Annotated in this window: 67 protein-coding genes and 1 pseudogene; 45 read left to right on the top strand and 23 right to left on the bottom strand. The window is 72.8% G+C overall.

Annotated features, from left to right (window positions below):
- The first annotated feature begins 135 nt into the window (after positions 1-135).
- From rimO to ACFWVC_RS22600, 6 genes are all read left to right on the top strand, one after another.
- Positions 136-1,626 (top strand): 30S ribosomal protein S12 methylthiotransferase RimO, encoded by a 1,491-nt coding sequence (rimO, locus tag ACFWVC_RS22625; RefSeq protein ID WP_384288797.1) that lies wholly within the window; start codon positions 136-138, stop codon positions 1,624-1,626.
- Entirely contained in the window at positions 1,623-2,384 is a 762-nt protein-coding gene (pgsA, locus tag ACFWVC_RS22620) for a CDP-diacylglycerol--glycerol-3-phosphate 3-phosphatidyltransferase (protein ID WP_384288792.1), read from the top strand. Before rimO ends, pgsA begins: the two co-directional genes overlap by 4 nt.
- The gene (locus ACFWVC_RS22615) at positions 2,381-2,923 is read left to right on the top strand and encodes a CinA family protein (RefSeq protein ID WP_384288786.1); all 543 of its coding nucleotides are present in this window, start codon (positions 2,381-2,383) and stop codon (positions 2,921-2,923) included. Before pgsA ends, ACFWVC_RS22615 begins: the two co-directional genes overlap by 4 nt.
- Positions 2,924-3,017: 94 nt before the next feature.
- Complete coding sequence (locus ACFWVC_RS22610; RefSeq protein ID WP_319659226.1) at positions 3,018-3,404, top strand: helix-turn-helix transcriptional regulator; 387 nt, start codon at positions 3,018-3,020, stop codon at positions 3,402-3,404.
- Positions 3,405-3,631: 227 nt separating this feature from the next.
- The gene (locus ACFWVC_RS22605; RefSeq protein ID WP_384288780.1) at positions 3,632-4,108 is read left to right on the top strand and encodes a Dps family protein; all 477 of its coding nucleotides are present in this window, start codon (positions 3,632-3,634) and stop codon (positions 4,106-4,108) included.
- A 242-nt stretch (positions 4,109-4,350) separates the two neighbouring features.
- The gene (locus ACFWVC_RS22600) at positions 4,351-4,707 is read left to right on the top strand and encodes a hypothetical protein (RefSeq protein ID WP_384288777.1); all 357 of its coding nucleotides are present in this window, start codon (positions 4,351-4,353) and stop codon (positions 4,705-4,707) included.
- A gap of 130 nt (positions 4,708-4,837) precedes the next feature.
- On the opposite strand, the gene ACFWVC_RS22595 is transcribed toward ACFWVC_RS22600, so the two are convergent.
- Complete coding sequence (locus ACFWVC_RS22595) at positions 4,838-5,665, bottom strand: DNA-formamidopyrimidine glycosylase family protein (RefSeq protein WP_384288772.1); 828 nt, start codon at positions 5,663-5,665, stop codon at positions 4,838-4,840.
- Positions 5,666-5,677: 12 nt separating this feature from the next.
- Entirely contained in the window at positions 5,678-10,342 is a 4,665-nt protein-coding gene (locus ACFWVC_RS22590; protein ID WP_384288767.1) for an ATP-dependent helicase, read from the bottom strand.
- Between the two features lie 203 nt (positions 10,343-10,545).
- On the opposite strand from ACFWVC_RS22590, the gene ACFWVC_RS22585 reads away from it, so the two are divergent.
- Genes ACFWVC_RS22585 through ACFWVC_RS22570 form a run of 4 tightly spaced genes read left to right on the top strand, consistent with a single transcriptional unit; the run spans position 10,546 to position 13,753 of the window.
- Positions 10,546-11,394: a helix-turn-helix domain-containing protein gene (locus ACFWVC_RS22585; protein WP_384288763.1), complete on the top strand. Its 849-nt coding sequence runs from the start codon at positions 10,546-10,548 to the stop codon at positions 11,392-11,394.
- Between the two features lie 10 nt (positions 11,395-11,404).
- A complete protein-coding gene (locus tag ACFWVC_RS22580; RefSeq protein WP_384288759.1) occupies positions 11,405-12,190 on the top strand; it encodes an AzlC family ABC transporter permease in 786 nt (261 codons plus the stop codon).
- Positions 12,187-12,495, top strand: coding sequence for an AzlD domain-containing protein (locus ACFWVC_RS22575; RefSeq protein WP_384288754.1), 309 nt, complete (start codon positions 12,187-12,189; stop codon positions 12,493-12,495). The genes ACFWVC_RS22580 and ACFWVC_RS22575 overlap by 4 nt, the downstream gene beginning before the upstream one ends.
- A 49-nt stretch (positions 12,496-12,544) precedes the next feature.
- Positions 12,545-13,753 carry a PucR family transcriptional regulator gene (locus ACFWVC_RS22570; protein ID WP_384288752.1) on the top strand — a complete coding sequence of 403 codons (1,209 nt, stop codon included), beginning with the start codon at positions 12,545-12,547 and terminating at the stop codon, positions 13,751-13,753.
- Between the two features lie 16 nt (positions 13,754-13,769).
- On the opposite strand, the gene ACFWVC_RS22565 is transcribed toward ACFWVC_RS22570, so the two are convergent.
- Positions 13,770-14,678 carry a hypothetical protein gene (locus tag ACFWVC_RS22565; protein WP_384288751.1) on the bottom strand — a complete coding sequence of 303 codons (909 nt, stop codon included), beginning with the start codon at positions 14,676-14,678 and terminating at the stop codon, positions 13,770-13,772.
- A gap of 168 nt (positions 14,679-14,846) precedes the next feature.
- On the opposite strand from ACFWVC_RS22565, the gene ACFWVC_RS22560 reads away from it, so the two are divergent.
- From ACFWVC_RS22560 to ACFWVC_RS22540, 5 genes are all read left to right on the top strand, one after another.
- Positions 14,847-15,980, top strand: coding sequence for a hypothetical protein (locus ACFWVC_RS22560; RefSeq protein WP_384288749.1), 1,134 nt, complete (start codon positions 14,847-14,849; stop codon positions 15,978-15,980).
- Between the two features lie 80 nt (positions 15,981-16,060).
- Entirely contained in the window at positions 16,061-18,481 is a 2,421-nt protein-coding gene (locus ACFWVC_RS22555) for a SpoIIE family protein phosphatase (protein ID WP_384288747.1), read from the top strand.
- 107 nt (positions 18,482-18,588) lie between these two features.
- Complete coding sequence (locus ACFWVC_RS22550) at positions 18,589-18,981, top strand: hypothetical protein (protein ID WP_384288745.1); 393 nt, start codon at positions 18,589-18,591, stop codon at positions 18,979-18,981.
- A 110-nt stretch (positions 18,982-19,091) separates the two neighbouring features.
- Positions 19,092-20,564: a SulP family inorganic anion transporter gene (locus ACFWVC_RS22545; RefSeq protein ID WP_384288743.1), complete on the top strand. Its 1,473-nt coding sequence runs from the start codon at positions 19,092-19,094 to the stop codon at positions 20,562-20,564.
- 154 nt (positions 20,565-20,718) lie between these two features.
- Complete coding sequence (locus tag ACFWVC_RS22540) at positions 20,719-21,639, top strand: polyphosphate kinase 2 family protein (protein ID WP_384288741.1); 921 nt, start codon at positions 20,719-20,721, stop codon at positions 21,637-21,639.
- 22 nt (positions 21,640-21,661) lie between these two features.
- Here ACFWVC_RS22540 and ACFWVC_RS22535 read toward each other — a convergent pair whose 3' ends face one another.
- The 3 genes from ACFWVC_RS22535 to ACFWVC_RS22525 form a co-directional block, all read right to left on the bottom strand.
- Entirely contained in the window at positions 21,662-23,566 is a 1,905-nt protein-coding gene (locus ACFWVC_RS22535) for a Na+/H+ antiporter NhaA (RefSeq protein ID WP_384288739.1), read from the bottom strand.
- Between the two features lie 92 nt (positions 23,567-23,658).
- Positions 23,659-24,942 carry a PP2C family protein-serine/threonine phosphatase gene (locus ACFWVC_RS22530; protein WP_384288736.1) on the bottom strand — a complete coding sequence of 428 codons (1,284 nt, stop codon included), beginning with the start codon at positions 24,940-24,942 and terminating at the stop codon, positions 23,659-23,661.
- 146 nt (positions 24,943-25,088) lie between these two features.
- Positions 25,089-25,730: a DUF1707 domain-containing protein gene (locus tag ACFWVC_RS22525; protein WP_384288733.1), complete on the bottom strand. Its 642-nt coding sequence runs from the start codon at positions 25,728-25,730 to the stop codon at positions 25,089-25,091.
- On the opposite strand from ACFWVC_RS22525, the gene ACFWVC_RS22520 reads away from it, so the two are divergent.
- Positions 25,729-25,896 (top strand): hypothetical protein, encoded by a 168-nt coding sequence (locus ACFWVC_RS22520; RefSeq protein ID WP_384288731.1) that lies wholly within the window; start codon positions 25,729-25,731, stop codon positions 25,894-25,896. The two genes, ACFWVC_RS22525 and ACFWVC_RS22520, sit on opposite strands and share 2 nt — an antisense overlap.
- Positions 25,897-26,053: 157 nt before the next feature.
- Here the strand turns inward: ACFWVC_RS22520 and trxA are convergent, their stop codons facing one another.
- Genes trxA through dnaK form a run of 6 tightly spaced genes read right to left on the bottom strand, consistent with a single transcriptional unit; the run spans position 26,054 to position 33,058 of the window.
- Positions 26,054-26,524, bottom strand: coding sequence for a thioredoxin (gene trxA / locus ACFWVC_RS22515; RefSeq protein WP_384288729.1), 471 nt, complete (start codon positions 26,522-26,524; stop codon positions 26,054-26,056).
- 20 nt (positions 26,525-26,544) lie between these two features.
- A complete protein-coding gene (clpB, locus tag ACFWVC_RS22510) occupies positions 26,545-29,193 on the bottom strand; it encodes an ATP-dependent chaperone ClpB (RefSeq protein ID WP_384288727.1) in 2,649 nt (882 codons plus the stop codon).
- Positions 29,184-29,597, bottom strand: coding sequence for a chaperone modulator CbpM (locus tag ACFWVC_RS22505; protein ID WP_384288725.1), 414 nt, complete (start codon positions 29,595-29,597; stop codon positions 29,184-29,186). Before ACFWVC_RS22505 ends, clpB begins: the two co-directional genes overlap by 10 nt.
- Positions 29,594-30,565 carry a DnaJ C-terminal domain-containing protein gene (locus ACFWVC_RS22500; RefSeq protein WP_384288722.1) on the bottom strand — a complete coding sequence of 324 codons (972 nt, stop codon included), beginning with the start codon at positions 30,563-30,565 and terminating at the stop codon, positions 29,594-29,596. Before ACFWVC_RS22500 ends, ACFWVC_RS22505 begins: the two co-directional genes overlap by 4 nt.
- Positions 30,566-30,571: 6 nt before the next feature.
- Positions 30,572-31,138 carry a nucleotide exchange factor GrpE gene (locus ACFWVC_RS22495; RefSeq protein WP_384288720.1) on the bottom strand — a complete coding sequence of 189 codons (567 nt, stop codon included), beginning with the start codon at positions 31,136-31,138 and terminating at the stop codon, positions 30,572-30,574.
- Positions 31,139-31,147: 9 nt separating this feature from the next.
- A complete protein-coding gene (dnaK, locus tag ACFWVC_RS22490) occupies positions 31,148-33,058 on the bottom strand; it encodes a molecular chaperone DnaK (protein ID WP_384288715.1) in 1,911 nt (636 codons plus the stop codon).
- 343 nt (positions 33,059-33,401) lie between these two features.
- On the opposite strand from dnaK, the gene ACFWVC_RS22485 reads away from it, so the two are divergent.
- The 7 genes and pseudogenes from ACFWVC_RS22485 to rny all read left to right on the top strand — a co-directional run bounded on the left by ACFWVC_RS22485 (position 33,402) and on the right by rny (position 40,891).
- Positions 33,402-35,123 carry a PucR family transcriptional regulator gene (locus ACFWVC_RS22485; RefSeq protein ID WP_384288712.1) on the top strand — a complete coding sequence of 574 codons (1,722 nt, stop codon included), beginning with the start codon at positions 33,402-33,404 and terminating at the stop codon, positions 35,121-35,123.
- 13 nt (positions 35,124-35,136) lie between these two features.
- Positions 35,137-35,841 (top strand): MEDS domain-containing protein, encoded by a 705-nt coding sequence (locus ACFWVC_RS22480; RefSeq protein ID WP_384288708.1) that lies wholly within the window; start codon positions 35,137-35,139, stop codon positions 35,839-35,841.
- A gap of 39 nt (positions 35,842-35,880) precedes the next feature.
- Complete coding sequence (locus ACFWVC_RS22475) at positions 35,881-36,075, top strand: DUF3046 domain-containing protein (protein ID WP_384288704.1); 195 nt, start codon at positions 35,881-35,883, stop codon at positions 36,073-36,075.
- Between the two features lie 21 nt (positions 36,076-36,096).
- Positions 36,097-37,407: an AI-2E family transporter gene (locus ACFWVC_RS22470; protein ID WP_384288702.1), complete on the top strand. Its 1,311-nt coding sequence runs from the start codon at positions 36,097-36,099 to the stop codon at positions 37,405-37,407.
- A 170-nt stretch (positions 37,408-37,577) separates the two neighbouring features.
- Positions 37,578-38,735, top strand: a complete 1,158-nt coding sequence (gene recA, locus ACFWVC_RS22465; RefSeq protein ID WP_384288698.1) for a recombinase RecA — start codon at positions 37,578-37,580, stop codon at positions 38,733-38,735.
- Positions 38,681-39,304, top strand: a pseudogene (recX, locus tag ACFWVC_RS22460) (recombination regulator RecX); the annotation flags it as partial. The gene recA and the pseudogene recX, both read left to right, overlap by 55 nt.
- A 93-nt stretch (positions 39,305-39,397) precedes the next feature.
- Entirely contained in the window at positions 39,398-40,891 is a 1,494-nt protein-coding gene (gene rny / locus ACFWVC_RS22455) for a ribonuclease Y (protein ID WP_384288696.1), read from the top strand.
- 14 nt (positions 40,892-40,905) lie between these two features.
- Here rny and ACFWVC_RS22450 read toward each other — a convergent pair whose 3' ends face one another.
- The 5 genes from ACFWVC_RS22450 to ACFWVC_RS22430 form a co-directional block, all read right to left on the bottom strand.
- Positions 40,906-42,561: an FAD-dependent monooxygenase gene (locus ACFWVC_RS22450; protein ID WP_384288693.1), complete on the bottom strand. Its 1,656-nt coding sequence runs from the start codon at positions 42,559-42,561 to the stop codon at positions 40,906-40,908.
- 105 nt (positions 42,562-42,666) lie between these two features.
- Entirely contained in the window at positions 42,667-43,515 is an 849-nt protein-coding gene (locus tag ACFWVC_RS22445; RefSeq protein WP_384288689.1) for an amino acid ABC transporter permease, read from the bottom strand.
- Positions 43,512-44,159 (bottom strand): amino acid ABC transporter permease, encoded by a 648-nt coding sequence (locus ACFWVC_RS22440; protein WP_384288687.1) that lies wholly within the window; start codon positions 44,157-44,159, stop codon positions 43,512-43,514. Before ACFWVC_RS22440 ends, ACFWVC_RS22445 begins: the two co-directional genes overlap by 4 nt.
- Before the next feature lie 153 nt (positions 44,160-44,312).
- Positions 44,313-45,230 (bottom strand): glutamate ABC transporter substrate-binding protein, encoded by a 918-nt coding sequence (locus tag ACFWVC_RS22435; RefSeq protein WP_384288685.1) that lies wholly within the window; start codon positions 45,228-45,230, stop codon positions 44,313-44,315.
- Between the two features lie 26 nt (positions 45,231-45,256).
- Entirely contained in the window at positions 45,257-46,033 is a 777-nt protein-coding gene (locus tag ACFWVC_RS22430; protein WP_384288682.1) for an amino acid ABC transporter ATP-binding protein, read from the bottom strand.
- Positions 46,034-46,335: 302 nt separating this feature from the next.
- On the opposite strand from ACFWVC_RS22430, the gene ACFWVC_RS22425 reads away from it, so the two are divergent.
- The gene (locus tag ACFWVC_RS22425) at positions 46,336-47,043 is read left to right on the top strand and encodes a response regulator transcription factor (protein WP_384288679.1); all 708 of its coding nucleotides are present in this window, start codon (positions 46,336-46,338) and stop codon (positions 47,041-47,043) included.
- Between the two features lie 11 nt (positions 47,044-47,054).
- Positions 47,055-48,443: a sensor histidine kinase gene (locus ACFWVC_RS22420; protein WP_384288675.1), complete on the top strand. Its 1,389-nt coding sequence runs from the start codon at positions 47,055-47,057 to the stop codon at positions 48,441-48,443.
- Here ACFWVC_RS22420 and ACFWVC_RS22415 read toward each other — a convergent pair.
- On the bottom strand, positions 48,418-49,185 hold the full coding sequence (locus ACFWVC_RS22415) for a GntR family transcriptional regulator (protein ID WP_384288671.1): 768 nt from the start codon (positions 49,183-49,185) through the stop codon (positions 48,418-48,420). The two genes, ACFWVC_RS22420 and ACFWVC_RS22415, sit on opposite strands and share 26 nt — an antisense overlap.
- Positions 49,186-49,454: 269 nt before the next feature.
- Between ACFWVC_RS22415 and ACFWVC_RS22410 the strand changes: the two genes are divergently transcribed.
- From ACFWVC_RS22410 to ACFWVC_RS22390, 5 genes are read left to right on the top strand one after another with little or no spacing between them, the layout of a single operon-like run.
- A complete protein-coding gene (locus ACFWVC_RS22410) occupies positions 49,455-50,606 on the top strand; it encodes an ABC transporter substrate-binding protein (protein ID WP_384288667.1) in 1,152 nt (383 codons plus the stop codon).
- An 8-nt stretch (positions 50,607-50,614) separates the two neighbouring features.
- Entirely contained in the window at positions 50,615-51,508 is an 894-nt protein-coding gene (locus ACFWVC_RS22405; RefSeq protein ID WP_384288661.1) for an ABC transporter permease, read from the top strand.
- Positions 51,496-52,332 (top strand): ABC transporter permease, encoded by an 837-nt coding sequence (locus tag ACFWVC_RS22400; protein WP_384288658.1) that lies wholly within the window; start codon positions 51,496-51,498, stop codon positions 52,330-52,332. The genes ACFWVC_RS22405 and ACFWVC_RS22400 overlap by 13 nt, the downstream gene beginning before the upstream one ends.
- A gap of 8 nt (positions 52,333-52,340) precedes the next feature.
- The gene (locus tag ACFWVC_RS22395; RefSeq protein ID WP_384288654.1) at positions 52,341-53,444 is read left to right on the top strand and encodes an ABC transporter ATP-binding protein; all 1,104 of its coding nucleotides are present in this window, start codon (positions 52,341-52,343) and stop codon (positions 53,442-53,444) included.
- Between the two features lie 48 nt (positions 53,445-53,492).
- The gene (locus ACFWVC_RS22390) at positions 53,493-55,274 is read left to right on the top strand and encodes an HAD-IA family hydrolase (protein WP_384288652.1); all 1,782 of its coding nucleotides are present in this window, start codon (positions 53,493-53,495) and stop codon (positions 55,272-55,274) included.
- A 31-nt stretch (positions 55,275-55,305) separates the two neighbouring features.
- Here ACFWVC_RS22390 and ACFWVC_RS22385 read toward each other — a convergent pair whose 3' ends face one another.
- A complete protein-coding gene (locus ACFWVC_RS22385; protein ID WP_384288649.1) occupies positions 55,306-57,144 on the bottom strand; it encodes a bifunctional serine/threonine-protein kinase/glutamate ABC transporter substrate-binding protein in 1,839 nt (612 codons plus the stop codon).
- A gap of 116 nt (positions 57,145-57,260) precedes the next feature.
- Positions 57,261-58,244, bottom strand: a complete 984-nt coding sequence (locus ACFWVC_RS22380; RefSeq protein ID WP_384288647.1) for a TAXI family TRAP transporter solute-binding subunit — start codon at positions 58,242-58,244, stop codon at positions 57,261-57,263.
- Between the two features lie 150 nt (positions 58,245-58,394).
- On the opposite strand from ACFWVC_RS22380, the gene miaB reads away from it, so the two are divergent.
- From miaB to ACFWVC_RS22365, 3 genes are read left to right on the top strand one after another with little or no spacing between them, the layout of a single operon-like run.
- The gene (miaB, locus tag ACFWVC_RS22375; protein ID WP_384288806.1) at positions 58,395-59,882 is read left to right on the top strand and encodes a tRNA (N6-isopentenyl adenosine(37)-C2)-methylthiotransferase MiaB; all 1,488 of its coding nucleotides are present in this window, start codon (positions 58,395-58,397) and stop codon (positions 59,880-59,882) included.
- Between the two features lie 22 nt (positions 59,883-59,904).
- Entirely contained in the window at positions 59,905-60,228 is a 324-nt protein-coding gene (locus ACFWVC_RS22370; protein ID WP_384288645.1) for a hypothetical protein, read from the top strand.
- 25 nt (positions 60,229-60,253) lie between these two features.
- Positions 60,254-60,958, top strand: a complete 705-nt coding sequence (locus ACFWVC_RS22365) for a class III extradiol dioxygenase subunit B-like domain-containing protein (RefSeq protein ID WP_384288643.1) — start codon at positions 60,254-60,256, stop codon at positions 60,956-60,958.
- Between the two features lie 51 nt (positions 60,959-61,009).
- Here the strand turns inward: ACFWVC_RS22365 and ACFWVC_RS22360 are convergent, their stop codons facing one another.
- Positions 61,010-61,216, bottom strand: coding sequence for an antitoxin (locus tag ACFWVC_RS22360; RefSeq protein WP_384288640.1), 207 nt, complete (start codon positions 61,214-61,216; stop codon positions 61,010-61,012).
- Positions 61,217-61,331: 115 nt separating this feature from the next.
- On the opposite strand from ACFWVC_RS22360, the gene miaA reads away from it, so the two are divergent.
- The 6 genes from miaA to hflX all read left to right on the top strand — a co-directional run bounded on the left by miaA (position 61,332) and on the right by hflX (position 69,349).
- On the top strand, positions 61,332-62,282 hold the full coding sequence (gene miaA / locus ACFWVC_RS22355) for a tRNA (adenosine(37)-N6)-dimethylallyltransferase MiaA (RefSeq protein ID WP_384288637.1): 951 nt from the start codon (positions 61,332-61,334) through the stop codon (positions 62,280-62,282).
- Positions 62,283-62,379: 97 nt separating this feature from the next.
- Positions 62,380-62,847 carry a hypothetical protein gene (locus ACFWVC_RS22350; RefSeq protein ID WP_384288635.1) on the top strand — a complete coding sequence of 156 codons (468 nt, stop codon included), beginning with the start codon at positions 62,380-62,382 and terminating at the stop codon, positions 62,845-62,847.
- A gap of 16 nt (positions 62,848-62,863) precedes the next feature.
- On the top strand, positions 62,864-63,742 hold the full coding sequence (dapF, locus tag ACFWVC_RS22345; protein ID WP_384288632.1) for a diaminopimelate epimerase: 879 nt from the start codon (positions 62,864-62,866) through the stop codon (positions 63,740-63,742).
- 153 nt (positions 63,743-63,895) lie between these two features.
- Positions 63,896-66,037: a RelA/SpoT family protein gene (locus tag ACFWVC_RS22340; RefSeq protein WP_384288630.1), complete on the top strand. Its 2,142-nt coding sequence runs from the start codon at positions 63,896-63,898 to the stop codon at positions 66,035-66,037.
- Between the two features lie 71 nt (positions 66,038-66,108).
- Positions 66,109-67,698, top strand: coding sequence for a M1 family metallopeptidase (locus tag ACFWVC_RS22335; RefSeq protein WP_384288627.1), 1,590 nt, complete (start codon positions 66,109-66,111; stop codon positions 67,696-67,698).
- Positions 67,699-67,843: 145 nt separating this feature from the next.
- Positions 67,844-69,349, top strand: a complete 1,506-nt coding sequence (gene hflX, locus ACFWVC_RS22330) for a GTPase HflX (protein ID WP_384288625.1) — start codon at positions 67,844-67,846, stop codon at positions 69,347-69,349.
- Between the two features lie 77 nt (positions 69,350-69,426).
- Here the strand turns inward: hflX and ACFWVC_RS22325 are convergent, their stop codons facing one another.
- A complete protein-coding gene (locus ACFWVC_RS22325) occupies positions 69,427-70,614 on the bottom strand; it encodes a trypsin-like serine peptidase (protein WP_384288623.1) in 1,188 nt (395 codons plus the stop codon).
- A gap of 224 nt (positions 70,615-70,838) precedes the next feature.
- Here ACFWVC_RS22325 and ACFWVC_RS22320 point away from each other — a divergent pair, with 224 nt between their 5' ends.
- The 4 genes from ACFWVC_RS22320 (at position 70,839) to ACFWVC_RS22305 (ending at position 76,967) form a co-directional block, all read left to right on the top strand.
- Complete coding sequence (locus tag ACFWVC_RS22320) at positions 70,839-72,224, top strand: diaminobutyrate--2-oxoglutarate transaminase family protein (protein WP_384288800.1); 1,386 nt, start codon at positions 70,839-70,841, stop codon at positions 72,222-72,224.
- Positions 72,225-72,288: 64 nt separating this feature from the next.
- Complete coding sequence (locus ACFWVC_RS22315) at positions 72,289-74,070, top strand: IucA/IucC family protein (RefSeq protein WP_384288621.1); 1,782 nt, start codon at positions 72,289-72,291, stop codon at positions 74,068-74,070.
- A gap of 37 nt (positions 74,071-74,107) precedes the next feature.
- Positions 74,108-74,884, top strand: coding sequence for a GNAT family N-acetyltransferase (locus ACFWVC_RS22310; RefSeq protein WP_384288618.1), 777 nt, complete (start codon positions 74,108-74,110; stop codon positions 74,882-74,884).
- An 82-nt stretch (positions 74,885-74,966) separates the two neighbouring features.
- Complete coding sequence (locus ACFWVC_RS22305; protein ID WP_384288616.1) at positions 74,967-76,967, top strand: ATP-dependent DNA helicase; 2,001 nt, start codon at positions 74,967-74,969, stop codon at positions 76,965-76,967.
- An 81-nt stretch (positions 76,968-77,048) separates the two neighbouring features.
- Here the strand turns inward: ACFWVC_RS22305 and lexA are convergent, their stop codons facing one another.
- Complete coding sequence (gene lexA, locus ACFWVC_RS22300) at positions 77,049-77,819, bottom strand: transcriptional repressor LexA (RefSeq protein ID WP_319659169.1); 771 nt, start codon at positions 77,817-77,819, stop codon at positions 77,049-77,051.
- Between the two features lie 615 nt (positions 77,820-78,434).
- Here lexA and nrdR point away from each other — a divergent pair.
- Complete coding sequence (gene nrdR, locus ACFWVC_RS22295) at positions 78,435-78,947, top strand: transcriptional regulator NrdR (RefSeq protein WP_384288613.1); 513 nt, start codon at positions 78,435-78,437, stop codon at positions 78,945-78,947.
- A 127-nt stretch (positions 78,948-79,074) separates the two neighbouring features.
- Positions 79,075-82,008, top strand: coding sequence for a vitamin B12-dependent ribonucleotide reductase (locus ACFWVC_RS22290; RefSeq protein ID WP_384288611.1), 2,934 nt, complete (start codon positions 79,075-79,077; stop codon positions 82,006-82,008).
- Positions 82,009-82,111 lie beyond the last annotated feature (103 nt).

Here is an 82,111-nt window from a genome sequence, read left to right as displayed (position 1 = left end):
GGCCCCCCGTACGCGGGGGCCCCCCCCCCACCCCGGGCGCCCCACCACACGCGGGCCCCGGCCCCGGGCACCCTCCCCCCGGCGCGGGCGCCGCAGCGCGTCAGAGCCCCGTCAGGGACAAAGTAGGCTGAGCCTATGTCCGAACCCCGTACCGTCGCCCTTGTCACGCTCGGCTGCGCCCGCAACGAGGTGGATTCCGAGGAACTCGCGGGCCGGCTGGCGGCGGACGGCTGGCAGCTCGTCGAGGACGCCGCCGAAGCCGATGTCGCCGTCGTGAACACCTGCGGCTTCGTCGAGGCCGCCAAGAAGGACTCCGTCGACGCCCTGCTGGAGGCGAACGACCTCAAGGCCCACGGCCGCACGCAGGCCGTGGTCGCGGTCGGCTGCATGGCCGAGCGGTACGGCAAGGAACTCGCCGACGCGCTGCCCGAAGCCGACGGCGTGCTCGGCTTCGACGACTACACCAACATTTCCGACCGCCTGCAGACGATCCTCTCCGGCGGCGTGCACGCCTCGCACACCCCCCGGGACCGGCGCAAGCTGCTCCCGATCAGCCCGGCCGACCGGCAGTCGGTCACCACCGTCGCGCTGCCCGGGCACTCCCAGGCCGCCGAGGACGCCGAGGCCGCCGCCTCCGCCCCCGCTGACCTCCCCGACGGCCTGGCGCCCGCCTCCGGGCCGCGCGCCCCGCTGCGCCGCCGTCTGGACACCAGCCCGGTCGCCTCGGTCAAGCTGGCCTCCGGCTGCGACCGCCGCTGCTCGTTCTGCGCGATCCCCTCCTTCCGGGGCTCCTTCGTCTCGCGCCGCCCCTCGGACGTGCTGGGCGAGACACGCTGGCTGGCCGGGCAGGGCGTCAAGGAGATCATGTTGGTCAGCGAGAACAACACCTCCTACGGCAAGGACCTCGGCGACATCCGGCTGCTGGAGACGCTGCTGCCGGAGCTCGCGGACGTCGAGGGCATCGAGCGGGTCCGGGTCAGCTACCTGCAGCCCGCCGAGATGCGGCCCGGCCTGATCGACGTGCTGACCTCCACGCCCAAGGTGGCGCCCTACTTCGACCTGTCCTTCCAGCACTCGGCGCCCAAGGTGCTGCGGGCCATGCGCCGCTTCGGCGACACCGACCGCTTCCTGGAACTGCTGGACACCATCCGCTCCAAGGCGCCCGAGGCCGGTGTCCGCTCGAACTTCATCGTCGGCTTCCCCGGCGAGACCGAGGCGGACCTGGAGGAGCTGGAACGCTTCCTGAACGGCGCGCGGCTCGACGCCATCGGGGTGTTCGGCTACTCCGACGAGGACGGGACCGAGGCGGCCGGCTACGAGGGCAAGCTGCCCGAGGACGTCGTCGCGGAGCGGCTGGCGCGGGTCTCGCGGCTCGCCGAGGAGCTGACCGCCCAGCGCGCCGAGGAGCGCCTGGGCTCGACCGTGGAGGTGCTGGTCGAGTCCGTCGACGAGGAGGACGGTGCCGTGGGCCGCGGTGCGCACCAGGCGCCCGAGACCGACGGCCAGATCATCCTCACCTCGTCGGAGGGCCTGGTGCCCGGTACCTTCGTCACGGCGAAGGTGGTGGACACCGAGGGCGTCGACCTGGTCGCCGAGCCACTGGGCACGGAGGAGGCGGACAGATGACCGGAGTACCGGCGTCCGCCGCCGGAAACCATCGTCCCGCGGCCCCCGCTCCGGCGCCCGCGGCGGCCGTCGTGGCCAAGCCCAGCGTGTGGAACATCGCCAACGTCCTGACGATGGTGCGGCTGGTGCTGGTGCCCGGCTTCGTCGTGCTGCTCCTGCACGGGGACGGTCACGACCCGGCCTGGCGCTCCTTCGCGTGGGCGGCGTTCGCCGTCGCGATGATCACCGACCTCTTCGACGGGGAGCTGGCCCGCCGCTACGGCCTGGTCACCGACTTCGGCAAGATCGCCGATCCGATCGCCGACAAGGCGATCATGGGGGCCGCGCTGGTCGGCCTGTCGGCGCTGGGGGACCTGCCGTGGTGGGTCACCGTGGTGATCCTCTTCCGTGAGCTCGGCATCACGCTCATGCGCTTCTGGGTCATCCGCTGGGGTGTCATCCCGGCCAGCCGCGGAGGCAAACTCAAGACGCTCACGCAGGGCGTCGCCGTCGGCATGTACATCCTGGTGCTGACCGGCCCGCTGGCGACGATGCGTGCGGTGCTCATGGGCGCCGCGGTGTTCCTCACCGTCGTCACCGGCGTCGACTACGTGCGGCAGGCCGTGGTGATGCGCCGGGCCGGGCTGGCGGCGCGGCGGGCGGCGATCGCCCGGGCGGCCGTGGCGGCGGCGGTCACGGCCGAATCAGTCGAGCCGGTTGAATCGGTCGAGCCCGCTGAGCGGGCCGAGGCGGCCGGGGAGCCGGGGCAGGACGCGTGAACGTCGCCGCCGAGGTCCTGGAGCTGCTGGTGCGCCGCTCCGCGACCCTGGCGGTCGCCGAATCGCTCACCGGGGGGCTGGTCGCGGCCGAGCTGACCTCGGTGCCGGGCGCCTCCCGTAGCTTCCGTGGCTCGGTCACCGCGTACGCCACGGAGCTCAAGAGGGACGTGCTGGGCGTGGACGGGGCGCTCCTGGCCGAACGCGGCGCGGTCGACGCGGGGGTCGCCCGAGGCATGGCGGAGGGCGTGCGGCGCGTGCTGCGCGCCGACTGGGGGGTGGCGACCACCGGGGTCGCCGGCCCCGATCCGCAGGACGGGAAGCCGGTCGGCACGGTGTACGTGGCGGTCGCCGGCCCCGGCCGGACGATCAGCGAGAAACTGCAGCTGAACGGCGACCGCACCGCCATCCGTATCTCCGCTGTGGACGCCGTACTCACCTTGTTGCACCAGAGTCTGGTGACGGGCGGGGGAACACCTGACGAATCCGCGGCGGCCACGGGTAGGGAAGAGAGTGGGGGGAAGGGATGTTTGCAGCCCTGAGTGAACACGTCATCGCTCCCCGCACGGCCGACGCCGGAGGCGGTACGGTGGGGCAAGAAGGTTGCGAATTCGCGGTCCGAGGAGGGAGCCACCGATGATTCTGCTCCGTCGCCTGCTCGGTGACGTGCTGCGTCGGCAGCGCCAGCGCCAGGGCCGCACCCTGCGTGAGGTCTCCTCATCCGCCCGGGTCTCCCTGGGCTACCTGTCGGAGGTCGAAAGAGGGCAGAAGGAGGCTTCCTCCGAACTGCTCTCCGCGATCTGCGACGCCTTGGACGTCCCGATGTCCGAGGTGATGCGGGAGGTCAGCGACGATTTGGCGCTTGCCGAGCTCTCCGAGTCGGCTGCTGTCGGATCGGCAGCCGCGCCTATGCGGCCGCTGCTGGGCGCGGTTCCGTCCGTACCGTCCGGTCGTCCGGACGAGCGGGTCACCATCAAGGCGCCGAAGGCGCCCACCGAGGCCGTGGACGTCGTCGCGGCCTGAGGAGCGACACAAGCAGTTCCGGGACGAGGCCCCGGCCGGTGGATCACCGGCCGGGGCCTCGCTCTTGTGTCCGCTCGCAGGACGGACTGCCTTTCGCCTCGCGGGCGTTGCCGTCCGTCCTCGAGACCGCGCACGGGGTGCGTGTGCCCGCGCGGGCCGGGGAAGGCGTACGGAGGTCGCCGCCGAGGCGATCTTCTGTGTCCGACCCGACCGACCTTGGAGGACGCATGACGAGCGTCGTTGTGAAGAGCACCCTGTCCGAGGAAGCCCGCACGACCGTGGGCGAAGCACTGCAGCACACCGTGGCGGATCTGATCGACCTGTCGCTGGTGGCCAAGCAGGTGCACTGGAACGTCTACGGCCCCCGGTTCCGCTCGGTCCACCTCCAGCTCGACGACGTGGTGACCACCGCCCGGACCTACGCGGACACCGTGGCGGAGAGGTCCGCCGCGATCGGCGTGCCGCCGGACGGGCGGGCCGGAACCGTGGCCAGGAGCAGCCTCGTCGACGAAGTGCATGACGGCTGGATTCAGGACGCCAAGGTCGTGGACGTCATGATCGCCGCCTTGGAGGCGGTGATCCGGCGGGTCCGGGACGGCATCGAGTCGACCGGGAAGGCCGACCCCGTCAGCCAGGACATCCTGATCGGCCTGGCCGCCGAGCTGGAGAAGCACCACTGGATGTTCCAGGCCGAGAACGCCTGACGCTCGCGGTCGGTGACGGTCCGCCCGCGGTCGCCCGCGGTTGCCCAGGGTTGACCTGAGCCCCCGGATCATTGCAGGCAGTAGCCGTTTGTGTACGCCAGTGGAGTGAACGTCGTGCGGGCTGGGACGGCAGAGGTCTAGGGATCTTGACGGACGGGGATCGCACTTCTGTACGGGGAAAGCCCGGGACTTCGTCCCCGGGTGATTCCCGCCGCAACCTCGGGGCTCCGAAGGAGGCGGCCATGTGCGTCACTCGGCTGTTTCAGGAGCTGTGGGCCCGGCGGCCCGTCCGCTGGGTCATCACTTTCGTCGCGGGCGCCTTGTGGTGGTGGGCCATGGTCCGGCTCACCGTCCAGCCCGCCAAGGCAGGTCCCCTCGAAGGTCTCGTCGCAGCCGGCGGCTGGGGCCTGAGCATCATCCCGATGCATTCGGCCAGGTGGTCACGGGGACCAGACGGTGCGGTGGTGCCCGTCCGTGAGGACGGCGCCTCCATGAGCAGATGGCCATGGGGGCGGGTGCCGGGTCCGCGCAGCCGCTCCCTGCCAGGGCATGACGACTCCGCCGTCGCGCGGGAGAAGCTGGCCCGTCATGACGGCTGAGGCATCACGCAGGCCGAGGAGCCGGCACAAACCGGGGAGAGCATGAAAGTGCCCCACGTTCCCCGGGCCCCCGCGGCCGCCCGGGGCACGTGGGGCACGGCGGCACACGAGGGCCATACCTGACGCTACGTCAATGGGTGCGGGAACCTGAACGGGACACCGTCTGCGGTGCCGGGCCGCGCTGGCAGCGTGGGCACCAGTAGGTCACCCGCGCCTGGCCCGGCGGGCCTTGATCGGCGACGCGGATGGTGGTGCCGCAGCGCAGGCAGGGCTGATGGGCCCGGCCGTAGACCCAGTGGGTGCGGCCGCGGCGGGTGTCCCCGGTGGTGATGTGGCCGTGCCGGGTCTTGTTGGCCTCCAGCAGCCGCTGCGCCAGGTCGACGACCCGCTCGGGCGCCGGGACTTCGGCGACCGGGGTCCACGGTGTGACGCCCCGCAGGAAGCACAACTCGCATTTGTAGACATTGCCGATGCCCGCCAGATTGCGCTGGTCCAGCAGTGCCTCGCCCACAGGGCGACCCGGGTTCGCCGTCAGCCGGTACGTGGCCTCGACGGGATCCCAGTCCGGGCCGAGCAGATCGGGGCCGAGATGGCCGACCGCCTTCTCCTCCTCGGCGGTCCGCAGCAACTCCAGTACCGGCAACCGGTAGCCCACGGCCACCTGTTCGGCGTTGGCCAGCACGGCCCGGATCTGGTGGTCAGGGCCGCCCCGCCAGCGCTCGCCCGGCCCGTAGACCTGCCAGGAGCCGTCCATGCGCAGGTGTGAATGGAGGGTCAGGCCGCCCTCGACCCGGGCGAGCAGATGCTTGCCGCGCGGGACCACCTCCTCGATCCGCCGGCCGGCCAGATCGGCGGTCGCCAGGCGCGGCACCCTCAAGTCGCTGCGGAGCAGCACCCGTCCGGCCAGTGCGGCGTGCAGGCGGTGTGCGGCGAACCAGATCGTGTCTCCCTCGGGCACGGCTCGTCCCCCTCAGGCCCGCAGCCGCAGGCCGCGGGGCGTGGCGTGGAAACCCGCCGCCTCCAAGGCGCTGCCGAGCGTGGAGGTGAGGGCCGGCTCGCCATTGGTGCGTTCCACGGTCAGCCGGCCCAGCGCCCCGTCCCGTACCGCCAGTGCCAGGGCGTCGGCGGCGGCCCTGAGGCGTTCCTCGTCCTCGGCCCAGGCCAGCAGGGTCTTCCCGCCGCGCTCCACGTAGAGCGCGAGTTCGCCGTCGACCAGGACGACGAGTGCGCCCGCCTTCCGGCCCGGACGGTGGGTCACCCCGGCGGGCTGCTCGGGCCACGGCAGGGCGGCGCCGTAGGCGTTGGCGGGGTCGGCGGCGGCGAGGACCACCGTGCGGGCCTTCTCGTGGCGGCCCTCCTCGCGGTCGCGGGCGTTGCTGATGGCGCGCAGCCGGTCCACGGCGCCGTCCATGGCGAACTGGGCCGCGCCCAGGCCCTCCACGACGTAACCGCGGCGGGCCTGACCGGTCTCCTCGAAGGCCGCCAGCACCCGGTAGGCGGCCGAGAAGCCGCCCTCGACGCCCTCGGCGGCCACCGCGCCGCGGGTGACGACGCCGTGCCGGTCCAGCAGGGTGTGGGTGAGGGCGTGCGCGCGGTGCGTGGGGTCGGTCTCCAGGGCCGGTACGAGGGACCAGCGGCCGGCCGTGGTCGGCGGTCCGCCGCGGGACGCCGTGGCGCGTGGCACGCCGCCCGTGCGCCCGGTGAGACCCCCGTAACGGCCACGGGGGACCGCGCGGGGTGCCCGGTGGGCGGTCGAACCCGCGGTGCGGCCCGAACCGAGCAGGGCGCGCATCGGCGCGAGGGTGTCGTTGGTGAGCCGGCCCGACCAGGCCAGCTCCCAGACCACCTCGGCCAGTTCGGGGTCGCCCGGCTCGTGTCCGGCAGCCCGCACCTGTTCGGCGATCTGCCGGAAGAACAGGCCGTAGCCGGCCGACAGCGCCCCCAGGACGGCGTGGTGGAGCGGGGAGAGCTCCAGGGGCTGCGGCTCGGGCAGCAACAGGGGCGCGGTCTCCGCGAGATACAGCGACACCCAGCCGTCCTTGCCCGGCAGGGCGCCGGCCCCCGACCACACCACCTCGCCGGCCGAGGTCAGCTCGTCCAGCATCGCCGGGGTGTAGCCGGTGACACGGGCGGGCAGCACCAGCTTCTCCAGTGCCGACGCGGGCACGGCCGCGCCCTGGAGCTGCTCCACCGCCCGGACCAGCCCGTCCGGGCCGCGCAGGCCGTGGGTGCCCACGTGCTGCCACTGCGGCAGGAAGGACGCCAGAGTGGCCGGCGGGACCGGCTCCAGTTCGTGGCGCAGCGCGGCCAGGGACCGGCGGCGCAGCCGGCGCAGCACCCCCGCGTCGCACCATTCGTGCCCTGCGCCCCCGGGGCGGAACTCGCCCTGGACGACGCGCCCTGCCGCGGCGAGGCGGTGCAGGGTGCCGTCCGCGACGGCCGTTCCCAGACCGAAGCGGTGCGCCGCCTCCGCGGAGGTGAAGGGGCCGTGGGTACGGGCGTAGCGGGCCAGCAGATCCGCCAGCGGGTCCTTGACAGGCTCGGTGAAGGCCTCCGGCACCCCCACCGGGAGCGCGGTGCCCAGCGCGTCCCTCAGGCGCCCGGCGTCCTCCACGGCCGCCCAGCGGTCCGCGCCCGCGACGCGCACGCGGATCGCGCGCCGGGCCGTCTCCAGACCGCCCGCCCAGCCCGGGTCGGCGCCCCGGGCCGCCAGTTCCGCGTCGTCGAGCGGCCCGAGCACGCGCAGGAGGTCGGCGACGCCCTCGGCGTCCTTGATCCGGCGCTCCTCGGTCAGCCACTGCAACTCCTGCTCCAGCTCCGCCATCACGTCGGCGTCGAGCAGTTCGCGCAGCTCTGCCTGGCCCAGCAGTTCCGCCAGCAGGTGGGAGTCCAGGGACAGCGCCGCGGCGCGCCGCTCGGCGAGCGGGGAGTCGCCCTCGTACAGGAACTGCGCGACGTAGCCGAAGAGCAGCGACTTGGCGAAGGGCGACGGCTCCGGGGTGGTGACCTCGACCAGCCTGACCTTGCGCGATTCGATGTCGCCCATCAGCTCGACCAGGCCGGGGACGTCGAAGACGTCCTGCAGGCACTCGCGGACCGCCTCCAGGACGATCGGGAACGAGCCGAACTCCGAGGCGACCTGGAGCAGTTGCGCGGCACGCTGCCGCTGCTGCCACAAGGGGGTGCGCTTGCCCGGGTCGCGGCGCGGGAGGAGCAGGGCACGGGCGGCGCACTCGCGGAAGCGGGAGGCGAACAGCGCGGAACCGCCCACCTGGTCGGTGACGAGCTGCTCGACCTCGCCCTTGTCGAACGCCACGTCGGCGGCGCCCACCGGGGACTGCTCGGTGTCGAACTCGGCACCCTGGCGGGCCGGGTCCACGTCCAGCAGGTCGAGGCCCATCAGGTCCGCGTCGGGCAGGCGCAGCACGATGCCGTCGTCCGCGTGCATCACCTGCGCGTCGAAGCCGTACCGCTCTCCCAGGCGGGCGCCCAGGGCCAGCGCCCACGGTGCGTGCACCTGTGCGCCGAACGGCGAGTGGATCACCACGCGCCAGTCGCCGAGCTCGTCGCGGAAGCGCTCGACCACGATCGTGCGGTCGTCCGGCACATGGCCGCAGGCGCGACGCTGCTCGTCCAGGTAGGCCAGCACGTTGTCGACGGCCCACGGGTCCAGGCCGGCGGCGGACAGCCGCTCGCGCCCCTTGGCGGGGTCGAGCCGGCCGACCTCGCGCAGGAACGCGCCCACCGCCCGGCCCAGCTCCAGCGGGCGGCCGAGCTGGTCGCCCTTCCAGAACGGCAGCCGCCCGGGCACGCCGGGCGCGGGGGAGACCAGTACCCGGTCACGGGTGATGTCCTCGATCCGCCAGGAGGTCGTGCCCAGCGTGAAGACGTCCCCCACCCGGGACTCGTAGACCATCTCCTCGTCGAGTTCGCCGACCCGGCCGCCGCCCTTCTTCGGGTCGGCGCCCGCGAGGAACACCCCGAACAGGCCGCGGTCCGGGATCGTGCCGCCCGAGGTCACCGCCAGCCGCTGCGCACCGGGGCGGCCGGTCACGGTGTTCGCCACCCGGTCCCACACCAGGCGCGGCCGCAACTCGGCGAAGGCGTCCGAGGGGTAGCGGCCGGCCAGCATGTCCAGCACGGCGGTGTACGCCGAGTGCGGCAGCGCGGCGAAGGGCGCGGCCCGGCGTACCACCGCCAGCAGTTCGTCCACGTCCCATGTGTCCAGCGCGGTCATCGCGACCAACTGCTGCGCCAGGACGTCCAGGGGATTGGCCGGGATGCGCAGCGCCTCGATCGCGCCCTCCCGCATGCGCTCGGTGACGACGGCCGACTGCACCAGGTCACCGCGGTACTTGGGGAAGACCACGCCCGTGGAGACCGCGCCCACCTGGTGCCCGGCGCGGCCGACGCGCTGCAGCCCGGAAGCCACCGAGGGCGGCGACTCCACCTGGACGACCAGGTCGACCGCGCCCATGTCGATGCCCAGTTCCAGGCTGGACGTCGCCACGACGGCAGGGAGCCGGCCCGCCTTGAGGTCCTCCTCGACCAGGGCGCGCTGCTCCTTGGAGACCGAGCCGTGGTGTGCCCGCGCCAGCACCGGTGGCGCCCCGTGCGCGGCGCCGGACTGCGCCATGATCTCCGCCGGTGGCGCGCCCTCGGGCAGCGGCTCGCCCGTGGCGCGCTCGTACGCGATCTCGTTGAGGCGGTTGCACAGACGCTCCGCCAGCCGCCGGGAGTTGGCGAAGACGATGGTGGAGCGGTGGCTCTGCACCAGGTCGGCGATCCGCTCCTCCACATGCGGCCAGATCGACGGGCGCGGGTCGTCGGTCTCCGAGGCGGGGGAGCCGCCCAGCTCACCGAGGTCCTCGACAGGGACGACCACGGACAGGTCGAACTGCTTCTGGGAGGGCGGCTGCACGACCGTCACCTTGCGCTGCGGCGACAGGAAGCGCGCCACCTCGTCCACCGGGCGCACGGTCGCGGACAGCCCGATGCGGCGCGCGGGGCGCTCCAGCAGCTCGTCCAGCCGCTCCAGGGACAGCGCCAGATGCGCGCCGCGCTTCGTGCCCGCCACGGCGTGCACCTCGTCGAGGATCACCGTCTCCACGCCGCGCAGCGCGTCCCGCGTCGAGGAGGTCACCATCAGGAACAGCGATTCGGGCGTCGTGATCAGGATGTCCGGCGGCCGCGTGGCCAGCGCCCGCCGCTCGGCGGCCGGGGTGTCGCCGGAACGGATGCCGACCCGCACCTCGGGCTCCGGCAGGCCCAGGCGCACCGCCTCGTGCCGCAGGCCGGTCAGCGGGCTGCGCAGATTTCGCTCGACGTCGACGGCGAGGGCCTTCAGCGGCGAGACGTACAGCACGCGGCAACGGCGCCTGGGGTCCGCGGGCGGCGGTGTCGACGCCAGCCCGTCGAGCGCGGCCAGGAACGCCGCGAGGGTCTTCCCGGAGCCCGTCGGGGCCACCACGAGGACGTCGGAGCCCCCGGCGATCGCCCGCCAGGCCCCCGCCTGCGCGGCTGTGGGCGCGTGGAAGGCTCCCGTGAACCACGCCCGCGTGGCCGGTGAGAATCCGTCGAGCGCCCCGGCCGTGTCCGCCTCCTCCGGTGCGCCCCCGCTGTTCCGTCGCGACATGCCTTCCATCCTGCCTCGCACCACTGACAACGCGCCTTCGTCCGCCCGAACCCGGTCCCTGCCGGCAGGCCTCGTGTGCTCCGCGTCCGTGAATGATGTGACGCACGTGGCTGTGGTGACGGGCCGCGGTCCGGGTGCGGGGTGCGACGCCCGCCGGGGGCGACGGCCGTCACGCCGGGGTCCGGACGGCGCAGAATGGGGGCATGGCAGGGGAGGAGCGGGCGCGGCACTGGCGGCATCCGGGCTTGCCGGACGTCGATCTGCTGCGGGCGCGGTACGTCCGCAAGACGTTCGTGCGGCACACGCACGAGTCGTTCGTGATCGCGGGCATCACCGGGGGCGTCGAGGCCTTCCAGCACAACGGCACGGTCGAGCGGGCCGGGCCCGGGGCGCTGGCGCTGGTCAATCCGGGCGTGGTGCACACGGGCTACGCCGGCGTGCCGGAGGGATGGGCGTACAGCGTGATCTATCCCGGGGCGGACGTGGTGGCCGCCGTGGCCGCCGAGACGACGGCGATCCGCGGTACGGCCCGCTTCGCGACGGCGGTGGCCGACGACCCGCGGGCGGTGCGCCTGGTCACGGGGGTGCTACGGGCGGCCGACGCGCACAACGCCCTCGCCGCCGACACCATGATGCGGCTGGTGATCGCGCGCCTGCTGCGGGACCACGGCGGCACGATGGCGGCGCGGGCGCCGCTGACGGCCGGGGCGCGCAATGCCCAGCGTGCCCGGGAGCTGCTGGAGGCGCGGCTGGCGGATCCGCCGCCACTGGCGGAGCTCGCGACGGTCCTCGAGACGAGCCCCTTCTCTCTGCTGCGCGCCTTCCGCGAGTTGTACGGGATGCCGCCGCACGCCTGGCTGACCGACGCGCGGGTGCGCCGGGCACGCCGTCTCCTGGACGCCGGGTCGGCGCCGGCGGAGGCGGCCGTGGCCGTCGGCTTCACCGACCAGCCGCACCTGAACCGGCACTTCACGCGCATCGTCGGTGTACCGCCCGGCGCCTACCGGCGGGAGCGCAATAACGTACAAGACGGCTCCCAGGGTGCCGCCTAACGTCGGACGGGTGACCGCAGCACCCATGGACGCCGAGAACACCGCGAACGCACAGCTACAGCTCCCAGAGACCGCAGAGTCCACAGCGAGCACCGAAGAGGCCGCTGAGCGAGCGCCCTCCGGGCGGCCGCGTTCGGCGGTGGTCCGCGACGCCCTGGGAGTGGGCGTCGCGGTCGGGCTGTCCGGCTTCGCCTTCGGCGTGACCTCGGCCGGAGCCGGGCTGAGCCTGGCGCAGACGTGCGCGCTCAGCCTGATGGTCTTCACCGGCGCGTCGCAGTTCGCGCTCGTCGGCGCCCTGGGCGCCGGAAGCGGTGCCTACGCGGCCGCGGCGGGGGCGTTCTTCCTCGGCATACGCAACGCCTTCTACGGGCTGCGCCTGTCCGGACTGCTCGGGCTCCCGCGCGCACTGCGCCCCTTCGCGGCGCAGTGGGTGATCGACGAGACCTCGGCCGTGGCGCTCGCCCAGCCCGACCGGGCGAGTGCCCGACTCGGGTTCACCGTCACCGGCGCCACCTTGTACGTGCTGTGGAACCTGACGACCCTCGGGGGCGCCCTGGGCGCCGCCGCGCTCGGCGACCCGGCCGACTGGGGCCTGGACGCGGCCGGTCCCGCGGTCTTCCTGGCGCTGCTCGCGCCCATGCTGCGAGGCCGTCGGGAGCGGGCCACGGCGGCCGTCGCCGTTCTCCTGGCCCTGGTCTGCCTGCCGTTGCTGCCGGCCGGGGTGCCGGTCCTGGCCGCGGCGCTTGCCGCGCCCCTCGTCCTGGCCGCCACCCGCCGCAAGGAGAAAGACCGTTGAGCACCTGGATCGCCATCGCCGGTACCGCCTTCGGCTGTTACGCGGTGAAGCTGCTCGGCCTGTCCGTCCCGGCCGGCTACCTGGAACGCCCCTTGGTGCGGCGCCTCGCCGCTCTGCTGCCCATCGCGCTGCTGGCGGCGCTCACGGCGCTGCAGACCTTCGGCGAGGGCCGCGCCCTGGTGCTGGACGCGCGCGGTGCCGGACTGGCCGCGGCGGCACTGGCGTTGCTGTTCCGCGCCCCCTTCCTCGTGGTCGTGGCGGTGGCGGTCGTGGTGACGGGATCGCTGCGGGCGGTCACGGGGTGACCGGTTAATGTGACCCGTCACAACCGTTGCGGAAGTGGGGGTGGGGACGATGGCGGCCGACGCCCTGCCGGTCCTCTCCGACGCGGCCCGTGCTCTCGCCGCGCGCTGCGAGTCGAAGGCGGGCGAGCTCGGCCGCCGGATCACCGACGCCGCCCTGAGCGGGCCTCCCGCGTCCGCGGACCTCACCCCGGAGGCGAAGGACCCCCGCATCGAGGCGGCCGCGCGGCACGGGCTGCGCTGGCTGATCCGGCGCGCCGTACGGGGTGACCGCGGCGACACGCGCCTTCTGCGGGAACGCGCCGCCCAGCACGCGGACGACGGGCTGCCGTTGCACCTCCTGCTCCGCGGCCAGTTGCACGGCACCCACGCGCTGTGGCGGTCACTGCGCGCCGCCGCTCGCCCCGGCGAGGAGGACGCGCTGATCGAACTGGCGGGCTTCCTCCTCGCCGCCCAGGAGTATCTGGTGGGGGCGGTGTCCGAGACGTACGTCGACGAACGGGCCGCCCTGGCGGCCGAGGAGCGCGAAAGGGACCGCTCCTTGGTGCGGGCGCTGCTCGACGGCTCGCTTCCCGCCGACCGCTTCCCGGCGGCCCGGCTCGGCCTGGCGGACGGCGCCCTGGTGCTGGCGTTGCGGCTGCCGCCCGGCGACGGCCCGGTGCGCGCCCCCCTGGCGGTGCGGCGGGAGCTGCGCCGCGTGCAGGCCGCGCTCGACCGCACGTACGGGACGGACGTGCCCGCCGTCCTGGACACCGGCGGCGGTCACGCGGTCGTCCCCGGCCACGCCGTGCCGCACGGCACCGACGACGACCTGCTGGCGCGGCTGAGGCACGCCTGCTCCCCGGAGATACGGGTGGCCGCGGTGCCCGCCGCGGATCCGGGCGGGATCGCCGGAGCGGCCCGCACGGCCTCGGAGATCCTGCGGGTGGCCCGGGCCGGCGGACTCGCGCCGGGACTGCACCGGCTCGACGACGTGCTCCTCGAGTACCACCTGGCGCACCGCGACGGCAGCGGCGAGCGGATCGCCGCGCTGCTCGACCCGATCACCGGGCGCCCCGACCTGGTGGAGACCCTGCGCACGTACCTCGGCAGCCGGCAGGAGCGCCGGAGCACCGCCCGGCAGCTCGGCCTGCACCCGAACACCGTCGACAACCGGCTGGCCCGCATCACCGAACTCACGGGCCTCGATCTCGCCACCCCCCACGGCACCGCCCTGGCGCTGGCCGCGCTCCTGCTGCGCGACGCCGCGGCGGCGGGCTGAGCGGACCGAGGCCGCCTCAGCCGTCGAGGGACCGGCCGTACGCCCGCAGCGTCCGCAACGCGTCGACGGTGACGACCGGCCGCCACTCCAGCGCCGTCCCCGGCGCCCACTCCTGCCACCGGATCGGCCAGCCGCCGTCCTCCCGCTGCTCCGCCGCGAGGAAGTCCAGCGCCGCGTCCGTCTCGGCGTCGGAGAACCACTGGCGGGCGAGGGAGTCCGGGCCGGTGGCGTAGTCGTACGCGAAGTGGTGCTCGCCGGGCGCGTAGCCGGACGGGACGGGCTCGTCCCCCGAGCGCCGCGGGTCGAGGACGACGAGGCGCTGCTCACGCACCAGGCGTCCCAGCCGCGAGGCCGCCTCCCGGGCCCGCATCCGGTCCGGCGCGTTGTCCAGGAACGCCAGGGCCGCCACGACCTCGTACGGATGGGTCTTGTCCAGCGCGTCGATCGCCTCCCAGCAGAAGTCCGTCGCCCGGAAGAGCCAGGCGTGCCACACCCCGTTGCGGTGCAGCGTCCCGACCACCGGCGCGGTCGCCAGCAGATCGCCCGGCGGGTCGTCCACCGTGGGCAGCCAGGGGGCGGCCGGGTAGCCGCGCAGCGAAGGGTGCACGGCCGGCAGCGCGCCCTCCGGGGTGGAGACGGCGGTCAGGTAGCGGCAGATCCGCTCGGCGCGCTGGCTGCCGCACCTGCCGATCTCGTCGAGCACGCGCAGGGCGCGGGCGACGTGCAGCGGCTGGCTCACCGGGCCGCGCAGGTCGGGCTCCAGCGCGTGGCCGAATCCCTCGTCGTCGTTGCGGTACGCGGTCAGCGCGGACTCCACCGCGTCCGCCGGCCCGTTCCTGAAGTGGTACGCGAACCTGCGCTGGTCGAGCACGCGTGCGGTCAGCCACACGAAGTACTCGGCGCGCTCTAGCGGGGTTGCTGGCATGTGCGCACAGTAGGCCTCCGTGCGCTCTCTGCATACGGCTGCGCCCTTGGAGCACCCTGCCGTGCGACCATGCGCCCCCCGTCGCGGGACACCAGGTGCCGGAGGTTGACGTTCCGTACGAACCGCGTGGTTAATGTGCCCCGGAAACGGCGGAGAGGGGGAGGCCCGATGGTGGATCCACTGCTGTGGCGCGCGGGTTCGGGGGATCTGGCGGCCTGGCTCGGGGGCGTGCAACGGCTGCTCCTGGGCGAGGCGGTGGCCGGTTACACCGTGAGGAGCGGGCCGGTCTTCCCCGACTACGGGGCCGTGATCCACGAGGCCGCGGACGTCGACGGCCTGGCGCCCTTCCTCGCCGGGCGGGGAGTGGACGCCCTGCGGGCCACCACCCGCCGTGGGGCGCGGCAGGACGAGCCGGTGGTGGAGTACCTGGTCGAGGGCCGCGCGGGCGCCGACGCACTACGGGTGACGCCCTCCGGCGAACGCGCCGGAAGCGTACGCCTCAGTGCGCCGGTGGCCTCCCCGGCGGCCCTCGACGACTGGCTGCACGGGCTGTCCCCGCTGCTCCCCGTCCCCGTTCCGCGCCGGGCATGGCCGGGCACGCCCCTCGCGGAACCGCTGGCCGTCACCCTCCACCACCGCGCCGGCACGGTCCTCGTCGCCCTGGAGAGCCTCGACGCCGAACCCGCGCCGGGCAGTGTCCGTCCGCCCGGCGACCGGCTGCTGGTCACCTCCCGTCCGCAGGCCCTCGCCGAGGACACCGCCCTGCTCGCCCGCCCCGCCGCCCTGGAGCGCAGGCCGGTCGCGACCGCCGGCGACCTCGCGGGGTGGCTCGCCGGGCTGGACGACGCGGCGCCGGGCCTCACCGGCCGGGCGGCGCGCGCCGTGCTGCCTGCGGCCGGCATCCGGGCCCAGGTGTGGCGGATCGAGCACGGCGCACCACTGCTCATGATCGGCCGCGCCGGCGGCCCCGAGGTCCTGGCCGGCGGACCGTTGGACACGCTCCACGCCTGGACCCGTCCCCTGCTCTCCCCGGCCGTCCACGGGCGCGCGGGCGCCCCGACGCGGCGCCGCCTCGCCGGGTGGCTGCGCGCCGTCGAGGACGCCGTCTTCGGCGGGCCCGCCGCCTGGAGCGTCGGCGACGCCCCCGCTCCCGTCGGCGCGGGCGACCTCGCCGCGCTGCTCTCCCGGGCCGCCGACCCGCGCGCCCCCGGCGTCGACCGGCTCGAGCCCGGCAGGGTCACGCTCAGGGGTGCCGTCACCGCCTCCGGGCCCGTCGGCGTCACCGGCCGGCCCGCCTCCTGAGCCCCTTCGCCGACCGGGTGGCGATGCGCGCGGCGGCACCCGGGGGTTTGAATGGGAGGGAAGTCCAGGAAAGCGGGCGCATGGGCACGCACCACACCGACCTCCGCAATCTCGAGCCGCCGCACCACAGCGGCGCCGTGCTCGTGGTCGACGGGCACGGCCGCGTCGTCATGTGCAGCGAGGCGGTACGCGAACTCATAGGCCTGCCACCCGAAGCCCTGTGCGGCCGTCAGGTCGCCGATCTGCTCGCCGACTCCGCCCAGTGGCCCCTGGCGGGGTCGCACGCCGATCTGGGACTGCGCCACCAGGACGGCACGACGGTCATGGTGTGCATGGAGTCGCGACGCATGCTGGCACCCGGCGGCGAAGGACTCCTCTTGAACATCACGCCCCTGCCCCTCGCCCTCCGCCGCCAGGAGGACGAGGCACTGGTCAGGGCGCTCTTCCGGCAGCAGCAGGTGGGGCTGGCCATCCACGGCATGGATCTGACGACGACCCGCCTCAATCTCGCCCCGCACCCCCTGGGCCATGTGCCCGTGGAGGGCGACGAGGCGGCGGCGTTCAGCCGCGGCGTCGAGGAGGAACTGATCCCCGCGGACGCCGAGGCGGTGCGCCGGCAGCTGCAGCGGGTGGCGGAGACCGGGGAGCCGATGGTCGACTGGGTGCACAGCGCCCGGCTGCGGAGCGCGCCCGGGCGGGAGCGCGCGCAGTCGTTCTCCGCCTTCCGGCTGCACACGGCCATGGGCCGCCCCATCGGCGTCGCGGTCGTCTTCACCGACGTCACACAGGAGCACGCGGCGCGGGAGCGCATGTCGCTGCTGCAGGCCGCCGCCGAACACATCGGCCGCAGCCTGGCCGTCTCCACCGTCGCCAGGGAGCTGGCGGACGTCCTGGTGTCGAGGGGGTTCGCCGGCTTGGCGGCCGTGGACCTCACACAGGGTGTCCTGATCGGCCAGGAGCCCGGCGAGGCAGGGCCTGGAGCGGGCTTCCAGCGGGTCGCGGTCGCATCCGCCGACGGGCGCTGGCCGCCCGACATCCACCCGCTCGGTGCCACGTTCGACGTGCCCTCCCTGGCGGAGGAGCACGTCCGCCTGGGCACGGCCGGACTCCAGCCGGAACTGGCCCGGTGGCGGGCCGGCCCGGTCCTCGCCTCCGAAGAGGCCCAGGTGCTGCTGCCGGAGGCCGCCGAATCCTTCCTCATAGTGCCGCTGAGCGCTCGCGGACTGGTGCTGGGCACCTTGATGCTCTGGCGCACCGGCGCGGTCGCCCCCTTCGGTCACGACGACGCCGCCCTCGCACAGGAGATCGCCTCGCGGGCCGCCCTCGGCCTGGACAACGCCCGCCGCTACACCCGTGAGCACCGCACCGTCGAGGCACTGCAACGCAGCCTGCTGCCGCCGGCCGTCACCGAGACCCGCGCGGCGCGGACCGCCGGCAGCTATGTCCCGGCCGGCAGCACCGAAGGGGTCGGCGGTGCCTGGTTCGACGTCATACCGCTGTCCTCCTCGCGGCTGGCGTTCGTCATCGGCGACGTGACCGGCCACGGCCTCAACGCGGCGGCCACCATGGGGCGGCTCCGCACCGCCGTGCAGACGCTGGGGGACCTCGACCTGCCGCCCGGCGAGCTTCTCGCCCACCTGGACGACCTGGTGGTGCGGCTCGGCGACGTGGAGCCGCCGCCCGAGGACGGACCCGGGGACGCCCCGCCCTCGGCTACCGGGGCGACGTGCCTGTACTGCGTGTACGACCCCGTGGCGGGCCGCTGCGAGATGGCCAGCGCCGGGCACCCGCCGCCGGTCTTCGCCGCCCCCGGAGCCCCCGCCGAGGTCGTCGGCGTCAAACCCGGGCCGCCGCTCGGCGTGGACAGCCTGCCTTTCGAGCCGGTGGGCTTCGAGATCCCGCCGGACAGCATGCTCGCCTTCTACAACCTGCCGCTGCTGTCGCAGCCGGACGGAACCCCGGCGGAGCGCCTGGCCCGCGTGCGCACGGTGCTCGCCGCCGACGCGGCGCAGACCACCACGCCCACGCGCACCGGCCGCGCGCTCCTGGACGACCTGCTGCCCGGGCCGCCCGACGACGACGTGACCCTGCTCGTCGCCCGCATGCGACCGCTGCCCCCCGGCGCCGTGGCCACCTGGCGGTTCCCCGCCGATCCCGCGGTGGTCGCCGAGGCCCGCACGGCGGTGGAGGCTCAGCTGGAGCGCTGGAACCTGACGCACCTGGCGTTCCCCACGGAGCTGATCACCAGCGAACTCGTCACCAACGCCATCCGCTACGGCAGCGCCCCCGTGGGGCTGCGCCTGATCCGCGACGAGAACCTGGTCTGCGAGGTGTCCGACGCCAGCCAGACCCAGCCGCGGCTGCGCCGGGCGCGTCTGTCCGACGAGGGAGGGCGCGGCCTGTTCCTGATCGCGCAGCTCTCCAGCCGCTGGGGGAGCCGCTACACGGACACCGGCAAGACGATCTGGGCGGAACAGCCCCTGGGGGACGCCGCGCGGTGACCGCGCCGTTCACCATTGCGGGTGAAACGCGCGGACGCACGCCCCGGGCGCCCCCGGTTTCACGGGGCCGGGGGGTTCCCTCGTAGGAGCAACACGAGGGGGTCTGCATGCGGCCTGTCGCCGGCGCCCGCCGCCCGACGCGGCGCGGCATGTGGTGTGCGGCGGTCCTGGTGGCCCTCCTCGCGCTCCTGCACGCGGCCTTCACACCCGCGGGCGCCCACGCGTCCTCCCCGGGGCCCGGCCGGTGCGCCGTGCCCGCGTGCGCTCCCCTCCAGCCACTGGCCGTCCCGGCCGACGGCGGGCACCACGGGGGTGGCCCCGACTCCTGCCGCGTCGCCGCCCCGCACTCCCGCCACGGGCACGCCGTGCGCGACCTCGCGACGGCCGTGACACACGACGACGGCCCTCCGGCCGCCGTGCCCGAAGGCGGCGTCCATGCCGCCGCTGCCGCAGATCAACCGCCGAACGCTCCTTCGCCGCAGCCCGTTCCGCGCTGCTGACAGGGCCGGGGCCCCTCGCCCCCGCCAGGGGACGCGTCCCGTCCCCGGTGTCCGCCCGGCCCTCGCGGCCCGGTGCTCCCTGTCCACGTTCCGCAACGAAGGTGCACGCCATGCCTCCTGCCGTCCTGTCCGTCACCCGCGCCCTGCGCACCGATCTCACCGCCTCGCTCGTCGTCTTCCTCGTCGCCCTGCCGCTGTGCGTGGGCGTCGCCGTGGCCTCCGGCGTCCCCGCCGAACTGGGTCTGGTCACCGGCATCGTCGGCGGCCTGGTGACCGGCCTGCTGCCGGGCAGCAGCCTCCAGGTCAGCGGACCGGCCGCGGGCCTCACCGTGCTCGTGTACGAGGCCGTGCGGGAGCACGGCGTGGCCGCGCTCGGCGTCATCGTCCTCGCCACCGGCGTGCTGCAACTCGTCCTGGGCGCGGCGGGCCTGGGCCGGTGGTTCCGGGCGATCTCGGTGTCGGTGGTCGAGGGCATGCTCGGCGGCATCGGCCTGGTCATCATCCTCGGGCAGCTGTACGCCATGGCCGACCACGAGGCCCCCGCCTCCGGCACCGGCAAGGTCACCGGTCTGCCCGGCCTGGTCGCCCACGTGGCGACCGAACCTAGGGCCCTGTCGGCCCTGGCCGTGGGGGCGGGGACGATCGCGGTCATCGTGCTGTGGCAGCGGCTGCCGGCCAGGGCCCGGCTGGTGCCGGGGGCGCTCGTGGCGGTGGCCGGCGCCACGGCGGCCGCGGCGCTGCTGCACCTGCCGCTGAAGACCGTTCAGGTCCGGGGACTGGCGGACGCGCTGCGGCTGCCCGGCGCGGATGCCCTCGGCGGGCTCGCCTCGCTCGAAGTGCTCGGCACCGTCGTGGCGTTCACCCTCATCGCCTCCGCGGAGAGCCTGTTCAGCGCGGCGGCGGTGGACCGTCTGCACGACGGGCCGCGCACCCGCTACAACAAGGAACTCGTGGCCCAGGGCGCGGGCAACACCGTGTGCGGGCTGCTGGGGGCGCTCCCGCTGACGGCCGTCATCGTGCGCAGCTCGGCCAATGTGCACGCCGGGGCCCGGACGAAGGCCTCCCGCGTCCTGCACGGAGTGTGGCTGCTGCTGTTCGCCGCACTGCTCCCGGCCGTCCTCGGGTACATCCCGCTCGCGGCGCTGGCCGGTGTCCTGGTGCACGCGGGCGTCAAACTGCTGCCCCTCGCCCAGCTGCGGGCCCTGTGGCCCGCGCACCGGGGCGAGGCCGTCGTACTGGCGGTGACCGTCACGGCCATCGTGACGGTGAACATGTTCGAGGGCGTGATCATCGGGCTGGGGCTCGCGATCGCCAAGACGGCCTGGGAGATCTCGCACGTGCACGTGGCCGTCACCGACCGCGGCCAGGGCGCCATCACCGTGCGGCTCAGCGGGAACGCCACCTTCCTGCGCCTGCCGAAGATGCTCGACGTCCTGGAGGCCTTGCCGGCGCACCGGCCCGTCGAGCTGGACCTGACGGGACTGCGCCACCGGGACCACGCCAGCAGCGTCGCCCTGCGCTCCTGGGCGGAGACCCGTACCGCCCCCGGGACGGCCGCCGTACGGCCGGCACCCGCCATCTGACCGGTGCCCCGCGGGTCAGGCGAACGGCCGTGGTGCGGTTGACGCGGCAGACGCGGCGGCGGAGCGTTGCGGTACTCCCGCGACGCCCGCCGCGACCCGTGGGAAGCGGGCGGACAGGGAGCGCAAGGGGAGCAGGAAGGAAAGGGTGGCCGCGATGGCCGACACAAGTGCCCGGCGCATTGCGGAGTTCATCGAGCCGCTGCGTGTGAAGCCGGGGTCGAAGGTGGACCTCGCCGAGGACTTCGACCCGCGCTACAAGGCCCACCTGACCAAGCCGGAGGGCGTGGAACTGCTGAAGGCGGGCGTGGCACTGCTCGCCGAGTACCAGGCGCGGCTCGCCGCCCAGGACACCTACGGCGTGCTGCTGTGCCTCCAGGCGCTGGACGCCGGGGGCAAGGACGGGACGATCCGCCACGTCATGAGCGGTGTCAATCCGCAGGGGGTGAAGGTCAGCAGCTTCAAGGTGCCCTCCGCCGAGGAGCTGGACCACGACTACCTGTGGCGCTACGCCCGCAGGCTGCCGGCCCGCGGGGACATCGCGATCTTCAACCGCTCGCACTACGAGGAGGTCCTCGTCGTACGGGTGCACCCGGAGGTCCTCGACCGCCAGCGGCTGCCGGGCGCCCCGCACGGCAAGGCGCTGTGGAAGCGCCGCTACCGGGAGATCAACGACTGGGAGCGCTATCTCACCGACAACGGCTTCAAGGTGGTCAAGGTCTTCCTGAACCTCTCCAAGGAGGAGCAGCGCGCCCGCTTCCTCAAGCGCATCGACCTGCCGGAGAAGAACTGGAAGTTCTCCGCGGCCGACGTCAGGGAGCGGCGCCACTGGGACGAGTACCAGGAGGCGTTCTCCGAGATGCTGTCGGCCACCAGCACCACCTGGGCGCCCTGGTACGTCGTGCCGGCGGACCGGAAGTGGTTCGCGCGTATCTGCGCGGCGGCCGTGCTCGCGCACACGCTGATCGAGATCGACCCCCATTACCCGACGGTCGGCGCCGAGGTCCGCGAGGAACTCCTCGCCGCCAGGCGGGAACTGGAGGCGGAGGGCCCCGAGGGCACCCCGGCCGGACGGTAGGCGGCGGGCCTCGGGGGCGGCCTCAGTAGTGCCGGAGTGTCTTGGCGCGCTCCAGGGCGGTGCGAACCGCGGCCGACAGCGTCTCGATGTCGTACGCGCCGTAGTGGCGGCGGCCGTTGATGAAGAACGTGGGCGTCCCCGAGACATTGCTGAGGTCGGCGGACTCGGCGTCCTCCGCGACCCGCACCGCGACGGGGCGGGCGTCCAGGTCGCGGCGGAAGCGCTCCATGTCGAGTTCGATCGCGGTGGCGAGCCGGACGAGGCCCTGGCCGTCCAGCGACTGGGGGTGGGCGAAGATCTGGTCGTGCATCTCCCAGAAGCGCTCCTGGACCGCGGCGGCCTCCGTGGCGCGGGCCGCCAGCACCGCGTTCGGGTGCACATCGGAGAGCGGCAGATGCCGCCAGACGTACCGGACGTCGCCGAAGTCCGCGAGGAGGTCGCGGATGACCGGCTCCGCCTCCCCGCAGTAGGGGCATTCAAAGTCGCCGTACTCGACGACGGTCACCATGGCGTCGTGGGGACCGCGGATGTGGTCCCGTCCGGGGTCCACGGGCTCGGCCAGGTCCTCCAGCTGCTGCGCCTTTCCGAGCAGCGCCCGGCGCCGCCGGGCCCGGGGCAGCCGGGACAGTACGAGCGTGACGAGCCAGGTCAGGACGAAGGCGAGGAGCACGGCGCAAAGGATGCCGATCTTGGCCTCGGCGAGTTGCCGCCCTTCGAAGGCCCGGTTGGCGATGAGCAGCGCGATCGTGAAGCCGATGCCGGAGATGGTCCCGCCGACCGCCACCGCGCCCCAGCCGACCGGCGGGCGCAGGCGCCCCCGGCTCAGCCACGTCGTCAGCGCGGAGCCGCCCACCATGCCGAGCGGTTTGCCGATCACATAGGCGGCGATGATGCCCAGGGTGATGGCCGAGGTGAAGGCGGCTGACAACTGGGAGGCGTTCACGGTGATGCCCGCGTTGGCCAGGGCGAAGACCGGGACGATCACATAGCTGGTCCAGGGGTGGAACAACTGCTGCAAGCGTGCGTTCAGCGACACCGACATCGCCAGGCCGCGGCGCGCCGAACGTTCCAGGCCCGGCGTCGGCTGCTCCCGGAACCGCAGGTAGAGCAGGCTGGCCCGGCGCAGGTCCGCTCCGCGTGCCGGGTGGTCGCAGGCCATGAGGCCCAGCGCCAGGCCCGTCACGACCGGGTCCACGCCCGACGCCAGCATGGCGAACCAGACGGCGAGACCGGTCAGCGCGTACGCGGCGCCGCGCCACTCGCCGCAGACCCGCACCACGGAGTTGGCGATCCAGGTGCCCACGGCGAACAGGGCGATCGCGGCGAACAGCGCCGGCCAGGAGACGCCGCTGGTGTAGGCGATCGCGATGACGGCGAGCGCGACGAAGTCGTCGACCACGGAGGTCGTCAGCACGAAGGCCCGCGTCGCGGCCGGCAGCCGCCGTCCCACCAGGGCGTACATCCCCAGGGCGAACGCGGTGTCCGTGGAGATCACCGTGCCCCAGCCGCGCGCGCCGTGGGTGTCGTGCGTGAAGGCGAGGTAGACGGCGAGCGGCACCAGCATCCCGGCCAGTCCCGCTGCCGTCGGCAGCGTGATCCGCATGCGCTCGCGGAACTCGCCGAGGTCGAACTCGCGCCGGGTCTCCAGGCCCACGATGAAGAAGAACAGCGTCATCAGGCCGCTGTTGACCCACTCGCGCAGGTCCAGGGACACCGCGTGGGACCCCAGGGCCAGCGACAGGTGGGTGTGCCAGAACGACGTGTAGCTCCCCGGCGCCGCGTTCGCCCAGAGCAGGGCGAGGATCGTGGCGGCGAGCAGATAGGCCGCGCTCGCCGTCTCGGTCCGCAGGAACCGCAGCAGCGGCGCGGACGTGCCCGGGCTGCGGGGTGTCTGCCCCGATGCCCGCAGGGACGAGAAGGCACTCACGCGGTCATCCTGGCACGTGCCGCGGGCGGCGGCCTGTCCTTCCGGCCAGGACGGACCGGGCCGGACCGGGCCGGGCCGGACCCGCCACTTGATCAGCCCGGTCCTGTTCCCCGCCGGGGAACCGCCCGGGCGTCGGGACCGCTGAAGGACGTGCGGCCTCCGGCCAGGGCCTCGGCGGCCGGGGCGGCGCCGGGGGCGGGCAGGTCGTCGCCGTACTGGACGGCGATCAGCGCGATGTCGTCGTCCAGCTCCATGGTGCCGCCGCCCCCGACATGGCGGGAGAGGCCGTCCAGTACGTGCCGCAGCAGGTCCTCCGGCTGGGAGCCCGGCCAGGCGGCGACGCGTGCCCCGAGGTCGTAGAACCGGCCGTCGGAGTCGCGGGCCTCGATCGCGCCGTCGGTGTAGAGCAGGAGAGTCGCCCGGCGGGAGAAGGAGAACGTGTCCACCTCGTAGTCGTCGGAGCTGAGGCTGTTGAGGCCGAGCGGCGGAGACGGCACCGCGGGTGCCAGCAGCAGGGTGTCCGTCCCGTGGGCCAGGTAGGGCGGTGGATGGCCGCAGTTGACCACCCGGACCATGTCACCCTCGTCCGGCACCTCCAGGAGCAGGGCCGTGATGAAACGCTCCACGGCGTCGGCGTCCGACAGGCCCGCCTCCTCGAAGTGGCTGCGCACGCTGAACTCCAGCTCGGCCATCAGCTCCGTCAACGATCGCGTCCTGCGGGCGCCGGCGCGGAACGCCCCCAGCAGCGCCTCCGCGTCCTCGATCGCCGGCAGGCCCTTGCCCCTGACGTCGCCTATGAGGATGCGGACCCCGGCCGCGCTCTTGGCCACCGCATAGAGGTCGCCGCCGATCTGCGCGTGCGGATGAGAGGCGTGATACGTGGCCCGGATGCGCAGCTGTCCGATGTGCGGGGGCAGTGGCCGCAGCAGCACCCGCTGGATGGTGTCGGAGACGATCCGCACCTCGGTCAGCTCTCGCACGCTGCGGTCGCGGATGCTCCGCGAGGCGATGACGAACGCGGAGATGAGGGTGATCTCGGCCAGATGCACGGCGGGGATGGAGGTGTTCAGCAGTCCGTCGTGGGCGTCCAGCGCGAACGCGGCGACGCACGACAGCCCGGCGATCACCGTGGTCAGCCGCGGCCCCGCCAGCGCGGCCGTCGTCGCCGGGACGACCGCCATCAGCGAGGCGAGATGCTGCGTGGTGGGCACGACCAATCCGGCGATGACGATGCCTGCGATCATCACCAGCGCGAGCACGAGCGGCCCGGGGCCCTGCGTCACCAGCATCCGCCAGGTGGTCGCGCTCCGCGTGCCCGGTGAGGCGGTCCCCTGCGGCGGGTGCCACCGGATACGGCGCCAGAAGCTGCTCCTCATTGCGGTCCCATGGCGTCAGAGGACCCGGAGCCCCGCTTCTCGCGCCGGCGGCCGTGCGCCGGCGGTTGGCTGTCCCATATGTCGAATGTACGCCCGACCGCTCCCTGGCCGCGGAAAAGATCATGGTCCGGCCGTGGAGCCGCCGTCTACCGGCCGCGGCCCAGCATCCTGCGGAGCCTGCCCGGACGGCGCGGGGGGCGCGGCGGGACGATCACCACGCTGCCGCCGACGATGCGCCCGGTGACGACGATCCGGTGCACGACCGGGGCGTCCGGTTCCTGGTCTGCCGCGCGGCGGCGCGCCACGGAGCCGCCGCGGATCTCGACCCCGGCGGCGTCCACGTAGTGGCCCGCCGGGACGATCAGCCGCAGATTGCCGCCGCGCAGGGTCACGTGGACCTCGGTGACCGGTTCGGTGACGGTGGCGGAGGTGAAGTCGAGGACCACACTGCCGCCGCGCACCTCCGCCTCCAGCCTCTTCGGCACCAGCCAGGTCCCCTCGCAGCGGAGGTTCCCGCCCACCCGCTTGGTCCGCACGACGTCCTTCGGCCGGGGCGGCTGCGGCGGCTGCCGCACCAGCGCCTGGCCGGGGAGGTCGGCCACCAGTGGGGCGAGGTCGGCATAGGTGCGGGCCGCGTAGCAGGCCTCCAGCCGCTCCTCCAGCTCCTCCAGGCTCAGCCGGCCGTCCCCGGCGGCGATCCGCAAGATGTCGGATATCCGGTCGCGGTCCTCGTGCGAGGCCCGCTGCTCCAAGGGGCTCTTGGGTTCCCACGGGGTCGGATGGCTCATGACCGGCACCTTATGGCAGGACGCCCGGGAGGCGTGTGCGGGCCCGTCACCGTGGGCCGGAGGCCGAGCGCCGGACGTCGTGCCCATCGGCGCCGCGCGCGACGCCTGCGGCGAGCGGTGGCGGGAGGGTCACCGCCAGGACACCGACCGGCCCGGCACCGGCTGACCTTCCTCCCGTCCCGACGAGCGGACGAGGTTGCCCTCCTGCGCGCGGGTGGCCGGGGCGTCCATCAGACCGTGCGCCCGGCCGCGCGCACCCCGACCGCCCGGCACGGGCCCGGTTGCCTCACCATGACAGTGCCCCTTCCGCCGGCCGGGCGGCGTCAGCCGCGGTCCGCGATGCTCTCCTCCACCCACCGGCGCAGTTCGTGGTCGGGCGCCGCGCCCGCCCGCCGGGCGATCTCCCCGCCCTGGCCGAGCAGGACCAGCGTCGGCACCGCCATGACCTGGAAGCGCTGCGCGATCGCCGGCGCGCGGTCGACGTCGACCTTGACGAGCTTGATCCGCCCGGCGAGCTGCCGGGCGACCCGCTCCAGCGCGGGGCTCACCATGCGGCAAGGACCGCACCAGGTGGCCCACAGGTCCACCAGCACGACCGGGCCGGTCCTCGCGGAATTCCCAGTGGTCCCGGCGATCTCGGCGAAGTCGTCGTCGCCCGCGTCGACGATCCACGGCAGCGCGGCGCCGCAACTGCCGCAGCGGGGACGCCCCTGCGCCGCCGCCGGCACGCGGTTCGTGCGCCCGCACGTGCCACAGGCGACCGTGGTGCTCCGGTTCGCGGACGTCACGGACATCGTCGCTCACCGCCTCCCGCTCACGAGGCCAGCCGGTCATGGGCGGTCACCTGCGGCCGGTCGCCGTAGGTCACCACCAGCTCGCCGTCGCGGGCGTCCACCCCGATCGTCGCGCCGTCCTGCACGTCGCCGCGGATCAGGGCCCGGCCCACCAGCGTCTCCACCTCGTGCGAGATGTACCGGCGCAGCGGCCGGGCGCCGTAGACGGGGTCGAAGCCCTGCTCGGCGATCAGCTCGCGGGCGGCGTCGCTGAGTTCGACGGTGATCTGCCGCTCCGCCAGCCGGCGGCGCAGGTCGTCGATCTGCAGCTCGACGATGCGCTCGATCTGCTTCAGGCCGAGCGGCTTGAACAGCACGATGTCGTCGACGCGGTTGAGGAACTCGGGCCGGAAGTGGCTCTGCAGCTCGCCCATCACCAGTGCCCGGGCATCGGGCTTGACCTCGCCGTCGGCCGTGACGCCGTCGAGCAGGTGGGCCGAGCCGATGTTGGAGGTCATGATGACGATGGTGTTGCGGAAGTCGACGGTGCGGCCCTGCGCGTCGGTGATCCGGCCGTCGTCGAGCACCTGGAGCAGGGTGTTGAACACGTCGGGGTGGGCCTTCTCGATCTCGTCGAAGAGGACCACGGAGTACGGCTTGCGGCGCACGGCCTCGGTGAGCTGGCCGCCCTCCTCGTAGCCGACGTATCCCGGAGGGGCGCCCACCAGCCTGCTGACGGTGTGCCGTTCCTGGTACTCGCTCATGTCGAGCCGGACGATGTTCTCCTCGGTGTCGAAGAGCGTCGCGGCCAGCGCCTTGGCGAGCTCGGTCTTCCCGACGCCGGTCGGGCCGAGGAAGATGAACGAGCCGATGGGCCGCCGCGGGTCCCGGATGCCCGAACGGGCCCGGATGATGGCGTCGGTGACCAGCCCGACGGCCTCGTCCTGCCCGATCACGCGCTCCGTGAGGATCTCGTCCAGGCGCAGCAGCTTCTCCCGCTCGCCCTCCTGCAGCCGGGCCACCGGGATGCCGGTCCAGGCCGCGACGATCTCGGCGATCTCGTCCTCGGTGACGACCTCGCGCAGCAGCCGGTTCCCGCCCTGCTTGGCGGTGAGCGCCTCCTCCTCGGCGGCCAGCCGCCGTTCGAGATCGGTGAGTGTGCCGTAGCGCAGTTCCGCGGCGCGGTTGAGGTCGTAGGCGCGTTCGGCCTCCTCGGCATCCTGCCGGACCTGCTCCAGCTCCTGGCGCAGTTGCTGCACCCGCCGGATGGCCTGGCGCTCGGCCTCCCACTGGGCCTGCATCGCGTCCGCCTCGGCGCGCAGGTCGGACAGTTCGCGGCGCAGCTCCTCCAGGCGCTTGGCGCTGGCCGGGTCGGTCTCCTTGCCGAGCGCCGCGTCCTCGATCTCCAGGCGGGTCACCCGGCGCGTGATCCCGTCCAGTTCGGCCGGCATGGAGTCGATCTCGGTCCGCAGCCGGGCGCACGCCTCGTCCACCAGGTCGATGGCCTTGTCCGGCAGGAAGCGGTCGGAGATGTAGCGGTGGCTCAGCGTCGCCGCCGCGACCAGCGCGGTGTCCTGGATCTTCACACCGTGGAAGACCTCCAGGCGCTCGCGCAGCCCGCGCAGGATGGACACGGTGTCCTCCACGCTCGGCTCGTCCACGACCACCTGCTGGAAGCGGCGTTCCAGGGCGGCGTCGGACTCGACGTACTTGCGGTACTCCTCCAGCGTGGTGGCGCCGATCATGTGCAGTTCGCCGCGCGCCAGCATCGGCTTGAGCATGCTCCCGGCGTCCATGGCCCCCTCGGATCCGCCGCCCGCGCCGACCACCGTGTGCAGTTCGTCGACGAAGAGCAGGATGCGGCCCTCGCCGCCCTTGACCTCGCTCAGCACGGCCTGCAGCCGCTCCTCGAACTCGCCGCGGTACTTGGCGCCCGCCACCAGCAGGCTCATGTCGAGGGAGAAGATCGTCTTGTCGCGCAGGCCGTCGGGGACGTCGCCGCGGACGATCCGCTGTGCCAGCCCCTCCACGATCGCGGTCTTGCCGACGCCCGGGTCACCGATCAGCACGGGGTTGTTCTTCGTCTTGCGGCTGAGGATCTGGATGACCCTGCGGATCTCCGCGTCCCTGCCGATGACGGGGTCCATCCTGCCGCCGCGGGCCTCGGCGACCAGGTCGCGGCCGTACTTCTCCAGGGCCTCGTAGGAGGCCTCGGGGGTGGCAGAGGTGACCCGCTGGTTGCCGCGGATCCGGGTCAGCGCGGTCAGGAACCCGTCCTTGGTGACGCCGTGCTCCTTGAGCAGCCGTCCCGAGGCGGTGCGGGAGCCCTCGTCGGCCAGCGCCAGCACCAGGTGCTCCACGGACACGTACTCGTCCTTGAGCCGCTTGGCCTCCTGCTCGGCGGTGTCGAGCAGCCGGGCCAGCCGCTGGGTGATGTACACCTGGCCCGGAGTGGCGCCCGGACCGGTCGCTTTGGGGCGGCGTGCCAGTTCCTCCGACAGCTCCTTGCGCAACGCCCCGACCTGCGCACCGGTCTGCTCGAACAGCCGGGGCACGAGCCCTTCCGGCTGGTCGAGGAGGGCGAGCAGCAGGTGCTCGCCGTCGGCCTCGGTCTGGTGCAGCCGGCCGGCGATCGTCTGCGCCTCCTGAAGCGCCTCCTGGGACTTCTGGGTGAGCCGGTTCATATCCACGATTCATCACTCCTGGAGCCGGCGTTCGCCCTCCTCAGGGCGGCCTCGAGTTCGGCGATCCGGTCGAGCAGGTCGAGCACGACGCCCAACGAGGCGTAGTTGAGGGGCAGTCCGGCCCGCAGCCGCTGGACGCGGGCCAGCTTCGCCGGGACGGACGGCGCGAACCACAGCCGTCCGTCGGCGTCCCGGTCCGCGTCGACCAGGCCGAGGGCGACGAACCTGCGCACAAGGTCGGGGTGAAGGCCCGACCGCCGTGCGACGAGCTCCAGGTCGAGCCGGCGGACCGGCACCATGGCCGTTCCGCGCACGACGACGTTCAGGCCCGGCCGTTGCGCGGGGGCGGCCGCCCGGACGCCCGGGGCCGGCTGCCGGATGGCGGCTCGGGGCCGCGGATCGCTGGTCATCCTTGCTTCCTCGGGTCGAAGGACGAGACGTCGGCCAGTTCCTCGTAGAGCGCCCGCTCCCGGTCACCGGCAGCGGGCGGCACCATGACCCGGACCTCCGCGTACAGGTCGCCTGCGGCGCCGCGCGGGTTGGGCATGCCCTCGCCGCGCAGACGGAGCCTGCGGCCGCTCGACGAGCCGCCCGGGACGGTCACCTTGGCGGTGCCCCCGGGCGTGGGGACCGGCACCGTGGCGCCGAGCGCCGCCTCCCAGGGCGTCACCGGCAGCACGACGTGGATGTCCCGGCCCTCCAGGCGGAACCGCGGATCGGGCGTGATCCGCACCCGCAGGTACAGATCGCCCGGCGGTGCGTCGCCGCTGCCGCGACCGCCCTGGCCGGCCAGCCGGATGCGCTGGCCGTCGGTCACGCCGCGGGGGATCGCGACGTCGTACGTCCGCTGCCCGGACGGCCCGCCGAGGGTGATGCCGCGCTTCCCGCCGTGGTACGCGTCCTCCACGCCGAGCCGGATCTCGGCCTCCTGGTCGGCGCCGGGTACCGGTCCCCGGGTGGCGCCGCGGCCGAACATGCCGCCGAACAGGTCCTCGAAGTCGACCCCCTCGAACCCTTCGCCGGCGTCCGAGACGAAGCGGACCCGGCCGCTGTCCCCGCCTGCTGCGCCGCCGGGCCAGCCGGACCGGCCACCGCCGCCGCGGGCCCGCGCCTCGGCCCCGACGCCCGCGCCCACGCGTTCGTCGTAGTCCTCGGGGATACGGCGGAAGTCCTCGCCGAAGCGGTCGTAGCGCCGCCGCGTGGCGGGGTCGGACAGCACGCCGTACGCCTCGTTGAGCTCCTTGAAGCGCTCCTCCGCCCCCGGGTCCTTGTTGATGTCGGGGTGGAACTTGCGGGCCTGGGAGCGGAACGCCTGCTGGATCTCCTCGGGGAGCGCGTCACGCGCCACCCCGAGCACCTGGTAGTAGTCCCGTGCCATCGGACGTCACTCCTGACGCCTGGCGACCACGACGGATGCCGGGCGCAACTGCGACCCGTCCTCGCCGTAGCCGGGACGCACCACCTGGACCACGGAGTTCGGCTCCGCCTCCGGGTCGTCGACCACCCCGACGACCTCGTGGCGGGCCGGGTCGAAGGGGACCCCGGTCTCCTCGTGGCGGGAGTACCCGAGACCGCGCAGCACCTCCACGGCCTGGTCGCGCACCGCCTTGACGCCATCCAGCACGGCGGAGGCGTCCTCCGACCTGGCGTGGACGAGGGCCAGTTCGAGGTTGTCGAGCACGGGCAGCCAGGCGGCCGCGGTCCGGGTGCGTTCGGTGAGCCGTTCGCGCTCCAGCTCCCTGGCATGGCGCTTGCGGACGTTGTCCAGGTCGGCGAGGGCGCGGCGCCAGCGGTCCTGCAACTCCTCCAGCGCGGCGGCGTGTTCGTCCGGCCCGGGGGCGGCCCCGGCGGCGGCCGCCCCCGTCACCTCCTGCGGGGCCTGTCCGGGGACCTCGGCCGGGACGTCGGCCGGTTCGGGCCGGGGCGTCGTCGGTTCCTGTTCTGTGGACATCAGCGCACATCAGCCCTTGTCGAACTCGGCGTCGATCACGTCGTCGTCGGACCCCGCGCCGCCGACGTGGCTCTCCTGGCCCGCCCCGGCCCCGGCGGCCGGCTCCTGGGCCCCCGGTCCCGCGGTCGGCCGGGCCGCGGCCAGCGAGGCGTGGATCTGCTGGAGATCCGAGGTCAGCGACCGGACGCGGTCCGGCGCCGCCCCCTGCTTGACGGCCTCCCTGGCGTCGGCCACGAGCATCTCCGCCCGCGCCTTCTCGTGCGCCGGTGCGGCCTCGCCCAGTTCGTCGAGCCGGCGCTCCACCTGGTAGGCGACCGCGTCCAGCTCGTTGCGGGCGTCCACGCCCTCGCGCAGCGCCTTGTCCTCGCCGCGGTGCTGCTCGGCCTCCCGGACCATCCGCTCGATCTCGCCCTGTTCGAGATTGGATCCCTCGCTGATGGTGATGCCCTGCTCGGCGCCGGTGTCCTTGTCGCGGGCGGTGACGTTCAGGATGCCGTTCGCGTCGACGTCGAAGGTGACCTCGACCTGCGGCTCCCCGCGCGGTGCCGGGCGGATGTCGCTGAGCTGGAAGCGGCCGAGCACGCGGTTGTCCGCCGCGGACTCGCGCTCGCCCTGCAGCACCACCACGTCCACGGCGGGCTGGCTGTCCTCCGCGGTCGAGAACGTCTCGGCACGGCGCACCGGGACCGTGGTGTTCCGGTCGATGATCTTGGTCATCACGCCGCCGCGGGTCTCCACACCGAGCGACAGCGGAGTCACGTCCAGCAGCAGGACGTCCTTGACCTCGCCCTTGAGCACGCCGGCCTGGATCGCGGCACCCAGGGCCACGACCTCGTCCGGGTTGACGCTCATGTTCGGTTCCTTGCCGCCGGTCAGCCGGCGGACCAGCTGCTGGACGGCGGGGATGCGCGTGGAGCCGCCGACGAGGATGACCTCGTCGATGTCGTTCTCGCCGATCTTGGCATCGGACATCGCCTGCTTGACCGGCCCCATGGTGCGTTCGACCAGGTCCGCGGTGATCTGCTCGAAGGTGGAGCGCATGACCGTCTCGGTCAGGTGCTTCGGGCCGGACGCGTCGGCGGTGATGAACGGCAGGCTCACCTGCGTCTGCGTCACCGAGCTCAGCTCCGTCTTGGCCTTCTCGGCCGCCTCGAAGAGGCGCTGCAGCGCCTGCGGGTCCTTGCGCAGGTCGATGCCGTTCTCCTTCTGGAACCTGTCCGCGAGGTAGTCCACCAGGCGGCGGTCGAAGTCGTCGCCGCCCAGATGGCTGTCGCCGGCGGTGGACCGCACCTCGACCACGCCGTCCCCGACGTCGAGCAGGCTCACGTCGAAGGTGCCGCCGCCCAGGTCGAAGACGAGCACCGTCTCGTGCTCCTTCTTGTCCAGGCCGTAGGCCAGCGCCGCCGCGGTCGGCTCGTTGATGATGCGCAGGACCTCCAGGCCGGCGATGCGGCCGGCGTCCTTGGTGGCCGTGCGCTGGGCGTCGTTGAAGTAGGCGGGCACCGTGATGACCGCCTCCGTCACGCGCTCTCCCAGCTGCTTCCCCGCGTCGTCGGCGAGCTTGCGCAGCACCAGGGCGCTGATCTCCTCCGGCGCGTAGAGCTTGTCGCGGATCTTGAAGCGCGCGTTGCCGTGCTCATCGGGCACGACATCGAAGCCGACGGCCTTGGCCTCCTCCGGGATCTCGTCGTAACGGCGGCCGATGAAGCGCTTGGCCGAGTAGATGGTGCCCTTCGGGTTGAGGATCGCCTGCCGCCGGGCGAGCTGGCCGACCAGGCGCTCGCCGGTGTCGGTGAACGCGACCACGGACGGGGTCGTGCGGTTGCCCTCGGAGTTGGGGATCACCGTCGCCTCCCCGCCCTCCCAGGCGGCGATCACCGAGTTGGTGGTCCCGAGGTCGATCCCGACTGCCTTGGCCATGAGGTGCTCCCTAACGTCGAGGGCTTCCCGCCCGCCCGCCCGCGCGGTGCGCTGCGGGCCGGCCGGCACCGGGGGCCGGCGGCCGCCCTGCAGGAGACCTGTGGGCACAAGACGGCATCCTCGACGGCCCCCGGTGCCGGCATCGGCTCCAGCGTCCCGGCCGGAACCGGTCGGCGGCCTGCGCCTGCGAGGACCAAATCCGTGCTGCTTCTCGCCCTGGCAGCACATTGTGTCGATTAGGTACAAAATCATGCAAACCATGCATGACTCGGCCAAGAGTGGTGATGGGAGGTGCAGGAGTGATTCGTCGAAGAGGAGTTCGTCGAAGAGGAGCCGGCTCACCATGAGCGCTTCCATGACCGGGGCCGACCGGGTCCGCATGGTCCGCACCAGGAACTGGGACCAGGAACACCTGGCGAATCTCTACAGCCTTTTCGTGCTCTCGATGATCATGAATGACGGCCGGGACGAGGCCGACATCATGCGGCTGGCCCTGACGTCCGTCGCGGCGCTCGGCCCCTGCCGGGCCGAGGCAGGCCACCTCACCGCCGACGGCTTCGCCGCCGGTGTCCCCGGCGCCGGCCGGCGTTCCGTCCCGGGGCTCGGCGACCGCCTGCGGCAACTGGGCGGCAGGGAAGGCTCCGTCCATGTGCGCGGGCGCGCATGGGGCTGGGCGTTCACCCTGCACAGCCGGGGCGGCGGTATCGGGCACCTGGTGGTCAGCGCGCCCACGACGCCCACCGACGACGAGCGCTTCCTGATCCATGTGCTCGCCCAGCAGACTTCGGCCGCCTTGGCGAACGCCGCGGCCCGGCGCCGTGAACGCGAGCACGCCGAGGAGCTGCGGCGGCTCAACGCGGAACGGGAGAGCGTGAACGCGCGGCTCGCCGCGTCCGTCGCCGAACTCACCTATCAGCGGACCGTCCACGAGGTGCTGAGCCAGGCGACGGCGAGCGGCAGCGGTGCGGCCGGCATCGCCGCCGCCGTCCACCGGCTCACCGGCTGCCCCGTGGCCATCGAGGACCGCTTCGGCAACCTGCGGGTCTGGGCCGGCCCCGGCCGCCCCGACCCGTACCCCAAGCCCGACGCCACCCGGCGCGAGCAGCTCCTGCAGGAGGCCGCCCGCCGGCTCCGCCCGCTGCGCGTCGGCGACCGCCTCATCGCCGTGGTGCAGCACCGCGGCGAGGTCCTGGGGGCCATGGCCCTCGTCGCCGCGGCGGACCGCCGGGACGAGCAGGACGAGTTCACCCTCGACCACGCGTGCACCGCGCTCTCGCTGGAACTCGCCCACCTGCACAGCCTCGCCGAGGTGGAACTGCGGCTGCGGCGCGAGCTCGTGGACGACCTGATCGCGGGCACGGACGACGAGAGCGCGTACGCCCGCGCCGCCGCGATCGGGCACGACCTGCACGGCCCCCACTACCCGGCCGTCGTCCAGTGGGAGGGCCGGGCGGCCGACGACGCGTTCGTCCAGGCGGTCGGCCGCGCCGCCGCGGGGCTGCGGCTGCGGTGCCTGCCGGCGAGGTGTTCGGGCATGGCAGTGCTCGTCTTCCAGGGGCGGCCCCCCGCGGACGCGCTCTACCGGGCGATCTGCCGTGAACTGGGCGTCTCCAGGGGTGCGATCGGCGTGGGAGGCCGCTGCGACGCCCCGCGCGACCTCCCGCGCTCGTTCCAGCAGGCGCTCAGGGCCCTGGAGGTCCGCTGCCGCTCCCAGTCCCCGAACGGTGCCACGACCTTCGACGACCTGGGCTTCTACCGCATCCTCGGAACGGGGGAGGGCGACTACCAGGAGGTCGGACACTTCGTCCGGGAATGGCTCGGCCCGCTCCTGGACTACGACGCCGCGCACCACTGCGATCTGGCCCGCACCCTTGCGCAGTACTTCGAGTGCGGGGGCAACTACGACGGGACGGCCGCCGCCCTGGGCATCCACCGCAGCACGCTGCGCTACCGGCTGCAGCGCATCCGCGACGTCGGCGGGCACGACCTCTCGGATGTGGACAGCCGGCTCAACCTGCACGTCGCGACGCGGGTGTGGAGGGTGCTGGACGGCGGCGGTCCGTGACGAGGAGCACTCCATGGAGCAGCACGTCGCCGAGACCGCCCTCGTGACCGCCGCCACCGTGGGGGGCGTGCCCCTGCGCCGGGGCGACCACGTCTGCGCGTTCTACCGGGGACGCGCGGAACGCGACCGCCTTGTCACCTCCTTCCTCGCGGACGGCCTTCGCGAGGAACACGTCTGCATACTGCTGGCCGCGCCGGACGAGGGCCGGTCGTGCCGTGAGGCCCTGGCCGCCGAGGTGCCGTCCCTCGGCCGGAGCGCCGACCGTCTCGTGATCAAGGACCCGCGGGACATCTGCCTGCGGAACGGGGCCTTCGACGGGGACGCCATGCCAGCGTCCTTGTGCGGCCGGTCCGCCGAGCTCTTCGACGGCGACGGTCACAGAGACGGCGGCGGCGATGGGGATGGGTACGGGGACCGCCGCCCCGGACTGCTGCGGATCGCCGCGGACATGAGCTGGGCGTATCCCTTGGTGCGGCCGGGCTTCGTACGGGAGCTGGTCCGGTACGAGATGCGCGCCACCTCCTGGCTGAGGGCCCGTCCGCAGGTCGGCGTCTGCATGTACGACCTCGAACTCTTCGGCGGGGACCTGGTCATCCCCATGGTCAAGGCGCACCCCAGGGTGTGGCTCGGCGGCATGGTCGTGGAGAACCCCTACTACCTCGGCCAAGGCCGCGATCCGGGTCCCGGTGCCGGTCCGGCGAGGGCAGTGGTGAACTGACGGCCGCGGTCCGTCAGTGGGACACGGGATACTGGCGGCATGAAGCTGACGGTGTTCTGGGAGCGGATGCACGCGCACTTCGGCGATACGTACGCCGACTCGTTCGCGCGCGACCATGTCATGTCCGAGCTGGGCGGCCGGACCGTGTACCAGGCGCTGGAGGCGGGCTGGGCGGCGAAGGACGTCTGGCGCGCGGTGTGCGTCGCCATGGACGTACCGGCCTCGCGGCGCTGACCACTGCGCGAGACTGTGCCCGTGGCAGGAAGCGACGAACCGATGCACCCCAGTCCCCCCGGATCCGCCGGCCCCAACGACCCCACCGGCCTCGTCGGGCCGCCCAGGGACCCGGGGGAGGCCGCCGGGGAAGCGGCGGGGGCACCGAGGATGCCCGGGTGGCTGCCGCGGGCCATGGTGCTGGCGGTGGCGCTGCTCGCCGCCCTTCAACTGGCCGACTGGGCCTTCCACCAGGTCGTCGGTCTGCTGGTGAACATCCTGCTGGCCTTCTTCGCCGCCCTGGCGATCGAGCCGGCGGTGGACTGGATGGCCGCGCGCGGCATGCGCCGGGGGCTGGCGACCGGGCTGGTCTTCCTGGCGGTCCTGGCCGCGGGCGGTGTCTTCGTGGTGCTGCTGGGCTCACTGCTGGTGGACCAGATCACCTCGATCGGCAGGAATCTGCCGGATTACGTCGACGACGTGGTGCTGTGGGTCAACCACACCTTCGGCACCGACCTGTCCGTCGGCAAGCTGCAGCAGAACGTCCTGCACTCCGACTGGCTGCGCAATTACGTGCAGAAGCAGGCGGGCAACGTCTGGGGGCTGTCGGCGACCGTCCTGGGCGGGGTCTTCCAGGTGCTGACGATCACCTTGTTCACCTTCTACTTCGCCGCCGACGGCCCCCGGATGCGGCGGGCGGTGTGCTCGGTGCTGCCGCCGGCCCGGCAGGCGGAGGTGCTGCGCGCCTGGGAGATAGCCGTCGCCAAGACGGGCGGCTACCTCTACTCGCGGGCGCTGATGGCGCTGATCTCAGCGGTCGCCCACTATGTGCTCTTCCAGATCCTCGGCATTCCGTACGCCCCGGCGCTGGCGGTGTGGGTCGGCGTGGTCTCGCAGTTCGTGCCGACGGTCGGCACCTACCTGGCCGGGGCGCTCCCGATGCTCATCGCGTTCACGCAGGACCCGTGGGACGCGGTGTGGGTGCTCGGGTTCGTCGTGGTCTACCAGCAGTTCGAGAACTATCTGCTGCAGCCGCGGATCACCGCGCGCACCGTCGACATCCACCCGGCCGTGGCCTTCGGCTCGGTCATCGTGGGCACCGCGCTGCTCGGCGCGGTGGGGGCGCTGGTGGCGATCCCGGCGACGGCGACCCTGCAGGGCTTCCTCGGGGCGTACGTGAGACGGTACGCGGTGACCGACCCGCGGGCCCACGAGCCGCAGCAGCGGACGATCTGGTGGCCGCGGATGCCGTGGGGGCGGACGGGCAGTTCCGACGGGCCCGGTGAGTCCGGCGGGTCCGGCGGATCCGGCGGCGAGGGGGGCGACCGGGACGGTGGCGGCGGGGGCGCCTGAGCCGTGCGTGTCGCTTGACACGCAAATCGAACATCCATTCTCATGAGAGTGGCGGGCCGATTTCCACGGAGTTATCCACAGGCCCGAGGCGACGCCGGGACGCATTGTCAGTGGCAGGCAGTAGCGTCTTGGACGTGAAGCGAACGACTCAGACACCCAGGGTGGAACCCATGGCAGGAACCGATCGCGAGAAGGCGCTCGACGCCGCGCTCGCACAGATTGAACGGCAGTTCGGCAAGGGTGCCGTCATGCGCCTCGGCGACCGGCCGAACGAGCCCATCGAGGTCATCCCGACGGGATCCACCGCCCTGGACGTCGCGCTCGGCGTCGGCGGCCTGCCGCGCGGCCGCGTGGTGGAGGTCTACGGCCCGGAGTCCTCCGGCAAGACGACCCTGACGCTGCACGCGGTGGCCAACGCCCAGCGGGCCGGCGGCAAGGTCGCCTTCGTGGACGCCGAGCACGCCCTCGACCCCGACTACGCCGGGCGCCTCGGCGTGGACGTGGACTCGCTGCTGCTCTCCCAGCCGGACAACGGCGAGCAGGCCCTCGAGATCACCGACATGCTGATCCGCTCCGGCGCGCTGGACCTCATCGTGATCGACTCCGTGGCGGCCCTCGTGCCGCGGGCCGAGATCGAGGGCGAGATGGGTGACTCGCACGTGGGTCTCCAGGCCCGTCTGATGAGCCAGGCGCTGCGCAAGATCACCGGTGCGCTCCACCAGTCCAAGACCACCGCGATCTTCATCAACCAGCTCCGCGAGAAGGTCGGCGTCATGTTCGGCTCGCCGGAGACCACCACCGGTGGCCGCGCGCTGAAGTTCTACGCCTCCGTGCGACTGGACATCCGCCGCATCGAGACCCTGAAGGACGGCACCGACGCGGTCGGCAACCGCACCCGGGTCAAGGTCGTGAAGAACAAGGTCGCGCCGCCCTTCAAGCAGGCCGAGTTCGACATCCTCTACGGCCAGGGCATCAGCCGTGAGGGCGGCCTGATCGACATGGGCGTGGACCACGGCTTCATCCGCAAGTCCGGTGCCTGGTACACCTACGAGGGCGACCAGCTCGGCCAGGGCAAGGAGAACGCGCGTAACTTCCTGCGCGACAACCCCGACCTCGCCGACGAGATCGAGAGGAAGATCAAGGAGAAGCTCGGCATCGGCGTCCGGCCCGCGGCTCCGGGAGAGCAGCCCGGCGCCGACGCCGCCGGTCCCGCCGCGGTGGCCGAGGGTGACGCTCCCGCTCCGGCAGCCGCGGCTGCTGCGACGGCGGCCCCGGCGGCCAAGACCGCCAAGGCGACCAAGGCCACGGCGGCGGCAGTCAAGGTCTGACGGTGGCATCCGGGCACAAGGATCGTGGCGGCTCTTTCTCGTCGAGGGCCGAGCAAGAGCCGCCACTTGACCCCGTGGAGCAGGCGCGGGCGCTCTGCCTGCGCCTGCTCACGGGGACCCCGCGCACCCGCAAGCAACTCGCGGACGCCATGCGCCGCCGGGACATCCCGGAGGAGGCGGCGGAAGAGGTACTGGAGCGGTTCGAGGACGTGGGGCTCATCGACGACCAGGCCTTCGCCGACGCATGGGTGGAGTCCCGGCACCGCGGCCGGGGTCTTGGGCGGCGCGCCCTCGCCCAGGAGCTGCGCACCCGGGGTGTGGACGCGGAGGCGATCGGCCAGGCCGTCGGGCAGCTCGACGCCGAGCAGGAGGAGTCCACGGCCCGCGCCCTCGTCGACCGCAAGTTGCGGGCCACCCGCGGTCTGGACCGGGAGAAGCGCATCCGCCGGCTCGCCGGCATGCTCGCCCGCAAGGGATACGCGGAGGGACTCGCCCTGAGGGTGGTGCGCCGCGCTCTGGAGGAGGAGGGTGACGACCCGGAGGCGCTGGAGTACTACCTGCCGGACTGAACCATCGTTGAGGTTCCTTGACCGTGCCTCTGAGCCGACTTAGCCTCACAACGGGTGAGGGATCGTGGCCTCGCAGACACGGGAGTTGGTGCCATGGGCATCGCGCTGGGGACCGGATCCGTACTCACTGTCGTGGCTGCCTCCGTCACGGTCGTCGTCGTGGCCGCCCTCACCGCGTTCGCGCTGCTCTTGCGGCTGCGTGCGGAGCGCGAACGGCTCCGCACGGCCGCCGAGCGCGAGGCCCGGGAGATCCGGGCCACCGCCAAGGAGGAAGTCCGGGAGATCCGGGCCGACTTGGAGCGTCGCGAGCAGCGGCTCATCGACCGTGAGACCCGCATCGACGCCGAGTCGGAGCAATTGCACCGGCGCCGCCGTGAGTTGGCCGACGAACGCGACGAGCTCGACCGCCGCCGCGCCGAGGTGAACCGGCTGGAGGACGAGCGGCGCGCCATCCTGGAGCGGGTCGCCGTCTACACCGCGGCCGAGGCCCGCGGCGATCTGGTCCGCTCCGTCGAGCAGCAGGCCAAGCGCGAAGCCGCCCTGATCGTGCGGGACATCGAGCGCGCCGCCCGCGACCGCGGGGAGGAGCGGGCCCGGCGCATCGTGGCCGCCGCGATCCAGCGCGTGGCGACCGAGCAGACCGCCGAGTCCGTGGTCTCCGTACTGCAACTGCCCGGGGACGACATGAAGGGCCGCATCATCGGCCGCGAGGGGCGCAACATCCGTGCCTTCGAGGCCATCACCGGCGTCAATCTGATCATCGACGACACCCCCGAGGCGGTGCTGCTCTCCTGCTTCGACCCGGTGCGCCGGGAGGTCGCCCGCCTCTCGCTGGACGCACTGGTCATCGACGGCCGGATCCACCCGCACCGCATCGAGGAGGTCTACGAGCGCAAGGTCGCCGAGGTCGAGCAGTCGTGCGTCCGGCACGGAGAGGACGCGCTGACCGAGGTCGGCATCACCGACATGCACCCGGAACTGGTCACCCTGCTCGGCCGCCTGCGCTACCGCACCTCGTACGGGCAGAACGTGCTCGGCCACCTCCTGGAGTCCGCGCACATCGCCGGCATGATGGCCGCCGAACTCGGCGTCGAGCCCGCCCCGGTCAAGCGCGGTTCCCTGCTGCACGACATCGGCAAGGCCCTCACGCACGAGGTTGAGGGCAGCCACGCCCTGATCGGCGCGGACCTCGCCCGTCGGCACGGCGAGTCCGAGGACGTCGTCCACGCCATCGAGGCCCACCACAACGAGGTCGACCCCCGCACCGTCGAAGCCGTTCTCACCCAGGCCGCCGACGCCATCTCCGGTGGCCGCCCCGGCGCCCGCCGCGAATCCCTGGAGAGCTACGTCCGCCGCCTCAAGCGCCTGGAACAGATCGCCGCCGCCCATCCGGGCGTCGTCAAGGTCTTCGCCATGCAGGCCGGCCGCGAGGTCCGGGTGATGGTGCGCCCCGATGACGTCGACGACATCCAGGCCCAGGTCATCGCCCGCGACGTCGCCAAGCAGGTCGAGGAGGAACTCACCTACCCCGGCCAGATCCGCATCACCGTCGTCCGTGAGTCCCGCGCCACCGAGTTCGCCCGCTGACCGCTGGGCGCGGCTCAGTGCGGGACGGGGTCCTCGACCGGGGCCGGGGGGCCGCCGCGGGCGAGGTCGGCGTAGGCGTAGAGCTCGGTCGGACGGCAGCCGGTCATCACGGCGACGAGGTGGCCGTCGGGGCGGATCAGCAGCACGCTGTGTGCCGTGGAGCCCGGATAGGCGTCCGTGACGAGGAGTTCGGCGCGCTGGGGGAGGGCGGAGACCGCCTTGGCGAGCCGTGGCATCAGGCCCGCGGTGAGCCAGTGCCGGCTCTCCCACACACCGGTGCCGGGGGCGACGAGGACGACCAGCAGATCCCGCCCCAGGTGCTCGTACAGATGCCCCTGGGAGCCGTCGAGGGCCGTGACGGGGACGTCGGTCACGGCGCCGCCCGGCGGCGTGGCGCAGGCGGCGATCAGCGGGGACGGCGCGTCTGCGGGGCCGCCCGCGGAGGGCGGGGCGGAGCCGCGCGGCGCCGGCAGGGCGAGCGGCGACCGGGCGTAGACCGGCGAGGCCCCCAGGGGACCGCGTCCGATGTGGCTGTCGGTGAGGAGTTCGGCGTACCGCCGGGCGGAGCCGGACAGCACCGAGCGCCGGACGGTGTGCCAGACGCCGTTGGCCCGCAGCAGCGGCAGCACCTGGTCGGTGGCGCGCAGCCGGGCGCCGACCGCGCCGCGCCGCTCGGCCTGGTAGCTGTCGAGCAGGGTGTCGGAGGCCCCGTGGTGCCAGGCCAGCGACAGTTTCCAGCCGAGATTGTCCGCGTCCCGCAGGCCCTCCTCGACGCTCTGCGCGCCGAGCGCGCCCGTCAGGTGGGCCGCGTCGCCCGCGAGGAAGACCCGTCCCGCGCGCCAGCGCCGGGCGAGCCGCTGGTGCACCGGGTACTCGGCGGAGCCCAGCAGTTCGTACGGCGGCACGCTTCCGCACCAGGCCATCAGGGTGCCGCGGACGCGGGAGATCAGTTCGTCGGAGGTGAGGTCCGCGCCGCGTGCCGGCAGCAGCCAGTCCAGCCGCCACACGTCGTCCGGCAGCGGACGCGCGGTCACCTCCGGCCCGGCGCCCGGGCCCGGGGGTTCGCGGTGCAGCAGGGCCACGCCCTCGTCGGGGAGCACGACCTTGAGCGCGGCGACCGCGTGCCGGTCGACGGCCGTGCGGCCGGGGAAGCGCACCCCCAGCAGCTTGCGCACCGTGGAGCGCGGCCCGTCGCAGCCGATCAGGTAACTGCCGCGCCACCACGTACCGTTGGCGCCCCGGGTGCGCACGCTCACCCCGGCGTCGTCCTGTTCCACGGCGTCCACGTGTGCGCCGGGCACGAGCCGGGCCAGGGCCTGGGCGCCGATCGCGGCGCGCAGCCCGTGCTCCAGCCGTTCCTGGGTGATGTGCAGGGGCGACGGGCCCTGACCGCTGTGCCCCTCGGTGCCGAACTCGACGCGGACGGTCTCCTGGCGTCGCCGCAGCGTCCGCCAGGCCGTCCACGGCGCGCCGTCCTGGTACAGACGGGTGTGGCCGAGCCGGGCGACCAGGGCGGCGGTCTCCGGTGTCAGGACGGCGGTGCGCTCCGGGGAGGGGGAGGGCGCGTGGTCGTACTCGTCGAGGATGATGCTCGGCACGCCGTGCCGCGCCAGGGAGAGAGCGAGGGCGAGTCCGGTCGGACCCGCCCCCGCGATGATCACCGGGTCCACGGTGCGGTCCCGGGAAGATGTGCAGTCACATTGCGTATGCAACCCACTGCGCGTGCGTGCGTCAAGTGACGACACCTGGCCGAGGGGGGTGCGCCTGGCGCACCGTCACTCCGCCGCGGCCTCCACGGCCTTGATGTCACCGGCCTTGGGCGGCGCGCCCTTGCGGCTGCGGCGGCCCCGCCGTTCGATCCAGTTGGCGAGCGCGCTGAGGGCCAGGCACATCGCGATGTAGATCGGCCCGATCACGATGATCATCGGGATGAAGGGGAAGCCGGCGCTGTTCTTGGCGATGAGGTTGCCGGTGTAGAGCAGTTCCTCGTAGGTGATGATGTAGCCGAGTGAGGTGTCCTTGAGTGTGACCACCACCTGGCTGATGATCGAGGGCAGCATCGCCCGCACCGCTTGCGGGATCAGTACGGAGATCATGACCTGCGTCTTGCGCAGGCCGATGGCGTACGCCGCCTCGCGCTGCCCCTTGGGCACGGCGTTGATGCCGGCCCGGAAGATCTCGGCCTGCACGGAGCCGTTGTAGAGGGTCAGGCCGATCACCAGGGCCCACAGCGGGGCGGAGGTGAAGACGCCCACGTACAGCGCGAAGATCATGATGAGCAGCGGCATCGCGCGGAAGAACTCCACGATGACGGTGGCCACCCAGCGCACCGGCGCGTGGTCGGAGAGCCGGCCGGTGGCCAGCAGCGCGCCCAGCAGCAGGGAGAGGACCACGGCCAGCGCGAAGGCCTTCAGCGTGGCGAGCAGGCCGTCGACGATCCGCTGCTGGATGTCCGCGTACTGGAACGGCTCCCACAGGTACGCGGCGAACTGCCCGGAGTCGTCGAGCCGCCGGTAGACGAACCACAGCAGGGCGAGGATCGCCAGCGCGGCGACCGCGCCGATGACCCGGTTGCGCATCCTGGCCCGCGGGCCGGGGGCGTCGAAGAGGACGTTCGCGCTCATCGGGCCACCGCCAGCCGGGTCTCGAGCAGCCGGAAGACGGCGCTGATGAAGAGGGTGATGATCAGATACGCGACCGCCACCCAGATGAAGATGACGAAGATGTTGTAGCCCTTCTCACCGAGCGTCTTCTGGACGCTGAACAGCTCGAAGACGCTGAAGCCGCCGGCGATCGCGGAGTTCTTGGCCAGCGCGATCAGCAGGCTGCCGATGGGCGCCACCACGGTGCGGGTGGCCTGCGGCAGGATGATCAGGCGCAGGGTCTGGCCGAAGGTCATCCCGAGGCTGCGGGCCGCCTCGGCCTGGCCCAGCGGCACCGTGTTCATGCCCGAGCGCACCGCCTCGCAGATGAAGGCCGAGGTGTAGCAGCTCAGGGCGAGCACGGCGAGCTGGAAGAAGCTCCAGGTGTTCAGCCCCAGCCGGGGCAGCACCAGTGCCGCGACGAAGAAGAGCAGGGTCAGCGGGGTGTTCCGCAGCAGCGTGACCCACACCGTGCCGAACCAGCGCAGCGGCGGTACGGGGGACACCCGGAACGCGGCCATGATCACCCCGAGCACCAGGGCGATCGCCCCGCTGAGCGCGGTCAGCTCGACCGTGCCGAGGAACCCCTCGCGGAAGAGCGCGAAGTTGTCCAGCAGTACGTTCATCGATTCTCCGAAACCGATTCTCCGAAAGGGGTGCGCCGGCGGCCGCACCGGGCCGCCGGCGCATCACTTTCGGGCTGTGCCGGGGAGGGGGGACCCGGGACGGCCCGCGTCGGGACCCGGGACGGACCCGGGTCCCCTGCGGCGTGCGGGAGGTCAGGACTGGAGCTGCGGGATCTCGGCGCTCACGCCGGACTTGCCGAGCGTGGCGTCGTAGGCCTTCTTCCAGTCGCCGTTGTCCTCGTGGTTCTTCAGGGCCTCGGTGACCGCCTTCTGCAGGGCGCTGTCGTCCTTGAGCAGGCCGACGCCGTAGGGCTCCTCGGAGAACGGCTTGCCGATGACCTCCAGGTTGGCCGGGTCCTGCGCGGCGTAGCCCTTGAGGATGGCGTCGTCGGTGGTGACCGCGTCGACCTGGCCGGAGGCGAGGTTCTGCACGCACAGCGAGTAGGAGTCGTACTCGACGGTCTTGGCGCCGTAGCCGCCGTCCTTGATGCGCTGGATGGAGGTGGAGCCGGTGGCCGAGCAGACCTTCTTGCCCTTGAGGTCGTCGGTGCTCTTGATGCCGCCGCCCTTCTTGACCAGGAGGTCCTGGCCCGCGACGAAGTACGGGCCGGCGAAGGAGACCTGCTTCTTGCGCTCGTCGTTGATCGTGTAGGTGCCGACGTAGTAGTCGACCTGGCCGCCGGAGAGGGCGGTCTCGCGGTTGGCCGACTGGATCGTCTTGAACTCGATCTTGCTCTCGTCGAAGCCGAGGTCGGCGGCGATCATCTTGGCGATCTCGATGTCGAAGCCGGAGTACTTCTTGCTGCCCGGGTCCTGGTAACCCAGGTTCGGCTGGTCGGCCTTGACGCCGATGACGAGTTTGCCGTTCTTCTTGATCCGGTCCCAGGTCTTGGACCCGGCCAGGTCCACGCCGGTCTTGACGGTGTACGAGGGGAGTTCGGCGGCGGCGGAGCTGCTGGAGCCGGCCGTGGGAGCGCTGGAGGAGGGCGAGCCCTCCTTGCCGCACGCGGTGGCGGTCGCGGTCAGCGCCAGGACGGCGAGTCCGGCGGCGGCGGTGGTACGGAACCTCATCGTCATCATCCTTAGGTCGGCAAACCTCAGTGGTGGAGGATCTTCGAAAGGAAGTCCTTGGCCCGGTCGCTCCGGGGATTGCTGAAGAACTGGTCCGGCGTCGCCTGTTCGACGATCCGGCCGTCGGCCATGAAGACCACCCGGTTGGCGGCAGAGCGCGCGAAGCCCATCTCGTGGGTGACGACGACCATCGTCATGCCGTCGCGGGCGAGCTGCTGCATGACCTCCAGCACCTCGTTGATCATCTCCGGGTCCAGCGCCGAGGTCGGCTCGTCGAAGAGCATCACCTTCGGCTCCATCGCCAGCGCGCGGGCGATGGCGACGCGCTGCTGCTGCCCGCCGGAGAGCTGGGCCGGGTACTTGTCCGCCTGGTTGCCCACGCCCACCCGGTCCAGCAGGGTGCGGGCACGTTCCGTGGCGGCCTTCTTGTCGGCCTTGCGGACCTTGATCTGCCCGAGGGTCACGTTCTCGAGCACGGTCTTGTGCGCGAAGAGGTTGAAGGACTGGAACACCATGCCGACGTCGGCGCGCAGCCGGGCCAGCTCCTTGCCCTCGGCGGGCAGCGGCCTGCCGTCGATCGTGATGCGGCCGGTGTCGATGGTCTCCAGCCGGTTCACCGCGCGGCACAGGGTCGACTTGCCCGACCCGGACGGGCCGATGACGACCACGACCTCACCGCGGCCGATGGTCAGGTTGATGTCCTGGAGCACGTGCAGAGCGCCGAAGTGCTTGTTCACGCCCTCCAGCACGACCAGGGCGTCGGCCGTGGCCGTGACGTCCTCGGTCACCGGAACCTCCGTCATCGGCGTGTGCTCCATCCTCGTCGTTTGACTCATCGGTTGACCAGACCTTGAAGATCGACCCTATTGACATCGAGGGAACCGAGTCACCCGATCTGAGGGGAACTTGAGCATCACGATCCGGTCACCGACGGACACAATTCCTGCACTCTGGGTGAGCGCGCCGGCCGGTGGAGCGTACCGGCTCCGTAACAGTCGGGCGCCCGCGCCCGGAGCCGCTTGACGCGCGCATCGCCGATCCGCGTGGATGCGGGGGTGGGTCATCATTTCCGGAACGTGAAGGACAGGCGGCGGGAGGTGAACGGATGAGGCTGCTGCTCGTGGAGGACGACCACCGGGTCGCCGCCGCGCTGGCCGCCGTGCTGGGCAAGCACGGGCTGCAGGTCACCCACGCCCGCAGCGGCGAGGAGGCGCTGCACGCCCTCCTGCCGGACCACGGTCCGGCCTATGACGTGGTGCTGCTCGACCTCGGCCTGCCCGACCAGGACGGCTTCGAGGTGTGCAGCAGGATCCGGCTGCGCACCGCCATACCCGTGATCATGGTGACGGCGCGCGCCGACGTGCGCTCCCGCATCCACGGCCTCAACCTCGGCGCCGACGACTACGTGGTGAAGCCGTACGACACCGGAGAGTTGCTCGCCCGTATCCACGCCGTCTGCCGCCGCAAGGCGCAGGACGGGCCCGGCGCCGAGGGCGAGGAGACCGCCTCCGACGGCGGCCTGATCCGGCTCGGGCCGGTCTGCCTGGAGCCGGCCACCCGCAAGGTGACCGTCGGCGAGGAGCCGGTGGCGCTCACCCGCAAGGAGTTCGACCTGCTGGCGCTGCTCGCGCAGCGCCCCGGCGTGGTGTTCCGCCGCGAGCAGATCATCAGTGAGGTGTGGCGGACGAGCTGGGAGGGAACGGGGCGCACTCTTGAGGTGCACGTGGCGTCGCTGCGGTCCAAGCTGCGCCTGCCGTCCCTGATCGAGACCGTGCGCGGGGTCGGCTACCGGCTCGTCGTGCCGTCCTCCTAGGGACGCGCGCGGTGCGCACCCGGCTGCTCCCCCTGCTCATCGTCCTCATGGCCGGTGTGCTGCTGGCGCTCGGCTTCCCACTGGCCGCCAGCCTGGCCGCCGCCCAGCAGCAGCGCGTCGTCGTCGACCGGATCGACGACACCGCGCGTTTCGCCGCGCTCGCCCAGTACGTCAACACCGACACCGGCGGCGAACGGGAGGGCACCCTCAAGGCCGACCTGCTGCAGTACCAGCAGGTGTACGGCATCCGGGCCGGCGTCTTCGGCCGCGACGGGCGGCCGATCGCCTCCGCGCCGACCGGCTGGCTGCTGGCGCAGGGCGGTGAGGCCAGGACCGCGTACCGCGAGGCGCTGGCCGGGCGCCGCAGTCATGACCCCCGGCAGGTCTGGCCCTGGCAGCACCGCCGGCTGTCGGTCGCCTCCCCGGTCGTCCGGGACGGCGACGTCGTCGCGGTCGTGCTGACCGACTCGCCGACCGGCGCGATGCGCTCCCGCATCCTGCGCGGCTGGCTGCTGCTGGCCGCCGGCGAACTCGCCGCCATGGCGGTCGCCGTGATGGCGGCCTTCCGGCTCACCGGCTGGGTGCTGCGGCCGGTCCGGGTGCTCGACCGGGTCACCCACGACATCGCCACCGGGCGGATGAAGTCCCGTGTCGCGGCCGCCGGAGGGCCGCCCGAACTGCGGCGGCTGGCGCGCTCCTTCAACGAGATGGCCGACAACGTCGAGGAGGTGCTCGACCAGCAGCGGGCCTTCGTCGCCGACGCCTCGCACCAGTTGCGCAACCCGCTGTCGGCGTTGCTGCTGCGCATCGAGCTGCTCGGGCTGGAACTCCCGGAGGGCCACGAGGAGATCGCCTCGGTCCGGGAGGAGGGCAAGCGCCTCGCCTCCGTCCTGGACGACCTGCTGGGCCTGGCCACCGCCGAGCACGCCGCCGCCGACCTCGCCCTCGCCGACATCGCCGCCCTCACCGCCGAACGCGTCGAGGCCTGGCGGCCCGTCGCCGACCGCGAGGGGGTGGAACTGTCCTACGACGGTGTCGCGGCGGCCACCGGGTGGGCGGACCGGCTCGCGCTGTCCAGCGCGCTGGACGCCGTCATCGACAACGCCCTGAAATTCACCCCACGTGGTGAACGGGTGCGTGTCGGCACCGCCGTGGCGACCCGCCCCGGCCGGGTCGAGGTCACCGTGGCGGACGGCGGCCCGGGCCTGAACGGGGACGAACTCGCCCGCATCGGCGACCGGTTCTGGCGCAGCCCGCGGCACCAGAACGTCGACGGCTCGGGGCTCGGCCTGTCCATCGCGCGGGTCCTGCTGACCCAGGGCGGCGGCGCCATCGCCTACGCCCCGAACGAGCCGCACGGGCTGCGCGTGACGGTCACGGTGCCGCGTACGGCTCCTTGAGGCCCGGACCGGCCTGGCGGGCCAGCGGATTGGACCCTATGGAGTTGTGGATGCTGAAGTTGACGGCGTCCGAGCGGTAGCGGTCGTCGGACCACTCGACCGGGCGGCCCTTCTGTGTCGTCGTCACCCGCCGCACCCGCAGCAGCGGGCTGCCGCGCCGCACGCCGAGCAGTTCCGCGTCCCTGGTGCCGGCCGCGACGGCGTCTATCAGGTGCTCGCCGTAGGCGAAGACCAGCCCGGTGTCGTCGTACAGCCGCTGGGTCACCGACTCGCAGTCCGGCTCTATGCGCAGCACCGCCGGGGCGATCCAGTCCGCGTACACCGTGCGCTCGACCAGCACGCGCTCGCCGTCCAGGCCGCGCACGCGCAGCACGTACAGCACGTCGGTGCCCGCGCGCAGGTGCAGGCGCGTGGCGTCCTCCACGCCGGCCGGCCGGGTCTCGGAGGAGACCACCTTGCCGGAGGCCGCGCGGCCCATGGCGCGGGCCCACTGGGCGAAGCTGCGCAGTTCCGCGAAGCTCTGGCTGCGCCGGCTGGCCAGGACGACCCGGCGGGCGCCCTGCCGGGAGCCGATCAGGCCCTCGGTGGTGAGCGCCGCGATCGCCTGCCGCACCGTGCCGCGGGAGACGCCGTAGCGGGCGGCCAGTTCGGTCTCCGGGGGCAGCAGGGCGCCGACCGTGTACTGCTCGTCGTCGATGGCCCGCCGCAACTCCTCGGCGATCTCCTCGTGCCGCGCCGTCACCGCGTCCCCTTCCGTTCATTCGCCGTCTGCGCACAACAGGGGTCAGCGTAGACGAGCCGGACGGCGTCCGTCCGCAGGGGCATCGGTCAACTTGCTGACGACGCAGATCCGTTGCCATCAGCGGCGTACTGTCCTTCGGCAGCTGTCCGGGGTTCTCGTTGTGTTAACGGAAAGGACATGGTTGCCGGGCCTACTGGGGTCCACTTGTTCAAACAAGTGATGCCGGTCCTCGTTGCCCAGGACCCGACACCCCTACCCAGGAGACATCCGTGCCCGCGTCCCTCCCGAAGGCGGCTGCCGTCGCCGCCGGTCTTGCTCTGACCGCGCTGGCCCTCAGCGCCTGTGGCTCCGCCCCCTCCACCCAGACCTCCGCCGACGGCAAGAGCGCCGCCACCGCGACCTCCGCCGAGGAGTTCGGCGGCATGGACGCCCTCGTGGCCGCCGCCAAGAAGGAGGGCACCCTCAACGCGATCGCCCTGCCCCGCGACTGGGCCAACTACGGCGAGCTGATCGACGGCTTCACCAAGAAGTACGGGATCAAGATCAACGACGAGACCCCGGACGCCGCCAGCCAGGACGAGATCAACGCCGTCACCTCCCGCAAGGGCCAGGACCGCGCCCCCGACGTCCTGGACCTCGGCAGCTCCTTCGCGCTCAGCGGTGCCCAGCAGGGCCTGTTCGCCTCCTACAAGGTCGCCTCCTTCGACGACATCCCGGCGGCCCAGAAGGACGCACAGGCCCGCTGGTACAACGACTACGGCGGCTACGTCTCCATCGGCTGCGACGCCAAGGCGGTCAAGCACTGCCCGACGACCTTCGCCGACCTGCTGAAGCCGGAGTACAAGAGCCAGGTCGCCATGAACGGCAACCCGACCAAGTCCGGCTCCGCCTTCGGCGGCGTGTACGCGGCGGCCCTGGCCAACGGCGGCTCCTTCGACGACATCCAGGCCGGCCTGGACTTCTTCGCCAAGCTGAAGAAGAACGGCAACTACACGCCCGTCGAGTCCACCCCGGCCACCGTCGAGAAGGGCGAGACGCCCATCTCCATCGACTGGGACTACCTGAACGCCGGCTACGCCAAGGAGTTCGCCAGCAAGGGCCTGGACTGGAAGGTCGTCATCCCCGAGGACGGCAAGTACGCCCAGTTCTACTCCCAGGCGATCAACAAGGACGCCCCGCACCCCGCGGCCGCGCGCCTGTGGCAGGAGTACCTCTACAGCGCCGAGGGCCAGAACCTGTGGCTGAAGGGCTTCGCCCGCCCCGTCCTGATGCCCGCCATGGAGTCCGCCGGCACCCTCGACAAGGCCGCCGCCGCCGCCCTCCCCGAGGTCAGCGGTACCCCGTCCTTCCCGACCGAGGACCAGCAGGCCAAGGCCAAGGACGTCCTCGCCCAGGGCTGGGCCAAGGCCGTCACCGGATGACCGACCTCATGACCGCCACCGTTGCGCCCGTCGCCGACGCCGGGGAGAAGTCCCCGGCGCGGCGGCGCCCCGCCGGCTGGCTCGCGGTGGCCCCGCTGCTCGTCTTCGTGGCGATCAGTTTCGGGGCCCCCGCCCTGGCCATGCTGAACGGCGCCTTCACCGTCAAGGACCCCGCCACCGGGACCTCCTCGTACACCACGGCCAATCTGACCGACTCCCTCCAGGGCGCCTATCTGACCGCCCTGTGGGGCAGCGTCAAGCTGTCGGCGCTCTCCGCGGCGATCGGCACCCTGTGCGGGCTGCTGCTCGCGCAGGCCGTGGTCACCTCGCGCTTCCGCGCGCTGCGCGAGGCCGTTCTGACCGCCTCCGGCGTGCTCGCCAACTTCGGCGGCGTGCCGCTCGCCTTCGCCTTCGTCGCCACCCTCGGAAACTCCGGCATCCTCACGCGGCGCCTCGGCCTCGCCGACAAGGGCTGGAACCTCTACAGCTTCTGGGGCCTGGTGATCGTCTATCTGTACTTCCTCATCCCGCTGATGGTCCTCACCGTCACCCCCGCGCTGGACGGGCTGCGGGTGCAGTGGCGCGAGGCCGCCCAGAACAACGGCGCCACCGGCGTCCAGTACTGGCGGCACGTCGCGCTGCCCGTGCTGGCCCCCTCGCTGCTCGGCGGCTTCGTGCTGCTCTTCGGCAGCGCTTTCGCCGCGTACGCCACCGCCGCCGCCATGGTCGGCAGTTCGGTGCCTCTGGTCCCCCTCCAGATCGCCGACGCCATCTCCGGCAATGTGCTGGTCGGCCAGGAGAACGTCGGCCTGGCCCTCAGTCTCGACATGGTCGTCGTCGCCGGCCTGGTCATGGCGATCTACCTGCCCCTGCAACGACGGAGCGCGCGATGGCTCGTGTGACCACCGCACGGCTGCGGCCCTGGCGGGGCGTCGTCCTCGCCTTCGCCGCCATCTACTTCCTGGTGCCGCTGGCCGCCTCGGCGATCTTCACCGTCGACGTCCCCGGCCAGGGCTTCACCCTCGACGCCTACGGGCAGATCTTCGCGGCCGAGGGCTTCACCACCAGCCTGCTGCTCTCCCTGGAGCTGGCAGCGGCCACCGTCCTCGTCGTGCTGCTGCTCATGGTCCCCGCCATGGTGGCGCTGCGGCTGTCGGCGCCCCGGCTGCGCCCCCTGGTCGAGGTGGTCTGCTCGCTGCCGCTGGTCGTGCCGCCGATCGCCCTGGTGGCCGGTGTCCGCACCGTGCTGGGCTGGGGCCCGGAGTACCTGTCCAGCACGCCCCTGTTCCAGACGTTCGTGGCCGTGCAGAACCCGGACTTCCCCGTGGTGCTGGTCCTCACGGACGTGGTGATGGCGCTGCCGTTCGTCTACCGGGCGCTCGACGCGGGCCTGCGGGCCATCGACGTGCGCACCCTGGTGGAGGCCGCCCGATCCTGCGGGGCGAGTTACCCGCGCGCCCTGATCAGCACGGTGCTCCCGAACCTGCGCGGGGCACTGCTGAACGCCTCGTTCCTCACCCTCGCCCTCGTGCTCGGCGAGTTCACCGTCGCCTCGCTGCTCGGCTTCCAGCCCTTCGCCGTGTGGATCGTCACCGCAAGCGGTTCGCAGGCCCAGTTGTCCGTCGCCGTCTCGGTGCTCAGCCTGCTCGTCACCTGGGCGCTGCTGCTGGCACTGACCGCGTTCAGCGGACGCCGTTCCTCGACACGCACCGCCTCCCAGGAGTGACCGACACCATGACCGACACCGTCCCCGCCCCGCCCACCGACGCCGTGCCGCGCACCGCGGGCGGCGCCACCGTCGAGTTCCGGGCGCTGCGCCGGTCCTTCGGCACCACCACCGCCCTGGACGGGCTGGACCTGACCGTGCGGCCCGGCGAACTGCTCGCGCTGCTGGGCCCGTCCGGTTGCGGCAAGACCACCGCGCTGCGCATGCTCGCGGGCTTCGAGAACCCCGACTCCGGTCAGGTCCTCGTCGACGGCAAGGACGTCACCTCGATCCCGGCGCACCGCCGCGACGCCGGCATGGTGTTCCAGTCCTACAGCCTCTTCCCGCACCTCAGCGCCGCCGACAACGTCGCCTTCGGGCTGCGCATGCGCAAGGTCGGCACCGCCGAGCGCCGCAAGCGCGCCGCCGAACTGCTGGAGCTCGTCGGCCTGCCGAGCCACGCCGACCGCTTCCCGCACCAGCTCTCCGGTGGCCAGCAGCAGCGCGTGGCCCTCGCCCGCGCCCTGGCGCTGCGGCCGCGCGTGTTGCTGCTGGACGAGCCGCTGAGCGCCCTGGACGCCAAGGTGCGCACCAACCTCCGTGAGGAGATCCGCCGCCTGCAGCTGGAACTCGGCATCACCACCCTGTTCGTGACGCACGACCAGGAGGAGGCGCTGTCCATGGCCGACCGCGTCGCCGTCATGAACGCCGGCCGCCTGGAGCAGTGCGCCGCCCCCGCCGAGCTGTACGACCGCCCGGCGACCGCCTTCGTCGCCGAGTTCGTCGGCACCAACAGCCGAATCCCGGGCCACCTGGCCGACGACGGGTACGTCGAGGTCCTGGGCCGCCGCCTGCCCGCCGAGAGCGGTGCCCCCGAGGGTTCCGAAGGGCGCGAAGTCGACGTCCTGGTGCGTCCCGAGGCGGTGAGCGTGGCCGCCGACCCCACCGGCGACGCGCACATCGTGGCGACCGCCTTCCTCGGCGCGGTGACCCGGGTGACCGTACGGCTGTCCGACGGCACCGACGTCAAGGCCGACCTGCCCAGCACCGAGGCCTCCGTGCTGCCGCCCGGCGCGACCGTCACCCTGACCCTGCCCGACCGCCCCGTCCTGGTGGCCGCGCGCGCCGCCTGACCCCGACCGCACCGCCCATCCCCCCACACCCTGTCGAAAGAGAGCCCCGTGACCCGCCCCCCGAACCACCCGCTCAAAGCCGTCCTGTTCGACATGGACGGCACGCTCGTCGACACCGAGGAGCTGTGGTGGGAGGCGGTCGAGCAAGTGGCCGCCGGGCTGGGGCACGTGCTCGGCGACGCGGACGTGACCGAGGTCCTCGGCCGCGCCGTCGAGCACACTGCCGCACATCTGGTGAGCACGACCGGGACGGCGACCCGCGCCGACGAGCTGGCCGCCGTCCTGCACCGCGAGTTCGCGAGCCGGGTCCGGGGCCGCACGGTCCCGCGACCCGGCGCGATCGAACTGCTCGACGAACTCGCCCGGCACGCCGTCCCCATCGCGCTGGTGTCGGCCTCGCCGCGCGAAGTCGTCGACATCGTCCTCGACGTGCTGGGCCGCGACCGCTTCGCGGTCTCCTTCACCGCCGACGACACCGAGCGGACCAAGCCCGCCCCCGACCCCTACCTCGCCGCGGCCCGCGCCCTGGGCGCCGACCCGGCCTCCTGCGTCGCCGTCGAGGACACCCCGACCGGAGTGGCCTCCGCCGAGGCCGCCGGCTGCCGGGTGCTCGCCGTGCCCTCCATGGCGCCGATCGCGCCGGGCCCGGGACGCATGGTGCTGGGCAGTCTGGAACGGGCCGGCGTCACGATGCTGCGGGACCTGGTCCGCCGTGAACCGTCCTTCCTGGTGCCCGCCTTCACCACCCGCGCCGCCCGCGCCGGCGAGCCCTTCCGCGCCACCGTGGCCGGGTTGCTGCGCGGCGCCCCCGTGACGTACGCGATGAGCGCCGGCCCCGGCTGGGCCGAGGTCTCCGCCGACGGCTCGGTCACCGGCACGCCCGACGCGCCCGGTGAGGCCGCGCTCACCGTCACTGCCACCGACGACGACGGGCGCACCGCCGCGGTCACCGTCCGGGTCCCGGTCGCCGCGGCCGGCGAACCCCTGGTGCGCCGGCTGCGCGTCATGACCTGGAACCTGTGGCTCGGCGGCACCAAGGTCGACGACCATCGCGACAAGCAACTGCGCGTCCTGCTGGACGCGGACGTCGACGTGGTCGGCCTCCAGGAGACCCGGACCCACTCCGCCAAGGAGCTCGCCGAGGCCCTCGGCTGGGACTACCACCAGGCCGGCGACAACCTCGGCGTCATCAGCCGCTACCCGATCGTCTCCCGCCACGGCCTGCCCGCGACGCCGTTCTACGGCGGACTCGGCGCGACCGTCCGGCTGGACGCGGACCACGACGTCACGCTGTGGAGCGCGCACCTCAACTACACGCCCTACGGCCCCTACGACGCCCTCCACGACGGGCAGCCGGTCGAGGTGCTGACCGAGCACGAGGCCTCCTCGGGACGCCTCGGCGAGATCCGGCACATCCTGCGCGACATGGCCGGCGACCTCGCCGCCCGCGACACCACCCCGGTGCTGCTGGTCGGCGACTTCAACGTCCCCTCCCACCTGGACTGGACCGCCGAGGCCGCCCCGCTGCACGGCGGCCGCGGCCCGGTGCCCTGGCCGGTCACCCTGGAGGCCGAGGCGGCGGGACTGCGCGACTCCTACCGCGACGCCCACCCCGACCCGGTGCGCGACCCGGGCACCACCTGGTCCCCGGTCGTCCCCGCGCCCGAGCCGCAGGACCGGATCGACTTCGTGCTCTACGCGGGCAGCGGGCTGGAGGTCCTGGACTCCACGACCCTCGTCACCGGCGACCCCCGCCCCGAGCCGGACGCGGCGGGCAACGCGTGGCCCTCCGACCACGCCGCCGTCGTCACGACCTTCGCGCTGCGCTGACCCGCGAGGCCGCCCGGGGACAGCGGCGCCGTCAGGCGCACTGCTCCATCACCTCGGGCGGCCGCTGGTCCGCGAGCTGCTGCGAGGTGAGCGGCTTGAGGTGCTTGATGTACGAGGCCCGCCAGGCACCCGATGTGATCTCGTCCTGGATCGCGTCGCATATGGCGTGCTTCAGCGCGGGCTCGTTCTGGTGGATGCCCACGCCGTACTCCTCACTTCCGAACGGCACACCCAGCAGGCGCAGTTGCGCGGAATGCTGGGCCTGGTAGCCGGCCAGGATGATGTCGTCGGTGGAGACGGCGTCGACCCGGCCGGCCAGCAGTTCCTTGACGCAGATCCCGTACGAGGCCTGCTGGTCGGTCTTTATCAACGGGAACTGCTTCCCGAGCCGTTCGGCGGGAGTGGAGTCGGTGACCGTGCACACCTTGCGGCCGAACAGGTCCTGCGCCCCGTGGATCGGCGAGTTGGTGCGCACCAGGAAGTCCTGCGCGGCCTGGTAGTAGGGGCCTGCGAAGTCGACCAGTTGCTTGCGCTCCGGCGTGATCGAGTAGCTGGCCACTATCAGGTCGACCTGCCCGGCACGCAGCCGGTACTCGCGGGACTGGGTGTCCACGACCGTGAACTTGACCTGCTGAAAACCCAGATGACGGGCGATCGCCCAGGCCAGGTCGATGTCGAAGCCCTCGTAACGGCCCTTGGCGGTCGCCTGGCTCAGCCCCGGCTGGTCCTTCTTGACGCCGACGAGCAGATAGCCGCGCTCGCGAGCCGCCTCGTACGTCGGGGAGCCGGCCAGCCTCAGCCCGTTGTCCTCCCGCATCCGGTCGGTGGCGAACCAGCCGGCCGCCGCGAGCACCACCAGCCCCACGCCGCCGGCCAGCAGCGCGCGCCAGCGCCGCCACGCGGGTCGGCCGCCGCCGGGCCGGGGGGCCGGCCCGGCCTCCTCCGCCGCGGACGGGTCCGTGGGCCGCTCCGGGACGGAAACTGCCTCCGACTGGGTGGTCTGCGGGTCGTAGTCGGGATGGACGGGCATCGAGAACTGCGGGGTCTCCTGCGCCACGTGCTGCAGCAACTGCTCCGCGCGCTGCGCCGACATCCGGGCTTCGGGGTCCTTCACCAGCAGTCCGTCGACCAGCGGGCGCAAGGGCCCGCCGTGCGCCATCGGCGGCGGCTCCGAGGTGCGCACCGCCTCCAGCACCTCGTACGGCGTCGGCCCCCGGAACGGCGCCCTGCCCTCGACCATCTCGTACAGCGTGACGCCCAGCGACCACAGGTCGGAGGCGGGCGTCGGGGGCTGCCGGTTGGCCACCTCCGGCGCGAGGTACTGCGGGGTGCCCACGGTCTCGTGCAGCCGTGTCACCTGGGCCGCGCCCTCGAAGGTCGCGATGCCGAAGTCCATCAGCACGGCGCGGCCGTCGCGCCGGAAGAGGATGTTGTGCGGCTTCACGTCCCGGTGCAGGACGCCGGCCGCGTGCACCGCGCGCAGCCCGCGCAGCACCTCCAGCCCGATCCGCGCCGCCTGAAGCGCCGGCAGACGGCCCCGCTCGCGCAACTGGTCGGCCAGGGAGTGCGGGTTGACCTGCTCCATGACGATCCAGACCTGGCCCTCGGCCTCGATCACGTCGTGCACCGCGACCACGTGCTCGTGCCCGATCCGGGCGATGGCCTGCGCCTCCCGGCGGGCCCGTTCCACCCACTGCGCCTGCGTCTCCGGGTCCATCGCCCCGCGGAACAGCAGCTCCTTGACGGCGACCTGACGGCCGAGCCGGTTGTCGTACGCCTCCCAGACCACGCCCATGCCGCCGCGCCCGAGCTGCCTGCGCAGCTCGTAGCGGCCGTCGATGAGGGTCTCCGGAATACCCTCAGTGCTCATGCCTGTGCCCCCATCGGTCCGTGGTCGGCTACAGGTTATGGGGCGGCGACAGGGATGAACATCGGCCCCGGGGCGCGGAGATGATCACATGTCGGACGGAACACCGCTTATTGGGCCTATGGCTTCACTGAGCGGTAGTAGCGCTCGGCCCCCGCGTGCAGCGGCAGCGGGTCGGTGAAGACGGCGGTCCGCAGATCCACCAGCTGCGCCGCGTGCACCTCCTGGCCGATCCGGTCCCGGCTGTCGATCACCGTCCGGGTCAGCTGCTCGACCAGCCCCGTGTCCTGCCGGTCCGTGGTGATCAGCAGATTGGCCACGGCGATCGTCTGCACGGCCCGCCCGCCCTTGATCATCGGATAGGCGTCCGCGGGCATGAGCGCCTGCCGGTAGTAGCCGGACTCGTCGCTCCCCGCGTGCAGCCTGGTCACGAGGTCGCCGAGCTGGACCAGCTTGATGTCGGACCTCTCCGCCAGATCCGTCACGGCCTTCGTCGGCAGGCCGCCCGACCAGAAGAACGCGTCCAGCTTTCCCTCTTGCAGCAGTTGCGGCGCCCTGTCGATGCCGACGGTCTCCCGGCGTACGTCCCCGTGGCCCCCCAGACCCGCCGCGGTGAGCAGCCGCCGCGCTATGAGGTTCACCCCGGAACTGGGCTGCCCCACCCCGACGCGCAGCCCCCGCAGATCCTTCGCCGACCGCACCGGAGAGTCGGCCGGCACCACCAGCTGCATGTAGTCGTCGTACAGCCGGGCGCACGCCCGAAGCCGTCCGGCCCCCTCGCCCCGGTAGTCCGCGACCGCGTCGGCCGCCGCGATCGCGAAGTCCGCCTCCCCGGTCGCCACCCTCCGCACGTTGTCCACCGACCCCTCGGACGGCACGAGCCGCACCTGCACGCCCGGCAGATCGGTGCGCAGGTACGGCTTGAGCCGCATGCCGTAGGTCTCGTAGACCCCGTTGCGCGACCCGGTCGAGAACGAGACCGTCCCCTCCGGGTACGACGGCCCGTCCGCGGGCAGCAGCCACCACGCCAGCAGCGCCACCGCCGCCGCCGTCGCGAGCACCGCCTGCACGATCCGGCGCCTGCCGATCGGGGGAGCCTCCATCCCGGCGATACTGCCAGCCCCCTCCCGCCCTGGCCAGCGCCCCCGGCGTGGGACCGGCTGGAGACGTGATGCCCGCAGTCGAGGGGAACGTGAGCACGAGCGCCTCCGGCGCCCCCTTACCCTGGACGGGTGCAGCGTGAGGAGCAGGGTGTGAAGAGCTACGAGATCCGGACCTACGGGTGCCAGATGAACGTCCACGACTCCGAACGGCTGGCGGGCCTCCTGGAGGCGGCCGGCTACGTCCGCGCGCCCAAGGACGCCGACGGCACGGTGGCCGCTGACGTCGTGGTCTTCAACACCTGCGCGGTCCGTGAGAACGCCGACAACCGCCTGTACGGCAACCTCGGCCGCCTGGCCCCGCAGAAGGCGGCCCGCCCGGGCATGCAGATCGCCGTCGGCGGCTGCCTGGCGCAGAAGGACCGCGACACGATCGTGAAGAAGGCCCCCTGGGTCGACGTCGTGTTCGGCACCCACAACATCGGCAGCCTGCCGGTGCTGCTGGAGCGCGCCCGGGTCGCGGAGGAGGCCCAGGTCGAGATCGCCGAGTCGCTGGAGACCTTCCCCTCCACGCTGCCGACCCGGCGGGAGTCCGCGTACGCGGCCTGGGTGTCCATCTCGGTGGGCTGCAACAACTCCTGCACCTTCTGCATCGTCCCCGCGCTGCGCGGCAAGGAGAAGGACCGCCGCCCCGGTGACATCCTCGCCGAGGTCGAGGCCCTGGTCGCCGAAGGCGTCGTCGAGGTGACCCTGCTCGGCCAGAACGTCAACGCGTACGGCTCCGACATCGGCGACCGCGAGGCCTTCAGCAAGCTGCTGCGCGCCACCGGGAGGATCGACGGGCTGGAGCGCGTGCGCTTCACCTCGCCGCACCCGCGCGACTTCACCGACGACGTGATCGCGGCCATGGCCGAGACGCCGAACGTGATGCACCAGCTGCACATGCCGCTGCAGTCCGGTTCCGACACGGTGCTGCGCGCCATGCGCCGGTCGTACCGGCAGGAGCGCTACCTCGGCATCATCGAGAAGGTGCGCGCCGCCATGCCGGACGCCGCCATCTCCACCGACATCATCGTGGGCTTCCCCGGCGAGACCGACGAGGACTTCGAGCAGACCCTGCACGTGGTGCGCGAGGCGCGGTTCGCCCAGGCCTTCACCTTCCAGTACTCCAAGCGCCCGGGTACCCCCGCCGCCGAGATGGACGGCCAGGTGCCCAAGGCCGTCGTGCAGGAGCGGTACGAGCGCCTGGTCGCGCTCCAGGAGGAGATCTCCTGGGAGGAGAACAAGAAGCAGGTCGGCCGCACCTTGGAGATCCTGGTCGCCGAGGGCGAGGGCCGCAAGGACGACGCCACTCACCGCCTGTCCGGCCGCGCCGCCGACAACCGCCTGGTGCACTTCGCGCCGCCGGCCGAGCCCGTGCGTCCCGGCGACATGGTGACCGCCGAGATCACCTACGCGGCGCCGCACCACCTGCTCGCGGAGCGCCCCGCCTTCGCCGTCCGCCGTACCCCGGCCGGCGACGCCTGGGAGCGCCGCACCGCGGCCGCGGCCGCCAAGCCGGCGGGCGTCATGCTCGGACTGCCGACGATCGGCGCCCCGGCGCCGGTGCCCGCGGCCGCACCGGGCTGCGCCGCTCACTGACCAGCATCCAAGGGGGGACGGCATGAGCCGGTGGGGACTGTTCGTCGAGGAGACCGTCGGCAGCGGCGGCGACAGGCGCTGGGAGTTCGAGCTTCTCGGCCACGCCGACGGCAGCCGTGAGGACGCGCTGCGCGCCCTGGAGCGCACGGCGCAGGCCTTCCGGCCCCGCAAGCCGATGACGGTGCGGCGCAGCTGGACGTACCGCACCGCGGACGCTCTGCTCCAGGTGAACGAGGGCATGACCGCGACCTACATCTGCCGCTTCACCGTGGCCGAGCTCATCGCGGACAGCAAGGACGCCTCGGTGACGGCCACCCCGCGGGACCGTGTGCCCGAGGGGTACTGAGCCTTCGGGCGTTAGGCTTCCGATCATGCTGGTCGCCGCCGCCGTCTGCCCCTGTCCGCCGCTGCTCGTGCCCGAGGTCGCCTCGGGCGCGTCCGCCGAGCTGGACACCCTGCGCGCCGCCTGCGCCGACGCGCTGGCCGTGGTCGCCGCCGCCCGCCCCGACCTGCTGGTCGTGGTCGGCGCGGTCGGCAAGGGGGAGAGCGCCCACGTCTGGGAGGGCGGTGGCACCGGGACGCTGCGCCCCTACGGGGTGAACCGCGCGGTGCGTCTGGGCGACGGCGCGGACCCCGAGCCGCTGGCCCCCGCGCTGACGGTGGCCGCCGCATTGCTGGACGACGCGCGCCTGACCGCGCCCCTGCACGGCTGCGCGGTGCCCGAGGACGCCCCGGCCGGACGCATGCTGGAGCTGGGCCGCGGTCTGGCGGAACTGGCCGACCGGGTCGCGCTGCTCGTCATGGGGGACGGCAGCAACTGCCGGACGGTCAAGGCCCCCGGCTACCTGGACGACCGCGCGGAGGCCTTCGACGCGTCCGTCGCACGGGCGCTGGGCGCCGCGGACACCGCCGCGCTGGCGGAACTGGACGCGATGCTGGCGGGCGAGCTGCGGGCCGCGGGACGGGCGCCGTGGCAGGTCCTGGCCGGCGCGGGGGAGCAGGCCGGACTCGGCGGCGCGCTGCTGTACGACGAGGCGCCCTACGGCGTCGGCTACTTCGTGTCGGTCTGGTCCTAGTCCCGTCCTAGTCGGGTCCGAGTCCGGACGGAGTCCGGCCCCTGGTCCCGCTCAGTCCCGCTTTTCCTTCATCTGACCCAGGGCGCCCTTGGTCTTGTCCACACCCGAGTCGATCTTGCTGCTGTACTTGTGCTTGGTCTTCTCGTCGACCGTGTGCGCGACCTTGTCGAGCTTGGACTCGATCGTGTCGCCGTGGCGTTCCACGAAGTCCCCGGCCTTGACCTTGGCCTGCTCGGCTTTGGCCTTCAACGTGTCCATGAGGCCCATGGCTCACCGTCCCCTGCGTGGAATAGCCCGAAATGACCTTTTCTGCTTGATGATGCTACCCGTCCGGGGGTGAATTCGCGCCGCCGGGATTTGCCAAACTGTGCACGTGAAGAACGACGCCCCCCACGTGATCGCCGTCGTCGGCCCCACGGCCGCCGGCAAGTCCGACCTCGGTGTCGCCCTGGCCCAGGCCCTGGACGGTGAGGTGATCAACGTCGACTCCATGCAGCTGTACCGCGGCATGGACATCGGCACGGCCAAGCTCGCCGAGGCGGAGCGGCAAGGCGTCCCGCACCACCTCCTGGACATCTGGGACGTCACGCAGGCGGCCAGCGTCGCCGAGTACCAGCGCCTGGCCCGCGCCGAGATCGACCGCCTGCTGGCCGCCGGGCGAAGCGCCGTCCTCGTCGGTGGGTCGGGGCTCTATGTGCGCGCCGCGATCGACGCCCTGGACTTCCCCGGCACCGACCCCGACGTCCGGGCCCGACTGGAGGCCGAACTGGAGGAGCGCGGCTCAGGGCCGCTGCACGCCCGCCTGGCCGCCGTCGACCCCGAGGCGGCGCGGGCGATCCTGCCCAGCAACGGGCGGCGCATCGTGCGCGCCCTGGAGGTCGTGGAGATCACCGGCCGCCCCTTCACGGCGAACCTGCCGGACGCCCACTCCAAGGGGTCGGTCTACGACACCGTCCAGATCGGCGTCGACGTGCCGCGCCCCGAACTCGACGAGCGGATCGCGCTGCGGGTCGACCGCATGTGGGAGGCCGGGCTGGTCGGCGAGGTGCGGGCGCTGGAGGCGGCCGGTCTCCGCGAGGGGCGCACGGCCTCCCGGGCACTCGGCTACCAGCAGGTTCTCGCCGCGTTCCTGGGTGCCTGTACGGAGCAGGAGGCGCGCGACGAGACCGTGCGCGCCACCAAACGCTTCGCGCGCCGACAGGACTCGTGGTTCCGCCGGGACCGCCGTGTGCACTGGCTCGGCGGCCGCGGAGAGGAACTGGTGGCCCAGGCCCTCGCCCTCTTCGGCCCGGCCCGGCCCAGCGGTCACAGCCTGATCACGTGATGGCATCGGGACGCCTCAGCGGCACTTGACGCCACTTCGGGCGTGCCATCATCGAGCATCGGGCTACGGTGTCGGACTCTTTGGAGGGCGCGTGGCGATGGAAGCCGGCCCTCGCAACGGACCGCAACCGGAACAGGCGGAGGGTGCCGCGAACGCGGAACACGACCGCCTCGTGGTCGACGGACCCGTGGAGGACCCGCTCGACGCGGAGACCCTCGCGGAGGAGGAGCAGTCCTTCCGCGAACTGCGCCCCCAGCGCCGTCTGCGCGTCTGGCAGCTCGCCCCGATCGTCGGGCTGGGCGTCCTCGGCTCTCTGATGTTCGCCTTCCCGCTCGCCTTCGAGACCGGTGACGGCGGTGCCGTCGTCGCGATGCTCGGCTTCCTGCTGGGCTGCTGCGCGGCAGGCTGGGGCCTGATGGCCGCCCGCAGGGTCGGCTACACCTGGCCCGGCCTGCCCGCCCGCGGCTCCGAGCGCCGCCCCGACTGGCGCTACCTCGCGCTGTACGCCGTGATCATCGTGGTGCTCGCGCTGCTGGCCTTCTGGCGCGTCGCCCGCCTGCGCTGACCCGTAGGATCGTGGCATGACCACCGCCGCACCGCAGGGCCTGCCGTTCCTCAAGGGGCACGGCACGGAGAACGACTTCGTGATCGTCCCGGACCACGACGGGGAATTGGACCTGACCCCCGCCATGGTCGCCCGGCTGTGCGACCGCCGGGCGGGGATCGGCGCGGACGGCGTGCTGCGGGTGGTCCGCTCCGCGAAGCACCCCGAGGCCGCGGCGATGGCCGCGGAGGCCGAGTGGTTCATGGACTACCGCAACGGCGACGGCAGCGTCGCCGAGATGTGCGGCAACGGCGTCCGGGTCTTCGCCCGCTACCTGGAGCGCGCGGGCCTGGCGGAGGCCGGCGACCTCGCCGTCGCCACCCGCGCCGGTGTGCGGCGGACCCACATCGCCAAGGACGGCGACATCACCGTGGACATGGGCCGAGCCGTGCTCCCCGGGGGCGAGGTCGAGGTCTCCGCCGGCGGGCACCGCTGGCCGGCCCGCAACGTGAGCATGGGCAATCCGCACGCCGTCGCCTTCGTCGACGACCTCGCCGACGCCGGCGACCTGCTGACCTCTCCGGTCTGGGAGCCCGCGGCGGCCTACCCGGACGGCGTGAACGTCGAGTTCGTGGTCGACCGGGGTCCCGGGCACGTCGCCATGCGGGTCCACGAACGCGGCTCCGGCGAGACCCGCTCCTGCGGCACGGGCGCCTGCGCCGTCATGGTCGCCGCCGCCCGCCGCGACGGGCTCGACCCGGCCGTGACGGGCCGTCCGCAGACGTACACCGTGGACCTGCCCGGCGGGCGTCTGTCCATCACCGAACACCCGGACGGCACCGTCGAGATGACCGGCCCGGCCGTCATCGTCGCCACGGGCGTGATCGAACCGGCCTGGTGGCGCGAGGGCGCATAAGCGTACCCATCCTGCGGGCGTTCCATTCGCTCGAACGGGTGATGCCCATCACGCTGGGCGAGAGCGTGGCAGCGGCACGTGATGGGCTCGGTAGCATCAAGCACCGGCACGGAAGCCATCCCGCCGCCGGTCGACGCTGCCGGAGGTGCCCGTATGAGCCCAGACAACGCAGTGGAAGCCGCCCCGAACGCCGAGGGACGCAGGCGCATCCCGCGGGCGGCGGACCTGCGCCGGCTGGGGCGTGCGGCCCTGCTCGGTCCCGGCGGCCGGGGGCGCGTGCCGGACGCGATCGAGCACATCGCCAAAGTGCACCGCCTGCGGCATCCCGGCGCCGACCTCGCCATCCTGCGCAAGGCGTACGAACTCGCCGAGTCCTCGCACCGCGGCCAGATGCGCAAGAGCGGCGAGCCGTACATCACGCACCCGCTGGCCGTGACCCTGATCCTGGCCGAACTCGGCGCCGAGACCACGACCCTGACGGCATCGCTCCTCCATGACACCGTCGAGGACACCGATGTGACGCTGGATCAGGTACGCGAGGAGTTCGGCGAGGAGGTGCGCTTCCTCGTCGACGGGGTCACCAAGCTGGAGAAGGTGGACTACGGCGCCGCCGCCGAGCCCGAGACCTTCCGCAAGATGCTGGTCGCCACCGGCAACGATGTCCGCGTGATGTCGATCAAGCTCGCCGACCGGCTGCACAACATGCGCACCCTCGGTGTCATGCGCCCCGAGAAGCAGGCCCGCATCGCCAAGGTGACCCGTGACGTCCTCATCCCGCTCGCCGAACGCCTCGGCGTCCAGGCGCTGAAGACCGAGCTGGAGGACCTGGTCTTCGCCATCCTGCACCCCGAGGAGTACAGCCGCACCACCGACCTGATCCTCGAACACGCCGCCCTCCCGGACCCGTTGTACGCCGTGGCGGGGGACGTGCGCCGGGTGCTGCGGGACGCCGGCATCGGCGCCGAGGTCGACGTCCGGCCGCGGCACGTGGTGTCGGTGCACCGGGTGGGGCTCAAGCGCGGCGGCGCGCAGCCCGGCGGCAGCGACTTCGGCCGTGTGCTGATCCAGGTCACCGAGGACGCCGACTGCTACGCCGTCCTCGGCGAACTGCACACCTGCTTCACCCCCGTCGTCGCGGAGTTCAAGGACTTCATCGCCGCCCCGAAGTTCAACCTCTACCAGTCGCTGCACACCGCGATCCGCGGCGCCGACGGCCGGGTCGCCGAAGTCCTCATCCGCACCCGGCAGATGCACCTCGTCGCCGAGGCCGGCGTCATCGCGCTCGGCAATCCGTACACGGCCGGCGAGGCCCCCGAAGGCGCCGAGGGCGAGCGCGTCGACCCGACCCGGCCCGGCTGGCTCGCCCGGCTGCTGGACTGGCAGCGCGACGCCCCCGACCCGGACTTCTTCTGGAGCACCCTGCGCGACGAGCTCGCCCAGGACCGGGAGATCACCGTCTTCTCCGCCGACGGCGGCACGGTGGGCCTGCCGGACGGCGCCACGTGCACCGACGCGGCCTACGCCCTGCACGGCGAAGCCGCCCACGCCGTCGTCGGCGCGCGGGTCAACGGCCGGCTCGCGCCGTTGCGCACCCCCCTCAAGGACGGCGACACCCTGCAACTGCTGATGGCCCACGACGCGGACGGGGAAGCCTCCGGACCGTCGCCGGACTGGCTGGAGCACGCGCGCACCCCCGCCGCCCGCATCGCCATCAGCCGGTGGCTGGAGGCCCACCCGGCGGCCGGCGCCGAGGAGCAGCCGGCCACGCCCACCGTCCGCACCGCCGCTACGGCCACGCGCAGGACGGCCGCCCCCCTCGCCGACGCCGCGGACACCGCCGACACCGACCCGCCCGGCGGCACCGTGCGCATGGCCCGCTGCTGCACGCCCGTGCCGCCCGACGGGATCACCGGCTTCGTCATCCGCGGCGGCACCGTGGCCGTGCACCGCGCCGGCTGCCCGGTCGGCGCCCGCATGGCCGCCTCCGGCCGCGCCCCGGTCGCCGTCCGCTGGCGCCACGACGCACCCGGCGCGGGTCACCGCGCCACGCTCTACGCCGAGGCGCTGGGCCGCCCGCGGCTGCTCGCCGACCTGACCGAGGTCATCGCCGGACAGGGCGTCGCCATCGTCTTCGCCGCCGTGGAGCCCCCGCAGGAGCACCGGGTACGTCACACGTACACCGTGGAACTGCCCGACCCGGGATCGCTGGCCGCCCTGATGCGCGCGATGCGCGCGGTGCCCGGCGTGTACGACGTGTACCGCGCCCAGGGCACCGAGGCCACCCCGCAGGTCTGAGGAGTACCCGATCGGGTGGGGTGCTGACGCGCCGCCACCTGCGCGACCCGGTGCGCTGATACCGATGTCCCATGATCGGATCCTTTGCGCGCCGCGGCGCCCTCACCGCGGCCGCGGTGATCGCGCTCACTGCGGCGGGACTGCCCGGCGGCGACTCGACCTCCGCCGGTATCGGCGACCGGCTCTACCCCGAGCTCGGCAACCCCGGGTACGACGTCCACGACTACGACATCTCGCTGACCTACCACGGGAACGACCGGCCGCTCAGCGCCGTGACCCGTATCGACGCGCTCGCCACCGACACCCTGGACAGCTTCCACCTGGACTTCGCCCGGGGCACCGTGAGCTCGGTCGAGGTCAACCAGCAGCCCGCCCGGTTCACCACCGTGCGCGAGGAACTGGTCGTCACCCCGTTCGTCCCCGTCCCCGAGGGCGGCCGGATGGAGATCACCGTCGTCCACACCAGCGACCCCACCACCAAGGGCGACACCGGCTGGATCCGCACCAGGGACGGCCTGGTCATGGCCAACCAGGCCAGTGCCGCCCACACGGTCTTCCCCTGCAACGACCATCCCTCGGACAAGGCGCGGTTCGTCTTCCACGTCACCGCCCGCAAGGACCTCACGGTCGTCGCCAACGGCCTGCCCGAGCCCTCCCTCACCCGGGGCGCCGCCACCACGTGGACCTATCGCACGGCGCACCCCATGGCCACCGAGCTCGCCCAGATCTCCATCGGGCACAGCGCCGTCCTGCACCGCACGGGGCCCGGCGGACTGCCACTGCGCGACGTCCTGGACGCCGCCGACCCGGACCGCGGGGCGCTGGAGAAGCGGCTGGCGCAGACCTCCGACCAGCTCGCGTGGATGGAGGAGCAGGTCGGCCCGTTCCCCTTCGAGGCGTACGGCATCCTCAGCGTCAACACGGTCACGGGGTTCGAGCTGGAGACGCAGACCCTCTCGCTCTTCGAGCGCCGCGTCCTGCTGGCCCGGGAGGCGGACGCCGCGCCGGTCATGGTGCACGAACTGGCCCACCAGTGGTTCGGCGACAGCGTGAGCCCCGCGACCTGGTCCGACCTGTGGCTGAACGAGGGCCACGCCACCTGGTACCAGTGGCGCTACGGCGCCGAGAAGTACCACGAGTACACCCTGGACAAGCTGGCCAGGAGCGCCTACGAGATCGACGGCGAACTGCGCCGGGCCGGCGGTCCGCCCGCCCACCCGCTCGTGCCGGGCGACCCCGGAGCCCAGGCCAAGCTGAGCATCTTCCGCGGCAACGTCTACTTCGGTGGCGCACTGGCCCTGTACGCGCTCCGTCAGGAGATGGGCGCCGACGTCTTCCAGGAACTGGAGCGCGCCTGGGTCACCCGGCACCGCGACGGCGTCGCCTCGACCGCGGACTTCATCGCCCTTGCCTCCGAGACCGCCGGCCGCGACCTCGGCCCCTTCCTGCGGGCCTGGCTGTACGGACCCACCACACCGCCCATGCCGGGCCACCCCGACTGGAAGCCGGCGGCCGTGAAGCCGGGACCCCAGGCCGGCCCGCACGCCGAGTCCCACGGCCAGTCCCACGGTCACTCCCACGGCGGACACCACGGGACCCCGCACGGCGGGCACCGCTCCGGGCAGCCGGTGCCCGTGCCCGCGCCCGCGAAAGTCGCGTGACCGGGCGGCGACCGGCGTGCGACCATCTAGGTACGGCGACGGCGAAGCGGCCGCCCGGGGAATCTCCCGGATCCGCTGAACGTTGTCAGCTGTGCGCGAGGCGTGAGCGCCACGCGCGTCGATTCCTCTCCGAGCAAAGGATCCAATGACCTCCTCCTCTTCTTCCTCTTCGAGCTCTGCAAACAGCCGCCAGCGCCTCCCCGAGAGCCTTCGGGCCGACGCCCTGATGGAAGAGGACGTCGCCTGGAGTCACGAGATCGACGGGGAGCGTGACGGCGAGCAGTTCGACCGTTCCGAACGAGCCTCCCTGCGCCGTGTGGCGGGTCTGTCCACCGAGCTGGAGGACATCACCGAGGTCGAGTACCGGCAGCTCCGCCTGGAGCGGGTCGTGCTCGTCGGTGTCTGGACGGACGGCACCGTCCGCGACGCGGAGAACTCCCTCGCGGAGCTCGCCGCCCTCGCCGAGACCGCGGGCGCCCTCGTCCTCGACGGTGTCATCCAGCGCCGCGACAAGCCGGACCCGGCCACCTACATCGGCTCCGGCAAGGCGCAGGAACTGCGTGACATCGTGATGGAGAGCGGCGCCGACACCGTGGTCTGCGACGGTGAGCTCAGCCCCGGCCAGCTCATCCATCTGGAAGACGTCGTCAAGGTCAAGGTGGTCGACCGGACCGCGCTGATCCTCGACATCTTCGCCCAGCACGCCAAGAGCCGTGAGGGCAAGGCCCAGGTCTCGCTCGCGCAGATGCAGTACATGCTGCCGCGACTGCGCGGATGGGGTCAGTCCCTGTCCCGGCAGATGGGTGGCGGTGGCTCCGGCTCCTCGGGCGGCGGCATGGCCACCCGTGGTCCCGGTGAGACCAAGATCGAGACCGACCGGCGGCGCATCCGCGAGAAGATGGCCAAGATGCGCCGGGAGATCGCGGAGATGAAGACCAGCCGCGACCTCAAGCGCCAGGAGCGCAAGCGCCACAAGGTGCCCTCGGTGGCGATCGCCGGCTACACCAACGCCGGCAAGTCCTCGCTCCTCAACCGGCTCACCGGTGCGGGCGTCCTGGTGGAGAACGCGCTGTTCGCCACCCTGGACCCGACCGTGCGCCGGGCGGAGACCCCGAGCGGCCGCCTCTACACCCTGGCCGACACCGTGGGTTTTGTGCGGCATCTGCCGCACCACCTGGTCGAGGCCTTCCGCTCCACCATGGAGGAGGTCGCCGACGCCGACCTCATCGTGCACGTGGTGGACGGCTCGCACCCGAACCCGGACGAGCAGCTCGCGGCGGTCCGCGAGGTCTTCCGCGATGTCGGCGCGCTGGACGTGCCCGAGATCGTGGTGATCAACAAGGCCGACGCGGCCGACCCCGTGGTGCTGCAGTCGCTGCTGCGCCGCGAGAAGCACTCCATCGCGGTGTCCGCCCGCACCGGGCGCGGCATCCAGGAGCTGCTGGCGATGATCGACGACGAGCTCCCGCGGCCCGCCGTCGAGATCGAGGCCCTGGTGCCGTACACCCGCGGCGCACTCGTCGCCCGGGTGCACTCCGACGGTGAGGTGCTCTCCGAGGAGCACACCGGCGACGGCACGCTGCTCAAGGCCCGCGTCCACGACGAGCTGGCGGCGGAACTGGAGCCGTTCGCGCTTGCCGCGCGCCGCTAGGCGACCGGGTACCGAACACACCGCAGGGCCCGCCCCCTCCATGGGGGCGGGCCCTGCGGCGTGTTCTTCTTCGGGCGTTATTCGCGCACGCTGTCGAAGACCGACTCGGCCTCGGATCCCAGGTGCGGTCCGGCCAGCCACCGGGGGCTGTCCTGCGGGCCGATCGAGGTGTTGCTGACCAGGGCCAGCGTGCCGTCGGGCTCCTTGGCGAACCAGCCGCCGCCGGAGGCACCGGCCGTCATGGTGCAGCCGAGCCAGTGCATGGTCGGCGCCCCCTTGAGCAGTGCCAGCCGGACCGGGTCGCCCGCGCAGTGGTACTGCTGGTAGCCGAAGCCGTCGAAGGGCGCCGCCGCGGGGTAGCCGCGGATGTCCATGGAGTCGATGCCGGCCGAGGTGGGCGCGTCGAACCAGACCGGCACGGAGGCGCCGACCGTCTCCTCCAGGGACCTGGTGGAGTCCGGGTTGGTCACCTTCAGCACCGCGAAGTCGTAGGGGTAGGCCGAGCTGGTCTCCGAGGACTCCCCGCCCCCGTCGATCCACTGCTGCGAGGTGCCGGCCTTCGTCGCCCACCAGGTGCCGTACGGGGCGAGCTGCTCCTTGGTGGCGCTCTGCAGTGCCCCGCCGCTCAGGCCCCGGTCGTTGAAGGAGGGCACGAAGACGATGTTGCGGTACCAGCCGCCCGCGGCGCCCGCGTGCACGCAGTGGCCGGCCGTCCACACCAGATTGCTCTTCCCGGGGTTCGCCGGGTCGCTCACCACGGTCGCCGAGCAGACCGCCTGGCCGTCGGGCATGTCGAAGAGCAGCTTGCCCGTCGCCGGCGAGGCGTCGTGGAACGGGGTCGACAGCCGCTGCGCCCTGATCGCGGCGGGCTCGGGGTCGGTGGTGCCGTCGTCCGCCTGCCGGACGTCGGCCGTCTGCTCGTCGTCCGGGGTCTCGTCGGCCTTGCGGAGCCGGTCGGCGTCCCAGAGGTCCTTGATGATGGGATTGATGAAGTCGGCCGCGTCACGCAGCCACTTGTCCTTGTCCCAGTCCTTCCAGCCGCCGTTCTTCAGCGCGTCGGCCCACTTGTCCAGGTCGTCGAGGCTGGTGGGAAGGGTGGTGGGAAGGTCGGTGGGCAGCTGCAGCCCGCTGTCGTCGGACGACGCGGTCGCCGTGGGGCTGGGCTTGGCATCCGCGTTGTCGTCGGAGCCGCCGCAGGCGGTCACCGTGACGGCGAGCAACGCGGCCGCGGTCGCCGCCACGGCCAACCGGCTTATCGATGGCATCGGTTGCGATCCCCCTGTTGTGGACATGTTGGCTGCTCGTGGAAGAGCAATGTCCAACTCTGCCCTCCCATGGGCGACGTATGCCCCCTGAAGAGGGACGGCAAGTGCCGCGCGGACGGTTCCGCCGTGAGATCTCCGGCACAGGCAGTTGCCGTGTGCGCGTGCGGTCGTTGGTAGCTCCGGGGGCGCAGCACCCGACACCGAGGAGTGAGCACGTGGCCGCCATGCCGAGCGCACCGGGCCGACTGGCGGTGCACGAGGACGACTTCGGCGACGCCGAGGGCATCCTGCGACGGCAGTCGCTGCGCGAGTCGGCGGCGCGTACCTACGCCCGCTCGCTGCCCGTCGTGCCCGTGCGCGCCCACGGGATGACCATCGAGGCCGCCGACGGCCGCCGTTACCTCGACTGCCTCTCCGGCGCCGGCACTCTCGCCCTCGGTCACAATCACCCGGTCGTCCTGGAGGCGATCCGCGCCGTCCTCGACTCCGGCGCCCCGCTGCACGTGCTGGATCTCGCCACACCCGTCAAGGACGCCTTCACCACCGCCCTGTTCGAGACGCTGCCCCGCGAACTCGCCGAACACGGCAAAGTGCAGTTCTGCGGCCCGGCCGGCACGGACGCCGTCGAGGCCGCACTCAAGCTCGTGCGCACCGCCACCGGCCGCGACGGCCTGCTCGCGTTCTCCGGCGGCTACCACGGCATGACGGCCGCCGCTCTGGCCGTCACCGGCGACACCGCGGTACGGGGCGCGGCGGGCGGCGCCGCGGACGCCCGCGTCACCCGGCTCCCGTACCCGTACGACTACCGCTGCCCGTTCGGGATCGGCGGGGAGCAGGGCGCGGAGCTGTCGGCCCGGCTGACGGAGAGTCTGCTCGACGACCCCAAGGGCGGCGTTCAGCCGCCCGCCGGGATGCTCCTCGAACCGGTCCAGGGCGAGGGAGGCGTCATCCCCGCCCCCGACGCCTGGCTGCGCCGCATGCGCGCCGTCACCCGGGCGCGCGGCATCCCGCTCATCGCCGACGAGGTGCAGACCGGCGTCGGCCGGACCGGGGCCTTCTGGGCCGTGGAGCACAGCGGCGTCGTACCGGATGTGATGGTGCTGGCCAAGGCCATCGGCGGCAGTCTGCCGCTGGCCGTCGTCGTCTACCGCGAGGAACTCGACGTCTGGCAGCCCGGCGCCCACGCCGGGACCTTCCGCGGCAACCAGCTCGCCATGGCCGCGGGTACCGCCACCCTCACCCACGTCCGCCGCGAAGGCCTCGCGGCCCGCGCCGCCGTCCTGGGCGCCCGCATGCTCGCCCGGCTGCGCGACCTGGCGGCGGCCCACCCATGCGTGGGGGACGTCCGCGGCCGCGGCCTCATGCTCGGCCTCGAACTCGTCGACCCCGAGGCGGTCCCCACCGTCCACGGAGTCCCGCGGACCGCACCCCGACTCGCCGCCGCCGTCCGCCGTGCCGCCCTCGACCGCGGGCTCATCGTCGAACTCGGCGGACGTGACGCGAGCGTCGTGCGCCTGCTGCCCCCGCTCACCATGACGGACGAGCAGTCCGAGGCCGTCCTCGACCGCCTGGCCGACGCCCTGGCGGCGGCCGCCGCGAGCCGGCCGTGAAGCCCTTCACGGCCCCGGATGCCGGCACCGCGCGCCACCCCGCCGACCCCTCAGGAGCCATCCCATGACCGCACGCCCCGCCGTCGGGACCCCGGCGACGGTCCCCCCGCAGGTCCGGCACGAGGAGTCCGACGACCCCTACGCGGCCGCCGACGCAGCCGGCACCGAGGCCCTACTGCGGTGCTGGGCACGGGAGACGGCCCTGCCGGCGCCGCAGGGCGACACCTTGTGCGTGCCGCTGCCCGCGACCGGTACCGAACTGCGGGTGCCGGTCCGCCACTGGTCGCCCACCGGCCATCACCGCTTCGGCTCCGCGCGCCTCGCCGCCGGAGGCCAGGCGGTGGGCGCCGTGACCCTGGCCGCCCTGCTCGCACGGGAGGCGGCCGTACCGGGGCCGGACGGCGCCGACCTGGTGGCTCGGGTCGCGGACTCCGTCCGCCGGACGGCGTCGATCATCGCCGAGCGCCGTGCCCGTCCGGCCGCGCCGCCCGGCACGATCCCGTTCCTCGACGCCGAGCAGGCCCTCGTCCTCGGCCACCCCCTGCATCCCACGCCGAAGAGCCGCGAAGGACTGACCGAAGCCGAATCGGCCGCCTACGCACCCGAACAGCGTGGGTCCTTCGCCCTCCACTGGGCCGCGGTGGACCGCGCGGTCCTGGCCGAGGACTCCGCGTGGACCGAGCGCGGGCGCACCGTGCCGGCCGTCCGCCTGATGGCCGGCCTGGCGGGCCCCGACGTCGTCCGGCGGCTCCCGCCCGGCACCGTGCCGCTGCCGCTGCACCCCTGGCAGGCCCGCGACCTGGCGCACCGGCCCGCGGTACGGGCCCTGCTGGAGGCGGGCCTCCTGCACGACCTCGGCGCATCAGGCGAGCCGTGGCACCCGACGTCCTCGGTGCGGACGGTCCTGCGGCCCGGCGCGGCCGCGATGCTCAAGCTCTCCCTCGCCGTACGCATCACCAACTCCCGCCGCGAGAACCTCCGCAAGGAACTCCACCGGGGTGTCGAGGTGCACCGCCTGCTGCGGGCCGGCCTCGCCGAGCGCTGGCACTTGGCCCACCCGGGCTTCGACATCGTCCGCGACCCGGCCTGGCTCGCCGTCGACGCCCCGGACGACGGCGCCCCCGTCCGGGGTCTCGACGTCGTCGTACGGCACAACCCCTTCGGCCCCGCCGACGCCGTGACCTGCCTCGCCGGCCTCACCGCGCCGCGGCCCGCGCCCGACGGGGGACCGGGCATGCCCTCGCGCCTCGCCGAACTCGTCGGGGGGCTGGCGGCGCGCAGCGGACGGCCCTCGGCGGCGGTGTCGGCCGAGTGGTTCCTGCGCTACCTCGACGCGGTCGTGCGCCCGGTGCTGTGGCTCGACGGCGAGGCGGGCATCGCCCTGGAAGCCCACCAGCAGAACACCCTCGTCGTGCTGGACGCCCACGGCTGGCCGGCCGGCGGCCGCTACCGCGACAACCAGGGCTACTACTTCCGCGAGAACGCCCGCACCGCCCTGGAGGCGCGGCTGCCCGGCGTCGGAGCCGCGAGCGACACCTTCGTCCCCGACGACGTCGCCGACGAGCGCCTCGCCTACTACCTCGGCATCAACAACGTCCTCGGACTGATCGGGGCCCTCGGCTCCCAGCGCCTGGCCGACGAGCGCGTGCTGCTGGCCGCCTTCCGCAGCTTCCTCGGCAAGGCCGCCGCCGGCGGCCGATCCACGCTGCCGGAACACCTGCTGGAGGCACCAGAACTGCGCTGCAAGGCCAATCTGCTCACCCGGCTGCACGGCCTGGACGAACTCGTCGGCCCCGTCGACACCCAATCCGTGTACGTCACCGTTCCCAACCCCCTCCGCGCCTGACCGCGGGAGGCCACGAAGAGAGGAGGCCGCAGCCGCCATGACGGCCGCCGACTCCAACACCCACGCCGGTCGCACCGGCCGCACCGCCACCCCGCAGGACCCGGCGGCCGCGGACGCCCCCGTCCCCTCGGGCGCCCCGGGTCCGGACGACACCCTGGACCTCGAACTGCCCGCCGAGCTCCGCGCCCTCTTCGCGGAGGACGTCACCGCCGACGACCGCGCGGGCCGCCCCGCAGCCCTCGACGACCTCCTCGACGGGGTCGCCGACTGGGGCCCGGTGGACACCCCGGCCGGCACCTTCCACCTCGTCCCCGCCCGGCCCGAGCGCGACCTCCCGGTGGTCAGCCACTGGATGAACGACCCCGCCGTCGCCGCGTTCTGGCAGCTCTCGGGCGCTCCGGCGGTCGCCGAGCGCCATCTGCGCGCCCAGCTCGACGGCGACGGGCGCAGCGTGCCGTGCATCGGCGTGCTCGACGGCGTCCCCATGAGCTACTGGGAGATCTACCGGGCCGACCTGGACCCGCTCGCCCGCTACTACCCGGCCCGCCCCCACGACACCGGGCTCCACCTGCTCATCGGCCGCGTCTCCGACCGCGCCCGCGGCCTCGGCGGCGTGCTGCTGCGCGCCGTCGCCGACCACGTCCTGGAGCACCGCCCGGGCTGCGCCCGCGTGGTCGCGGAGCCCGACCTGCGCAACACCCCCTCGGTGGCCGCCTTCCTCGCCGCGGGGTTCCGGTTCTCGGCTGAGGTGGAGATGCCCGGCAAGCGGGCCGCCCTGCTCATCCGCGACCGCGCCCTGCGGCACGTCCTCTGAGGGCGACGGACGCGGGGCGCCGGGCACCGGCACATTCGTCACCGTCCGCGTTGTCGGTGCCGCCCCGTAGGGTGGTCCCGCTATGACACAGCCCGCGAAGCCCGCCCTCACCGACCTCCTCCACGCCGCCGTCACCGCGGTCGGCGGCGTGGAGCGACCCGGCCAGGTCACCATGGCCGAAGCCGTAGCCGAAGCCGTCGACGACGGCTCCCACCTGCTGGTCCAGGCCGGCACCGGCACCGGCAAGTCCCTCGGCTACCTGGTGCCCGCCCTGGCGCACGGGGAGCGCGTGGTCGTCGCCACGGCCACCCTGGCGCTGCAGCGCCAGCTCGTGGAACGCGACCTGCCGCGCACCGTGACCGCGCTCCAGCCGCTGCTGCGGCGGGAGCCGCAGTTCGCGATGCTCAAGGGGCGGTCGAACTATCTGTGCCTGCACCGGCTCCACGAGGGCGTACCGCGGGAGGAGGACACGGGAGAGGCCGGTCTCTTCGACCAGTTCGAGGCCGCGGCGCCGACCAGCAAGCTGGGCCAGGACCTGCTGCGGCTGCGGGACTGGTCGGACGAGACCGAGACCGGCGACCGGGACGACCTCACCCCGGGCGTCTCCGACCGGGCCTGGCAGCAGGTGGCCGTCACCTCCCGGGAGTGCCTGGGCGCCTCCCGCTGCGCGTACGGCGCCGAGTGCTTCGCCGAGGCGGCCCGCGAGCGCGCCAAACTGGCCGATGTCGTGGTCACCAACCACGCGCTCCTGGCGATCGACGCCCTCGAAGGCGCGCCGGTCCTGCCCTCCCACGAGGTGCTGATCGTCGACGAGGCCCATGAGCTGGTCTCGCGGGTCACCGGCGTCGCCACCGGCGAACTCGCCCCCGGCCGGGTCAACCGCACCGTCAGGCTGGCCGCCAAGCTGGTCAACGAGAAGGCCGCGGACGCGCTGATGAGTGCCTCCGAGGGCTTCGAGCGGCTGATGGAACTGGCCCTCCCCGGGCGGCTGGAGGAGTTGCCGGAGGATCTGCGCTACGCCCTGATGGCGCTGCGCGACGCCTGCCGGCTGGTCATCACCTCGCTGGGCGAGACGCGCGACCGCTCCGTTCAGGACGAGGACGCCGTCCGCAAGATGGCGCTCGCCTCGGCCGAGAACGTCCACGAGGTCGCCGAGCGCATCGTCGAGGGCTCCGAGTGGGACGTGGTCTGGTACGAGCGGCACGACCGGTTCGGCGCCTCGCTGCGGGTCGCCCCGCTGAGCGTGTCCGGGCTGCTGCGCGAGAAGCTGTTCACCGAGCGCTCCGTCGTGCTGACCTCGGCCACTCTGCGCCTGGGCGGCGACTTCAACGGCGTCGCGGCTTCCCTCGGCCTCCCGCCGGAGGGCACCGTGGCCGCGGATGGCGAGGACGAACTCCCGGCCTGGAAGGGCCTCGACGTCGGCTCGCCCTTCGACTACCCCAAGCAGGGCATCCTCTACGTCGCCCGCCATCTGTCCCAGCCCGGCCGTGACGGCGGCCGCGAGGACATGCTGGACGAACTGACCGAGCTCATCGAGGCCGCCGGGGGCCGCACCCTCGGGCTGTTCTCCTCGATGCGCGCGGCGCAGGCCGCCGCCGAGGCGCTGCGCGGCCGTATCGACCACCCGATCCTGCTCCAGGGGGAGGAGACGCTGGGCGAGCTGATCCGCCGCTTCTCCGCCGACCCCGGCACCTGCCTGTTCGGCACGCTCTCGCTCTGGCAGGGCGTGGATGTGCCGGGTGACAGCTGCCAGCTGGTGGTGATGGACCGGATTCCCTTCCCCCGTCCGGACGACCCGCTGATGAGCGCGCGTCAGAAGGCGGTGGAGGAGAAGGGCGGCAACGGCTTCATGGCGGTCGCCGCCACACATGCGGCGCTGCTGATGGCCCAGGGGGCCGGCCGCCTGGTGCGCGCGGCCGGGGACCGGGGCGTGGTCGCGGTGCTCGACCCGCGGCTCGCCACGGCCCGCTACGGCGGCTTCATCAAGGCCTCGATGCCGGACTTCTGGCAGACCACGGACCGCAGTCAGGTCCGCAGGTCGCTCGCCGCCATCGACGCGGCCGCGAAGGCCGGCGTGTCCTAAGCCGCCCTCGCCCTCGCATACGCAGACGAGCCCCGGAACCGGCGCAGAGGTTCCGGGGCCCGGTCACGGGCGGGTCGTGGGTCAGACCCGGCGCAGCACCGCCACCACCTTGCCGAGGATGGTCGCCTCGTCGCCCGGGATGGGCTGGTACGCGGAGTTGTGAGGGAGCAGCCACACATGGCCGTCCTCGCGCTTGAAGCGCTTGACCGTGGCCTCGCCCTCGATCATCGCGGCCACGATGTCGCCGTTCTCGGCGACGGGCTGACGGCGCACCGTCACCCAGTCCCCGTCGCAGATGGCGGCCTCGATCATCGAGTCGCCGACGACCTTGAGCACGAACAGCTCGCCGTCACCCACCAGCTGGCGGGGGAGCGGGAACACGTCCTCGACCGACTCCTCGGCCAGGATCGGGCCACCGGCCGCGATCCGGCCGACCAGCGGCACATAGGACGCCGAGGGCTTGCCCGCGGTGTCGGTCGGCTGCGCCTGCGCGGCGTCGGAGCCGCGCACCTCGTAGGCGCGGGGCCGGTGCGGGTCCCTGCGGAGGAACCCCTTGCGTTCCAGGGCCATCAGCTGATGGGCGACCGACGAGGTGCTCGACAGTCCCACGGCCTGGCCGATCTCCCGCATGGACGGCGGGTATCCACGGCGCTGCACCGAGTCCCTGATGACCTCGATGACCCGGCGTTGCCGGTCGGTCAGTCCGGAACTGTCCGCGCGGATTCCTGGAGGTCGTCCTGGAAGCGCGCGTGCGGGCTTGGTGGTCTCGTCGTTCATCGCATCCATCGGGCGTAGCCGGTCCTGGGGGCGGTCATGGGCGGTCAGTGTGGCGCTGTCGGCGGTGGTGGTCACGGCGGCCCCTCTCGAGATGTTCTCCCTAGTAGGACAACGGTAGTTGCTTTCGAAAGGTTGCGCCAAACACACGTTCGAGTGAATTTCCACAGTTCCGCTGACAAGATCAAGCTGACGATGATATAGATCGAATACGAATTCGATTCTTCCCGGGATTCCCCCGCTCAATCCCCTTCGCGCGGACGGGATTCCGGTCGCCTGCCGCCCCCGCGCCGTACCCCCCGGCCGCCTCTCGCCGCATCCCGCCGTTTCCCGGCCGGTCGGCCCCCGCTTCGGGCGTTCACGCCCCGCGCCCCGGGTTCCATGATGCGCGAGCCGTGACGATGCGTACACCCAGTGTGTCACTTCCGCCCCGCCGCTCCCGGGAGGCGTGGTGTCGCGTAGGCTCCCGTCCCGTCGGCGAGCCGCGACACGCGCTCCGCCGGATTGGTGCACATGACCCCCGGGCCACCAGATCTAGTGGTTGGATAGGGGGCAAGCCCTACAAGTAGTGGTCCCCGGGTCTTCTGGCCCTCCCGGATCGCCTATGCTTGTGGCTGCTTCGCGAGGCCCTCCGGGGTTCCGCGGGTCATGACGTCGTGCGCTCACCGTGGGTGAGGGAGGGAGAGGGAATCGATGCACTGCCCCTTCTGCCGACACCCCGACAGCCGCGTCGTCGACAGCCGGACCACCGATGACGGCACGTCGATCCGCCGTCGCCGGCAGTGTCCCGACTGCGGCCGCCGCTTCACCACCGTGGAAACGGCCTCGCTGATGGTCATCAAACGCAGCGGGGTCACCGAACCCTTCAGTCGTAACAAGGTCATCGCCGGAGTCCGCAAGGCCTGCCAGGGACGCCCCGTCACCGAGGACGCACTCGCCCAGCTCGGGCAGCGCGTCGAGGAGGCGGTGCGGGCCAGGGGCAGCGCGGAGCTGTCGACCCACGACGTCGGCCTGGCCATACTCGGCCCGCTGAAGGACCTGGACCTCGTCGCCTATCTGCGCTTCGCCTCGGTCTACCAGGCCTTCGACTCTCTCGAGGACTTCGAGGCCGCGATCGCCGAGCTGCGCGACCGGAGGTCACCGACCGACACCGGTGAACGGGACCGGGACGGCGCTGTCCCCTCGCCCGTCACCGCCGCCGACTAGGGCCGGCGGACAACTCAGATTTGCCGGGCATCCGCAGGGGTGTTCCGGCCGTGGAACAGCATCGCCGCGGGAAGATCGCGGCGCTTCAAGGCGTTTTAGATGTAATGCCTGTAATGGGAGGCGGCACATGACAGAGACGACGAGCGGCCCGGCACGGGGTTCCCGCGCCAAGTCCGGCAAGGCGGCGGGCGCGGCGGGTACGGCGCATGCCAAGGGTCTGCGTATCGAGCGCATCCACACCACCCCGGGGACGCACCCCTACGACGAGGTGGTCTGGGAGCGTCGTGACGTCGTCATGACCAACTGGCGCGACGGCTCGATCAACTTCGAGCAGCGCGGCGTGGAGTTCCCCGACTCCTGGTCGGTGAACGCGGTCAACATCGTCACCAGCAAGTACTTCCGCGGCGCTGTCGGCACGCCGCAGCGCGAGAGCAGCCTGCGGCAGCTCATCGACCGCGTCGTGAAGACCTACCGCAAGGCCGGCGAGGACAACGGCTACTTCGCGTCGCCCGCCGACGCCGAGATCTTCGACCACGAGCTGACCTGGGCACTGCTCCACCAGGTGTTCAGCTTCAACTCCCCGGTCTGGTTCAACGTGGGCACCGCCCAGCCGCAGCAGGTCTCCGCCTGCTTCATCCTCTCCGTCGACGACTCCATGGAGTCGATCCTCGACTGGTACAAGGAAGAGGGGATGATCTTCAAGGGCGGCTCCGGTGCCGGGCTGAACCTCTCCCGCATCCGCTCCTCCAAGGAGCTGCTCTCCTCCGGCGGCAACGCCTCCGGCCCGGTCTCCTTCATGCGCGGCGCCGACGCCTCCGCCGGCACCATCAAGTCCGGTGGCGCCACCCGCCGCGCCGCCAAGATGGTCGTCCTCGACGTGGACCACCCGGACGTCGAGGCCTTCATCGAGACCAAGGTGAAGGAAGAGGAGAAGATCCGCGCCCTGCGCGACGCGGGCTTCGACATGGACCTGGGCGGCGACGACATCGCGTCCGTCCAGTACCAGAACGCCAACAACTCCGTCCGCGTGAACGAAGAGTTCATGATGGCGTACGAGAACGGCGAGAAGTTCGGCCTGCGCGCCCGGATGACCGGAGAGGTCATCGAGGAGGTCGACGCCAAGGGCCTGTTCCGCAAGCTGGCGGAGGCCGCCTGGGCCTGCGCCGACCCCGGCATCCAGTACGACGACGTCATCAACCACTGGCACACCACGCCGGAGACCGGCCGCATCACCGCGTCCAACCCCTGCAGCGAGTACATGCACCTGGACAACTCGTCCTGCAACCTCGCCTCGCTCAACCTGCTGAAGTTCCTCGACGACGACGGCAAGGGCACCCAGCGCTTCGACGCCGTCCGCTTCGCCAAGGTGGTCGAGCTCGTCATCACCGCGATGGACATCTCCATCTGCTTCGCGGACTTCCCGACCCAGAAGATCGGCGAGACCACCCGCGCCTTCCGCCAGCTGGGCGTCGGCTACGCCAACCTCGGCGCCCTGCTGATGGCGACCGGCCACGCCTACGACTCCGACGGCGGCCGCGCGCTCGCCGGTGCCATCACCTCGCTGATGACCGGCGTCTCCTACAAGCGCTCCGCCGAGCTGGCCGCGGTCGTCGGCCCGTACGACGGCTACGCCCGCAACGCCACCGCCCACAACCGCGTCATGAAGCAGCACTCCGACGCCAACGCCGTCGCCACGCGGGTGGACGACCTGGACACCCCGGTCTGGGCCGCGGCCACCGAGGCCTGGCAGGACGTCCTGCGCCTCGGTGAGAAGAACGGATTCCGCAACGCGCAGGCCTCCCTGCTGGCCCCGACCGGCACCATCGGCCTGATGATGGACTGCGACACCACCGGAATCGAGCCGGACCTCGCCCTGGTCAAGTTCAAGAAGCTGGTCGGCGGCGGTTCCATGCAGATCGTGAACAACACGGTCCCGCAGGCCCTGCACCGCCTCGGCTACCAGCAGGAGCAGATCGAGGCGGTCGTCGCCCACATCGCCGAGCACGGCAGCGTCATCGACGCGCCCGGCCTGAAGCCCGAGCACTACGAGGTCTTCGACTGCGCCATGGGCGAGCGCTCCATCGCGCCGATGGGCCACGTCCGGATGATGGCCGCGACCCAGCCGTTCCTGTCCGGCGCCATCTCCAAGACGGTCAACATGCCGGAGTCGGCGACCGTCGAGGAGATCGAGGAGATCTACTACGAGGGCTGGAAGCTCGGCCTCAAGGCGCTGGCGATCTACCGCGACAACTGCAAGGTCGGCCAGCCGCTCTCGGCCAAGAAGAAGTCCGCCGAGAAGAAGACCGAGGAGACCCAGGCCCCGGCCCCGGCTCCGGCCGCCGTCGAGAAGGTCGTCGAGTACCGCCCGGTCCGCCGCCGGCTCCCCAAGGGCCGTCCCGGCATCACCACCTCCTTCACGGTGGGTGGCGCCGAGGGCTACATGACCGCCAACTCCTACCCGGACGACGGTCTCGGCGAGGTCTTCCTCAAGATGTCCAAGCAGGGTTCCACCCTCGCGGGCATGATGGACGCCTTCTCCATCGCCGTCTCGGTCGGCCTGCAGTACGGCGTGCCGCTGGAGACCTACGTCTCGAAGTTCACCAACATGCGCTTCGAGCCGGCCGGTCTGACCGACGACCCGGACGTGCGGATGGCCCAGTCGATCGTCGACTACATCTTCCGCCGCCTGGCGCTGGACTTCCTGCCCTTCGAGACCCGTTCCGCGCTCGGCATCCACTCCGCCGGGGAGCGCAAGCGCCACCTCGACACCGGCTCCTACGAGCCGACCGCCGAGGAGGTCGACGTCGAGGGCCTGGCCCAGTCCGCCCCGCGCCAGACGGAGGCCCCGCCGGCCAAGCCGGCCGCGGCCCCCGAGGCGGTCGTCACCGAGGCCGCCGCGGTCCCGGCGCCGAAGACCGCGCACAACTCCACCGAACTCCTGGAGATCCAGCTCGGCCTCAACGCCGACGCCCCGCTCTGCTTCTCCTGCGGCACGAAGATGCGCCGCGCGGGCAGCTGCTACCTCTGCGAGGGCTGCGGCTCGACCAGCGGCTGCAGCTGACTGTGACCGACGGTCGTGGGGGGGGGCCCCGGGCGGGGGCAGGGGGGGGGCGGCCCCCGCGGGGGGGGGGGGGGCCCCGGGAGCGGGGGGCCGGGCGGGGGCG

The sequence above is a fragment of the Streptomyces sp. NPDC058691 genome, from assembly GCF_042714775.1.
Lineage (GTDB): Bacteria > Actinomycetota > Actinomycetes > Streptomycetales > Streptomycetaceae > Actinacidiphila.
Note: the sequence above shows the minus strand (reverse complement) of the source record. Positions and strands in the feature narration are given on the sequence as shown.

Excerpts from the sequence above, each read along its gene's own strand:
- ACFWVC_RS22485 (WP_384288712.1), top strand. The coding sequence starts at position 33,402 with ATGAGCGCTTCCATGACCGGGGCCGACCGGGTCCGCATGGTCCGCACC.
- trxA (WP_384288729.1), bottom strand. The coding sequence starts at position 26,524 with ATGTCCGTGACGTCCGCGAACCGGAGCACCACGGTCGCCTGTGGCACG.
- ACFWVC_RS22590 (WP_384288767.1), bottom strand. The coding sequence starts at position 10,342 with ATGTCGCGACGGAACAGCGGGGGCGCACCGGAGGAGGCGGACACGGCC.
- ACFWVC_RS22520 (WP_384288731.1), top strand. The coding sequence starts at position 25,729 with ATGACCGGCACCTTATGGCAGGACGCCCGGGAGGCGTGTGCGGGCCCG.
- ACFWVC_RS22500 (WP_384288722.1), bottom strand. The coding sequence starts at position 30,565 with ATGGCACGGGACTACTACCAGGTGCTCGGGGTGGCGCGTGACGCGCTC.
- ACFWVC_RS22445 (WP_384288689.1), bottom strand. The coding sequence starts at position 43,515 with ATGAGCGCGAACGTCCTCTTCGACGCCCCCGGCCCGCGGGCCAGGATG.
- ACFWVC_RS22565 (WP_384288751.1), bottom strand. The coding sequence starts at position 14,678 with ATGCCAGCAACCCCGCTAGAGCGCGCCGAGTACTTCGTGTGGCTGACC.
- ACFWVC_RS22560 (WP_384288749.1), top strand. The coding sequence starts at position 14,847 with ATGGTGGATCCACTGCTGTGGCGCGCGGGTTCGGGGGATCTGGCGGCC.
- ACFWVC_RS22440 (WP_384288687.1), bottom strand. The coding sequence starts at position 44,159 with ATGAACGTACTGCTGGACAACTTCGCGCTCTTCCGCGAGGGGTTCCTC.
- ACFWVC_RS22545 (WP_384288743.1), top strand. The coding sequence starts at position 19,092 with ATGCCTCCTGCCGTCCTGTCCGTCACCCGCGCCCTGCGCACCGATCTC.
- ACFWVC_RS22505 (WP_384288725.1), bottom strand. The coding sequence starts at position 29,597 with ATGACCAGCGATCCGCGGCCCCGAGCCGCCATCCGGCAGCCGGCCCCG.
- dnaK (WP_384288715.1), bottom strand. The coding sequence starts at position 33,058 with ATGGCCAAGGCAGTCGGGATCGACCTCGGGACCACCAACTCGGTGATC.
- ACFWVC_RS22365 (WP_384288643.1), top strand. The coding sequence starts at position 60,254 with ATGCTGGTCGCCGCCGCCGTCTGCCCCTGTCCGCCGCTGCTCGTGCCC.
- ACFWVC_RS22605 (WP_384288780.1), top strand. The coding sequence starts at position 3,632 with ATGACGAGCGTCGTTGTGAAGAGCACCCTGTCCGAGGAAGCCCGCACG.
- ACFWVC_RS22385 (WP_384288649.1), bottom strand. The coding sequence starts at position 57,144 with ATGAGCACTGAGGGTATTCCGGAGACCCTCATCGACGGCCGCTACGAG.
- ACFWVC_RS22340 (WP_384288630.1), top strand. The coding sequence starts at position 63,896 with ATGAGCCCAGACAACGCAGTGGAAGCCGCCCCGAACGCCGAGGGACGC.
- ACFWVC_RS22570 (WP_384288752.1), top strand. The coding sequence starts at position 12,545 with ATGGCGGCCGACGCCCTGCCGGTCCTCTCCGACGCGGCCCGTGCTCTC.
- ACFWVC_RS22350 (WP_384288635.1), top strand. The coding sequence starts at position 62,380 with ATGGAAGCCGGCCCTCGCAACGGACCGCAACCGGAACAGGCGGAGGGT.
- rny (WP_384288696.1), top strand. The coding sequence starts at position 39,398 with ATGGGCATCGCGCTGGGGACCGGATCCGTACTCACTGTCGTGGCTGCC.
- ACFWVC_RS22325 (WP_384288623.1), bottom strand. The coding sequence starts at position 70,614 with ATGCCATCGATAAGCCGGTTGGCCGTGGCGGCGACCGCGGCCGCGTTG.
- ACFWVC_RS22550 (WP_384288745.1), top strand. The coding sequence starts at position 18,589 with ATGCGGCCTGTCGCCGGCGCCCGCCGCCCGACGCGGCGCGGCATGTGG.
- ACFWVC_RS22335 (WP_384288627.1), top strand. The coding sequence starts at position 66,109 with ATGATCGGATCCTTTGCGCGCCGCGGCGCCCTCACCGCGGCCGCGGTG.
- ACFWVC_RS22360 (WP_384288640.1), bottom strand. The coding sequence starts at position 61,216 with ATGGACACGTTGAAGGCCAAAGCCGAGCAGGCCAAGGTCAAGGCCGGG.
- ACFWVC_RS22435 (WP_384288685.1), bottom strand. The coding sequence starts at position 45,230 with ATGAGGTTCCGTACCACCGCCGCCGCCGGACTCGCCGTCCTGGCGCTG.
- ACFWVC_RS22395 (WP_384288654.1), top strand. The coding sequence starts at position 52,341 with ATGACCGACACCGTCCCCGCCCCGCCCACCGACGCCGTGCCGCGCACC.
- ACFWVC_RS22600 (WP_384288777.1), top strand. The coding sequence starts at position 4,351 with ATGTGCGTCACTCGGCTGTTTCAGGAGCTGTGGGCCCGGCGGCCCGTC.
- ACFWVC_RS22425 (WP_384288679.1), top strand. The coding sequence starts at position 46,336 with ATGAGGCTGCTGCTCGTGGAGGACGACCACCGGGTCGCCGCCGCGCTG.
- ACFWVC_RS22585 (WP_384288763.1), top strand. The coding sequence starts at position 10,546 with ATGGCAGGGGAGGAGCGGGCGCGGCACTGGCGGCATCCGGGCTTGCCG.
- ACFWVC_RS22555 (WP_384288747.1), top strand. The coding sequence starts at position 16,061 with ATGGGCACGCACCACACCGACCTCCGCAATCTCGAGCCGCCGCACCAC.
- nrdR (WP_384288613.1), top strand. The coding sequence starts at position 78,435 with ATGCACTGCCCCTTCTGCCGACACCCCGACAGCCGCGTCGTCGACAGC.
- ACFWVC_RS22480 (WP_384288708.1), top strand. The coding sequence starts at position 35,137 with ATGGAGCAGCACGTCGCCGAGACCGCCCTCGTGACCGCCGCCACCGTG.
- ACFWVC_RS22400 (WP_384288658.1), top strand. The coding sequence starts at position 51,496 with ATGGCTCGTGTGACCACCGCACGGCTGCGGCCCTGGCGGGGCGTCGTC.
- ACFWVC_RS22315 (WP_384288621.1), top strand. The coding sequence starts at position 72,289 with ATGACCGCACGCCCCGCCGTCGGGACCCCGGCGACGGTCCCCCCGCAG.
- ACFWVC_RS22310 (WP_384288618.1), top strand. The coding sequence starts at position 74,108 with ATGACGGCCGCCGACTCCAACACCCACGCCGGTCGCACCGGCCGCACC.
- ACFWVC_RS22380 (WP_384288647.1), bottom strand. The coding sequence starts at position 58,244 with ATGGAGGCTCCCCCGATCGGCAGGCGCCGGATCGTGCAGGCGGTGCTC.
- ACFWVC_RS22370 (WP_384288645.1), top strand. The coding sequence starts at position 59,905 with ATGAGCCGGTGGGGACTGTTCGTCGAGGAGACCGTCGGCAGCGGCGGC.
- rimO (WP_384288797.1), top strand. The coding sequence starts at position 136 with ATGTCCGAACCCCGTACCGTCGCCCTTGTCACGCTCGGCTGCGCCCGC.
- ACFWVC_RS22320 (WP_384288800.1), top strand. The coding sequence starts at position 70,839 with ATGCCGAGCGCACCGGGCCGACTGGCGGTGCACGAGGACGACTTCGGC.
- pgsA (WP_384288792.1), top strand. The coding sequence starts at position 1,623 with ATGACCGGAGTACCGGCGTCCGCCGCCGGAAACCATCGTCCCGCGGCC.
- ACFWVC_RS22610 (WP_319659226.1), top strand. The coding sequence starts at position 3,018 with ATGATTCTGCTCCGTCGCCTGCTCGGTGACGTGCTGCGTCGGCAGCGC.
- ACFWVC_RS22525 (WP_384288733.1), bottom strand. The coding sequence starts at position 25,730 with ATGAGCCATCCGACCCCGTGGGAACCCAAGAGCCCCTTGGAGCAGCGG.
- ACFWVC_RS22540 (WP_384288741.1), top strand. The coding sequence starts at position 20,719 with ATGGCCGACACAAGTGCCCGGCGCATTGCGGAGTTCATCGAGCCGCTG.
- ACFWVC_RS22305 (WP_384288616.1), top strand. The coding sequence starts at position 74,967 with ATGACACAGCCCGCGAAGCCCGCCCTCACCGACCTCCTCCACGCCGCC.
- dapF (WP_384288632.1), top strand. The coding sequence starts at position 62,864 with ATGACCACCGCCGCACCGCAGGGCCTGCCGTTCCTCAAGGGGCACGGC.
- ACFWVC_RS22430 (WP_384288682.1), bottom strand. The coding sequence starts at position 46,033 with ATGACGGAGGTTCCGGTGACCGAGGACGTCACGGCCACGGCCGACGCC.
- ACFWVC_RS22405 (WP_384288661.1), top strand. The coding sequence starts at position 50,615 with ATGACCGCCACCGTTGCGCCCGTCGCCGACGCCGGGGAGAAGTCCCCG.
- hflX (WP_384288625.1), top strand. The coding sequence starts at position 67,844 with ATGACCTCCTCCTCTTCTTCCTCTTCGAGCTCTGCAAACAGCCGCCAG.
- ACFWVC_RS22475 (WP_384288704.1), top strand. The coding sequence starts at position 35,881 with ATGAAGCTGACGGTGTTCTGGGAGCGGATGCACGCGCACTTCGGCGAT.
- ACFWVC_RS22290 (WP_384288611.1), top strand. The coding sequence starts at position 79,075 with ATGACAGAGACGACGAGCGGCCCGGCACGGGGTTCCCGCGCCAAGTCC.
- recA (WP_384288698.1), top strand. The coding sequence starts at position 37,578 with ATGGCAGGAACCGATCGCGAGAAGGCGCTCGACGCCGCGCTCGCACAG.
- ACFWVC_RS22530 (WP_384288736.1), bottom strand. The coding sequence starts at position 24,942 with ATGAGGAGCAGCTTCTGGCGCCGTATCCGGTGGCACCCGCCGCAGGGG.
- ACFWVC_RS22495 (WP_384288720.1), bottom strand. The coding sequence starts at position 31,138 with ATGTCCACAGAACAGGAACCGACGACGCCCCGGCCCGAACCGGCCGAC.